The organism is Pseudomonas sp. P5_152 (assembly GCF_033989915.1).
In the GTDB taxonomy this organism is placed as follows: Bacteria; Pseudomonadota; Gammaproteobacteria; order Pseudomonadales; family Pseudomonadaceae; genus Aquipseudomonas.
The window spans coordinates 5713327-5828669 of sequence record NZ_JASFAH010000002.1 but is presented as its reverse complement, the minus strand read 5'-3'; the positions used below and the strand labels follow the sequence as shown (position 1 = coordinate 5828669).

The 115343-nt window shown below is 62.3% G+C and carries 71 protein-coding genes and 9 pseudogenes (2 of these 80 only partly in view); 36 read left to right on the top strand and 44 right to left on the bottom strand.

Features of this window, described 5'->3' with window-relative positions:
- The 4 genes and pseudogenes from livH to QMK50_RS26610 form a co-directional block, all read right to left on the bottom strand.
- Positions 1–347 carry the 5' portion of a high-affinity branched-chain amino acid ABC transporter permease LivH gene (livH, locus tag QMK50_RS26625; RefSeq protein ID WP_159995709.1) on the bottom strand. The gene continues 583 nt to the left of window position 1, outside the view, so the window shows 347 of its 930 coding nt (coding positions 1–347); it begins with the start codon at positions 345–347; the stop codon falls past the left edge of the window.
- Positions 348–413: 66 nt separating this feature from the next.
- Positions 414–1528 (bottom strand): annotated as a pseudogene (locus QMK50_RS26620) (branched-chain amino acid ABC transporter substrate-binding protein).
- Between the two features lie 154 nt (positions 1529–1682).
- Positions 1683–2615: a branched-chain amino acid transaminase gene (locus tag QMK50_RS26615; RefSeq protein WP_159995705.1), complete on the bottom strand. Its 933-nt coding sequence runs from the start codon at positions 2613–2615 to the stop codon at positions 1683–1685.
- Positions 2616–2680: 65 nt separating this feature from the next.
- Positions 2681–3472, bottom strand: coding sequence for an HpcH/HpaI aldolase family protein (locus tag QMK50_RS26610; protein WP_320334439.1), 792 nt, complete (start codon positions 3470–3472; stop codon positions 2681–2683).
- Positions 3473–3878: 406 nt separating this feature from the next.
- Between QMK50_RS26610 and QMK50_RS26605 the strand changes: the two are divergent.
- From QMK50_RS26605 to QMK50_RS26595, 3 genes and pseudogenes are all read left to right on the top strand, one after another.
- Positions 3879–4061 (top strand): annotated as a pseudogene (locus tag QMK50_RS26605) (3-hydroxyacyl-CoA dehydrogenase family protein); the annotation flags it as partial.
- Positions 4048–4495, top strand: a pseudogene (locus QMK50_RS26600) (TetR/AcrR family transcriptional regulator); the annotation flags it as partial. The pseudogenes QMK50_RS26605 and QMK50_RS26600, both read left to right, overlap by 14 nt.
- A 148-nt stretch (positions 4496–4643) precedes the next feature.
- Positions 4644–4892 carry a hypothetical protein gene (locus QMK50_RS26595; protein ID WP_413787312.1) on the top strand — a complete coding sequence of 83 codons (249 nt, stop codon included), beginning with the start codon at positions 4644–4646 and terminating at the stop codon, positions 4890–4892.
- Here the strand turns inward: QMK50_RS26595 and QMK50_RS26590 are convergent.
- The 5 genes and pseudogenes from QMK50_RS26590 to QMK50_RS26570 all read right to left on the bottom strand — a co-directional run bounded on the left by QMK50_RS26590 (position 4876) and on the right by QMK50_RS26570 (position 7611).
- Entirely contained in the window at positions 4876–5439 is a 564-nt protein-coding gene (locus tag QMK50_RS26590; RefSeq protein ID WP_320334438.1) for a LuxR C-terminal-related transcriptional regulator, read from the bottom strand. The genes QMK50_RS26595 and QMK50_RS26590 overlap by 17 nt on opposite strands.
- Positions 5440–5760: 321 nt before the next feature.
- Positions 5761–6030 (bottom strand): annotated as a pseudogene (locus QMK50_RS27470) (transposase); the annotation flags it as partial.
- A 93-nt stretch (positions 6031–6123) separates the two neighbouring features.
- Complete coding sequence (locus QMK50_RS27465) at positions 6124–6348, bottom strand: GGDEF domain-containing protein (RefSeq protein ID WP_413787331.1); 225 nt, start codon at positions 6346–6348, stop codon at positions 6124–6126.
- Complete coding sequence (locus tag QMK50_RS26575; RefSeq protein WP_413787311.1) at positions 6341–6883, bottom strand: hypothetical protein; 543 nt, start codon at positions 6881–6883, stop codon at positions 6341–6343. Before QMK50_RS26575 ends, QMK50_RS27465 begins: the two co-directional genes overlap by 8 nt.
- A 140-nt stretch (positions 6884–7023) precedes the next feature.
- A complete protein-coding gene (locus QMK50_RS26570; protein ID WP_320334437.1) occupies positions 7024–7611 on the bottom strand; it encodes a TetR/AcrR family transcriptional regulator in 588 nt (195 codons plus the stop codon).
- A gap of 149 nt (positions 7612–7760) precedes the next feature.
- On the opposite strand from QMK50_RS26570, the gene QMK50_RS26565 reads away from it, so the two are divergent.
- The 4 genes from QMK50_RS26565 (at position 7761) to QMK50_RS26550 (ending at position 12696) form a co-directional block, all read left to right on the top strand.
- Positions 7761–8861, top strand: a complete 1101-nt coding sequence (locus tag QMK50_RS26565; RefSeq protein WP_320334436.1) for an alkene reductase — start codon at positions 7761–7763, stop codon at positions 8859–8861.
- 53 nt (positions 8862–8914) lie between these two features.
- The gene (locus QMK50_RS26560; protein WP_320334435.1) at positions 8915–9703 is read left to right on the top strand and encodes an SDR family oxidoreductase; all 789 of its coding nucleotides are present in this window, start codon (positions 8915–8917) and stop codon (positions 9701–9703) included.
- A gap of 73 nt (positions 9704–9776) precedes the next feature.
- Positions 9777–10775, top strand: a complete 999-nt coding sequence (locus tag QMK50_RS26555) for an NADP-dependent oxidoreductase (RefSeq protein WP_320334434.1) — start codon at positions 9777–9779, stop codon at positions 10773–10775.
- A gap of 373 nt (positions 10776–11148) precedes the next feature.
- Positions 11149–12696: a Fic family protein gene (locus tag QMK50_RS26550; protein ID WP_159995677.1), complete on the top strand. Its 1548-nt coding sequence runs from the start codon at positions 11149–11151 to the stop codon at positions 12694–12696.
- An 89-nt stretch (positions 12697–12785) separates the two neighbouring features.
- On the opposite strand, the gene QMK50_RS26545 is transcribed toward QMK50_RS26550, so the two are convergent.
- From QMK50_RS26545 to QMK50_RS26530, 4 genes are all read right to left on the bottom strand, one after another.
- Entirely contained in the window at positions 12786–15164 is a 2379-nt protein-coding gene (locus tag QMK50_RS26545; protein WP_320334433.1) for a TonB-dependent siderophore receptor, read from the bottom strand.
- 16 nt (positions 15165–15180) lie between these two features.
- On the bottom strand, positions 15181–15903 hold the full coding sequence (gene fhuF / locus QMK50_RS26540) for a siderophore-iron reductase FhuF (RefSeq protein ID WP_320334432.1): 723 nt from the start codon (positions 15901–15903) through the stop codon (positions 15181–15183).
- A 1-nt stretch (position 15904) separates the two neighbouring features.
- Positions 15905–17566, bottom strand: coding sequence for a cyclic peptide export ABC transporter (locus QMK50_RS26535; RefSeq protein WP_320334431.1), 1662 nt, complete (start codon positions 17564–17566; stop codon positions 15905–15907).
- A gap of 143 nt (positions 17567–17709) precedes the next feature.
- Positions 17710–18672: a FecR family protein gene (locus tag QMK50_RS26530; protein WP_237234993.1), complete on the bottom strand. Its 963-nt coding sequence runs from the start codon at positions 18670–18672 to the stop codon at positions 17710–17712.
- A gap of 207 nt (positions 18673–18879) precedes the next feature.
- On the opposite strand from QMK50_RS26530, the gene QMK50_RS26525 reads away from it, so the two are divergent.
- Together QMK50_RS26525 and QMK50_RS26520 are read left to right on the top strand one after the other, a co-directional pair.
- Positions 18880–20226 (top strand): lysine N(6)-hydroxylase/L-ornithine N(5)-oxygenase family protein, encoded by a 1347-nt coding sequence (locus QMK50_RS26525; RefSeq protein ID WP_095168276.1) that lies wholly within the window; start codon positions 18880–18882, stop codon positions 20224–20226.
- Positions 20227–20276: 50 nt separating this feature from the next.
- Positions 20277–20855 (top strand): annotated as a pseudogene (locus QMK50_RS26520) (GNAT family N-acetyltransferase); the annotation flags it as partial.
- Positions 20856–20895: 40 nt separating this feature from the next.
- Here the strand turns inward: QMK50_RS26520 and QMK50_RS26515 are convergent.
- Genes QMK50_RS26515 through QMK50_RS26480 form a run of 8 tightly spaced genes read right to left on the bottom strand, consistent with a single transcriptional unit; the run spans position 20896 to position 55427 of the window.
- Positions 20896–21858 carry an alpha/beta hydrolase gene (locus QMK50_RS26515; RefSeq protein WP_320334430.1) on the bottom strand — a complete coding sequence of 321 codons (963 nt, stop codon included), beginning with the start codon at positions 21856–21858 and terminating at the stop codon, positions 20896–20898.
- A gap of 32 nt (positions 21859–21890) precedes the next feature.
- On the bottom strand, positions 21891–36008 hold the full coding sequence (locus QMK50_RS26510; protein WP_320334429.1) for a non-ribosomal peptide synthase/polyketide synthase: 14118 nt from the start codon (positions 36006–36008) through the stop codon (positions 21891–21893).
- Positions 36005–46912 (bottom strand): non-ribosomal peptide synthetase, encoded by a 10908-nt coding sequence (locus QMK50_RS26505; RefSeq protein ID WP_320334428.1) that lies wholly within the window; start codon positions 46910–46912, stop codon positions 36005–36007. Before QMK50_RS26505 ends, QMK50_RS26510 begins: the two co-directional genes overlap by 4 nt.
- Positions 46909–49956, bottom strand: coding sequence for an amino acid adenylation domain-containing protein (locus QMK50_RS26500; protein ID WP_320334427.1), 3048 nt, complete (start codon positions 49954–49956; stop codon positions 46909–46911). The genes QMK50_RS26505 and QMK50_RS26500 overlap by 4 nt, the downstream gene beginning before the upstream one ends.
- Before the next feature lie 11 nt (positions 49957–49967).
- Positions 49968–51023, bottom strand: a complete 1056-nt coding sequence (locus tag QMK50_RS26495) for a TauD/TfdA family dioxygenase (RefSeq protein ID WP_320334426.1) — start codon at positions 51021–51023, stop codon at positions 49968–49970.
- The gene (locus tag QMK50_RS26490) at positions 51023–54454 is read right to left on the bottom strand and encodes a condensation domain-containing protein (protein ID WP_320334425.1); all 3432 of its coding nucleotides are present in this window, start codon (positions 54452–54454) and stop codon (positions 51023–51025) included. Before QMK50_RS26490 ends, QMK50_RS26495 begins: the two co-directional genes overlap by 1 nt.
- Positions 54451–55209: a thioesterase II family protein gene (locus tag QMK50_RS26485; protein ID WP_257792324.1), complete on the bottom strand. Its 759-nt coding sequence runs from the start codon at positions 55207–55209 to the stop codon at positions 54451–54453. Before QMK50_RS26485 ends, QMK50_RS26490 begins: the two co-directional genes overlap by 4 nt.
- Positions 55206–55427, bottom strand: a complete 222-nt coding sequence (locus tag QMK50_RS26480) for an MbtH family protein (protein WP_269467581.1) — start codon at positions 55425–55427, stop codon at positions 55206–55208. The genes QMK50_RS26485 and QMK50_RS26480 overlap by 4 nt, the downstream gene beginning before the upstream one ends.
- A gap of 215 nt (positions 55428–55642) precedes the next feature.
- On the opposite strand from QMK50_RS26480, the gene QMK50_RS26475 reads away from it, so the two are divergent.
- Positions 55643–56161: an RNA polymerase factor sigma-70 gene (locus tag QMK50_RS26475; protein WP_095168290.1), complete on the top strand. Its 519-nt coding sequence runs from the start codon at positions 55643–55645 to the stop codon at positions 56159–56161.
- Between the two features lie 310 nt (positions 56162–56471).
- Here QMK50_RS26475 and QMK50_RS26470 read toward each other — a convergent pair whose 3' ends face one another.
- Complete coding sequence (locus QMK50_RS26470) at positions 56472–57728, bottom strand: amino acid permease (RefSeq protein ID WP_095168291.1); 1257 nt, start codon at positions 57726–57728, stop codon at positions 56472–56474.
- Positions 57729–58104: 376 nt separating this feature from the next.
- Between QMK50_RS26470 and mexE the strand changes: the two genes are divergently transcribed.
- The 7 genes from mexE to QMK50_RS26435 all read left to right on the top strand — a co-directional run bounded on the left by mexE (position 58105) and on the right by QMK50_RS26435 (position 70454).
- Positions 58105–59355 (top strand): multidrug efflux RND transporter periplasmic adaptor subunit MexE, encoded by a 1251-nt coding sequence (gene mexE, locus QMK50_RS26465; RefSeq protein ID WP_095168293.1) that lies wholly within the window; start codon positions 58105–58107, stop codon positions 59353–59355.
- A gap of 15 nt (positions 59356–59370) precedes the next feature.
- Complete coding sequence (locus tag QMK50_RS26460) at positions 59371–62550, top strand: efflux RND transporter permease subunit (protein ID WP_095168295.1); 3180 nt, start codon at positions 59371–59373, stop codon at positions 62548–62550.
- A complete protein-coding gene (locus QMK50_RS26455) occupies positions 62547–63968 on the top strand; it encodes an efflux transporter outer membrane subunit (RefSeq protein ID WP_159995659.1) in 1422 nt (473 codons plus the stop codon). The genes QMK50_RS26460 and QMK50_RS26455 overlap by 4 nt, the downstream gene beginning before the upstream one ends.
- A 1178-nt stretch (positions 63969–65146) precedes the next feature.
- Positions 65147–66046 (top strand): bestrophin family protein, encoded by a 900-nt coding sequence (locus QMK50_RS26450; protein WP_320334424.1) that lies wholly within the window; start codon positions 65147–65149, stop codon positions 66044–66046.
- Between the two features lie 75 nt (positions 66047–66121).
- On the top strand, positions 66122–67177 hold the full coding sequence (locus QMK50_RS26445; RefSeq protein ID WP_159995657.1) for a tetratricopeptide repeat protein: 1056 nt from the start codon (positions 66122–66124) through the stop codon (positions 67175–67177).
- A gap of 107 nt (positions 67178–67284) precedes the next feature.
- Positions 67285–68787, top strand: a complete 1503-nt coding sequence (locus QMK50_RS26440; RefSeq protein WP_320334423.1) for an ATPase domain-containing protein — start codon at positions 67285–67287, stop codon at positions 68785–68787.
- Complete coding sequence (locus QMK50_RS26435) at positions 68784–70454, top strand: response regulator (RefSeq protein WP_320334422.1); 1671 nt, start codon at positions 68784–68786, stop codon at positions 70452–70454. Before QMK50_RS26440 ends, QMK50_RS26435 begins: the two co-directional genes overlap by 4 nt.
- A gap of 80 nt (positions 70455–70534) precedes the next feature.
- Here QMK50_RS26435 and QMK50_RS26430 read toward each other — a convergent pair whose 3' ends face one another.
- From QMK50_RS26430 to QMK50_RS27455, 6 genes and pseudogenes are all read right to left on the bottom strand, one after another.
- Positions 70535–70912, bottom strand: a complete 378-nt coding sequence (locus tag QMK50_RS26430) for a response regulator (protein ID WP_095168307.1) — start codon at positions 70910–70912, stop codon at positions 70535–70537.
- A 75-nt stretch (positions 70913–70987) separates the two neighbouring features.
- Positions 70988–72172 (bottom strand): hybrid sensor histidine kinase/response regulator, encoded by a 1185-nt coding sequence (locus QMK50_RS26425; protein ID WP_159995653.1) that lies wholly within the window; start codon positions 72170–72172, stop codon positions 70988–70990.
- A complete protein-coding gene (locus QMK50_RS26420) occupies positions 72166–72771 on the bottom strand; it encodes a chemotaxis protein CheB (protein ID WP_095168310.1) in 606 nt (201 codons plus the stop codon). Before QMK50_RS26420 ends, QMK50_RS26425 begins: the two co-directional genes overlap by 7 nt.
- The gene (locus QMK50_RS26415) at positions 72768–73583 is read right to left on the bottom strand and encodes a CheR family methyltransferase (RefSeq protein ID WP_095168311.1); all 816 of its coding nucleotides are present in this window, start codon (positions 73581–73583) and stop codon (positions 72768–72770) included. The genes QMK50_RS26420 and QMK50_RS26415 overlap by 4 nt, the downstream gene beginning before the upstream one ends.
- Positions 73583–74812, bottom strand: a pseudogene (locus QMK50_RS27460) (response regulator); the annotation flags it as partial. The gene QMK50_RS26415 and the pseudogene QMK50_RS27460, both read right to left, overlap by 1 nt.
- A gap of 89 nt (positions 74813–74901) precedes the next feature.
- Positions 74902–77071: pseudogene (locus tag QMK50_RS27455) on the bottom strand (CHASE3 domain-containing protein); the annotation flags it as partial.
- 258 nt (positions 77072–77329) lie between these two features.
- Between QMK50_RS27455 and QMK50_RS26405 the strand changes: the two are divergent.
- The 3 genes from QMK50_RS26405 (at position 77330) to QMK50_RS26395 (ending at position 80298) form a co-directional block, all read left to right on the top strand.
- Positions 77330–77704 carry a response regulator gene (locus QMK50_RS26405; RefSeq protein ID WP_320334420.1) on the top strand — a complete coding sequence of 125 codons (375 nt, stop codon included), beginning with the start codon at positions 77330–77332 and terminating at the stop codon, positions 77702–77704.
- Positions 77705–77751: 47 nt separating this feature from the next.
- The gene (locus QMK50_RS26400; protein ID WP_320334419.1) at positions 77752–79047 is read left to right on the top strand and encodes a glycosyltransferase; all 1296 of its coding nucleotides are present in this window, start codon (positions 77752–77754) and stop codon (positions 79045–79047) included.
- A 315-nt stretch (positions 79048–79362) separates the two neighbouring features.
- Entirely contained in the window at positions 79363–80298 is a 936-nt protein-coding gene (locus QMK50_RS26395; RefSeq protein WP_320334418.1) for a phospholipase, read from the top strand.
- Positions 80299–80446: 148 nt separating this feature from the next.
- On the opposite strand, the gene QMK50_RS26390 is transcribed toward QMK50_RS26395, so the two are convergent.
- Positions 80447–81748 (bottom strand): OprD family porin, encoded by a 1302-nt coding sequence (locus tag QMK50_RS26390; protein ID WP_320334417.1) that lies wholly within the window; start codon positions 81746–81748, stop codon positions 80447–80449.
- A gap of 324 nt (positions 81749–82072) precedes the next feature.
- On the opposite strand from QMK50_RS26390, the gene QMK50_RS26385 reads away from it, so the two are divergent.
- The gene (locus tag QMK50_RS26385; RefSeq protein WP_159995639.1) at positions 82073–82339 is read left to right on the top strand and encodes a DUF2790 domain-containing protein; all 267 of its coding nucleotides are present in this window, start codon (positions 82073–82075) and stop codon (positions 82337–82339) included.
- A gap of 78 nt (positions 82340–82417) precedes the next feature.
- Here QMK50_RS26385 and QMK50_RS26380 read toward each other — a convergent pair whose 3' ends face one another.
- Complete coding sequence (locus QMK50_RS26380) at positions 82418–82687, bottom strand: DUF1652 domain-containing protein (RefSeq protein WP_159995637.1); 270 nt, start codon at positions 82685–82687, stop codon at positions 82418–82420.
- Between the two features lie 366 nt (positions 82688–83053).
- Here QMK50_RS26380 and eco point away from each other — a divergent pair, with 366 nt between their 5' ends.
- Positions 83054–83533: a serine protease inhibitor ecotin gene (gene eco / locus QMK50_RS26375; RefSeq protein WP_320334416.1), complete on the top strand. Its 480-nt coding sequence runs from the start codon at positions 83054–83056 to the stop codon at positions 83531–83533.
- 34 nt (positions 83534–83567) lie between these two features.
- Here the strand turns inward: eco and ilvA are convergent.
- The 3 genes and pseudogenes from ilvA to QMK50_RS26360 form a co-directional block, all read right to left on the bottom strand.
- Positions 83568–84563: pseudogene (ilvA, locus tag QMK50_RS26370) on the bottom strand (threonine ammonia-lyase, biosynthetic); the annotation flags it as partial.
- A gap of 180 nt (positions 84564–84743) precedes the next feature.
- Positions 84744–85901, bottom strand: coding sequence for a PQQ-dependent sugar dehydrogenase (locus QMK50_RS26365; protein WP_095168329.1), 1158 nt, complete (start codon positions 85899–85901; stop codon positions 84744–84746).
- Positions 85902–85940: 39 nt separating this feature from the next.
- Positions 85941–86318 (bottom strand): hypothetical protein, encoded by a 378-nt coding sequence (locus tag QMK50_RS26360; protein ID WP_413787310.1) that lies wholly within the window; start codon positions 86316–86318, stop codon positions 85941–85943.
- Positions 86319–86510: 192 nt separating this feature from the next.
- Between QMK50_RS26360 and QMK50_RS26355 the strand changes: the two genes are divergently transcribed.
- Both QMK50_RS26355 and ligD read left to right on the top strand, forming a co-directional pair.
- On the top strand, positions 86511–87377 hold the full coding sequence (locus QMK50_RS26355) for a Ku protein (RefSeq protein WP_095168333.1): 867 nt from the start codon (positions 86511–86513) through the stop codon (positions 87375–87377).
- Between the two features lie 18 nt (positions 87378–87395).
- Entirely contained in the window at positions 87396–89897 is a 2502-nt protein-coding gene (gene ligD / locus QMK50_RS26350; protein WP_320334415.1) for a DNA ligase D, read from the top strand.
- Here ligD and lpxO read toward each other — a convergent pair.
- On the bottom strand, positions 89894–90793 hold the full coding sequence (gene lpxO, locus QMK50_RS26345) for a lipid A hydroxylase LpxO (RefSeq protein ID WP_095168337.1): 900 nt from the start codon (positions 90791–90793) through the stop codon (positions 89894–89896). The two genes, ligD and lpxO, sit on opposite strands and share 4 nt — an antisense overlap.
- Positions 90794–91054: 261 nt before the next feature.
- On the opposite strand from lpxO, the gene QMK50_RS26340 reads away from it, so the two are divergent.
- The 5 genes from QMK50_RS26340 to QMK50_RS26320 all read left to right on the top strand — a co-directional run bounded on the left by QMK50_RS26340 (position 91055) and on the right by QMK50_RS26320 (position 97435).
- Positions 91055–92374, top strand: a complete 1320-nt coding sequence (locus tag QMK50_RS26340; protein WP_320334414.1) for a serine hydrolase — start codon at positions 91055–91057, stop codon at positions 92372–92374.
- Positions 92375–92614: 240 nt separating this feature from the next.
- The gene (locus QMK50_RS26335) at positions 92615–93718 is read left to right on the top strand and encodes an AI-2E family transporter (RefSeq protein ID WP_320334413.1); all 1104 of its coding nucleotides are present in this window, start codon (positions 92615–92617) and stop codon (positions 93716–93718) included.
- An 18-nt stretch (positions 93719–93736) separates the two neighbouring features.
- Positions 93737–95284, top strand: coding sequence for an efflux transporter outer membrane subunit (locus QMK50_RS26330; protein ID WP_320334412.1), 1548 nt, complete (start codon positions 93737–93739; stop codon positions 95282–95284).
- Positions 95281–96405, top strand: coding sequence for an HlyD family secretion protein (locus tag QMK50_RS26325; RefSeq protein ID WP_320334411.1), 1125 nt, complete (start codon positions 95281–95283; stop codon positions 96403–96405). The genes QMK50_RS26330 and QMK50_RS26325 overlap by 4 nt, the downstream gene beginning before the upstream one ends.
- Positions 96395–97435 (top strand): DUF2955 domain-containing protein, encoded by a 1041-nt coding sequence (locus QMK50_RS26320; protein WP_095168347.1) that lies wholly within the window; start codon positions 96395–96397, stop codon positions 97433–97435. Before QMK50_RS26325 ends, QMK50_RS26320 begins: the two co-directional genes overlap by 11 nt.
- On the opposite strand, the gene QMK50_RS26315 is transcribed toward QMK50_RS26320, so the two are convergent.
- The 4 genes from QMK50_RS26315 to QMK50_RS26300 all read right to left on the bottom strand — a co-directional run bounded on the left by QMK50_RS26315 (position 97410) and on the right by QMK50_RS26300 (position 102192).
- Complete coding sequence (locus QMK50_RS26315; RefSeq protein ID WP_143501186.1) at positions 97410–97682, bottom strand: hypothetical protein; 273 nt, start codon at positions 97680–97682, stop codon at positions 97410–97412. The genes QMK50_RS26320 and QMK50_RS26315 overlap by 26 nt on opposite strands.
- Before the next feature lie 470 nt (positions 97683–98152).
- Positions 98153–100582 carry a TonB-dependent siderophore receptor gene (locus QMK50_RS26310; protein WP_320334410.1) on the bottom strand — a complete coding sequence of 810 codons (2430 nt, stop codon included), beginning with the start codon at positions 100580–100582 and terminating at the stop codon, positions 98153–98155.
- 85 nt (positions 100583–100667) lie between these two features.
- Positions 100668–101630: a FecR domain-containing protein gene (locus tag QMK50_RS26305; RefSeq protein ID WP_159995620.1), complete on the bottom strand. Its 963-nt coding sequence runs from the start codon at positions 101628–101630 to the stop codon at positions 100668–100670.
- Positions 101623–102192, bottom strand: a complete 570-nt coding sequence (locus QMK50_RS26300) for a sigma-70 family RNA polymerase sigma factor (protein ID WP_162530202.1) — start codon at positions 102190–102192, stop codon at positions 101623–101625. Before QMK50_RS26300 ends, QMK50_RS26305 begins: the two co-directional genes overlap by 8 nt.
- Before the next feature lie 186 nt (positions 102193–102378).
- On the opposite strand from QMK50_RS26300, the gene QMK50_RS26295 reads away from it, so the two are divergent.
- Positions 102379–102933, top strand: a complete 555-nt coding sequence (locus QMK50_RS26295; protein WP_159995618.1) for a ClbS/DfsB family four-helix bundle protein — start codon at positions 102379–102381, stop codon at positions 102931–102933.
- 146 nt (positions 102934–103079) lie between these two features.
- Here QMK50_RS26295 and QMK50_RS26290 read toward each other — a convergent pair whose 3' ends face one another.
- Entirely contained in the window at positions 103080–103982 is a 903-nt protein-coding gene (locus QMK50_RS26290; protein ID WP_320334409.1) for a LysR substrate-binding domain-containing protein, read from the bottom strand.
- Between the two features lie 253 nt (positions 103983–104235).
- Here QMK50_RS26290 and QMK50_RS26285 point away from each other — a divergent pair, with 253 nt between their 5' ends.
- The 4 genes from QMK50_RS26285 (at position 104236) to speB (ending at position 109890) form a co-directional block, all read left to right on the top strand.
- On the top strand, positions 104236–105435 hold the full coding sequence (locus QMK50_RS26285; RefSeq protein WP_202982085.1) for an agmatine deiminase family protein: 1200 nt from the start codon (positions 104236–104238) through the stop codon (positions 105433–105435).
- Between the two features lie 322 nt (positions 105436–105757).
- Positions 105758–106960: a polyamine ABC transporter substrate-binding protein gene (locus QMK50_RS26280; RefSeq protein WP_320334408.1), complete on the top strand. Its 1203-nt coding sequence runs from the start codon at positions 105758–105760 to the stop codon at positions 106958–106960.
- Positions 106961–107078: 118 nt separating this feature from the next.
- Positions 107079–108788, top strand: coding sequence for an amidase (locus QMK50_RS26275; RefSeq protein WP_320334407.1), 1710 nt, complete (start codon positions 107079–107081; stop codon positions 108786–108788).
- Between the two features lie 145 nt (positions 108789–108933).
- Positions 108934–109890, top strand: a complete 957-nt coding sequence (speB, locus tag QMK50_RS26270; protein ID WP_159995612.1) for an agmatinase — start codon at positions 108934–108936, stop codon at positions 109888–109890.
- Positions 109891–110264: 374 nt separating this feature from the next.
- Here the strand turns inward: speB and QMK50_RS26265 are convergent, their stop codons facing one another.
- Both QMK50_RS26265 and QMK50_RS26260 read right to left on the bottom strand, forming a co-directional pair.
- The gene (locus QMK50_RS26265; protein WP_159995610.1) at positions 110265–111125 is read right to left on the bottom strand and encodes an SDR family NAD(P)-dependent oxidoreductase; all 861 of its coding nucleotides are present in this window, start codon (positions 111123–111125) and stop codon (positions 110265–110267) included.
- A gap of 122 nt (positions 111126–111247) precedes the next feature.
- A complete protein-coding gene (locus QMK50_RS26260) occupies positions 111248–112186 on the bottom strand; it encodes an alpha/beta hydrolase (RefSeq protein WP_159995608.1) in 939 nt (312 codons plus the stop codon).
- A 163-nt stretch (positions 112187–112349) separates the two neighbouring features.
- Between QMK50_RS26260 and QMK50_RS26255 the strand changes: the two genes are divergently transcribed.
- Positions 112350–112904, top strand: a complete 555-nt coding sequence (locus QMK50_RS26255; RefSeq protein WP_202982084.1) for a TetR/AcrR family transcriptional regulator — start codon at positions 112350–112352, stop codon at positions 112902–112904.
- Positions 112905–113017: 113 nt separating this feature from the next.
- Here QMK50_RS26255 and QMK50_RS26250 read toward each other — a convergent pair whose 3' ends face one another.
- The 3 genes and pseudogenes from QMK50_RS26250 to QMK50_RS26235 all read right to left on the bottom strand — a co-directional run bounded on the left by QMK50_RS26250 (position 113018) and on the right by QMK50_RS26235 (position 115211).
- Complete coding sequence (locus QMK50_RS26250; RefSeq protein WP_320334558.1) at positions 113018–114184, bottom strand: MFS transporter; 1167 nt, start codon at positions 114182–114184, stop codon at positions 113018–113020.
- 212 nt (positions 114185–114396) lie between these two features.
- A pseudogene (locus tag QMK50_RS27450) lies at positions 114397–114885 on the bottom strand (DUF1214 domain-containing protein); the annotation flags it as partial.
- 35 nt (positions 114886–114920) lie between these two features.
- The gene (locus QMK50_RS26235) at positions 114921–115211 is read right to left on the bottom strand and encodes a hypothetical protein (protein ID WP_320334406.1); all 291 of its coding nucleotides are present in this window, start codon (positions 115209–115211) and stop codon (positions 114921–114923) included.
- A 114-nt stretch (positions 115212–115325) separates the two neighbouring features.
- On the opposite strand from QMK50_RS26235, the gene QMK50_RS26230 reads away from it, so the two are divergent.
- Positions 115326–115343 carry the 5' end (the start) of a hypothetical protein gene (locus QMK50_RS26230; RefSeq protein ID WP_159995600.1) on the top strand. The gene runs 147 nt beyond the window's last position, so only the first 18 of its 165 coding nucleotides appear in the window; the start codon lies at positions 115326–115328; the stop codon falls past the right edge of the window.

Here is a 115343-nt window from a genome sequence, read left to right as displayed (position 1 = left end):
ATTGACATACCAATAGCCGAGATCAATGGAACAAGTCTTGGCCCTCCACGTAGCGGCCGATAGGCAATTCGCTCGACTGCAAAACCATACAAACCCGTTACAGCGACAGACACCAAAAGTGCACCTCCGAGCACCAAAGGCAAAGGATAACCCGCCGTGACCCCGATCGCCGTTATGGTAACAAGTCCTATATATGCGCCAATCATATAGATCTCGCCGTGTGCGAAATTAATCATGCCGATAATTCCGTACACCATAGTATAACCAATTGCTATTAGTGCATATATCGAACCCAAAGTTAGCCCATTGGCTAACTGTTGGATAAACTGAGGAAGTAAGTTACTCATCCAAAGAGGCCTCTAAAACAGTGTAGACGCCTCACTAAACAACAGTGAGGCGAAATTGATAAAGTCCTATTCGGCTACTGTTTTTGTGGCATCTTTGTGCCAAACATATACAACAAACTTGAATGCTTCGAGATCACCCTGCGCATCAAATGCAATGTTCCCAATTGGGGTCGCAAAATGATTACTGTGCATGTACTGTGCTACTGTATTTGGATCCGAACTCTTAGTGGCACTAATAGAGTCGCCAATTACCTTGACAGCGGTGTATGCGGACAGTTGAAACGGGCCACCTGGATCTCGCTTGTTGTCTGTGAATGCTTTGTTGAGTGATGCGTTGGCTGGGTCGGCCGAGAAATCAGCAGGCAATGTGACTAGCATTCCTTCTGAAGCGGCTCCTGCAATAGCAGCGACATCCTGGTTGCCTACGCCCTCTGGCCCCATGAACACAGCTTTCAACCCTTGTTCACGTGCCTGACGTAGAAGCAGTCCCATTTCTGGGTGGTAACCTCCAAAATACACAAAGTCAACGCCAAGGACTTTGAGTTTAGTGATCACGGAGGAATAGTCAGAATCACCTACATTGATACCTTCAAACATTGCCACAGAAACTTTAGCTTTTTCAATTGTCTGCTTGACCGAAGTAGCAATACCTTGGCCATATGATTGCTTATCATGCAAAATAGCAACCAGCTTAGGCTTGGCGCGTTCGATTATGTATTTGCCGGCTGCAGGGCCTTGTTGATCGTCTCGACCAATAGTTCGAAAAATCAAAGAGCGGCTTTTCCCTTGAGTCAACTGTGGAGCTGTTGCAGAGGGCGCTATCATCAGCACACCTTCATTTTCATAAATATCTGACGCAGGAATTGCAGAGCCAGAACAAACGTGACCGATAACGTATTTTATATTCTGGCTTACAATTTTGTTAGCAATTGCCACCGCTTGTTTAGGCTCACAAGCGTCATCCATCATTACAGCTTCAAATGTTTTACCGCTCCCCCCCCCGCTGCGTTTATTTGCTCAATGGCCGTCAATGCACCGGCGGCCACCATATCTCCATATTGCGCAACAGGCCCACTCATGGGCCCAGCGATTGCAATTCTGATCGTTTCAGCGTGTGCCGCCCCAACTGCCGAACACAAAGCAGAGGCAATCATCATCGATACAACGTTAATTTTTCTCATGGAGACTCCAAGACTGAATTACATAGATGGCTAGCAGTATTAATTAAGCAAAGTGATTATTATTATTTTAGACATTGCTGACGGCTTGCACTTACCTGTGCACCTGTACTCAGCCTGTTCGAAGCCTCCTATGTTTTATGGGATGGATACTGATTCACATGCGACTGTCAACATAAGTCAACCAATGAGCATATTTTTCATTAGTGCCACGTACAGCGGAGAAGTAGATCTCTTGAATCTGCTGAGTAATCGGGCCTCGCGAGCCTGCTCCAATTGTCCTGCCATCGAGCTCACGAATAGGTGTTACCTCAGCAGCGGTACCTGTAAAGAAAGCCTCATCGCAGCAATATAGCTCGTCGCGAGTGATTCGTTTCTCCCTAATCTCCAAGCCCAAATCCCTGGCAATAACCATAACCGAATCACGGGTTATGCCATCAAGACAGGACGCCAAGTCGGGGGTGTAAACGACCCCATCGCGGACCATGAAGATATTCTCGCCAGCACCTTCACTTACGTACCCTTCAGTGTCTAGCAACAGAGCCTCATCAAACCCAAGCGAAGTAACCTCACGATTTGCTAGGATAGAGTTAATGTAATAACCGCAAGCTTTTGCGCGCACCATAGAAACATTGACGTGATGACGGGTAAACGAGGAGGTTTTAACTCGAATACCTTTTTCCATCCCTTCCTCTCCTAGGTAAGAGCCCATGGGCCACGCTGCTGTTGCGACGTGAATTGTATTGTTCTTTGCCGCAATACTCAGAAAGTCTGAGCCGATCCATACTAATGGCCGCAGGTAGCACGAGTCGTACTCATTTGCGCGAATGACTTCTACACAAGAATTACGTACAGTTTCTTCATCAAATGGAATTTCCAACTGAAAAATTTTAGCAGAGTTAAAGAGACGACAAATATGCTCCTTCAGGCGGAAAATTGCCGGGCCGCGCGCAGTTTCGTATGCGCGTATGCCTTCGAATACGCCCATGCCATAGTGAAGTGTATGGGTCAAAATGTGAGTATTGGCCTCACGCCACTCAACCAACTCGCCATCTTTCCAGATTTTCCCATCACGATCTGACATCGACATTTACTATCTCCAATATAAAATTAAACAACATTACTCAATGAGCTCACTCAATGATCAATTTGATATTATCTTTTCAAGTTGAGAGCATCCAAAGCGTCTGTCGCCCCTTTGGTCAACCATCCCGTATCAGAATGAAGCGCGATAAACGTCACGCCCTTTTCCCTGTATTGGCGGGCCTCTTCCACCGAAGTTGCAAAGATTCCTACTGCCTTCGAGTGCTTGCGTGCTGCCGTCAAGACTTTCTCGACTGCAGCCTTGACGTCATCGTGTCTGGTCTGCCCCAGATAGCCCATACTTGCAGACAAGTCTGCTGTGCCGATGAACAGGCAATCCACGCCCTCGACTTCAGCTATAGAGTCAACGTTCTCTACCCCATCCACTGACTCGATCAAGACAATGGCGCAAGCCTGGTTGTTTGCGGATTTGACGTAGTTGCTGTCCAAACCATAGCTCCCTGCTCTTACCATCCCTGCGACGCCCCTGACACCACTTTGCTCGGGTAGTGGGAATAGCATCGATGCCACTGCGGCTTTTGCATCAGTCGCATTGTTTATGTTTGGGAAAACAATGGTCTGCGCCCCACAATCCATTGCGCGCTTGACCAATGAAGGATCGTTGGCAGTGACCCGCACTGCACCTACGGCTCTTGCCCCGTTAAAGGCCGCTGCATCAATTGCTCTAAGTTGAGCCGCAAGATCCTGGGTATCACTAGGGCCGTGCTCAGCATCGATGACTAACCACTCAAAACCGCAATGAGCAATCAGTTCAGCGACGGCAGGACTCGCGAGCGTCAGCCAGCAACCAACGGTCGGTTTGGCGCTCTTTAAACTATGCTTGATGGGATTTACAAAGCGCACGGTAGGTCTCCTAGCTTCGTGATGCATCAGTAATCGATGGTTCATGTTAGGCAGATGCTAGGGGTATTTTTTGCGCATTTTCATTAACAGAAACGACATGCGATAGAGCATTCATTTCGCTTTTTAAGCGCTCGCGAAATGTTCATGCTGATCATGGTGAATTTCAGTGAAATTTCGACGGAGGGGATTGCGCTCGGAGAAATGCACAGGCAATTTTGGGTCGTCTGAGATGCGAGAACCGTTGAGTTTATCTGGCCGAATTCGACGATAATATTCGTGAGGACCAGTGGTGATATGCCCTTCCTTAGCCTCAAAATGCAGTCTTGAAGGGTGAACGTGCTGGATTGAAAGATCAGAACAGGCGCGTTCAAGCTGATCCTTCCGTATTCAATTCCACTGACACTGGGAACCGATCGGCCCGCTGGCCTTGGCCGACCTGATCGGCCTGGACACCGTGCTTGCAATCCTTGAAGCCTTCTACGACGGCTTCAACGACAGCAAATACCGCCCAGCTCCACTGCTCAAGGAGATGGTCGCCGCCGGCTACCTGGGACGCAAAACGCGGCGCGGCTTCCATGCTTATGCTTGAGAGTTGCTCACGCTTCGCCGAATACCGGGACAAGGTGCTGGAACTCTGTGCCAGCAAGAGTTTCGGTCAAGTCGGTATGCGCGAGCTCGCGACCTGCCCCGGGCTCGCTGTATCACCATTTCCCCAGCAAGCAGCACCTGCTGATCGAACTGATCGAGGAGTTCTACGAAGAGCTGCTGGCCACCGAGGGGCGAATCGAACAAGCAGCCCTGGCAAAACGCGACAGACACAGGCAACTGATTCACGCACACCTGACCCTACATCAGGAAACGCCCAGGCATTTTCGTCTGGTGGAGCGAGACAGCGGCTGCCTGAATGAAGAGCAGCAGCGGGTCCGGCAAATGCGCAAGCAGTGCGAACGCAAGTTGCTGCGGATGATGCGCGTCCGGCACCGACTAGATGAGCAGAATCTGCTGGTTACCGGTCATGTCATTTTTGGAGATCCGGATAGTCTTTAGGCGTTGTCGGGCAGGCTGTTCATCTGATCTTTTATTGATGAGAACAGCGTCGACCGCACTCTCTGCGAATCGATAGACCGGCCTGAGACTTTAAGCGCAGCGGTGAACATGCAGCCGATGAAAATTGGAGTGCCTCTCAGATATCACTGCCAACCCCGAAGGTTGTCAGTTCAAGATCACGCTCGAACACATCGCCACGATCATTACGCAGCTGCGTCGCCAGCGCAAAATGGCTAAGGCTCGGCGCGGCTGGGTGGAGTGCAACGGCGGCAGCGTTGCCGTCGCGATGCGCCTGCTGGTTCTGTTGACGGGTCGCGCCGGCAAACTGGTGCAGATGCGCTGGGAGGACGTCGACTTCAATTCAGCACAATGATCTTTGACACCAACTCCGCGCTGTTCTTGGCCTGCAGCTTTTTCATCAGCCGGGCCCGATGGACTTCGACAGTGCGGTGGGAAATGTTCAATTTACGGCCGATTTCCTTGCAGGTCAGGCCGTTGACAATGTGCGCCGAGATTTCCCGTTCTCGCGGCGTCAAGTTGACCGTCGCGTGAAACACGCGGTCCATACGCTCGAAATGCCAGACCATCAACTGAAACGGATCATCCGGCGTCAGCGTGTAGCCATTGGCCCTGGCCCAGAACACTTCACCACTGTGGTGCTGCATGAAGCGCTCATCGGAATAGGAGCCGTTCTTGCTGTGCTGTAGCCAGCTCAGGCTGCGTTCGCCTATGGCCTTGTAGTCGGCTTGGGAGGGATAGAGCTTGAGGATCAACTCGCCGATCAACTCGTCGCGCTGGAACCCGAACGACTCAAGAAATGCCACGTTGAGATCAAGCATGCTGCGGTTGCCGGTGATCACTTGGGGAGCCGGCGACACTTGAAACGCCAGCCGTTCAAGGTCTTCCAGTGGATCTTTCATCGTGCAGTCCTGCTGCTTTTTTATGGGTATGAGCCCAGTATCGGTCAGTTCGGCTACTCACTCCTATACGTAGTTGCACGAAGTAGCGATCAGACTTTGCGGTGGGCCATTGTAGGGAACGCCTGCAATCGCAAAGGAAAAACAATAATGGCTAACCACACCGTTTCCATCGTCGCCGCCGGACACAGCCGTTTCGGTCGACTGAATGATTTGACCCTCGAAGATCTGATCGTGCAAGTCACCCACCAAGCGCTCGCCGATGATGCGCAGCTTGGCTTTTCCGACTTCTATAAGGATCTCGGAATGGGATTCTTGCGGCAGCGGCGCTGCGGACGGCAAGTCGATGGGTGCTTTGATCACCTCGACTGGCAAGAATGTTGCGCTCTGGCTGACCGGGCCGAATGCGCCGTCCTGGTATTGCCGCCGCCAGCGAAAAACCATGTTGGCATTGACGTCGTGCTCGCGAGCGATCACCGACACTGAAGTGCCGGGTTGATATGAAGCTTCGACGACCTTGCGTTTGAATACGGTTGGGAAGTTCGAGCGGCGACCGGGGCGACGAGCGGGAGCTATATCCAAGATAGTATCCACTAAAAAATGGTGTCCACTATCTTGGCTAATTTGGAGAACGGTCAGGAGAGGGTGCTGATCGGACGGTTACTGAGTATCAGCATGTGCTGGCGGTCAATGCTCAATGATATGAACGCGGTTGGTTTTACTGGGATGCACATGCGGCGGTGCCAAACACAAGGTATTACGCCCCTGCCCCTTGGCTTGATAAAGCGCTGCATCCGCACGTCCAAGCAGGCTTGCCATGCTGTCATCGTCATTTGGCACCACGCAGCACACCCCCACACTGATGCGCAATGAGATGGTTGCCTCACCGAACCGCGCCGGTGACTCAGCCACCGAAGCGCGCAACTCGTCCAGAACCGCCACAGCGTTTTCGGGGCACCCGCATGCCCAAACCAATCAGGCTGATACTCGAGCCGATGATCAACAGCATGCGCGCACGCCCTTGAGCGGGGACGTAGCGGCGCGTCCAGTAGATGATCAGGCCGCACTGCACCATCAACACCAGCGTGGCGGCGAGCATGCGCGGCTCCAGGGTGTCGATCAGACTCGCCATCAATACCAACATCAATGCAGCCGGCGCGAAGATCTGCCACCAGGCGACGGGCAACTCGACGATCCGAAATACACTGGCCCCGTAGAAAGCCAGGGCCACCGCCAGCAATGTGTTCGCCACCCCGTAGGTCAACCACAACGGGGCATGGCCGTATAAGGTGTATCCAACGTAAGCCAGGGCATGTGCTAGCAAACCAAAGCCAATGGTCAGCAAGCCGTCACGCTGGTTGAACTGGCCGACCAATATCAGACAAAACGCCATGATCGTAGCTACTAAGGCGACACAGGCAAAAAGCGTGGGGGTATGGGCAATCATGAAGTCTCACCAGGCGATGTCAGGAGCAGCTCTGGTCGAGTTTAGTTGAGTAGCCGGTCAGTTTGTCGAACACATCCGCAACTCGCCTGGAACACCTCCCCCAACGTTAATGCCTGTGGGGTGGTGGTTGATGCGCCCCCCTACTGCGCCTCAACCTCGTTGAGCGACATCGAAGCAAACATTTGCGCGCGGCACACCTCCAGGATCTCATCCGCCAGGGCGGAGTCATCCGGGCAGGCACGCGACAAAACAATCGCACCGACCGCACGGGACAGCAGGTCGATCATCTTCTTTCTCCCCTCATCCGCAGCGGCATCCGGCCTCGTCGGGTATTTCTCCCCCAGTGTCTGCAGGGTGTGCTCGATCCCTTCGGCAAACGTCGCTTTCAAATCATCCGTTTGACGCGCCGCGTCGCCACACAACGCCGCCATGGTGCAACCCGTGCCGCGTCCATCGCGATGTTCGCGGGTCACATAGACGTCGATGAAGCCCGCAACATCGAGCGTTTCAGCAGCCGCCAGGGATTTGGCAAGGCTGCAAGCCGAGGCTTCGGCCATCAGGTCGGCTTTCGAAGCGAAATGCTTGTAGAACCCGCCGTGGGTGAAGCCGGCGGCCGCCATGAGATCCGCCACACCGACGCCGTCGAAGCCGCGTTGACGAAACAGCTCAGAGGCCGTTTCAACGATGTGCTCCCGATTGGCCTGCGCCTGGGCCTTGGTCACTCTCACGTGCAATACCTCATGTCCATTGGGAAGTCATGCCCGCAATGATACATAGATGTTGGTCATAATCAAAACTATTGACAGTTTAGATTTCGATCATCATCCTAATTGCACGCACCACCGACCTCCATCAACGGGCACGGAAGACATACCAGATGACCGACCAGAATCTGTTCACCCCCTACACCCTCGGCACCCTTACGCTGTCGAACCGTATCGTCCTCGCGCCACTGACCCGCAACCGCGCAGGCGCAGGCTTTGTGCCAAGCCAGTTCGCGGCCACCTATTACAGCCAGCGCGCGAGCGCAGGCCTGCTGATCAGCGAAGCGACGCAGATCTCCCAGCAAGGCCAGGGCTATCAGGACACCCCCGGGATCTACACGCAGGCGCAAATAGATGGCTGGCGTGAAGTGACCACTGCCGTCCACGCCAAGGGCGGAAAAATCTTCCTGCAACTTTGGCATGTCGGCCGCGTGTCGCACGTTGACCTGCAGGAAAACGGCGCCGCCCCCGTGGCCCCTTCGGCAGTGCGTGCCGCGACAAAAGTATTCGTCAACAACCGTTTTGAAGACGTCAGCGAGCCGCGCGCACTGGACATCAACGAACTACCGGGGATCGTCGCCGACTTCCGCCAGGCCGCGGCAAACGCTATAGCCGCCGGGTTCGATGGCGTAGAGATTCACGGCGCGAACGGCTATCTGCTGGATCAGTTCCTCAAGGACAGCGCCAACGTGCGCACCGATGCCTACGGCGGTTCGATCGAAAATCGTGCACGCCTGTTGCTCGAGGTGACGGCCGCCGTCGTCGATGAAATCGGCCGGGATCGTACCGGCGTGCGCTTGTCGCCGGTGTCGCCAGCCAATGGCGTTTCCAGCAGCGATCCGCAGGCGCAATTCGATTACGTCGTCGATCAACTCGCCGCCCTCGGCGTGGTGTACCTGCATGTGGTCGAAGGCGCGACCGGTGGCCCGCGTGATGTGGCGCCCTTCGATTTCGGTGCCCTGCGCCGGCGCTTCAAAGACACCTACATCGCCAACAATGGCTATGACCTGGACCTGGCGACTTCGCAGGTCGCCGCAGACCAGGCCGATCTGATCGCGTTCGGGCGCCCGTTCATTGGCAATCCAGACCTGGTGGAGCGCCTGCGCAGTGGCGCGCCATTGTCCGCCTTCAATCCCGCTACCCTCTATGGCGGCGGCTCGGCGGGCTACATCGACTACCCGACATTGGCTGAATCAAACGCCAGCGCAAGCTGAGCATCAGTGATCGCGCTTGCTGTCATCACCCATCCTGCAAGAGATATGACCCCATGAGCACTCGTCCTACTGTTCTTATCACCGGCGCCTCCACCGGCATTGGCGCCGTCTACGCCGAACGTTTCGCCGAACGCGGCCACGACCTGGTATTGGTCGCCCGCGACCAGGCCCGCATGGAAGCACTGGCAGCCCGGTTGCGCAGCACACACCAGGTCGCCATCGATGTCATTGCGGCAGACTTGACCCAACTCGGCGACCTGACAACCGTGGAGTCCCGACTGCGCAACGACGCCCGTATCGGCATCCTCGTCAATAATGCCGGCGCGGCGCTGTCCGGCCAGTTCATCGAGCAAAGCACCGAGAGCATTGCGCAACTGGTCGCCCTCAACACCACGGCCCTGGTGCGACTCGCCAGCGCCATCGCCCCGCGCCTGGCCAAGACCGGCGATGGTGCAATCATCAACATCGGTTCGGTGGTGGGCCTTGCGCCAGAGTTCGGCATGACGGTCTACGGTGCGACCAAGGCGTTTGTGCTGTTCCTCTCCCAAGGCCTGAGCCTGGAACTTTCGCCTCAGGGCGTCTATGTGCAGGCCGTGCTGCCGGCCGCCACCCGTACGGAGATCTGGGATCGCTCCGGCGTCGACATCAACACCTTGAATGAAATCATGGAAGTCGGCGACCTGGTGGATGCCGCACTGGTCGGTTTTGATCGGCGCGAGCCGGTGACTATCCCGCCGCTGCAGGAAGCTGAGCGCTGGGATGGCCTGCAGACCGCACGCCAGGGCCTGCTGCAGCAGATCCGCCAGTCTGCGGTTGCCCAGCGCTACCAAAACCCGGCGTGATTGTTTTGTAGCGAACGGCAACGCCGCAAACCCTGCGCCCACCCTTATTGCAATCGACAAGAGCCACACAACGATGAAGGCATTTTTAATTGATCGCTATGGCAAGAACACCGGGCGCATTGGCGAAGCGCCCGCCCCCACGGTGGGCGCCGAGGATGTGTTGATCGAGGTGCACGCCAGCAGCGTCAACGTGCTGGACTCGAAGATCCGCAAAGGCGAATTCAAACTGATCCTGCCCTATGCATTTCCGCTGATACTGGGCAATGACCTGGCGGGCGTGGTGGTGGAGGTTGGCTCGCAAGTGACGCGTTTCAAACCGGGAGACCACGTCTATGCTCGCCCGCCCGAAGCGCGGATCGGGACGTTCGCTCAATTGATCGCGGTTAACCAAAACGCGATCGCCCTGAAACCTGCCAATACCAGCATGGCACAGGCTGCGTCCATCCCCTTGGTGGCGCTGACGGCCTGGCAAGTGCTGGTCGAAACCGCACAACTGAAACAGGGCCAGAAAGTGCTGATCCACGCGGGCTCCGGCGGTGTCGGCAGCCTCGCCATCCAACTGGCCAAACACCTCGGCGCCTTTGTCGCGACCACCACCAGCACCCGCAATGTCGAATGGGTGAAGGCGCTGGGGGCCGATCTGGTGATCGACTACACCCAGCAGAACTTCGAACGTGTCTTGCACGACTATGACCTGGTGTTGAACAGCCTCGGCGCCGACGTACTGGAGCAGTCACTCAAGGTCCTCAAGCCCGGTGGCCAACTCATTTCCATCTCCGGGCCACCCACTGCACAGTTCGCGCAGGAGCAAGGGTTGTCCTGGCCACTGCAACAAATCATGCGCCTGCTGAGCCTGGGTATTCGGCGCAAGGCACGCAAGCAGAACGTCAGCTATGGGTTCGTGTTCATGCGGGCCAATGGCGCCCAACTGCAACACATCACCGCACTCATCGAGGCGGGGATCATCAAGCCTGTGGTTGACCGCTGTTTCGACTTTGAATCCACGGCCGAGGCATTGCAGTACGTCGAGCAGGGACGCGCTAAGGGCAAGGTGGTAGTGACCCTCAATTGACCAAGGCGCCTATCGATGAATCGACCGCAGACACTGCGCAACCTTTGCCGCTTCAGCAGTCATCGCCGGTGGTGACTCCGCTAGAGTTGCAGAAACAGCAACCAGACGTTGTGCCCGTTGCACCGCCAGTGATTGTGTGGCGCAGCTTGATGCTTGAGCAGTAGGACGCCCCTCAGACTTGGGCTTTCCTGACACTCGCCTGCAAGGCGAATGTCCAAGCGCGGGGCTCTGCGAGTTATCGTTTTCGTCTAAACTCGTCAATTTGTTATCAAATTAAAGTACGCATTAGCATTTTCGCGATTAGGAAATTAACGTTTTCGCGTACGATGCGATTCTGGATATCATTTTTGTGTGCTCAGTAGAGGATTCGACAATGCAAGTAGGCTTCAAGGTACTCGCCGACCGCTACGGCATTGCGCTTGCACAACCTTTACGGGTTGAGTCGGTAATCGGTACGACGCGAATGAGCCGCGAGAGCGATGGACATGTCGAACGCAAGTATCCTGCGAGCTATCAGCCGGCAGATGATTTCGCGGGGCATTTTGAGTTTGGGCTCAAGTACGAAGAAGTTCACCTTGAGTTTTTCGCCCGGCTGTTTGCGGTGATTGGCCCCAAGCCCATCGAAGCCTGGTGCCAGCAAGCGCCTTTTGGTCAGTATGCCCGCCGCACCGGATTCCTCTACGAGTGGCTGACCGGTCAGCAACTTGCTGTGCCAGACGTCACCAATGGCGGCTATATCGATGCCGTTTCACCGCAACACTACCTGACCCGCGTTGAGCCCCTGCGGATACGGCGCTGGCGCATCAACGACAATCTTCCCGGCGTACCGCAATTCTCCCCCTTGATCCGCCGTACCGAAGCCGTGCAACAAGCGCTGCAATTTGACTTGGCTGCGGCATTAAGCGAGCTGAACCAAACCTTCGGCGCCGACATCCTGATACGCACGGCCAGTTGGTTGACACTCAAGGAGTCGCGCGCAAGCTTTCTGATTGAAAGAGAGGCCGACAAGGCCGACAGGATCCAGCGGTTTGCCCACGTTATCGCCAAGTACTGTGGCCATATCAAGGATCCATTGAGCAACGACAGCCTGCACACGTTACAAGCCGGCATCCTCGGTCATGAGGCCTTCGGACTTGGCCTGCGGCGCTCGCCGGTTTTCGTGGGCCAGGCGACCATGCGCGAGGACATCGTGCACTACATTGCGCCGCAATTTGAGTTGTTAACACAACTGCTCGATGGCCTGAAGGCATTCGAGTTGGCAACACGGGGTGCCGAGCCGTTGGCCCGGGCAGCAGCTATCGCCTTTGCCTTTGTGTATATCCATCCGATGCGGGACGGTAATGGTCGAATCCATCGATTTTTGATCAACGACACCCTGATCCGCGATAAGGCGATGCCCGATGGCGTGATCCTCCCGGTATCAGCCACCATCACGAGTTCGATTGAATTGCGGGCGCGCTACGATCGTACGCTGGAGGTATTTTCGCGGCCGTTCATGCAACGCTACGCATCGTCCCATCGGTTCGCAAAACTAGTCGACTACGAGGACGGCACCACGAGCAACCTGGTCTTCGATGATTACGACGACGCGCAATTCGCATGGCGCTATCCCGACTTGACCGAACACGTGCTGTACACGGCGCAGGTCGTTGCGCACACGGTCCGTACCGAAATGGCCGAGGAAGCCCGGGTGCTGGTCATTTTCCAGCACGCCCAGGAGCGGCTCAAAGAAGTGCTGGAAATGCCGGATCAGGACGCGAACCGGATCATTCGTTCACTCAAGGAAAATGGCTGGCGGGTATCTGGCAAACTGAAGAAAACGTATCCGCAACTCGACGACGCTGAACGGGCGGAACGCGTTGTGGAAGCCGTGCGCTACGCATTCGAAGAACGAGCAGTGGGGAGCGACGAAGAGGGATAAGCGCAGCGTACCGGACCTTTGGCATCCGGATCGTCTCTGAGCAGACGGTATACGGCCGTGCAATCAAGCACGGCCCAGTCCCAAGAGACTTACCAGTTGTAGCTCACCGTGCCATACACGGTCCGCTGCTGGCCGTACTGGCAGCCAACGTTGCTGTAGCAGCCTGCCACGTATTCTTTATCGAACAGGTTCGAGGCGTTGAGCGAGACTTCCATACCGTCGAGCGAGGCATCGACCTTGCCCAGTTGGTAGGCGACCAAGGCGTCGACCACGGTGTAGCTGTCGACCTTGAAGCTGTTCGCCGAGTCGCCGAAGGTGCTGCCCACGTAGCGGGCACCGCCGCCCAGGCGCAGCCCTTCGAACGTGCCGCCCTGGACGATATAGTCGCCCCAGATCGACGCCATGTGCTCCGGCACCCGGAACGGTGTATTGCCCTTGTTGCCGACGTCGGACTTGGTGACCTCGACGTCGTTCCAGGTGTAGCTGCCGATCAGATTGAAGCCTTGGGTAATCTCGGTCTTGGCTTCCAGTTCGACACCCTGGGAGCGAACTTCGCCTTCCTGGCGTGAGAAGCCGCCGACGTTCTCGGTGGCATTCTGCTTGGTCAAATCGAACACCGCGACGGTGTACAGGCTGTTGCTGCCTGGCGGCTCATACTTCAGGCCGACTTCGTACTGCTTGCCGATTTCCGGGTCGAGCTGCGAGTTGTCCAGCGTCATGCCCATTACTGGCAAGAACGACTCGCTGTAGCTGGCGTACGGTGCAAAGCCATTGTCGAACAGGTAGACCAGGCCCGCACGACCACTGAACTTCTCATCCTTCTGGGTCTGCGGTGCGCGGTCGTCCTTCTGGTTGCTGGCCCAGTCGTAGCGACCACCGAGCAGGAACACCCACTTGTCGATCTTCAACTGATCCTGCAGGTACACGCCGGTCTGCGACAGTTTCTGCTCATAGCTGGAGGCACTGAACGGGACCAGGGTCAGCGGTTTACCATAGACCGGATTAAACACGTCGAACGGCTGCAGGATGAAGTCCAGCGACTGGTCCTGGTTGAACTTGCCGTTGTTGTAGTCGACCCCGGTGAGCAAGGTGTGCTCCACCGGCCCCGTGGCAAAGTTGGCCTGGACCTGGTTGTCCATGGTGAACAGCCGGCCGTCGCCCTTGCGCTGGTCGTTGTAGCGCGAGTAGACGTCGCCCGCCGGGCCGTACAAGGCAATCTCGGAGCTGGACTGGCGGTAGTCGCTGTAACGCACGTTCTGGCGCAGGGTCCAGATCTCGTTCAGGTCGTGTTCGAACACATAACCCAACGACGTCTTCTCGTTGGTCATGTAGTCGTAGGCGCTGTCGCCGACGTAGGTATCGCGATCCAGGCGGCCACGCGGGTCGCGAAATACCGTGCCCTGGGCGGGCAATGGGTTGGCGAAGTTGCCCGTCTGCTTCTGGTACTCGCCCAGCACGGTCAGCTCGGTATCGTCGTTGGGACGAAAGCTGATGGCCGGTGCCAGGTACTCGCGACGGTTGGTGATGTGGTCGGCCTGGGCATCGGCTTCGCGGAACAGGCCGGTCAGGCGATAGCTCCACACCCCCTCCTCATCCAGCGCATCGCCGAGGTCGAAGGCGGTCTGTTGGTAGTCGTGGTTGCCCATCTGCAACTGCACTTGACGCAGCGGTTCGGTGGTCGGGCGTTTGCTCACCAGATTGATCTGGCCACCGGGGTCGGAAGCACCGTAGAGCACCGAGCTGGCACCACGCAGGACTTCGATCCGCTCCAGGCCATAGGGTTCGGGGGCGTCCCAGCCAAGGAAGTCGGGCAGGAAGGTGCGGGTGCCGTCGCGCAGCATGCGCCCGGTGCCTTGCTGGAAGCCACGGATGGTGAACTGGTCGGTGACGAACTGCGGGCCGGCCAGTTCGGCGTTGATCCCCGGCGTGTAGCGCAGGGCCTGGGAGACCGTCTTGGGTTGCTGGGCTTCGATCTGCTCACGGGTCACCACCGACACCGAGTACGGCGTCTCGATGATCGGCGTGTCAGTCTTGGTCCCCGCCGAAGCGCGCTTGGCCACATAGCCGTCATCGGCGCTCACCGAGCTGTACGCCTGGCCGACCACGCTGCTGACCGGCAGGGTCAGCGCCGCATCGTCGGAGCTGCCTTGCAAGGTCACATGATTGCCTTCGATCCGATAGGCGATGCCGGTCCCCTGGATCAACTGGCGCAGCGCCTCTTCAGGTTCCATCTGCCCGGACACACTGCGGCTGCGCAGGCCGGAGACGGTGTCCTGATTGTAGATGATTTGCAATTTCGCCTGGTTACCCAGCTCGTACAAGGCCGAGGACAGCGACTTGGCCGGGATGTTGATCTGCACAGGCTCGGCCAGCGCCGGGACCGCCACCGCCATGGCAAGCCCGAGAGTAGCGGCGGCGATGCAGCGACGCAGGCGCTGTGCCGGTTGATTCAGTGGATGAACGCTCATGATGTTCCCTATGGATTTATAGTTTTGTTGGCATATTGGATGGGGCTTGGCGCGTGGCCAGGGGGCAGGCCGCACACCGTTCGAACCCCAGGCGCTCACGCAGACAGCAGACCCGGCGCTTGACCGCTCCAGCGGCGTCGCGACGCAAGGCACTGCGCAAGGCCTGGCTGCCCTGCCCCTGGTGGCTGCTGCAAAAATGCGCCCGCGCTTCCCCTAGCGCGCGGGTTGGCACACAGCCCTGGGCCACCTCCATGACCCAGTCGATACACAGCGCCACGTTGCCCCACAGCAGGCGCGGCGAAAGCCCGGTATGGGCGGCAAAACGGTTGACGAAAGGCTGCAGCAGTTGCTCATCGAACGCGTCCAGCTGGCGTGCGCCATTGCCCTCGTTGAGTAACGCCGGCCCTGACGCCGGGACATGCAGTTCGCCAGGCTCGCCCTGTTCACTCACGCAGATACGCAACCGCTGCGGGTCCAGGCTTACAGGCTCGGCATACAGCAGGCGCGCCAGCAGCAGCGGTGGCAGGATCAGCGCGCAGAGCTGCTGGTGCCATTGCGATGCAACTGCTCGCGGATCCGCCTGTGGCCAATGCCGGGCATAACGCGCCAACACCGGCGCCAGCATGTCCGGTTGCAACCAGCGACTCAGCGCGGGCGCCTCACTGCCGGGCACCACACGCATCCGCGCTGCGAGCGGCTGCAGGTCCGGCGGCAAGCGCTGGGCCAGGGTCAGGTTCACCTCAGCCGGCCTCGACAGCGCTGGCGTGGTGCTGCACCAGACGGCCGTTGTCGATGCGCAACAGGCTGTCGGCGGCATCGAAATAGCGGTCGTCGTGGGAGATCACCACGATGGTCTTGCCCAGGCGCTGCAGGTCTGGCAGCAACTCGGTGTAGAAGATGCGGCGGAAGGTCGGGTCCTGGTCCGCTGCCCACTCGTCGAACACCAGCACCGGGCGATGCTCGGTCCACGCTTGCAGCAGCGCCAGGCGCTTGCGTTGGCCGGTCGACAGATCGAGGGTGGAAAAACGCCCGTCTTCGATGCGTACCTTGTGGGCGATCTCCAGGCGTTCCAGGTACACCATCGCCTCTGGCGGCACATCGGCGCCCTGCTGGACGAGGTCCTCGAACAGGAAGAAGTCCGACAGCACCGTGGTGAACAGTTGGCGGTAATCGTCGAGCTGGGCGGCTTCGACCGGTTTGCCGTCGAGCAGCAGGCTGCCGCTCTGGGGCACGTACAAGCCCAGCAACAGCTTGATCAGGGTGGTCTTGCCACCACCGTTCTCGCCGACGATGAACACAATCTCGCCCTTGCGGATAGACAGGTTGACCGGGCCGATGGCAAAACCGCTGGCACCCTCCTCGCTCGGATAACGGTAATGCACGTCACGCAGTTCGATGCTGTGGATTTGCTCAGGCAGCGGTTTGTCGCTGGCCTCCTGCAAGTGCGGCTCGGGTGAGGCGAACTGCTCGCTGAGTTCGGCCACCCGGCGGAACGCCACTTGCGCACGGCTGATATTGGGCAGCGTACCGAGCAGATGCTCCAGCGGCCCTTTCATGTACAGCAGCACCAGGATGAAGCCGCTCAGGGTCGCGGTGCTGGTACTCGGCCACATGGCCTGGAACCCCAGGGCCACGCCAATCACGATGAAGAACAGCGTGGAGCCGACCCCCTTGGCCACCACAAACTGGTTGATCGCGTTGACTTGCTTGCGGCAGATACTTTCGGCAGTGCCTTCGATGCTGTCCTTGAGCAGGCGCTGGCGGCGCGGACGGTTGATGCGCAGTTCCTTGGCGCCTTCGGCGATGGAGCGGTAGTGCTTTTGCAGATCGTCTTCCAGGTCACGGGCCTCGAAGAAGCCCTTGATGCCGCGGGCCCGGGCGTAATACTGGGCAACCGAGCCCAGCAGAATCGCCAGGGTGGTGGTGAGGAACATCCCTGGCGACAACTGCACCAGGTACACCAGGCAGCCAAGGGTGACGCTGAACGACACCGCAAGCGGCGCGAAGGCGAAGGCAAAGTCACTGATGGTGTCGACATCGTGGGTTAGCACCGGAATCAGCCGGTGGCTGCGGTAGCGTTCCAGTTGATCGATCGGCGCGCTGAGAATCTTCAGGCCCAGGGTCTTGCGCAGCCGGGCGATCACATGCTGGCCAACGTAGTTGGTGCCGATGTCCGAAATCACCGAGCCGAGTAGCGCCATCAGGCACAGCCCGGCGAAACCCAGCAACACCCCGCGACTGGCGCCGCCTTCGGCGTGCAGGGCGTGGTTGATGGTCGCCAGCAGGCCAGTGATGCTCAAGCCGCCGAGAATGCCCAGCACGGTCGAAACCAGCAGCAACGGCCAGAAGGGACGCAAAACCTGCGTCAATTCATGCAAGGTACTTCGTGCAGGTGCACTCATTGTCTCGGCTTCCAGGCTTGACGCCCGTCATCGTCCCGTCCGCAGACGGCCGGAATGAGGGCGTGTTAAGGGGCATGCCTGATCGACGAATGAGAGTGGGGTTTGTTCAGCAAATTAGCTGTAAATAACTGCCGAGACGCAGGTCAGCGGGACGAAATCAGGATCACGTCATCGCCACGGCGCAGTTTTACCGGAAGCACCCGTGGCAGCGCGCTGATCAACTGGCCCAGGTCGCTGGTGTCGTAGATGCCGCCGAAACGCAGCTCGCCGACCTCGTTGCCTTCCAGTTGCAGAGGCACCTTGAGGTAACGATTGATCTGTACGATGGCATCGCGCAGGCTGATGTCGTCCAACATCAGCTTGCCGTTGCGCCAGGCCATCGAACGCGCGGGGTCGATGCGCTTGAGCTGGAGCATGCGCCCCTGGCTCACCACGGCCTGCAAACCGGCAGTCAGTTCGGTGCCCTGGTTGCGGCCGTCGCCGTCCTCGCCACGCGACACCAGTACCGTGCCTTCGCTCACGCTGACGGTGGTCTGCGCCGGTGCGGTCCAGATATTGAAGTGCGTTCCGGTGACCCGCACGCTGGCGTTGTCGGTACTGATCAAGAACGGCTTGTCGACGTCGCGTTGCACATCGAAATAGGCCTCGCCGTCACGCAGCAACACCTGGCGCCGATCACGAAAGCCCAGGTACAGCATGCCGGTGCGCTGATTGAGTTCCACCTGACTGTTATCGGGGAGCTGAACCTGGCGTCGCGCTTGCTCGGCCATGAAGTAGCGCACACTGCCCGGCAACATGCCCCCCGACCAACCGCCCGCCCATGCAGCTCCCACGGCCAACGCCAGCACCGCGGCGCGGGCCAGCAACGGCGCGCGGCGGCGCCGCGAACGAGCCTCAAGCGGCACTTGCGCACGCGGCGGCAACTGCTCGCTGACCTGCCACACCCGGCACATCTTCAGGTACTCCGCAGCGTGTTCCGGGTCGGCATCGTACCAACGCAGGAACTCGGCACGGTCCGCGTCGGTGCAATCCTCGAAATGCAAACGCACGCACCAGTCGGCGGCCATTTCGCTCGGGGATTGCTGGGGAACAGAGGGGTTGGGCATGGTGGTAGACAGCGGAAGAATTTCGCCAAGCTTACTCCATCCACTTGGTTTTTGGTTGGTTTCACTCTAAATCGTTAATTTGCCTACGCGCTCCTTCGACCACTTCTGAAGAAGCTGTCGGTTCATTCGTCAACTCTCATGAACGCCTCTGACACGGCCTGCACATGGCCGCACGCTCAGGGCACCACTTCAAAGGAGGATTCGCGAATGTCCCAGCGACAGTCCAGCAACAAGCCCTTCGACGTCATCGGCGTCGGCTTCGGCCCTTCCAACCTGGCCTTGGCCATCGCCCTCGAGGAACAGGCCGAAACAGCGGGTCGCCGAGCCAACAGCCTGTTCCTCGACCGGCAGACTGACTATCACTGGCACGGCGATACCCTGGTCAGCCAGAGCGAATTGCAGATCTCCTTCCTCAAGGACCTGGTGACCCTGCGCAACCCCACCAGCCGCCACAGCTTCGTCAATTACCTGCAACAACACGGCCGCCTGATCGACTTCATCAACCTGGGCACGTTCTATCCTTGCCGCATGGAATACAGCGACTACCTGCGCTGGGTCGCCGGGCATTTCCGCGAGCAGTGTGCCTACGGCAACCGCGTGGACCGGGTCGAGCCGGTGATTGGCATGGATGGCAGCGTCGAACTGCTGGACGTGGTCTCGGTGGACAGCCAGGGCCGCGAACATCGCCGGCGCACCCGCTCGGTCGTGGTCGGCACCGGTGGCACGCCACGCATTCCGGCGGTGTTCCGGGACCTGCGCGACGACGACCGGGTGTTCCACCACTCGCGGTATCTGAGCCGCATCACCCAGCAACGCTGCGCCCGTGGTGAGCCAATGCGCATTGCCGTGGTCGGCGGCGGGCAGAGCGCGGCCGAGGCGTTCATCGACCTCAACGACAGCTACCCGAACGTCAAGGTCGACCTGATCCTGCGCAGCGAAGTGCTCAAGCCGGCCGACGACAGCCCCTTCGTCAACCAGATCTTCGCCCCGGAAAACACCCACCTGTTCTTCGACCAGCCCGAGCCCGAGCGCGAGCGGCTGATCAGTGAATTCCACAACACCAACTATTCAGTAGTGGACCTGAATCTGATCGAACAGATCTACGCCATTCTCTATCGCCAGAAAGTCTCCAAGCGTGAGCGCCATGCCTTCCGCTGCCGGACACAGGTGCAGAGCGCCACGTCCGGCGAACACGGAGTGCGCCTGCACCTGCGCGATGTCGCAACGGGCCAGGAAGAAGTCCAGCACTACGATGCCGTGATCCTCGCTACCGGTTACGAACGCACCTCGCACAAGACCCTACTGGCACCGCTGGCCGACTACCTGGGCGACTTCGACGTCGAGCGCAGCTACCGCGTGCGCGCCACGCCGAACCTCAAGGCCGGCGTGTTCGTCCAGGGTTTCTCGGAGGCCAACCACGGCCTCAGCGATACCCTGCTGTCGGTCCTGCCGGCACGCGCCTGGGAGATCTCCGAGGCGTTGCTGGAGATGGCCGAGTCTTGCGAGCACGAACACCTGCAATTGCTCGACACTGCCCTGTCGGCGTCCGCCTGAATGGAGCTGCCTGGATGAACATGACCACCGGACCACTGACCGCCGCTATCGCCAGCAAACCCCATGGCGAGCTCTACCGTCGCTACGACGAGCAACTGGGGCTGTGGATGTCCTTGCGCACGTTGGACATCGAGCAGGACCTGGCGCTGTTCAACCGCTGGCAGAACAACCCGCGCGTCGCGCACTTCTGGCAGGAGCAAGGCACGCTCGACGAGCACCGTGAATACCTGCAGAAGATCAGCGACACCCCGCACATCTTCAGCGTCATCGGCTGCCTGAATGACCAGCCCTTTGCCTATTACGAGGTCTACTGGGCTGCCCATGACCGCATCGCGCCGTTCTACCCGGCAGCTGAATTCGACCGCGGCATCCATATGCTGGTGGGCGAGGAGCATCATCGCGGCCCGGCCAAGGTCGATTGCTGGCTGCGCTCGCTGGTCAGTTGGCTGCTGCTCGACGAACCGCGCACCCAGCGCGTGGTGGCCGAGCCTCGGGCCGACAACGACAAGATGATCGGCTACATGACCTCGGTGGGCTTTGGCAAGCACAAGGAGTTCGACTTCCCACACAAACGCGCGGCACTGATGGTGCTTGAGCGCGACGACTTCGGCCCGCTGCTCGCGGGCTGACCCTCCCCTGCCGGGCGCTTGGCGCCCGGCCGTCTTGTCCTCAGTTCGCCAATGCCTGGGCCAGATGGCTCGCCAACTCTTTGTAGACCTGATCCACACCCGGCATGACCGCGCCCATCCGCAGCAGGTCGTGGGTCGCGGCGTAGGAGCGGCAGGTCACCGTCACCCCCGCCTGTTGCAAGCGTTCGGCGTAGGCCTGGCCTTCATCGTGCAACGGGTCGTACTGGGCCAGCCCGACGAACGCCGGGGCCGCGCCCTGCAAGTGCTCACACAGCAGCGGCGAAAAGCGCCAGTCCAGGCGATCGGCCGGGGTGCGCTGGTAGTGGCTGTAGAACCACTCCAGCGTCGCGCTCTCCAGCAAGTAACCTTCGTCGAACAGCTCGCTGGACACCGTGCTGCGCGAAGCATCGGTAGTGGGATAGCACAGCAGTTGCAGGCGGATCGGTGGCCATTGCTGCGGTGCCTGCGCCGCCTGGATTGCCAGCACGGTGGCCAGGGTCGCGCCGGCGCTGTCACCGCCAACCGCCAGCCGGGTCGCGTCCAGGCCATGCTCGGCGCCCTCGGCCACCAGCCAAAGCAAGGCATCCTCGGCGTCGAACAGCGCGGTGGGGAAACGGTGCTCCGGGGCCCGCCGGTAATCCACCGCGAGCACCGCACAAGGCGTGCGCCAGGCAAGTTCTGCGCAGATACCGTCATGGGAATCCAGGCTGCCCACCACATAACCGCCACCGTGCAAGTACAACAGCACCGGCCACGGCTGCGCGCCAGCGACCTCGGGCAGATAGAGGCGCAGCGCCAGGCTGGCGCCGTCGCGGGTACGAACCGTCAACTCGCGGCGTGCCACTTGCTGGGTCTGGGGCCAAGCCCAAACCAGCCCAGCGGAAGCCTGCTCGAAGGTCTCGCGGGCCAATTCCGCCGACAAGGCATGCAGCGGTGGACGGCCGGCCAGCCGCCCCTCCTCCACCAGGTCGAGGAAAGCGCTCAGTTCAGGATGCAATGACATGGATGAATATCCTTGAAAGGGGATCGCGCGGCTCATTCGAGCCCCGCGCATTGATCGATCAGGCTGTGCAGCTCGGCCTGGAAAGTGTCCAGCAGCCGCTGCACGGTTTGCGGGCGGTAGCGCTTGGCGCTATAGATGCAGCGCATGCCCAAGCGGCCGTCATGCACCTGGCCGATGATTTCCAGCCAGTTGGCCAACGGCGCCGACGGGCTGTGGAAGTCGCCCAGGCTTTCAGGCGCGGCACCGAACAACGACTGTGGGCTGCTCGCCTGGTCGAGTTGCCCGAGGTAGTTGAAGGTGATGCGCGGCTGCGGCAGTTGCGCCAGGGCCTCGCGTACTTCGCTACGCCCCAGGTAACGCAGGACACCAAAGCCCAGGCCACGCTCCGGCAGTTGCGCCAATTGCTCGCGCACCGCCCGGACCGACTCGGCCACCTCGCCGTTGCCCGGGTGCAGGTGCACCGGGAACATGCTGGTGAACCAGCCCACGGTGCGGCTGAGGTCGAGTTCATCGAACAGGTCCTCGCGGCCGTGACCTTCGAGCTGGATCAACGCCGAGTCATGCTGACTCCAGCGGCACACGGCACGCGACAGCGCGCTCAGCAACAGGTCGTTGATCTGCGCCTGCAGGGCCGCCGGCACAGCCTTGAGCAGCAATTGGCTACGCGGCTGATCAAGCGTGAACCGGACCTCGGCCGAAGTGCCCACCAGATTGCGTCCACGCGGGTTATCGACCGGCAGACTCGGCGGCGTATCCGCGCCCAATTGGTGCTTCCAGTAATCCAGCTCAGCCTCGCCTTCAGGGCTGCGCGCCCGCGTCTGCAGGCGCGCAGCCCAGTCACCGTAGCGACTGCCTGGCAACGCCAACTCAGGCGCGCACCCGGCGCATGCGGCCTGGTACGTCGCCAGCAGGTCCTCGAGCAGGACCGGCCAGGACACCCCGTCCACTGCCAGGTGATGAACCACCAGCAGCAGGCGCTCGCCGCCCTCTGCCAGCCGTGCATGCAGCACCCGCAGCAGCGGGCCGTTGGTCAAGTCGAGGCTGCGCTGGGCCAGTTGGATGGCCGATTCCATGGCTTGGCTGTCGGCGAGGTCTTGTTGCCAGAGCACTGGGACCTGCTCGACCTCCTCAAGGCTGGCGTAACGTTGCGACCAGCCACCCGGCCCCTGGACGAAGCGCAACCGCAGGGCCTCGTGACGCACCAGCAGCTGTTGCACCGCCTGCTTAAGGGCGTCGGTCTGCAGCGGTTGCAGCACGTCCAACAGTAGCGCCTGGTTAAAGTGCTGGCGCTGATCCATCGGCACGTCGAACAACCACTGCTGGATCGGCAGCAGGTTGAACAGTTCACCCTCGGGCAAGGCCAGCTCCGCGGTGATCGCGCCCGCCGTCGGCGCGTCGACGACCGCCAGCAGTTCGGCGATGGTCGGCTTGCGCATCAGGTCGCGCAGGCGGATCTCCCGCTGCAACTGCGGATGGTTACGGGCCCGCGACACCACCTGCAGGCTGAGGATCGAGTCGCCACCGAGCTCGAAGAAGTTATCGGCGAGGCCCACCCGCTCCACACCCAACACCTCTTGCCAAATCTGCGCCAGGGCTCGTTGCTCAGCGGTCTGCGGGGCGACGAAGCGGCTATCCAGGCTGATCTGCGGCGCCGGCAAGGCCAGGCGATCGACCTTGCCGTTGGGGTTGAGTGGCAAGGCCTCGAGCACCACCACGTGAGTCGGCACCATGTAGTCCGGCAGCCGCTCGCGCAGGCGTTGGCGCAATGATTCGCCCAGGCCCTCGGCAGCCACCGCCGCCACGTAGGCGACCAGTTGCTTGCCGGTCTGGCTGTCGCGGGCGACCACCACCGCGCTGTGCACATCCGGCTGCTCACGCAAGCGCGCTTCGATCTCACCCAGCTCGATACGGAAACCGCGAACCTTGACCTGATGGTCGAGCCGTCCCAGGTAATCGAAGGTGCCGTCAGCGCGGCGGCGCACCAGGTCGCCGGAGCGATACAGGCGCCCGCCGACGCTGAACGGATCAGCCACAAAACGATCGGCCGTCAGCCCCGAGCGCTGGTGGTAACCACGCGCCAGGCCTTCGCCGCCGATGTACAACTCGCCGGCCACACCTTCGGGAACCGGGTTGAGGTCGGCATCCAATACATGCAGGGTCCGCGCGCCGACCCGCTGGCCAATCGGCGCATAGGCCGCACCACAGGTGGTCGACCCTTCGGCCTTCCACAACAGCGGCGTGATGACGGTCTCGGTCGGTCCGTAACCATTGATGATCGTTTGTGGACGCAGTGCCGCGCGGGCACGTTCGAACGCGGCCTCAGGCACCGCATCACCACCAAAGCAATACACCCGCACCGCCGGTGCCTTGCCTGCGGCCTCGGCCTGGCTGGCCAGCGCTTGCAGGTAAACCGGCGGGAACGCGGCCACCGTGACGCCGTGCGCGGTCATGGCCGCCAAGGTCTGTTCCGGGGTCCACAGCTCATCGTCACGCACCAGCAGGCTGGCACCGAACAGCAGCGGTACCAGCCAGCGCTCATGGGCACCGTCGAAAGCAAATGACATGAAGTGCAGCTCACGGTCCGCCGGGCTCATGCCATAGCGCTCACCGATCGCTTCGCAGTGCATGGCCAGCGGCCCGTGGGCCACCGCCACCGCCTTCGGTTGTCCGGTGGAACCGGAGGTGTAGATCAGGTAGGCCAGGCTGTCGGGATGCAGGTCCACTACCGGCGCTTGATCGTCCAGCCCTTCCAGCGCCAGGCGGTCCAGCGCGAAGGGAGTCACACCCTGCTGTACCGGCAGTTGCCCCGCGAGACTGGAATGGGTGACCAACAGGCGCATGCCCGAATCGCCCATGATGAACGCCAGGCGCTCGGCCGGATGAGCGGTGTCCAGCGGCAGGTAGGCGGCGCCGCACTTGAGCACTGCCAGCAGCGCCACCGGCCAATCCACCGAGCGTGGCAACGCCACGCCGACCACGGTTTCCGGCCCGGCCCCCTGGGCCCGCAGGAACTGCGCCAGGCGATTGGAGCGCGATTCCAGTTCTGCGAACGTCAGGCGTTGTTCACCGCAGAGCACCGCATCCCAGTGCGGGCTGCGCCGCGCCCATTCGGTGATGCCCTGGATGACCGACGGCAAGCTGCGCCGCTGCGCCAGGTGGTTGGCCTGGGCCCGGGCGCGCAACTCGACTTCGCCGAGCATGCCCAGCTCACCCAGCGCTGTGTCGGCGCTGGCACAGAAGCCCTCGAGCAGTTGCTCGAGGTGACCGCGAATGCCCTCCACCTGGCTCAGGTCGAAGTGCTCGCGCAGGAACATGTACTCGATCTCGAGCGCGTCGCCGAGGGTGACCATCAGGTCCATGGCGAAGTTGGTCACGCCATGGCCGCGCGCCGTCTCGAACTGCAACTCGCCATCGTCCCATTCACTGAGGAGACGGTCGACCGGCTGATTCTCGAACACCACGATGCTGTCGAACAGCGCCTGGCCACCGCGCCCGGCCCAGCGCTGAACCTGGCTCAAGGGTGTGTGCTCGTGTTCGCGCGCCGCCAGGTTGTAGGCCTGCAGCTCCTGCAACCAGTCCCCCAAGCGCTGCTCGGGCAGCGGCGCCTGGACGATCGGCAGGGTATTGATGAACAGCCCCAGGGTGTCTTGGGAACCGGGCAATTGTGCAGGCCGGCCCGAGACAGTGGCACCGAATGCCACGCAACGCTGGCCGGTATAACGCTGCAATAGCAGGAGCCAAGCGGCTTGTACCAGGGTATTGAGGGTGACCCGCTGACTGCGGGCAAAATCCTTCAGGCGCCCGGTGCGCACGCTGTCCAGGTGGCTGTAGATCGCCTGGTGACCACGTTCGCTGCGTTTGCCGGTCAGTGCCTGGGCGAGGAAGGTCGGTTCTTCCAGCGGCTGCAGGCGCTCGCGCCAGAAGCGCTCGCTGACCAGCGGGTCGCGGGTTTGCAACCAGTCGATGTAGTCGCGGTAGCGGCCCGGTTCCGGCAGTGGCTGGCCGAGATAGCGACGCAGGACCTGGCCGATCAGCAGCGACAGGCTCCAACCATCGAGCAGCAGGTGGTGATAGGTCCAGACCAGGCGATAGCGCCGTGGCCCCAGTTGCACCAGCAACAGCCGTTGCAGTGGCGCCTGGCTCAGGTCGAACGGTCGTTCGCGCTGCTCACGGGCCACGGCCTGGGCCTGTTCCTCGGTGGGCGTGAGTGCACGCCAGTCCAATTGCTCCACCGGCAACGTCACGGCGTGATGGATCACTTGCATGGCATCGGTAAAACCCTGCCAGACAAAACTGCCACGCAGGCTGTCATGACGCCCGCTGACCTCGTCCCAGGCGGCAATGAAGCGCGGTGCATCCAGGCCGTCGATCACCACGTCGAGCTGGTTCACATACAGCTCGCTGCCGGTGTCCAGGGCATGGAACAGCATGCCCTGCTGCATCGGCGACAGCGGCACGATGTCTTCAATCGCCTCCAGCCCCACCGGCAACGCGGCCAGGGCCTGCGCGCTGAGCGCACTGAGATCGATGCGTGCCACAGCGCGCGACGCGACCTCCTCCAATGGCCGCGCCTGGGCGGCGAGCGCCCGCACGCTCTGGTGCAGGAACAGGTCACGCGGGGTCAGGGCCAGGCCGGCTTCGCGGGCCCGCGCCACCACTTGCACCGAGACGATCGAGTCGCCGCCCAGTTCGAAGAAGTTGTCCTCGGCACTGACCTGCGCCACGTTCAGCACGCCTTGCCAGATCTCGGCCAGCAGGGTTTCTACCGCGCCTTGCGGCGGCACATGCGCGCGGGTTTCCAGCTCCGGCTCCGGCAAGGCCTTGCGATCGAGCTTGCGGTTCGGCGTCTGCGGCATGCGCTCCAGACGCATCAGCCGCGCCGGCACCATGTAGTCCGGCAGCTGTGCTTGCAGGCGTTCACGCAACCGGCCCAACAGGGCATCGTCGGGCTCGGCCACCACGTAACCCATCAACTGGTTGTGCCGTGCGACCACCGCCGCTTCGCGCACTCCGGGCTCTGCCAGCAGGCAGGCTTCGATTTCGCCCAGCTCGATGCGGAACCCACGGATCTTCACCTGCTGGTCGATCCGTCCCAGGTATTCCAGCGCACCATCGGCGCGACGGCGCACCAGGTCGCCAGTGCGATACAGCCGCGCGCCGTCGCCAAATGGGTCGGCGACAAAACGCTCGGCCGTGAGTGCCGGCCGGGCGTGGTAACCCCGCGCCAGGCCTTGGCCGCCGATGTACAGCTCGCCGGCCACTCCCAGCGGCAACGGCTCAAGGTCATCATCGAGGACGTGCAGCGCGGTGTTGGCCAGGGCTTCACCGAGCAACACTTGCGGGTGTTCGGCGTCCAGCCGGTAACGTGCCGACCACACCGTGGTCTCGGTCGGGCCATACAGGTTCCACAAACCACCGGCGACCGCGCTCAGGCTGCGCGCCAGATCGGCCGGCAAGGCTTCGCCACCGCACAGCACCTGGCGGCCGGCCAGGGCCGGCAGGCTCGGATGCTCGGCGAGCATGCGCCAGGTCGAAGGCGTGGCCTGGATTGCGGTCACTTGCTGTTGTTCGATCTGCGCCCACAGGCGCTCGGGATCACGGGCGGTGTCGCGGTCCACCAACACCACGCTGGCGCCACTGACCAGCGGCAAATACAGCTCCAGGACCGCGATGTCGAACGACAGCGAGGTCAGGGCCAGCAATCGACCGTTCTGCTCCAGCCCCGGCGCCTGGGCCATGCTCGCCAGGAAGTTGCCCAGCCCGGCACGGCGCACGGCCACGCCCTTGGGTTTGCCGGTAGAGCCGGAGGTGTAGATCACGTAGGCCAAATGCTCGCCGCCGGCCAACGGTGTTGGGTTGCTGTCGCGGCCTTGCTCGCCCAGTTGATCCAGCCACCAACACTCGGCGGCGGCACCCAGCGCCTGCAGCGCGGGCTGCAACGAGGTCTCGCTGAGCAACAACCCAGCGCCGCTGTCGTCGAGCATGTGCCGTAAGCGTTCGGCCGGGAACTCAGGGTCCAGCGGCACGTAGGCGCCGCCGGCCTTGAGCACGGCCAGCAAGGCCACCAGGAGCTGCGGCCCGCGCTCCAGGCACACGCCCACCAACACATCCGGCCCCACGCCCGCGGCTTGCAGGCGATGGGCCAAGCGGTTGGCCTGGCGATTCAGTTCGGCATAGCTCAGGCACAGTTGCGCCTGGCGCAGCGCAATCGCCTGCGGCACACGGACGGCCTGGCGCTGGAATTGTTGCACCAGATCGAAATCGGCCACCCCATGGTCGTGGGCAGCGCCGGCAGCGAGTACCGCCGACCGTTCGCTGGCAGCCAGCAGTGGCGCCCGCCCCAGTGCCCGGGCAGGCTCGGCCAGCAGGGCTTCAAGCAGTTGCAGGAAATGCCCGGCCAGGCGCTCGATGCTGGCGCGCTCGAACAGATCGCTGGCGTAATTGAAGGTGCAATCAAACTGCTGTTCGCCACGCTGATCGACAAACAGCCCCAGATCAACCTGCGCAGTGCGTCGTTCGTCCGGCAGGCTCGACAACTGCAGCCCGGGCAACTGATCGCGCAGCGCCACGTCGTGCCGCTGCAGGCTGAACAGCACCTGGAACAGCGGGTTGTGGCTGAGGCTGCGTTGCGGTTGCAGCGCTTCCACCAGTTGCTCGAACGGCAAGTCCTGATGCGCCTGGGCCGCCAGCACGCTGTCGCGTACCTGCAGCACCAGGGCACTGAACGGCTGGGCGCTATCGATGCGGGTGCGCAGTACCTGGGTGTTGACGAACAGGCCGATCAGGCCTTCGCACTCGCCGCGCAAGCGGTTGGCCACCGGCACTCCGACACACAGGTCATCCTGGCGGCTCAAGCGTTGCAGCAACACATTGAAGGCCGCCAGCAACAGCATGAATGGCGTCACGTGATGGGCCTGCGCCTGACGCAGCAGATTGGCCGCCAGCGTGTCCGGCAGGCTGACGCTGACACTCGCGCCACGGTTGCTCTGCTGCGCCGGACGCGGGTGATCGGCCGGCAACTCGAGGATCCGCGGCGCGTCCTGCAACTGCGCCTGCCAATAGTCGAGCTGACGCTTGCCCTCCCCGCCGGCCAGCCAGTCGCGCTGCCACAGGGCATAGTCGATGTACTGGATCGGCAAGACTGCCAACGCCGCGTCAGCCCCCGCACACTCGGCGGCATACAGCTGGCCCAGTTCGCGGACCAGGATCTCCATCGACCAGCCATCACCCACCATATGGTGCAAGGTCAACAGCACGTGGTGCTGCTGCTCGCCCAAACGCAGCAACTGGCCGCGCAGCAAGGGGCCTTGGACCAGGTCGAACCCGGCGTGGGCCTGCTGCGCGCGCAAGGCTGCCGCCTCAGCCTGGGGATCGGCGGCGGCACGCAGGTCGCTGAACGACAGACTGAAGCCGCTTGCCGGCAGCACCTGCTGGTAGACCTCGCCGCCCTCGCTCGGGAAGCAGGTGCGCAGCGCTTCGTGGCGCTCGAGCAAGCCACTGAAGGCGCGTTCCAGGGCCAACCGGTCCAGCGCGCCCACCAGTTCCAGGGCTACCGGCATGTTGTAGGCGTCGCTGGCGGGGTCCAGTTGCCAGAGGAACCACATGCGTTGCTGGGCAAACGACAACGGCGCACGGGCCGGGCGTTGCCGACGCCGCGGGCCATCGGCAGAGGTGCTGCGGCTCCGTTCAAGGGCCAAGGCCAGCCCTGCGACGTTCGGCGTATCGAACAGCGAACGCAGGGGCAACTCGATGGCGAACACTTCACGGATTTTCGAAATGATCCGCACCGCCAGCAGCGAATGACCGCCGATCTCGAAGAAATCGTCGTCGCGGCCAACCTGCTGCACCCCCAGCACCGCTTGCCAGATCGCCGCCAGCAGCGTTTCGCGCTCACCTTGCGGGGCCTGGTAGCTGCGCGCTTGCCATTGCGGCGCAGGCAGCGCCTTGCGGTCAAGCTTGCCATTGGGGCTCAGCGGCATGGCCTCCAGGTACAGCAACTGCGCCGGCACCATGTAGTCCGGCAGGTGCTCACGCAGATGATCGCGCAAGGCGTCCAGCAACCCTTGGGGGTCGGCTTGCGGGCTGTCAGGCGTGACATAACCGACCAACTGCGCCCCCGCGTCGCCCGGCCAGGCCACCACGACCGCCTCGCGCACCACGCCATGCTCGAGCAGCCGCGCCTCGATCTCGCCCAGCTCGATACGCAGGCCGCGCAGCTTGACCTGATGGTCGATCCGGCCGACATAATCGATCACCCCGTCCGGGCGCCAACGCGCCAGGTCGCCGGTGCGGTACATGCGCTCGCCCCCAGAGCCAAACGGATCGGCGACAAACCGCTCGGCCGTCAGCCCCGCTCGGCCCAGGTAACCCCGCGCCAGGTTGGCGCCGGCGATGTACAGCTCGCCCGCGACACCCACCGGCACCGGCTGCAACTGGCTGTCGAGAATCATCAAGCGGGTGTTGGCGATCGGCCGGCCGATGGGCACGCTGTGCCGGCCCGGCTCGTCGACGCAATGCCAGTAGCTGACATCGATGGCCGCTTCGGTCGGCCCATAAAGGTTGTGCAGCGCCGCGTGATGCTGCGCCTGGAATTGCTGCTGCAACTCATGGGGCAGCGCCTCGCCACTGCACATCACCTGGCGCAACCCGCTACAGGCCGCCAGCTCGCCGGCGGCAACGAACGCCTGGAGCATCGACGGCACGAAGTGCAGCGTGCTGATGCGCTGTTCGACGATCACCTCGCGCAGGCGCGCCGGATCACGGTGCGCGCCAGGCTCGGCGAGCACCAGTGTGGCACCGGCCAGCCACGGCCAGAAGAACTCCCACACCGACACGTCGAAACTGAAAGGGGTTTTTTGCAGGACCCGATCATCGCCATCCAGGCGATATTCGTCCTGCATCCATTGCAGGCGATTGAGCAGGCCCGCGTGATGGTTGCCCACGCCTTTCGGCCGGCCCGTGGAGCCGGAGGTGTAGATGCAGTAGGCCAGGCTTTGCGGCGGGTACTCGATGACGGGCGCGTGCTCGGGCTGGTCGTCGGTCTGGGCCCAGTCGCGGTCCAGGCACCACACCGGCGCGTTGCACGCCGGCAAGCGCTCGAGCAGCGCCTGCTGGGTGAGCAACAACGGCACGTGGCTGTCCTCGAGCATGAAGGCCAGGCGATCGGCCGGGTAGTCCGGATCGAGCGGCAGATAGGCGCCGCCCGCCTTGACGATCGCCAGCAAAGCGATGGCCAGTTCTGCCGAGCGCTCGGCGAACACCCCGACCCGCACATCACAACCCACCCCTTGGCTGCGCAGCCAGTGGGCCAGGCGGTTGGCCCGTGTCTCAAGCTCGGCATAAGTGAACTGGCGCTCGCCGTAGACCAGCGCACAGGCGTGGGGAGTCTTTGCGGCCTGATGACTGATCAGCTGCGGCAGCATCGGCACCTGGCGGTAGTCGCGCTCGGTGGCGTTCCAGCCTTGCAGCAGTTGCTCGCGCTCCTCGAAGGCGAGCAACGGCAGGCGCTCCACCGCCTCTTCTGGCGCCTGGGCGATCGCCTGCAGCAAGCGCAGGAAGTGCCCGCCAAGGCGCGTCACCGTGGCACGCTCGAACAAGTCGCTGGCATAGCCGAAGCTACCGAGCAATTGACCGTCGGCGCACTCGCGGGTGTCCAGCACCAGGTCGAACTGGGTGCTGCGTCGGGCGCCGGCCAGCGCCTCGACCGTCATCCCCGGCAGCGCCAGGCTGGCCAGGCTGTCGACCCGGTCGTGGTTGAACAGCACCTGGAACAGCGGGTTGTGGCTGAGGCTGCGTTGCGGCTGCAAGGCCTCGACCAGTTGTTCGAACGGCAGGTCCTGGTGGGCCTGGGCGTCCAGCACGTCGTCGCGGGTCTGGCTGAGCAGCCGGCTGAACGAGGCTTGGCCGTCGATCTGCAGGCGCAATACCTGGGTGTTGACGAAAAAGCCCACCAGGCCCTCGGTTTCCTCTTGCTGACGGCCGCCAATCGGCACGCCGATCCGCAGGTCGCGCTGACCGCTGTAGCGCATCAGCAACACACCGAAAGCTGCCAGCAACAGCATGAACAGCGAACTGCCCTGCTCCAGCGCCAGGCGCTGCAGTTGCTGCGCCAGTGCCGCCGGCACGGCGAATTCGCAGCTGTCGCCACGAAAGCTCTGCTGCGCCGGACGTGGGTGGTCCAGGGGCAGTTCAAGCAGCGGATGCTCGCGGCCCAGGTGCCGCGACCAGTGCGCCAACTGTCGCGCGCACTCGCCGCTGTCCAGCCATTGCCGCTGCCACACGGCGAAGTCGGCGTACTGGATGGTCAACCCTGGCAACTGTGGGACCGCGCCGGCGCACTGGGCGCGGTAACAACTGGCAAACTCCTCCAGCAGCAGTTTCACCGAGGCACCGTCGGCAATGATGTGGTGCAGGGTCAGCAGCAACACGTGTTCCTCTGCCGCCAGGCGCACCAGGCACACCCGCATCAACGGGCCAGCGGCCAGGTCGAAGGCGTAGTTCGCCTCCTCGGCCATGCGCTGGGCCAACTGGCTTTCGCGCTCATCGGCCGCCAGGTGTTGCAGGCTGACTTCGCTGAACGCCACTGGCAGGTCATCAATGACCCGCTGGCACACCCGCTCGCCATCGTCCTCGAACACCGTGCGCAGCGCCGAATGGCGCGCCTGCAGTTGCTCGAATGCCACCTGCAGCGCGGTCACCCGCAGCGTGCCGCGTAAACGCAGGCCACCCGCAATGTTGTAGGCCGCACTCTCGGGGGCCAGTTTCCACAGGAACCACAGGCGCTGCTGATTGAACGACAGCGGTGCGCCGTCGGCATGCGTCAACGCGTGCAACGACGGCGCGGCGCTGGCGGTGGCGGGCTGGGCCAAGGTCACCGCCAGGTCGCGCAAGCGCGGCGTATCGAATAGCTGGCGCACCGGCACTTCCAGGCCCAGGCGTTTCTTCAGGCGCGCCACCACTTGCACCGCCAGCAGCGAATGGCCGCCTAGCTCGAAGAAGTGATCGAGCGCGCCGACTTGCGGCAGGCCGAGCACTTCGCTCCAGATCTGCGCCAGCAGTTGCTCGTGTTCGCCCTCCGGGGCCTGGTAGCCTTCGCTGTCTGCCTGCCACACCGGCTCGGGCAGTTGATTGCGGTCCAGCTTGCCGTTGGCGTTGCGCGGCAACTGCCGCATCACCATGATCCGCGCCGGCACCATGTAGTCCGGCAGTTGTTCACGCAGCAACGCCCGCAGTTCAGCGCCCAACTGCTCATCGTCAGCCGCTACATAAGCCACCAGTTGCTTGCCGGTGAGGGTTTCGCGCGCCACCACCAGTGCCTCGCGCACCCGGGCGTCGGCACGCAGGCGCGCTTCAATCTCCCCCGGCTCAATGCGAAAGCCACGGACCTTGATCTGATGGTCGACCCGGCCCAGGTAATCGAGGATCCCGTCGGCACGCTGGCGCACCAGGTCGCCGGTGCGATACAGGCGTGCGCCCGGCGCGCCGAACGGGTCGGCGACGAAGCGTTCGGCAGTCAGACCCGGACGCTGGAAATAGCCCCGGGCCAGGCCTTCGCCACCCAGGTAAAGCTCGCCACACACGCCTGTCGACACTGGGTTCAGGTCAGCGTCCAGGACCCAGGCACTGCGTGCGCCGACGCGGTCGCCGATCGGCGCGTAACCGGCCTGGCAGTGATCGGCCGGGCCGGCCTTCCAGATCAGAGGCGTGACCACGGTCTCGGTCGGCCCGTAGCCGTTGATGATCCACGCCGGGCGCAAGGCCTGGCGCACTTGCTCGAAACTGGCGTGGGGGACCGCGTCCCCGCCAAAGCAGTAGACCCGTACCGCAGGCACGTCATCGCGGCCCTCGGCGTGTTCGGCAATCTGCTGCAGGTAGGCTGGCGGGAAGGCCGCGACGGTCACCCCGTAACGGCCCATGGCCTGGTAGGTCTGCTCCGGCGTCCACAGGCTATCGTCGCGCAGCACCAGGCTGGCACCGTGGGTCAGGGCCGTCAGCCAGCGCTCGTGGGCACCGTCGAAGGCGAACGACATGAAGTGCAATTCACGGTCGGCCGGGGTCATTTCGTAGCGCGCGCCGATGGTCCGGCAATGCATGGCCAACGGACCATGGGCCACCGCTACCCCCTTGGGCAAACCGGTGGAACCGGAGGTGTAGATCAGATACGCCAGGTTGTGCCCATGGGGGGTGACCGGCGGCGCCAGGTCAGGCTCGCGCGTCAGGTCCAGCAGGTCCAGGTCCAGGCGTTCGACCCCTTCAGGCAGCGGCGCCCGGCGTGGGTCACGGCTGTCGCCCAGCAACCAGGCCAGGCCGGCGTCGCGGATCTGGTACGCCAGGCGCTCCTGCGGGTAGTCCAGGTCGAGCGGCACATAGGCCGCCCCGGTCTTGAGCACCGCCAGCAGCGCCACCAGCAACCGTGGCGAACGTGGCAGGCCGACACCGACCCGGCACTCGGGCCCGACACCACGGGCGTGCAGGTAGCAGGCCAGTTGATTGGCCTCGCGCTCAAGCTCGGCAAAGCTCAGGACCTGCTCGCCGCAACGCACGGCCGGGGCGTCTGGGGTACGCACCGCCCATTCGGCGATCCGCAGGTCTACCCGTTGCTCGTCCTGGGTGCTGGCAGGCAGCGCGTTCCAGGCTAACAACTGCTGCCAGGCCGCCGGCTCGTGCAAATCGAAATCGCACAGGCGCGCTTGCGGGCGTTCGGCAATCTGCTCCAGCAGCGCCTCGAAGTGCCGGCGCCAGCGCTCGATACGCGGCGCGCTGAACAGATCGCTGGCATAGCTCAGTTCACACAACAGGCGACCGGTGGAATCCTCGGCAGTGTCCAGCGCCAGATCGCAATCCACCGCGCGCATGACCGGCGGCAACGATTGCATGACCACCCCGTCCAGGGTCTGCAGGGCCGCACTGTCGTACCACTGGTGGTTATAGATCACCTGGAACAGCGGGTTGTGACTGAGGCTGCGCTGCGGCGCCAGCGCCTCGACCAATTGCTCGAATGGCAGGTCCTGATTGGCCTGATCGGCCAGCGCGCCCTGGCGCACACGCGCCAACAGGGTTTCAAAGGACTCACGCCCATCCAGCGCGGTGCGCATCACCAGGGTGTTGACGAAGAAGCCGATCAGACGCTCGCTTTCACTGTTGCCCCGGCCCGCAATCGGCACGCCGACGCGCAGGTCGCCCTGCCCGCTGTAGCGATACAACTGCACCTTGAACGCTGCCAGCAGCAACATGAACAGCGTCGCCCCACGGGCCTGGGCCACCTTGCGCAGACGCCCGGCCAGTGCCGGCTCGATCTCGAAGCACAGCACTGCGCCCTGGCCGCTGGGGCGCGCCGGACGCTGGTGGTCGAACGGCAGCTCGAGGGACGGCGCCTCACCGGCCAGGCGTTGCAGCCAATATTCCAGCTGGCGCTCGCCCTCGCCCGCTGCCAGCAATTTGCGTTGCCATGCGGCGCAGTCGGCGTACTGTGCCGTCAGCACCGGCAACTCAGCGGCCACGCCACGGTTATGGGCGTTGTAGCCACGGGTGAACTCGTCCACCAGCAGGTTCATCGACCAGCCATCGGCGACGATGTGGTGCACCCCCAGCAACAGCAGATGCTCATCGGCCGCCAGGCGCAGCAAGGTCACGCGCAGCAACGGTCCGTTGGCCAGGTCATAAGGGGTAATGGCGCACGCCATGTGCAGCTCGTCGACCCGCGCCTGACGCGCTGGCGCTGCAAGCTCGGCGAGGTCCTGGTAAACCACTTGCAGTTCGACCTTGGGTTCGATCAACAGGTGCGGCTGGCCGTCCACCTCATGGAAACGGCTGCGCAGGTTTTCGTGTCGCGCGAGGATAGCGCGCAACGCATTGCCGATGGCCTCCTGGTTGACCTTGCCGGTCAGGCGCACGGCGCGGTGCAGGTTGTAGGTCGGCGCCTGGGGATCGAGTTTCCAGATGAACCATTGCCGGCTCTGCGCGGCAGACAGAGCCAGGGCGCCGTCACGCGCCAGGCCCGGTACCGGCAGACGCCGCAGGTTGACGCCCGCGGCGGCCAGTTTGGCGAGAAACAGTTGCTGCTTGTCCTGCGGCAGTTGTGCCAGGCGCGCACTGATGGCCTGCAACTCACGGTCCTGCGCCGCTACCTTGGGGTCTAGGACACTACTCATTCGGCCTGCTCCAGTTCTTCCAGCAAATCATTCATGAAATCCAGCTGCAACCCGTCGTCAGCGGCGGCAGGTGCATGTTCCAGCTGCGCGGCAAGGGCGCCGACGCTGGGGTAGTCGAACAGCGTATGAATCGGCAGATCGAGGCCAAAGGTCTCGCGGATCCGCGACACCAGGCGGGTCAAGAGCAACGAATGCCCGCCGAGCTCGAAGAAATCGTCGTCGATGCCCACGCGCTCCAGGCCCAGCAGCTCACACCAGATCGCCGCCAACTGACGCTCCTGCGCCGTGCGCGGCTCGACATGCTGGCGTGCCTGCCAGTCAGGCGCCGGCAACGCCTTGCGATCGAGCTTGCCATTGGGGGTTTGCGGCATCCGCGCCAGCACCACGATCTGCGCCGGCACCATGTAATCCGGCAGTGCCGCTTGCAGGAGCTGCTTGAGCAGTGCCGCCAGCCCAGGCGCCGCATCCGCTTCGACGTAGCCCACCAGCACGCTCCCGGCAGGTCCTGGACGCGCCACCACAGCGGCTTCGCGCACGCCCTGGAAGCGGCGCAGGCAGGCTTCGATCTCACCGAGTTCGATGCGGTAGCCGCGGATCTTCACCTGCTGGTCGATGCGCCCCAGGTACTCCAGCGCCGCGCCGCGCCAGCGCACCAGGTCGCCCGTGCGGTACAAACGCTCGCCAGCAGCGCCGAAGGGCGCCGCGATGAAACGCTCGGCCGTCAGGCCCGGACGACGGTGATACCCACGGGCCAGGCCGACGCCACCGATGTACAGTTCACCGGCCACGCCTTCGGCCGCTGGCTCCAGGCTTTCGTCGAGAACATGCAAGGCGGTGCCAGCGATGGCTTCACCGAGCAGCACTTGCGGTGCATCACGGTCCAGGCGCATGCGCGCCGACCAGATGGTGGTCTCGGTCGGGCCATAGAGGTTCCACAACTCACCGACCACAGTCTGCAGGCGTGCCGCCAGATCGCTGGCCAAGGCCTCGCCGCCGCACAACGCGCGCACCCCATTCAGGGCGCTGAACTGCGGATGCTCACTGAGCATCCGCCAAGTCGACGGTGTGGCTTGCACGCAGCCGACGCCCTGGTCGGCGATGTACTGCAGCAAGCGGCCGGCGTCGCGGGCCAGCAGCCGATCGGCCATCACCACGCTAGCGCCCGACACCAGTGGCAGGTAAAGCTCCAGCGCCGCGATATCAAAGGACAGTGAAGTCAGCGCCAGGACCTTTTCGCCGATTGCCAGGCCCGGTGCCTGGGCCATGCTCGACAGGAAGTTGGCCAGTGCCCCGTGGTGCACGGCGACACCCTTGGGCAGCCCGGTGGAGCCCGAGGTATAGATGATGTAGGCCAGTTGCTGCGGGTCGATGCTCGGCAGGCCTGGCGAGGTCGGCTCGGCAGCCGGCAAGTCCAGTTGGTCGAGGCACCAGCGCTGCTGGCCGGGGGTGGCCGGCGGCAGTTGCTCGAGCAACGCACTGTCGGTCAACACCCAGCGCGCCTGACTGTCATCGAGCATGTGGCGCAGGCGCTCAGCCGGGAATTCCGGGTCCAGCGGCACGTAGGCAGCGCCGGCCTTGAGCACGGCGAGCAAGGTTACCAGCAACTGGGCTCGACGCTCCAGGCACACCCCGACCAACGTCGCCGGCCCCACACCATGGGCCAGCAGGTGCTGGGCCAGGCGCGTGGAGGCCTGATCGAGGCTGGCATAGTCGAGCGTTTCGGCGGCGTCGCTGACCGCCGGCAAAGACGGCGTGCGCCGCGCTTGCTCGGCGAACAGCGTCGGCAGGCTCAGCCCCTCCGCCAGCGCCGGGGTTTGCCGAGCGCGGTCGATGGCTCGCTCACGGGCTTCTGGCGTAAGCATCGCCAGCTCGCCGAGGCAGCGCTGTGGATCCCCCGGCAGCGCGCGCAGCAACTCACCCAGGTGCCCCGCCAGTTGTGCCAGGAATTCCTCGCTGAATGCCTCGCCACGGGCCGCGAAGGCCAACTGCAGTTGCTCACCCGGGTTGACGGTGAGGGTCAGCGGATAGTGGCTGGACTCGCGCTGGTGCACCCCAGCGATGCCTAGCCGCTGGATCGCACGGCTGCGCAGGGCAGCGTCCACCGGGTAGTTCTCGAACACCAGCAAGCTGTCGAACAGTGACTGGCCGGCACTTCCCGCCCAGCGCTGCACCTCGTACAACGGCACATGCGCCTGCTCTTGCAACTGCAAGGTCTCGCCCTGCAACTGCAAGAGCCAGTCAGCCAACGGCTGCTGGACCAGCGGCTCAGCGATCAGCGGCAAGGTATTGATGAACAGCCCAAGCATCTCGGCACTGCCGGCCAGATCGGCCGGACGCCCCGACAGCGTGACGCCGCAGCACACCACGCGCTGGCCACTGTGGCGTTGCAGGAGCAGCAGCCAGGCAGCTTGCACCAGGGTATTGAGGGTGACCCGCTGGCGGCGGGCAAAATCCTTCAGGCGGTCGGTCGCCTGGACCTCCAGATTGAACTCCAGCAGGTGCTGCGACGCCGGCGCGGTCGCGGTCGCGGTCCCGGCGAGCAAGGTCGGCGCATCGAGTGTCGCGGTGCGGGCCTTCCAGAATGCTTCGCCACGCAGCGGATCCTGGCGCTGCAGCCAGTCGATGTAGTCGCCATAACGGCCGGCCTGGGCGCCAGTGTCTTCACCGACATACAGACCCAGCCATTGCTCGATCATCCGCGCACTGCTCCAGCCATCGAGCAGCAGATGGTGGTACGTCCACACCAGGCGGGAGCGATTGGCGTCCAGGCGCAATACCTGGACCCGCTGCAACACCGGCACGTCAAAGCTGAATGCCACGCCACGCTGTTGCTCGGCGAACTCCGCCAGGGCCTCTGGGCTAACATCGCGGCCGCGCCAGTCGTGCTCTTCCCAGGCCTCTGGGACCTGCTGGTAAACCAGTTGCAGCGTTTGATCCAGGCCATCCCAGGCAAAGGCGGTGCGCAGGATCGGATGGCGCGCGATCAGTTGTTGCCAGGCCTGGCGCAAGCGCTGGGGATCGAGGTCATCGACGTCGAATGCCAGTTGGTTGACGTAGACGCCGGCGGTGGTGTCGCTCAGGCCATGGAACAGCAAGCCTTGCTGCATCGGCGACAGGGGGTAGGCATCTGCCAGTGCCGCGCGGCTGACCGGCAACCGCGCCCAGGCGGCGTCATCCAGCAACCCCAGACCAGTGCCACCGGCGAGCGGTGGTGCCGCCTGCGGCAGCAGATGCCCGGCGACCAAGGCCAGGCGGCGTACCGTCTGTTGCTCGAACAGGTCACGCGGGGCCAGCGTCAGGCCGGCTTCACGGGCCCGCGCCACCACTTGCACCGAGACGATCGAGTCGCCGCCCAGCTCGAAGAAGTTGTCCTCGGCACTGACCTGCGCCACGTTCAGCACGCTTTGCCAGATCGCGGCCAGCAGGGTTTCTACCGCGCCTTGCGGCGCCACGTGCACGCGGGTTTCCAGCTCCGGCTCCGGCAGGGCCTTGCGATCGAGCTTGCGGTTCGGCGTCTGCGGCATGCGCTCCAGACGCATCAGTCGCGCCGGCACCATGTAGTCCGGGAGTTGCGCTTGCAGGCGCTCACGCAACCGGCCCAACAGGGCATCGTCGGGCTCGGCCACCACGTAACCCATCAACTGGTTGTGCCGTGCGACCACCGCCGCTTCGCGCACTCCGGGCTCTGCCAGCAGGCAGGCTTCGATTTCGCCCAGCTCGATGCGGAACCCACGGATCTTCACCTGCTGGTCGATCCGTCCCAGGTATTCCAGCGCACCATCGGCGCGGCGGCGCACCAGGTCGCCAGTGCGGTACAGCCGCGCGCCGTCGCCAAATGGGTCGGCGACAAAACGCTCGGCCGTGAGTGCCGGCCGGGCGTGGTAACCCCGTGCCAGGCCTTCGCCGCCGATGTACAGCTCACCGGCCACGCCTGGCGGCAACGGCTCAAGGTCATCATCGAGGACGTGCAGCGCGGTGTTGGCCAGGGCTTCGCCGAGCAACACCTGCGGGTGTTCGGCGTCCAGCCGGTAACGTGCCGACCACACCGTGGTCTCGGTCGGGCCATACAGGTTCCACAAACCACCGGCGACCGCGCTCAGGCTGCGCGCCAGATCGGCCGGCAAGGCTTCGCCACCGCACAGCACCTGGCGGCCGGCCAGGGCCGGCAGGCTCGGATGCTCGGCGAGCATGCGCCAGGTCGAAGGCGTGGCCTGGATCGCGGTCACTTGCTGTTGTTCGATCTGCGCCCACAGGCGCTGCGGATCACGGGCGGTGTCGCGATCCACCAACACCACGCCGGCGCCACTGACCAGCGGCAAATACAGCTCCAGTACCGCGATGTCGAACGACAGCGAGGTCAGGGCCAGCAATCGACCGTTCTGCTCCAGCCCCGGCGCCTGGGCCATGCTCGCCAGGAAGTTGCCCAGCCCGGCACGGCGCACGGCCACGCCCTTGGGTTTGCCGGTAGAGCCAGAGGTGTAGATCACGTAGGCCAAGTGCTCGCCGCCGGCCAACGGAGTTGGGTTGCTGTCGCGGCCTTGCTCCTCCAGTTGATCCAGCCACCAGCACTCGGCGACCGTGCCCAGCGCCTGCAACGCGGGCTGCAACGCGGTCTCGCTGAGCAACAGCGCAGCGCCGCTGTCATCGAGCATGTGCCGCAAGCGTTCGGCCGGGAACTCAGGGTCCAGCGGCACGTAGGCGCCGCCGGCCTTGAGCACGGCCAGCAAGGCCACCAGGAGCTGCGGCCCGCGTTCCAGGCACACGCCCACCAACACATCCGGACCCACGCCCGCGGCTTGCAGGCGGTGAGCCAAGCGATTGGCCTGGCGATTCAGTTCGGCGTAGCTCAGGCACAGATCTGCCTGGCGCAGCGCAATCGTCTGCGGCACACGGGCGGCCTGGCGCTCGAATTGTTGCACCAGGTCAAAATCGGTTACCCCGTGGTCGCGGGCAGCGCCGGCAGCCAATACCGCTGCCCGTTCGCTGGCGCCCAGCAACGGCAGTTGCCCCAAACGCAGGCTGGCGTCCTCGCTGATCGCCAGCAACAGCTGCTGCAGGTGGCCGTCGAGGCGCTCGATCGCCGCGCTATCGAAGCGGGCACGGTCATAGCTGTAGCAGAACGCCAACGAGTCGCCCTGGTTGACCAGCAGCATCAGTGGGTAATTGCCCTGCTCGCGGCTGAGCAGATTGGAGAACCGTGGGCCGTCGCCCTGGCCACTCAACAACGCGCTGTCGAGCGGGTAGTTCTCGAACACCAGGATCTGCTCGAACAGGCTCTGCCCGCCCTGCCCGGCCCAGCGTTGAATGTCATACAGCGCCGAGTGTTCATGCTCGCGCACCGCCAGGCCCAAAGCCTGGACGTGGTCCAGCCATTGGCCGACGGTGAGCTGTGGGTGCGGGCTGGCAACCACCGGCAAGGTATTGATGAACAGCCCCAGTTGCTGCTCGATCCCCGGCAACTCGGCCGGACGCCCGGCGACGGTGGCGCCGAAGGCCACGCACGCCTGGCCGGTGTAGCGCTGCAGCAGCAACAGCCAGGCAGCCTGCAGCAGACTGCTGAGGGTGACCTTGCGCTGGCGGGCGAATTGGCGCAGCCGCTCGCTGGTCGCGCTGGACAGCTGCGAGCGATGCTCGGCGGTGCCTTGCCCGGGATTTTCCAGGGCAATAGCCGCCGCCAGCGAGGTGGGCGACTGCAGCGGCGCCAACTGCTCGCGCCAGAAGCGCTCGCTGGCGGCCGCAGGGTTGCCGGCCAACCAGGCAATATAGTCACGATAGCGCCCCACAGGGGTCGGCAGCGCTTGCCCGGCATAGCGCTGCATCACCTCGGCGAACAACTGGGCCTGGCTCCAACCGTCGAGCAGCAAGTGATGGCAGGTCCAGATCAAGTGATGCCGGTCGGTGCCGGTCTGCACCAGCAGCAGCCGCATCAAGGGTGGACGCAGCAGGTCGAAGGGACGGCGCTCGGCCTCGGCGAGGGCTTCGATATCACCCGCCTCGGCCTCGCTCCAGTCCAGCGCGACAGCACCCATGATGACCTGCAACGGTACCCCGCTCGCCGGACTGACAAATCCACTGCGCAGCACGCCATGGCTGTCCAGGGACGCTTGCCAGGCGGCACGCAGACTCTGCGGATCGAGGCCTTCGGCATCCATGCGCACCTGGTTGATGTAGCTGCCATCGCCCGGTTGATACAGGCTGTGGAACAGCATGCCGTGCTGCATCGGCGACAGCGGGTAGAGGTCTTCAACCTGGCTCAGCGGCAGCGCCAGGGCATCCAGTTGCGCTTGGTCAAGGGTCGCCAAGGGGAAGTCCGACGGCGTCGCACCGCCGACGCCTGGCGTCAGGCAATGGGCGACCAGCGCCAACAGTTCGGCCTCATACAGTGCCACCAGTTCGGCCAGCCGCGCCGCGTCGAGTTGCTGTGGGCTGAAGGTCCAGGCCAACTGCAGGCGACCGTCGTTCACCCCGCCGTCGATCGACAGCCAATTGGACAACGGCGCCGCCGGGTCCAGGCTGTCTGCGCAAGGCTCCGTCGCACGGCGCAGCAGGCCAGCGTCAAAGCTGGTATCGAACTGGCCCAGATAGTTGAAGGTGATGCGCGGCACCGGCCGCGCCGCCAACTGCGCCCGCACCTGCGCGGGTGCCAACTGTTGCAGCAAGCCGAAGCCCAGCCCGCCGTCCGGCACCCGACGCAGTTGTTCCTTGGTGGCCTTGAGCGATTGGCCCAGGTCAGCGCCGGCCTGGAGCCGCACAGGATAGGTAGAAGTGAACCAGCCGACGGTCCGACTCAGGTCCAGGTTAGCCAGATGTTCCTCGCGGCCATGGCTTTCCAGCTCTACCAACAGTTCGCCCTGTTCGCTCCAGCGCCACCAGGCCCGGGCCAGGGCACACAGCAGCAGGTCGTTGACCTGGGTGCGATAGGCCGCCGGGGCATCGCGCAGCAGTTGGCGGGTCTGGGTCTGGTCCAACTCCAAGGTCAGCGTCACGGCCTCACTGACCGCGGCCGGGCCAGCGTGGCGCGCCCCCGGGAAGCTGGCCGCAACCTCGCCCAGTTGCGCCAGCCACCAGGGCATTTGCGCCAGCACCTCGCTGTGCTGCGCGCGCTGCGCCAGAAAACCCGTCCACTCACCGAAGGCATGGCTGCGCCGCGGCAACGCCGCAGTGCTATCGGCCAGCAATTGCTGCAGGTCTTCGAGCAGGATGCGCCAGGAAACGCCGTCCACGACCAGGTGATGAATCGCCAGGAACAGGCGCTGGCCAGCGCCTTTCAGGTCGATCAACACGGCCCGTAACAGTGGACCGTGCGTCAGGTCCAGGCTGCGTTGCGCCTGGTTGACGAGCAGCGCCAGGGCGTCGGCATCCGCCGCCTCGCGGCTCCAGACCTCGACCCCGGTGGGCGCCGCGTAGGCGCCATGCCAGGTGCCCGCAGGCTCCTGGTGCCAACGCAGGTTCAAGGCATCGTGATGAGCGACCTGGGTAGTGAGCGCCTGTTCCAGTTGCGCCACCGCCAGCGGCGTTGCCACGGTCAGCAGCAACGACTGGTTCCAGTGCTGACGCTGGACCATGGGCGTGGCGAAGAACCTTTGTTGCACTGGCGTCAGGGCGATAACGCCCGGCACCGGGCGTGCAGCACCTTCGCGTTGCTGGCCCAGCGCCGTGGCCACCTGCGCCAGTTGGCGCAAGGTCTGGTGGCGGAACAGATCCCGCGGACCGACCTGCCAACCGGCCAACCGGGCGCGGCTGGCGACCTGGATGGCGATGATGGAGTCGCCACCGAGTTCGAAAAAATTATCCTGGGCGTCGATCTCATCGACACCCAGCAACTGGCTCCAGATCGTCGCCAGCGCCTGCTCCACCGGCCCTTGTGGCGCGTCCAGGGTGCGGACCTTGCGCACCGGTTCCGGCAAGGCCTTGCGGTCGAGCTTGCCGTTGGCGCTCAAGGGCATCTGCGTCAACACGATGATCTGCGCCGGCACCATGTACTCCGGCAGTGCTTCACCCAAGCGCAGACGCAGGGCGTCTGCCAGGCCGTCGTCGGCAGCCGCGACCACATAGCCGAGCAATTGCTTGCTGCCGGCTGTCGCTTGCGCCACTACCACCACCGCTTCGCTGACCGCTGGGTGTTCCAGCAGACGCGCCTGGATCTCCCCCAGCTCGATGCGCAAGCCACGGATTTTTACCTGATGGTCGATACGTCCCAGGTATTCGATCGCACCATCGTCACGCCAGCGCGCCAGGTCACCGGTACGGTACAGCCGGCTGCCCTGGCCGAACGGATCGGCGATAAAACGCTCGGCAGTCAGCCCGGGACGTCCCAGGTAACCCCGAGCCAAGCCAACACCGCCGATGTACAGCTCGCCCGGCACACCTTTGGCCACCGGCAACAATTGTCCATCGAGCACGTACAGGCGCAGGTTGGCGATCGGCCGGCCAATAGGCACGCTGTGCAGGCCCGGGGTGTCATGGCAAGCCCAATGGCTGACGTCGATGGCCGCCTCGGTGGGGCCATAAAGGTTGTGCAGGCCGGCGTTGCTCTGCGCCAGGAAGCGCTGCTGCAGATCCACGGGCAAGGCTTCGCCGCTGCACATCACCAGGCGCAAGCGCGGACAGTCGGCCAGGGACTCAGAGGCCAGGTAGGCTTGCAGCATGGACGGCACGAAGTGCAGGACGCTGATGCCGTGCCCGGCGATGATCGCCTTGAGCTCGGCCGGATCGCGATGGGCGCCGGGAGCCGCCATGACCAGGGTCGCGCCGGTCATCAGCGGCCAGAAGAACTCCCACACCGAGACGTCGAAACCAAACGGCGTCTTTTGCAGCACCCGGTCGTGCTGATCGAGGGCAAAAGTGGCCTGCATCCATTGCAGGCGATTGCACAGCGCGGCGTGACTGTTGCCCGCCCCTTTTGGCCGGCCGGTGGTGCCGGAGGTGTAGATGCTATAGGCGAGCTGATCGGGGTGATTGAGCAGGTCCGGGTCATCCACCGGGTACTCGGCAAACAGCGCAGCGTCGCGGTCCAGGCACAGCACCTGGCGATCGCTGGCTGGCAGGCGCGCCAGCAGATGCTCCTGGGTCAGCAGCAGTTTGGCGCCGCTGTCCTCAAGCATGTAGGCGAGGCGCTGGTCAGGCTGGTCCGGCTCCAGCGGCAAGTAGGCAGCGCCGGCCTTGAGCACGGCGAGCAGACCGACCACCATCTCCAGCGAACGCTCGGCGAACACCCCGACCAAATGCTCCGGGCCGACGCCGCGCGAGCGCAGGTAATGCGCCAGGCGGTTGGCGGCAGCGTTGAGTTCGCCGTAGCTAAGTTGCCGATCGCCGACGATCAGCGCCGTAGCCTCGGGTGTAGCGAGCGCCTGCGCCTGCAGCAACACCTGCAGGCATTGCGGCTGAGCGTAATCGACCGCGGTGGCGTTCCAGCCATCCAGCACCTGCTGGCGCTCATCGGCGTCAAGCAGCGTGAGGTCGCCGATCGCCGCGTCAGGACGCTCGGCGCAGTCGTGCAACAGACGCAGGAAATGCCCGCGCATGCGCTCGATCCGCGCGGCATCGAACAGGTCGGTGGCATAGGTGAAGGCACCACTGAGCACGCCATTGGCGTCTTCCTCGGTATCGAGGCTGAGGTCGAACTTGGCCATCTGCGGCGTAGCCACCTGCAGCCGGGCCTGCAAGCCGGGCATGCCGGAGAGTTCGGCAGTGCTGCGCTGCTCGTGATTGAACATCACCTGGAACAGCGGGTTGCGGCTCAGGCTGCGCTCTACACCGAGGGCGTCCACCAGTTCCTCGAACGGCAGGTCCTGGCAGTCCTGGGCGGCGATGACCGTCTGCCGGACCGCGTCGAGCACGGAGCGGAACGCCAGGCGCGGCTGCAGTTCGCTGCGCAACACCTGGGTATTGACGAAAAAGCCGATCAGCCCCTGGACTTCCTGGCGCTGACGGTTGGCCACCGGTACCCCCACCAGCAGTTCCTGTTGCGCCGTATAACGGTGCAGCAGGACCTTGAAGGCGGCCAGCAACAGCATGAACACGCTGCAACCACTGGCAGCGGCCAGCGCCTTGAGGCGCGCGCTCAGTGCCGGTTCCAGTTCAAAGCCCAGGCTCGCGCCGCGAAAGCTCATTTGCGCCGGTCGCGCATGATCGGCCGGCAGTTCGAGGATCGGCGGACGCTCGCCCAGGGTCTGGCGCCAATAGGCCAGTTGGCGCTCGCCCTCGCCGGCTTCCAGCCAATTGCGTTGCCACAGCGCGTAGTCGGCATATTGCACTGGCAAATCCGCCAACTGCGGGGCCTGCCCCTGCAGGTAGGCGGCATAGCCCTGCGCGAGTTCGCCGAGCAGGATCTGCATTGACCAGCCATCGGAAACGATGTGGTGCAACGCCAGCAACAAGGCGTGACGCTGCTCGCCCAAACGTACCAGGGTGAACTGCAGCAACGGCCCTTGATAGAGGTCAAACGCTTGCCCGGCAGCGTCTTGCAAAGCCGTGGCCAGGGCCGCATCAGGATCGGCCATGGCGCGCAGATCGAGGACTGGCCAGGCCTGCGCTACGGGGGCCTGGATCACTTGCGACAGCTCGCCATCAACCTCGGCAAAGCGGGTGCGCAGGATTTCATGGCGGGCGACCAGGCTGTGGAGCGCCGCCTGCAATGCCGCCTCGTCCAGCTCACCTTGCAGGTGCAGCACGCCTGCCTGGTTATAGGCGGCCGACTCCCGGTCCAGTTGCCAAAGAGTCCACAAGCGACGCTGCGCATAGGACGCCGCCAGTGCTGAAGCATTGTCCGGGCGCGGTGGAATCGGCAGGCTTTCAATGCTCATGCCCTGGGACTTGAGCTTCTCACCCAGCTGGCGACGCGCGGCCGGGTCGAGTTCGGCGAAGCGCCGGGCCAGGGCGAGCAAACGATCGGCGACAGTCATGGTGCCTCCACTTCGGCAAACAGATTTTCCAGCGCATCCAGGTCATTGCCGGGGGCTTGTTGCAATTGGGCGACCTTGGCGCTGAAACGCTCGAGGGTTTCGCCCTCGAAGAACAGCCGTAACGGCAGTTCGATGCCCAGTTGTTCCGCCAGGCGCGCGCGCAAGCGGGTGGCCAGCAGCGAGTGACCGCCGAGGGCGAAGAAGTTGTCTTGCAGGCCGACCCGCTCAACCCCCAGCGCGTCCTGCCAGACACCAGCGAGGATGCGTTGCAGTTCAGTCTGCGGTGCCTGGTAGGCCTGCTCGACGACGGCTTCGGCCGACAGTGCACGGCGGTCTACCTTGCCGTTGGGCATCAACGGCAGGCGTTCCAGTTGGTGCACAGCGCTCGGAATCAGGTGCGCCGGCAGCCGCTGTGCCAGTTGGGCAAGCAGGCGCTCGGCAAGCGGTTCCTCGGCGCCCTGTACGCGGGCCACCACAAACGCCAGCAATTGCGCGCCACTGGCCGTTTCACGAACCACCACCGCCGCCTCGCTGACCCCTGCACAACCCGCCAGCACGGCTTCCACTTCGCCGGGCTCGATGCGGAACCCGCGAATCTTCACCTGGGCGTCGATTCGCCCAAGGAACTCCAACTGGCCGTCGGTGCGCCAGCGCGCCAGGTCGCCGGTGCAATAGCCCCGACTGCCATCGGCAAGCGTCGGGTAGCGTTCAGCGGTCAGTGCCGGGCGATCCAGGTAGCCACGGGTGACCCCCGGCCCTGCGACATACAGCTGGCCAATCTGACCGATCGGCACGGGCTCCAGCTGGGCGTCCAGCAACAGCATGCGCATTCCCGGCGCCGGGCGGCCGATGGTCACCGGCCCCAGGTCGGCGTTCCAGGCGCTGCACCAGACGCTGCCTTCGGTCGGCCCGTACTCGTTGCTCAACAAGGTGTCGGGCAGTCGCTGGGAATGCCGCGCGACCAAGGCCGGCGTGCACGCCTCGCCGGCGACCACCACCACGCGCAGGCGCTGCTCGCCCAGGTGTTCCAGCACTTCGCCGTGCAGGCCGGGCAATGCCAGGTAGTGGGAAATCCGCTGTTCACCCAGCAGTTGCGCTATGGCCCGCGGGTCCTTGGCTTGCCCGGGTGTGGGCAGGTGCAGGCAGCCACCCTGGCCCAGGGTCCAGAAAAGCCCGGCGACGGAACTGTCGAACGACAACGACGAGAGCAAGAGGAACGACTCCACTGGTGCCTGGTAGTGGACGAAACGTGCCAGGGTCGAGGCCAGGGCGTTGGCATGGCTGACGGCAACGCCCTTGGGCGTGCCGGTGGAGCCAGAGGTATAGATGACATAGGCCAGGTCATCGCCGCTCACCGTCACTGGCACAGGTGCGTCCGGCCCCTGCCAGATGACCGAGTCCGATGCCAGGGACAGCACCGCCAGCCCGGCTGGCAGGCGCAGTTCGCTGTCGAGGGGGTCCAGGGTCAGCAGGCACGACGCGCCGGCATCGGCGAGCATGAAGCTCAGGCGCTCGGCCGGGTAGTCCGGGTCCAGCGGCAGATAGGTGCCACCGGCCTTGAGGATCCCCAGCATCGCCACCAGGGCGGACAGTGAACGCCGTGCATACACCCCGACGATCCGCTCACGCCCCACGCCCACGGCCTGTAAGGCATGGGCGAGTTGGTTGGCACGCTGCTCCAGCGTGGCGTAATCGAGGGTCTCGTCGCCTTGGCGCGCCGCCAGTTGGTTGTGCTTGCGCGCAACTTGCGCCTCGAACAGACGGTGCAACAGCCCCGGCGATGCCAGGGGCATGTCCGGGCCCAGTTCGAAGGCGGCGATGCGCGCCCGCTCCGCGGCGCCCAGCAGGCTGACCTGGGCCAGGCGCTGCTCGAGATCGGTCAGCGCATAACCGGCAAAGACGCCGAACTGCTCCAGCCACAGCGCCGCCACCGCGGGTTCGAAGCGCTCGGCGGCATGTTCCAGGCGCAGCATCCGGCCTTCCCGGCCCAGGCTCAGCAATGGCAATTCATAGGCATCGAGCTCCACCTCGACGCCCGCCACCTGCCGACACTCAGCGCTGAAGCCAAAGCCGCCGTCGCTGTCGAGCCCGGCCACGGCACCTTCATCCAGGCATTCCAGCCACGATCGGGCCTCGTCCAGGCGCCCACGCAGATCCTCCAGCGTACGCGCCAGGCTGGCATCGGCGGCATACACCAGGTTGATCGGCAGGCGACGCTCGAAGCGGCCGAGGATTCCTTGCACCTGCTCGTTGCGCCCCTCCAGGGTCACTGTCAGGTTTACCTGTGGCTGCTCGGTCAAGCGACACAGGAAACCACCCCAGAGGCACAACAGCAGATCGTCGGCCGGCATGCCCAGGGCTGCGGCGCGCTGGTCCAAGGCCTGCAGCAATTCGTCTGCAGGCACCCGCAACGGCTCGACCCGGCTGGCCTGCACGTCTCGTTCGAACGGCAACGGCCCGCGTGGCAACGCTGTCTGTTGCACCCCGCGCCAATAGCTCGCGCCTTGCGCACCGAGGTCGGCAGCCACCAGTTCACCTTGCCAGGTGGCGTAGTCAATGTACTGCAGGGCCTCGTCATCGGCGGCCGGCAAGTGGCTGCTGTAGCCTTGTCGCAGCTCCTCGGCCAATTGCTGCAAGGCTTGGGCATCGACGCTGGCCAGGGACGCACCCAGCACCACCACGAAGCCATTGGCATCGCTGGCCTCTTGCACCACGGCGGCGGCGAACGCGACCTGCTCCAAGGCACGGCGCACCACCTCATCGGCTTCCCCCGCCAGCGCCGAATACAACGGCGACCGAACCTCCTGCGCCACCGCCTGCACCGGGCGGCGCAAGCCGTCGATGCGCAGGTAGCGAGTCCGCAGGACTTCGTGGCGCTGTTGCAGCTCATCGAGCACGGCCTGCAGCCGTGACGGCTGGCAAACGCCAGCGATAGACACACGGACCAAGGCGTTCAACGGCCGACCGAGACGGTCCTGGCGGCTGAGCACGGCGCCTTGCTGTGCGCAAAGAGGGAAAGCTTCTGGGTGGGCAGGCAGTTGCATGTAGGGGAACCTCAATCGAGTGCCAGGTCGGCGCTTTTCTGCGCAATTGCCATCGCGGTGAGAATCTTGCGCGGGCCAGTGAATGCATTACGGGCGTGCAGCGACAGCATGTTGTCCAGCAGGACCACGTCGCCTTGGTGCCAGGGGAATTCGACCATCACGTCGCGGTAAGCCTGTTGCAGGTGGCGGATGGTTTCCTCGGGGATCACTGCGCCGTCGCCAAAGAAGGTGTTCTGCGGCAGATCGTCGGGGGCGAACTCGGTGATCAATGCCGCGCGCAGGGTTTCCGGCAGGGTCAGGGCGTTGAAGAACGTGCCATGGTTGAACCACAACTCTTCGCCGCTACGCGGGTGACGGACGATGGCCGGCCCCACCTGGCGGGTGCGCAGGCGGTTGCCGTTCTTCCACTGCGGTTCGATACCGATGCGCGCGCAATACGCCTCGACTTCCGCCCGGTCCTCGCTCTGGAACACGGTCTGCCAGGGCAGGCCCATACCGTCGCCGTAGTTGCGCACGTACATGATCCGGCGCTGGCGGAATTCCTCGCGCACGGCCGGGTCGATGCGTTGTAACAATGCGCGGGTATCGCCCAAGGGGGTTTCGCCACCGGTCAGCGACGGCAGGTCGCAATAGAAGTACAGGTGCAGCGGAAACACCGGCGAATAGGAATGCTCGTTGTGGGGGAAAATCCGTTCATTGCTCGGATAATCGGTGGAGCTGTAGATATTGAACTGGCGGGTCACCTGGGTCCGTGGCGATGCCCGGAACAGGTACTCGAGCGCGCCGCCGGAGATCGCCTGGACGCAGCGATCGAAGCCATCGATGCCATCCACATCAAATCCGCGCAGGAGGATCGCGCCGTGTTCCAGCAGTCGCGCCTCGATCAGCTCGCGGTGCTGCCCCAGCCATTCCACCAGGTCGGTGCCGGCGAACCGTGGCCGACACAGCAGTGGCAGCGTGTGCCCTTCGAGCAGGGGCGTGAACACCACCCGCTCCTCCTGGCTGGCGGTGATGCTTCTGCGTGCCCGACCCATGGTCGGCAGTGCGGTGACTTTAACCTCGCTCATCATTGCTCCTGGACACTGTGCGGTTGAGTGGACGGCTGCGCTGCGCGCCGGCGCATCGGGCGCTGGCTGGCGAGCAGGGTCTGGCGCTGCTGGCTATCCACCGCCCGTGCTTCGCGCCGCACCTGGGCGGCCGCTTCCAGCAGGTCGGCCTGGGTCAACGCAGCCTTGCCCAGCCAGCAGTGCAGTACGGCCTGGATCTGCGCGAACAGCTGGGAAATTTCACCAGGCTGGAACAGCCCTTCGGGCATTTCGAAACGCGCTTCGAGGCGGCTGGCACTGCTGTAGAAACCGAGGATCAGGTCCAGCTCGGCAGCCTGTTGGCCGGCGTCGAACCCTTGCACGCGCACATCGCGCAGACGCGGCAGCGGTGGCTCGCCTTCCTGGTAATTGAGCTTGATGCTGAAGAACGGCGAGCGACCGGCCCGACGCGGCGGGCGCAGCGCTTCCACCAGTTGCTCGAAGGGCAAATCCTGGTGCCCTGCGGCGCCCAGCACTACGCCCCGGCACTGCTCCAGCAGGGCATCGGTGCTGGCGGCCAGGTCCAGATCAACCTGCAGCACCAACTGATTGATGAAAAACCCTACCAACGGCTCTGTGGCCGGATGACTGCGGTTGGCGATGTCGCTGCCCAGGCGGATACGCGACTGGCCGCTCTGCTCGCGCAGGCTGACTGCGAACGCCCCCAGCAGCAGCATGAACGGCGTGACTGCGCGGGCCCTGGCGAAGTCACGCAAGGCGCTGGTCTGCACGGCACTGAAGGTGAAGTGTTCGCCGACGGCCATCGCCTGCTTGTTGCGGGGCCGCTGCCCATGCAGCTCCAGCCAGCTATGCTCGCCGGCCAACGCTTGATGCCAGTAAGCCAACTGCCGGGCATGCTCGGGACCGGCCAACAGCTGGCGCTGCCAGCGGGCAAAGTCGCCATAGCCCACGGTCAACGCTGGCAGTTGCGCGTCGATGCCGGCCAACCGGGCGGTGTAGAGCACTTCCAGTTCATCCACCAGGTTGCGCATTGACCAGCCATCCACCGCGATGTGATGGGTAGTCAGCAACAGCACGTGCTCGCGCTGATCCAGACGCAGTACGCACACCCGCTGCAGGGGCCCGGTACTCAGGTCGAACGGTTGCCGGGCGTGCGCGGCGGCGCGCTGGCGAGCTTGGGCCAGACGCTGCTCGGGCGACAGGTCGGACAGATCGTCAATGGCAAATTCCAGCGCCAGGGTCTCCTGCAGCAGCAGGCGCACACCCTCGCCCTGCGCAGCAAAGGTGGTGCGCAACACCCCATGGCGCTGCTGCAGCGCGCCGAACGCAGCACGTAGCGCATCGACGTCCAGCGGGCCACGCAGGTGCAGCGCCAGCGGCACGTTGTACACCGAGCTGTGGGGGTCCAACTGCCAGGCGAACCACAAGCGCTCCTGGGCAAAGGACGGCAGCAGTTCGTCAGTCACGCTGGGGCTCAGGACAGGTTGGGTGTGGCCGGCAACGGCCTGGGCCAGAGATGTTGCAAAGCCAGCCAGCTCGGGGTGGTCGAACACGCTCGCCAGCGCCAGGTTCACCCCCAGGCGCTCACGCAGGCGTCCGACAATCTGCGCGGCAGCAATGGAGTTGCCGCCCAGGGCGAAGAAATTGTCGTCGCAAAAAATCTCATCTTGTCCCAGCACCTCGGCCCAGACCGCCGCGACCAGTCGCTGCTGATCGTCAACCAAGGCCTGGCCCTCGCGCACCAGCGGCTGGTCGTTGCGCCGCAGGTGGAAGCAGTCCAGCTCCGCGCGTTCGAGCATCTGCCGGCAGGCGGAGCGTTGCAGTTTGCCGCTTGAGGTCTTGGGCAGTTCGCCGGGGTTGAGCAAGGCAATCCATACCGGCGTCTGCTGACAAACCTCCGCCACGACTCGGTCGATCTGCGCACACAGTTGTGCAGCGCTGATCTTGCGTTGGGTGGTGCGGCCGATCTCGACCGCGATCCCGATACCCTCGCCGTCAGCCTGCTCGACCACGAATGCCGTGACCCGGCCCTTGCGCGCGCCTTCGACGTTGTATTCGACGGCGCGCTCGAGGTCCTGCGGGTAAATATTCTGGCCACGGACAATGATCATGTCCTTGAGGCGCCCGGTGATGAACAAGCGGTTGCCGCGCAGGAAACCCAGGTCGCCGGTCCGCAGCCACGTGCGCCCTTCACGGCTGACAAACGTCCGCGCGCTCGCCTGCGGGTTGCGCCAGTAGCCACGAGCGACGCTGTCGCCACTGGTCCAGATCTCGCCGATATGGCTGTCCGGCTGGATGTCGCCGGTGTGCGGATCCACCAGCATCACCTGCAGCCCTTCGTGCAGGATGCCGCTGCTGACCAGCAAGCTGCCCTGCCCCGGCTCGGCGCGGTGTTCGCCCAGCGCATGGCTGTCGAAACTGGCACTGACGAAGTGCTCCGCAGCGGTGGTACCGGCGACGAACAGGGTGGCCTCGGCCAGCCCATAGCACGGCAAGAACGCCGCCGGCTTGAACCCGCAAGGCGCGAAGTGCTGGGCGAAGGCTTGCAGGCTGTCCTGGCGCACCGGCTCGGAACCGGAAAACAGCACGCGCAGGCAGCTCAGGTCGAGCTTGGCCAGCACGCTTTGATTGACCCGCTCGGCGGCCAGGCGGAAGGCAAAGTCCGGGGCACCGCTGTGGCTCGCGCGATAGTGACTGATCGCTTCGAGCCAACGCGCAGGCCGCTCGACGAAGTGCCGCGGCGACATCAGGACCAGGCTCGCGCCCCGATAGACCGAGAGCAACAGACAGCCGATCAGCCCCATGTCGTGGTACAGCGGCAGCCAACTGACGAAGGTGTCGTCTTCACGCAGGTCGAAGCAACCGAGCATCATCTGTTCGTTGGCGACCAGGTTGCCGTGGCTGACTTCCACACCCTTGGGGGTCGCGGTGGAGCCGGAGGTGTATTGCAGGAAGGCAATGTCCTCGTTGGCCGGTTGCCGCACCGGCCAGTTGGCGCTGCCCTGCAGTGTCGATGCATCCAGCGCGTCGACGGACAGGGTGGTCGGCAACCTCTGGGCGAAGGCCTGTACCAGCGACTCGCGCAGATGCTCCTCGGTCAGCACCAGGCTTGGCTGGGCATCGTCGAGGATCGAGCGCACCCGGCTCAGTTCGTACTGGCGCAACGACTCGGGCGGCAATGCCGGCACGGCGATGATGCCTGCGTACAGGCAGGCGTAGAACGACACCACATAGCTCGGACCGCTCTGCATCAGCAACAGCGCCCGCTCACCGACGCCGGCATGGCGTGATAGCACTGCCGCCAGCTCACGGGCCCGGCGGTCGAGCTCGGCATAGGTCAGCGTCAGGCGCTGCGCTTCGCCGTCGAGGAGAAAATGCACCGCCGGCTTGTCACCGCGCCGCACCGCGTGCGCGCTCAGCGCGTCAACCAGAGACGTATGGAGGACTGTCATGTCGCACCTTTGCAAAGAAAGTGAGAGTCAGGGCGCACAGCGGCAGCGCCAGGCAACGTGGCCGCCAGGCAGGCAATCAGGTGGTCGAGCACCGCCCGCTCCTGCTCCTGGATGAAGAAGTGACCACCGGCGAACAGTTCGAGACTGAAACCTGCACCGGCATGCTCGCGCCAGGCCAGCAGTTGCGCCTGGCTGGCACGATCCTCAGTGCCGGCCAGCACATGCACCGGACACTGCAGGGGCGCCGTCGGCTGATAGCGATAGCGGCCGCACAGCAGGAAGTCGGCGCGCAGCACAGGCAGCGCCAGGCGCATCAGTTCGGGGTCTTGCAGGGCCTCAATAGGCGTGCCTTGCAGGGAGGCCAACTCGGCCATCAGTTGCTCATCGCCCAGGGGTTGGCGAAAGCGCAGGTAATCGCGGTGCGCGGGGGCCGAGCCGCCAGACACCAGCAATGCACGAGGCGCCGGCAAGCCCTGCGCACGCAGGGCACAGGCCAGTTCGAACGCCAGCAGCGAGCCCATGCTGTGGCCGAACAGCGCGTAATGCCGATAGGTTTCACCGCGCAGCTCGCGGGCCAGTTGCGCGGCCAGGTCGACCAGGTCGCTCGCCAGCGGCTCGCCGGCACGGCTGCCCCGCCCCGGCAGCTCGAGCGGACGAATGTCCAGCCAGGCCGGTGCGCTACGACGCCAGCGTGCATAGCTCATGGCACTGGCGCCCGCATAGGGTAGGCAGAACAGGGTCAGCAAAACGCTCACCGGCCGGCCTGCCCGTCCATGTGCTGACGCAGGCTGAGGGGGCGCATGTCGGTCCAGACCGACTCGATGTAGTCCAGGCAGTCTTGCTTCAGGCCGCTTTTCCCCGCCTCACGCCAGCCCGCAGGCACTGCCTTGTAGTCGGGCCACAGCGAATACTGCTCCTCTGCGTTGACCAGTACTTTGAACGTTGCATCTTCGCGGTCGAAAGCCATTTGCAATTCCTCGATCTGTGGAGTCAATGCGAGGGGCATGACGCCCTGTCTCGCGGTTTCCTAGATCGACGAATGACAGAGAAATAACTTCAGACGGTGCTTTTGCGGCCTTGGATCATGACCAGGTGGAGATTGATTTAGGGAGTTGTTGCAAATAGTTCTTAATAGTATTAGATTTTTCACCCTCGCTGGCGTACTACCAAGAATTCATCAGGTGCCTCATGCAAAAAATCGATGCAGCCAGAAATGGTTCCCCCTTGCTTGAGGTGTTTTATGACCAGCGTTCACGCCTGATCGGTCTCGCAGCCCGGATCACCGGGTGCCGCAGTCACGCCGAAGACATCGTTCATGAAGCCTTCATGAAGGTCGACGATGCGGGTGACAACGAGCAGATCCGGTCCCAGGCGTCCTACCTCACCCGCGTCGTGCGCAACCTGTCGATCGACCATTACCGTCGACGCCAGTTCGAGGAGCGCCTGATATGCCAGGACAGCGATAGCAACGAGGCGCCTGCGCACCACGCCGAAACCCCGGAAGCCCTGGTTTCCGACCAGCAACTGCTGGAGCGGGTGTGCGGCGCACTGGCCGACCTTCCCGAGCGCACCCGCTATGTATTCGAGATGTGCCGCATCCATGGCATGAAGCAGAAGGACATCGCCAGGGACCTCGGCGTGTCCGCGCCCCTGGTCAGCGCAATGATCCGCGAAGCCCTGCTGCATTGCCGGGAAAAAGCCCTCTAGCGGTATTGCCATCCTGCTGCCGCCGACGCAGCCTCGCGGGCTCGACAGCGGCTACTGATGTGTCTCGCGCAAAAACAACAACGCCCCGACAGGTCGGGTAATGCTGTTCAGTTAAGCGACGCCGACCATTGTAGGAGCGAGCCTGCTCGCGAAAAACTCAAAGACGCCGCGTTTATACTGAATACACGCGTTATCGTTGACGTTTTTCGCGAGCAAGCTCGCTCCTACAAGGTACTGCACTCACTTAACTGAACAGCATTACCCGACCTGTCGGGGCGTTTTTTATCTCAACTGGCGTAGCCGCAAAACCCTACCAGCTGGCAGGCAACCAACCCAGTGCCGCGCAGATGGCGTAGGCCATGCTGATCAGGTACAGCACCACTACCGTGACCTGGATCAGCGGATGGGCAATCCAGCCGCATTGCCAGGCCGGGACGATGTCGCCGTTCTTGCGTGCCGAGCGTAGCATCAGGATCGGCATGATCGACAGGATCACCCCGCTGAAAACCCCGGCAAAGTACAAGGCGCTGACGAAGCCGACCATGCCGCTGTAGGCCAGGATAAACGGCGGCACGCAGACAATGGCCAAGACCATCAGGCGGGTCTTGGGGTTGCTCTCCGAGCCCAGGCTCTGGAACTTGTCGAAGATGTTGGTCAGGAAGCTGCCACCCAGGCCCCAGTAGGACGTCATCATCGCGCACAGGGCAAAGGTGTTGGCGGTGTAGAACGCCCACTGCCCCAGCGCCTGGCCCCAGGCCAGGGTCGCGACTTCACTCTGGTTTTCCAGACCGGTCAGGGCGATCACCGACATCGGCACCATCGCCAGCAAAATAAAGGTAATCAGCATCCCGGTGATCACCGCCAGCGGCAGGCGCTTGGGTGCGTGGCTGAAACCACGCGCCATTTCCGGGACCACGTACTGGGCCGAGAAACAGAACACGGCAATGTTGAACACCGGGATCATGTAGACCCAATCGCCTTCCAGCAGGTTGGCGAACCGGGTGTTGTCGTGGACCAGCGTGGCAATGACCAGCACCAGGGTCATGCTGAGCATGCCGATGCTGATGAACTTCTCACCCTTGCCGATGGCCTTCAGACCCAGGTACAGCACCAGCGCTGCAGGCAGGAAGAACAGCAGGCTGCCGAGTGCCGGGCTGATGCCGAAAAACTCGCTGAGCACCTTGCCGCTGCCGCTCATGTAGGCCACGAGCGCGCCGATGCTGTTGACCGCTACCGAGAGGAAAATCGCCCAGGCCCCGAAGGAGCCGACGTAGCGCTGGGCCAGGCCACTCAATTGGTGGTGACGGCGGGTGCGCAAGGCGGTTTCCGAGACATACAGCATGGAGATGGTGGTGAAGATGCCGGCGACCGCCAGCCAGAACAGCAGCGGCATGTAGCCGGCCTTGCGGCTGGCGTAGGCCATCGACAGCACGCCGGCGCCGATGTTGGTGCCGACAATCATTGCCACCGCCTCGACGAAGGTCAGGCGTTTGACTTCCAGCCCGGAAGACTCGGCATGGCTCGCCTCGTGTGGCTCGTCGGCCACGGCGTAAGGGGTCTTGCTCATGAACAATTCTCGCTATTTATAGTTATTGCAGAATCCACGCAGCGTTCGTCATCAAAGCACTGCATGCAGTAAAACCTTGAACGGCGGGCAAAATATCACACATGGTGTTCGGAATAACACTCATGAGCGCTTATTCATTGGTCTAAGATGCCCGGATTAGAGCGTTTACTGCTTTCTGGGGACTGGCCAGGGCCGGGATTTGAGGGCTGCGGCGCCATCAATGATATTGATAGCAACCTAACAAAAGCCTTAGGCTAGAGGGCTGCCCCGAGGCTTATATCATTCCGAATGATAGTTACCTTTGCTTCATTCGATTCGTGAGATAGAGACTCGCCGAGCATCATCCGCCCATCTCAATACATTGGCGGATCTATCCATGGAACAGTCTCTTAAACATTTGCGCTTGCCCCTGGCCGCCCTCGCCGTGCTGGTGATGAGCGCCTGCGGCAAGACCCCGGACTCGGCCGCCACCATGCCCGCCGCCAAAGTCAGCGTGGCCAAGGTGCTGGAACAACCGGTCAACGAGTGGGACGAATTCACCGGGCGCCTGGAAGCGCCGGAAACCGTGGAAATCCGCCCGCGCGTATCTGGCCAGATCGATGAAGTGGCTTTCACCGAAGGCGCCCTGGTGAAAAAGGGCGACTTGCTGTTCCAGATCGATCCGCGTCCGTTCCAGGCGGAGGTCCGCCGCCTCGAAGCCCTGGTTGCCCAAGGCCGTGCCAATGCCACCCGCAGCGAAAACGAAGCCCAGCGCGGCGAGCGCCTGCGCACCAGCAACGCGATTTCGGCGGAGCTCGCCGACTCGCGCACCAGTGCCGCCCAGGAAGCCCGCGCCGCAGTGGGCGCGATCCAGGCGCAACTGGACCTGGCCCGACTGAACCTGAGCTTCACCCGCGTCACCGCGCCCATCAGTGGCCGCGTCAGCCGTGCCGAAATCACCGCCGGCAACCTGGTGACCGCCGATGTCACGCCGCTGACCAGCGTGGTTTCCACCGACAAGGTCTACGCCTACTTCGACGCCGACGAGCGAGTGTTCCTCAAGTACAGCCAGCTGGCTCGCCAGGGTCAGCGTGGCCAGACCACTCCGGTGTACCTGGGGCTGTCCAACGAAGACGGCAACCCGCACCAGGGCCAGATGAACTTCATGGACAACCAGGTCAACCCCAAGACCGGCACCATTCGTGGTCGTGCGGTGTTCGACAACAGCAAGGGCGAATACACCCCCGGCCTCTACGCACGCCTGAAGCTGGTGGGCAGTGGCACCTACTCGGCGGTGCTGATCACCGACGAAGCGGTGGGAACCGACCTGGGCAAGAAGTTCGTACTGGTGATGGACGGCGACAAGTCGGTGTACCGCGCCGTCGAACTGGGGCCGAAGATCGAAGGCCTGCGCATCGTGCGCAGTGGCCTGAACAAGGACGACACGATCATCGTCAAGGGTTTGCAACGGGTGCGCCCAGGCTCGCCGGTCACCCCTGAAGTGGTGCAGATGGCCAGCCAGGCAACCCTCGCCGCCCTCGCCCAACAACGCCAGGCGCTTGAAGCCAGCAACCTGCCCCAAGTCGCGCCTGCCAAGGGTGCGCCGGGTACGGCTGTGAAGCTCGCCGCTGCGACTCCACGCGGTTAAGGGATACAGACTCCAATGAATTTTTCCCAGTTCTTCATTTCACGGCCGATCTTCGCCGCCGTGCTGTCGCTGCTGATCCTGATCGCCGGCAGCATCTCGCTGTTCCAGTTGCCGATCAGCGAATACCCGGAAGTGGTACCGCCGACCGTGGTGGTGCGCGCCAACTTCCCCGGCGCCAACCCCAAGGTCATCGGTGAAACCGTCGCAGCCCCCCTGGAACAAGCCATCACTGGCGTCGAGAACATGCTGTACATGTCCTCGCAGTCCACCGCCGACGGCAAGATCACCCTGACCATCACCTTTGCCCTGGGCACCGACCTGGACAACGCCCAGGTGCAGGTGCAGAACCGCGTCACCCGTACCGAGCCCAAGCTGCCGGAAGAAGTGACCCGGATCGGCATCACGGTGGACAAGGCCTCGCCCGACCTGACCATGGTCGTGCACCTGACCTCGCCGGACAAACGCTACGACATGCTCTACCTGTCCAACTACGCCCTGCTCAACATCAAGGATGAGCTGGCGCGCCTGGGCGGTGTCGGTGACGTGCAGCTGTTCGGCATGGGCGACTACTCGCTGCGGGTCTGGCTCGATCCGAACAAGACCGCTTCGCGCAACCTGACCGCGACCGACGTGGTCACCGCGATTCGCGAACAGAACCGCCAGGTGGCCGCCGGTGCCCTGGGTGCGCCGCCCGCACCGAATGCCACCGCGTTCCAGCTCTCGGTCAATACCCAAGGCCGTCTGGTCAGCGAGGAAGAGTTCGAGAACATCATCATTCGCGCCGGCGACGACGGTGAAATCACCCGTCTGAAGGACATCGCCCGAATCGAGCTGGGGTCCAGCCAATACGCCTTGCGCTCGCTGCTGAACAACGACCCGGCGGTGGCGATCCCGATCTTCCAGCGTCCGGGCTCCAACGCCATCGAAATCTCCAATCAGGTTCGCGAGAAAATGGCGGAGCTGAAGAAGAACTTCCCTGAAGGCATGGACTTCAGCATCGTCTATGACCCGACGATCTTCGTCCGTGGCTCCATCGAAGCGGTGGTGCACACCCTGTTCGAAGCACTGATCCTGGTAGTGCTGGTGGTGATCCTGTTCCTGCAGACCTGGCGCGCCTCGATCATTCCGCTGGTGGCAGTACCGGTCTCGCTGATCGGCACATTTGCCGTGATGCACCTGTTCGGCTTCTCCCTCAACGCGCTGTCGCTGTTCGGCCTGGTGCTGGCCATCGGTATCGTGGTCGATGACGCCATCGTGGTGGTGGAAAACGTCGAACGTAACATTGGCCTGGGGCTGACACCGGTGGAAGCCACCAAGCGCGCCATGCGCGAAGTGACCGGCCCGATCATTGCCACGGCGCTGGTGCTGTGTGCGGTGTTTATCCCGGCCGCGTTCATCTCCGGCTTGACTGGGCAGTTCTATAAACAGTTCGCCCTGACCATTGCCATCTCGACCGTGATCTCGGCGTTCAACTCGCTGACCCTGTCGCCGGCCCTGGCTGCCGTGCTGCTCAAGAGTCATGACGCGCCGAAGGACCGCTTCTCACGGGTCCTGGACAGGTTGTTTGGCGGCTGGTTGTTCCGTCCGTTCAACCGCTTCTTCGACCGCGCCAGTCATGGTTATGTCGGCACCGTGACCCGGGTTATCCGCAGCAGCGGGATTGCCCTGGTCCTGTACGCCGGGCTGATGGTGCTGACCTTCTTCGGCTTCTCCAACACCCCTACCGGTTTTGTCCCGGCCCAGGACAAGCAGTACCTGGTGGCCTTCGCCCAGTTGCCGGATGCGGCGAGCCTGGACCGCACCGAAGAAGTGATCAAGCGCATGTCCGACATGGCGCTCAAGCAGCCGGGCGTGGAAGCCGCGGTGGCCTTCCCGGGCCTGTCGATCAACGGTTTCACCAACAGCCCCAACGCCGGGATCGTGTTCGTCACCCTCAAGCCCTTCGATGAACGCAAGGACCCGAGCCAGTCGGCCGGGGCGATTGCCGGCGCGTTGAATGGCCAATACGCCGACATCCAGGAAGCCTACATGGCGATCTTCCCACCGCCGCCGGTACAGGGCCTGGGCACCATCGGCGGGTTCCGCCTGCAGATCGAGGACCGCGGCAACCTGGGTTACGACGAGCTGTACAAAGAAACCATGAACATCATCAACAAGAGCCATAACGTGCCGGAACTGGCTGGCCTGTTCACCAGCTACACAGTGAACGTGCCCCAGGTCGATGCCGCCATCGACCGGGAAAAAGCCAAGACCCATGGCGTGGCCGTCAGTGACATCTTCGACACCCTGCAGATCTACCTGGGTTCGCTGTATGCCAACGACTTCAACCGCTTCGGTCGCACCTATCAAGTCAACGTCCAGGCCGAGCAGCAATTCCGCCTCGAACCAGACCAGATCGGCCAGCTGAAAGTGCGCAACAACAAAGGCGAGATGATCCCGCTGGCGACCTTCATCAAGGTCAGCGACACCTCGGGGCCGGACCGTGTGATGCACTACAACGGCTTCATCACCGCTGAAATCAACGGTGCCGCAGCCCCCGGCTACAGCTCCGGCCAGGCCGAACAAGCGATCGAAAAACTGCTCAAGGAAGAACTGCCCAACGGCATGACCTACGAGTGGACCGACCTGACCTACCAGCAGATTCTTTCTGGCAACACTGCGTTGTTCGTGTTCCCGCTGTGTGTGCTGCTGGCGTTCCTGGTGCTGGCGGCGCAATACGAGAGCTGGAGCCTGCCCCTGGCGGTGATCCTGATCGTGCCAATGACCCTGCTGTCGGCCATTACCGGGGTGATCCTGTCCGGTGGCGACAACAACATCTTCACCCAGATCGGTTTGATCGTACTGGTGGGCCTGGCATGTAAGAACGCGATCCTGATCGTCGAGTTCGCCAAGGACAAGCAAGAGGAAGGCATGGACGCACTCAGCGCGGTGCTCGAAGCCTGCCGCCTGCGTCTGCGGCCGATCCTCATGACCTCCTTCGCCTTCATCATGGGCGTGGTGCCCCTGGTCTTCTCCAGCGGTGCCGGTGCCGAAATGCGTCACGCCATGGGCGTCGCGGTGTTCTCCGGGATGCTCGGGGTGACCTTCTTCGGCCTGTTGCTGACGCCGGTGTTCTACGTATTGATCCGCCGCTATGTCGAGCGCGGCGAAGCTCGCAAAGCGGCCAAGGCCCTGCCACTGGAGGCACAACCATGAGCCTGAAAGTCTTCCTGCCGAGCTTGTTGGTGCTGGCCTTGAGTGCCTGCGCCGTCGGCCCGGACTATAAGACCCCGGCGACGGAGGCGGCCAACATCACGGCCGCCACCGATGGCGCCCAGGGTCAGAAGAACTTCGACCGGGCCCGCTTCGAAGGCATCTGGTGGCAGCAGTTCGAGGATCCGATCCTCAACCAGTTGGTCAACACCTCGCTGCAGGGCAACCGCGATCTGCGGGTGGCGTTCGACCGCCTGCGGGCCGCCCGGGCGTTTCGCGATGACGTCAGCAATGACGCCATGCCAGTCGTGACCAGCCGCGTCAGCAGTGACCTGGCCAAGGGGCAGATCCCCGGCCAGACCACCGACCGGGTCAGCAGCGAGCGTTATGACCTGGGCCTGGACATGGCCTGGGAAATCGACCTGTTCGGACGTATCCAGCGCAACCTGGAAGCGGCCGACGCCGACACCCAGGTGGCCGCGGCCGACCTGTACCAACTGCAAGTCACCCTGATTGCCGAGTTGGTGGATGCCTACGGCCAACTACGGGGTGCGCAACTGCGCGAGAAAATTGCCCTGGCCAACCTGGCGAACCAGCAGGAGTCGAGCAAGATCACCGTGACCCTGCGTGATGCCGGTGTCGGTGATCAATTGGACGTGGTGCGCGCCGATGCCCGCCTCGCGTCCGTGGAAGCCAGCGTGCCGCAATTGCAGGAAGTGCAGATCCGTCAGCGCAATCGCATCGCGACCTTGCTCGGCGAGCGCCCGGACAAACTCAGCGTCGACCTCAGCCCGGCCAGCCTGCCGGCCATTGCCAAGGCCTTGCCGATAGGCGATCCGGGCGAACTGTTGCAACGCCGGCCGGACATCCAGAGCGCCGAACGCAAGCTGGCGGCCGCCACCGCGCGCATCGGCGTGGCCAAGGCCGACCTGTTCCCGCGGGTCAGCCTCAGTGGCTTCCTGGGCTTTACCGCCGGACGCGGCTCGCAGATCGGCTCATCGGCCGCCAATGCCTGGGCGCTGGGCCCCAGCATCACCTGGGCGGCCTTTGACCTGGGCAGCGTGCGCGCGCGTTTGCGTGCCGCCGATGCCAATGCCGACGGCGCCCTGGCCAGCTACGAGCAGCAAGTGTTGCTGGCCCTGGAAGAGTCGGAAAACGCCTTCTCTGACTATGGCAAACGCCAGCAGCGGCTGATTTCGCTGATTCGCCAGAGCGAATCGAGCCGGGCCGCCGCTGACCTTGCAGAGATTCGCTACCGCGAAGGCACCGTCGATTTCCTGGTGCTGCTGGACGCCCAACGCGAACGCCTGGCTGCCGAAGACACCCAGGCCCAGGCCGAAGTCGACCTGTACCGTGGCATCGTGGCGATTTACAAAGCCCTGGGTGGCGGTTGGCAACCACAAACCGTCGCCAGCAACTAAGCTTAAACGTGCTCCTTTGGTTGGCCGCAACCAACCAATTTTTAGCCCCGCGTCTCATTCGGTCGCGGGGCTTTTTTTGGCCTGGGGATTGGTTGATTCAAACACTGCGCAAGGCTTGAGGCCGTTTTCGTGAGCGGGCTCGCACAGTGAATCTGGCTGCCGGCAAATTTTGCGTATGGCCACCAAACCTGTGGGACTGGGCCGGCCTCATCGCGGCATAGGTATCTACACAACGTTGTAGCGGCCTCTGGGGTGTTGGATTAGGCGGCGTACATATCCATTTCTTCGGTAACGGCCTCCTATGGTTCCGCCTGACGGCGGCTCACTTTTGAAAACCCAAAAGTAAGCAAAAGGCTCTTACCCCACCACTCGGTGCCTCGCTTAGGCTCGGCATGCCCGTACTCCGACATTGATTTGGGGGGCCGCCGCAATGGGCCCTCCCTGGCCCAGTGCGGCTAAACCGGCGTCCTGCCGGTTTACCCCCAAATCAATATCGAAGTACGGCCAGCGTGGTTAACGGGGCGCCCAGGATCAAAAGCCAGAGCCAGAGCCAGAGCCAGAGCCAGAGCCAGATCAAAAGATGGCTGACTTCGTCAGCCTCTTGGGAAGTAGAAGCTACACCGCGCATGCCCTAGCGATCAGGTCGGCTTTTAGGCCGCCTCGCTTTGCTTTTTGATCCTGGGCGCCCCGTTAACCACGCTGGCCGAACGCAGGCTTGAAGCCGTGGGTAACCCGGCAGGACGCCGGGTTAGCCGCCCCGCGCCATGGATGGCGCGTGGCGGCGACCCACGGATTCAAGCCGGAGTGAGGGAACACCGAGCCCAAGCGAGGTGCCGAGTGGTGGGGAAAGAGCGTTTTGCTTACTTTTGCGCTGTTCAAAAGTGAGCCGCCGTCAGGCGGAACCATAGGAGGCCCTTACCGCAAAAATGGATATGTACTCGGTCTAATCCAAAACCCTGGTGCAACATCGCACCACAGTTGTGTAGATACCTATGCTCATCGCTGGCAAGCCAGCTCCCACAAGGATCTGAACGTGACGCATGGCGTAAATCGATCAGCCAAGTCAAAGCCATAGACAGCATCGATCACCCCGTCAGCCAGAGCAATTGGACAGGCTGCCTCCAGGCCTCTAGCCTTCAACCGCTGCCACAGCACGAAAACGGCTGAAGACCCCACTGATGATTGTCCGTCCCAAACCCAACCTGATCGGCATCCTGTTCTCCCTCAAGGGTTCAATTGCCAAGCGCATCGCCTTGCGCAGCCTGCTGGTGACGCTGCTGGCATCGGTCATTGTGCTGGTGGAAACCTGGCACCCCGCGTACTTCTCCAAGGTCAATGCCACGCCTTTCACCCTGCTAGGGCTGTCGCTGTCGATTTTCATGAGCTTTCGCAACAACGCCTGTTATGACCGCTGGTGGGAAGGCCGCAAGCAATTGGGCCAGTTGATCATCGAGCTGCGTTCGCTGATCCGCGAAACCCAGGTGCTCAAGGACCCAGGTGAACGGGAACCGCTGCTGCGCGAACTCTGCGGTTTCGCCCATGGCCTGATTGCCCGGCTGCGGGTCGAAGACGAGGCTGCGGCAATCAGGCCATGGGCCGATGTCGAGGCCGACCTGCGCCATCCGAACCTCAGCGATCGCCTGCTGCAACACGTCGGCGCCCGTTGCTCACGCCTGGCCGAGCTGGGCCGGATCAGCGAATGGCGCTATACCCAACTGGAAACCCGGCTGGTCAGCCTGAGCCAGGTACAGGCCGCTTGCGAGCGGATCAAAAGCACTCCCCTGCCCTTCCCCTATACCCTGCTGCTGCATCGGACCATCTACCTGTTCTGCATCCTCCTGCCCTTCGCCATGGCCGAACCGCTGGGCTGGCTGACGCCGGTGTTCACCGCCATCGTCAGCTACACCTTTTTTGGCCTGGACGAAATCGGCGACGACCTCGAAGATCCGTTCGGCTTCGATGAGAACGATCTGCCGTGCAATGCCCTGCTGCGCCTGATCGAGCGTGAAGTCCTGGCCGCCCTCGGCCACGACGAACTGCCCCCGGCCCTGGAGCCGGTCGACTACGTTTTAAACTAGGCGCGGGTTTGACTCAGGGCCTGCGCTGACCGAAGCTGGCACCCCTGCACTCGTTGTCAGCTTCCGGATCCGCGCATGTCCAAGCCTCGTCGCTACCTGATCATCAGCCTACTGGTTGTCGTTGCCATCGCCATCACCTGGCTGTCCCTGCGCAGTGTCGCGCCGCAGGTGCCGGAGGCGATCAAGCGCGGCTACAGCGAAGCCCTGGACCAGGCGCGCAATGGCAAGCCCGGTGCGGCGCGTGTGCTGTACCAGCAATTGGCCCGCCCGGATATCTCCGACAAGCGCCGCCTGTGGCTGCATGCCGAACTGCCCAACTACCCCAGCCCCCAGGCCCTGAAGCTGGCCGATGCCGACCTGCACCACCCTTCGGTAGCGGTGCGCGAGGCGGCGATCGACAGCATCGTCGGGCTGGTGCCCAGCGGCCAGCGCAGCTTGTTGCTCGGGCCACTGCTGGAGGACAGCGAGCAAGCGGTGCGATTTGCCGCCGCCGAGGCGTTGCTCGGTTTGTCGCCCGATGACCTGGGGCTGTACTTCGGTCCGCTGCAGCAAGTCATCGATGAGTACGAGCAGGCACTGCAAAGCCAGCCAGTTACCGCCCACACCCAGTACCAACTGGCGCGCCTGCACCTGCACAACGCCGAGCTCAAGCAGGCGCAGCAAGCCTTGGAGCAGACCCTGGCCCTGGACCCGGGCAACCTGCCTGCGCTGGTGATGCAGATCGAGGTCCTCGACAAACAAGGCCAGAGCGAAGCGGCCCAGCAACTGCTGGCCCGCCAGCTCAAGGCGCAACCTGACTCGGCGTACCTGCAACACGCCCTGGGTTTGTGGCTGTTGCACCACGGGCAAAGCGAGTTCGCCCTGCTGGGGTTGTCCAGGGCGGTGGAGCTGGAGCCGAACAACAAGCACTACCGCTATGACCTGGCGACCACCCTGCACAGCGAGCACGAGCTGGAAGCGGCGCAGAAGCAGTTGCAGGAAATCGTCCAGCGCCACCCGGCCGATCGCAAGGCGCGGGTACTGCTGATCAACTACTGGAAGGAAAGCGGCCAGTTGCAGAATGTCCAGGTGCTGCTGGCGCAGTTGGAGCAGATGAATCCGGACGATCCGGCGCTGCAGCAGGGTCTATGATCAGATTGCGTTGAACCGTTTGGCTCGTCCCGGGGTCCAGTGAACAGGCAGCCATTTCGCCAGTATCGGCCGCTGCCTCGCTTCCCCTAGTCATGAGAGGGCATTTTTTGTCTACATCCAACGAGTTGAACAGTGAAAAAGCCGCCACCGGCATTGAAGGCCTGGATGACATCCTCGCCGGTGGCCTGTCCCGCGGCCATGTGTTTCTGCTGGAAGGAGAACCCGGCACGGGCAAGACCACGGTGGCCCTGCATTTTTTGATGGCCGGCGCCCGCGCCGGTGAACGCTCGCTGTACATCACCCTGTCGGAAACCGAACGCGAATTGCGCCAAGGCGCCAAGTCCCACGGCTGGGAACTGGATGAGAACATCCACATCTTCGAGTTGACGCCGCCAGAGAGCCTGCTCAATGGCGAGCACCAGCAGAGCCTGCTGTATTCCTCGGACCTGGAGTTGGGCGAAGCCACCAAGCAGATTTTCGAGGTGGTAGAACGGGTCAAGCCGACCCGGGTGGTGCTCGACAGTCTGTCGGAAATCCGCCTGCTGGCCCAGAGTTCGCTGCGCTATCGGCGGCAGATCCTGGCGATCAAGCACTACTTCGTGCGCTACGACGCCACCGTGCTGCTGCTCGACGACCTGACCACCGAATCCCTCGACAAAACCGTGCACAGCGTGGCCCACGGGGTGATTCGCCTGGAAGAACTGACCCCCAACTACGGCGCCGAACGCCGGCGCATCCGGGTGGTCAAGTACCGGGGCCAGAAGTATCGCGGCGGCTTTCATGACTTCACCATCATGACCGATGGCGTGCACGTGTTCCCCCGGCTGGTGGCTGCCGAACATCGCGGGCGGTATATCCGCCAGCAGTTGACCAGCGGCATCAAGGAAATGGACGCCCTGCTCGGCGGTGGCATCGAGACCGGGTCCAGCACCCTGATCCTCGGTCCGGCCGGTACCGGCAAATCGCTGATCTCGATGATCTTCGCCGCCGCAGCCGTGGCACGGGGCGAAAAGGCCGCGCTGTTCATCTTCGATGAAGAGCTGGGCCTGCTGTTCGAACGCATGAAGAACATGGGCATCGACCTGCAGGCCCTGCAAGACTCGGGCAACTTGCTGATCGAACAAGTGGATGCCGCCGAACTGTCCCCCGGCGAGTTCTCGCACCGGGTGCGCCGTTGCGTCGACGAACGCGGGATCAAGACCGTGGTGATCGACAGCATCAACGGCTACCAGGCCGCCATGCCCGAGGAAAACGCCCTGGTGCTGCACATGCACGAGTTGCTGCTGTACCTCAATCGCCAGGGCGCCGCGACCTTCATGACCGTGGCCCAACACGGGCTGGTGGGTGACATGCAGGCGCCCGTGGATATCACTTACCTGGCCGACACGGTGATTCTGCTGCGTTACTTCGAGGCCCTGGGCAAAGTGCGCCGGGCCATTTCGATCATCAAGAAACGCACGGGCAGCCATGAATCGACCATTCGCGAATACCGTATCGGCAGTACCGGCATGACTATTGGTGAGCCCCTGGACGCTTTTCAAGGCGTGTTGCGCGGTGTGCCCACCTACCTGGGCGCCAACACACCGTTACTTGTGGACGAAAACCATTGATCGCGCTCAAGGCAGTTTCCGAGCGCGCATTGATTCTTGCGCCGTTGGGACGCGACAGCCAGATCGCCCTGACCCTGCTTAACGAGGCCGGTTACGCCGGCGTGATCACCCAGGGGCTGGGCGTGCTGTGCGAGCAACTGGAACACGGTGCGGGCCTGCTGCTGATTTCCTCCGAGGCCCTGCTGGGCGCGGACCTGGAGCCGTTGCTGCGGTTTATCGAGCAACAACCGGCCTGGTCGGACTTGCCCATCGTGCTCCTCACCCACCATGGCGGCGCCGAGCAGAACCCGGCTTCGCGCTTTGGCGCCCAGTTGGGCAACGTGACCTTTCTCGAGCGCCCGTTTCACCCGGTAACCCTGATCAGCCTGGTGTCCACGGCGCTGCGCGGGCGCCGCCGGCAGTATGAAGCCCGCGACCGCCTGGTGGATTTGTACCAGAGCGAGATGCGGCTGAAGAACACCCTGGAAACCCTCGAGCAACAGGTCGAGGAACGCACCACCCAACTGCGGCACAATGAAGAGGCCCTGCGTCAATCGCAGAAAATGGAAGCGGTCGGCCAGCTCACGGGCGGTATCGCCCATGACTTCAACAACATGCTGACCGGCATCATTGGCAGCCTGGAATTGCTGCGCCGGCGCCTGGCGCGCGGTTGCACCGATGACCTGGACGGGCTGATCGACCTGGGCGTGACCTCCGCCAACCGCGCCGCTGGCCTGACCCATCGCCTGCTGGCGTTTTCCCGACGCCAGTCGCTGGATTCCAAGCCGGTGGAAATGAACACCCTGGTGCGCTCGATGGGCGAACTGCTGCAGCGCAGCATCAATGAAAGCATTCAGTTGAACATGCAACTGCAGGATCCGCTGTGGGTGGCCGAGGCCGACCCCAACCAGCTGGAAAGCGCCCTGCTCAACCTGGTCCTGAATGCGCGCGACGCCATGCCCGACGGCGGCACCCTGGCGGTCAAGACCTTCAATCAGCACCTGGACACCGAGTTCACCCAAGCCCATGGCAACCTGCAAGCCGGCGATTATGTGGTGTTGAGTGTGATCGACAGCGGCTGTGGCATGCCCCAGGCCACCATCAGCCGGGCTTTCGACCCGTTCTTCACCACCAAGCCGATCGGCCAGGGCACTGGCCTGGGGCTGTCGATGATCTATGGCTTCAGCAAGCAGTCCCGTGGTCACGTGACCATCCAGAGTGCAGTGGGCAGCGGGACCACGGTGAACCTGTACCTGCCGCGCTTTAGCGGCGACCTCACGCAAAGTCAACCGCCCCAGGTGCCCCACGCACCGGGGGCAAAGGCCGGGGAAACGGTGCTGATTGTCGAGGACGATCCGGCGGTGCGGGTGCTGGTCAGTGCGGTATTGAGCGAGCTGGGGTATGCCTTCGTCGAAGCCGGGGACGCCGACAGCGCGGTGCCGATCCTCGATTCCGAACAGCGCATCGACCTGCTGATCAGCGACGTCGGGCTGCCTGGCATGAACGGCCGGCAACTGGCAGAAATCGGCCGGCAATACCGGCCCGACCTCAAGGTGCTATTCATTACCGGCTACGCCGAGCATGCCGCGGTGCGCGGCGGCTTTCTCGACCCGGGCATGCAAATGATCACCAAGCCATTCACCTTCGACCTGCTGACCGCCAAAGTCCGCGAAATGATCCGCACCTGAGGCAGCTGCCGAGCCCGCGAGGCTGCGTCAGCGGCCGCAGGACGCTCATCTGGTTTTGGAATGCGGGGGTTGCGGCTGGATCAGGAAAGCATTTCCTGCATCAGTTCCTGCAGCACGTCGAGGTCGAACGGCTTGGCCAGGATCGGCGCCTTTTGCGCGATGGGGCTGCCGGACTCGCGGATTTCCTGCGGATAGCCGCTGATGAAAATCACCTTGAGCTCAGGGCGCAACTTGACTGCCGGCTCGGCAATCTGCACTCCGGAAATACCTCCGGGCAGGCGAAAGTCGGTGATCATCATGTCCAGGTGGGGTTTGCTGGCCAGGATCGCGAACGCTTCCTCGCCGTCCACCGCCTGCAACACCCGATAGCCCTCGCCTGACAGGTAGGCGGCAAGCACCATCAGGATCGAAGGATCATCTTCGACGATCAATACGACGTCTTGTGCATCTTCACTCATGGGAAGCCTTTGTTCGGTCAATAGCTGCTATTACGACCCTGCATCGCTGCAGAGGTTGCGTTTATTTTGCCTGTTTTACTGGAGCGGCAGGCAAACCCGGAACATTGCGCCCTCGTTGATCCGGCTCTCGACGCTGATCGAACCTCCATGGGCGGCGATTATCTGCTCGGAAATGAACAGCCCAAGGCCCAGGCCCGCCACTACGGTCTTGGCCGAAACCCGTTCGAACTGCTGGAATATCCGCTGCTGGTTCTCTTCACTGATGCCGATCCCTCGGTCGCGTACTTCAACCCGGGCCTGGCCATCCTGGCTGTACACACGGACTTCGATCAGGCCTTTGCCGCCATACCGCAAGGCGTTGGTCAGCAGGTTGGAAATCACCTGCTCAATGCGGAATTCGTCCCAGTGTCCCTCTACCGGATGCTCGGCAATAAAGCTGATGGAACACTCGGCGGCCTCCACCTGCGGCGCAAAGTTCTGCAGCAGGTTAGCCACCCGTTGTGACAGGTCGAAGTGGCTGGGCCGGATGGACAGCTTGCCCGTGCGAATCCGCGACACATCGAGCATGTCTTCGATCAGCCGAATCAGGCTTTTGATCTGCCGCTCATCGCGGTCGACCATCGCGTGCATCTTGTCCAGGGTAAAGGCTGCGGCGTTGTCGCGGGCCAGGTGCATCTTGCGTAACTGGGTTTCCAGGATCAGCCCGTTCAACGGCGTGCGCACCTCATGCGCGACGATCGACATGAAGTCGTCGCGCATGCGTACTGCCTGCTCCAGTTCGCCCTGGGTGGTCTGCAACTGCTTGAGCAAGGCTTCCTGCTCGCGGCGGCTTTGCTCCAGGGCTTCGACCTGCAGCTTCATTGCCTTGCGTTGCCGGAACAGGTCGACGAACACGTTGACCTTGCTCTTCACCGCGTGGATATCCAGGGGTTTATGCAGGAAGTCCACCGCGCCGCTTTCGTAGCCCTTGAAGGCATAGTTCATTTCGCGTCCGGCGGCGCTGACAAACACGATCGGAATGTTCTTGGTCTTTTCCGTACCGCGCATCAGTTCTGCCAGCTCGAAGCCATTCATGCCCGGCATCTGCACGTCGAGAATGGCCAGGGCGAACTCGTGCTGCAGCAGCAGCGACAGCGCTTCATCGGCCGACAGCGCCTTGTACACCGCGCGATCTTCGCGCTTGATCAGTGCTTCAAGGGCCAGCAGGTTCTCCGGCAGATCGTCGACGATCAGCAATTTGGCCTGGATAGTACTTAGCATGAGGTTCCTTCCAGCTCGACAAGCAGACGGCCGATGCCGTGCAAGGTGAGAATGTGATCGGGTTGCTGCAGGGCCAGCGCCGCGTCGGGCATGGTCGCCACCTGGGCTTCGGCCGGGTCCTGGACCACGGTCAACCCGCCCAGGCGCTTGACGTGCGCCAGGCCCCGCGCGCCATCCTGGTTGGCGCCGGTCAACAGCACCGCCAGCAAGGCCGGGCCATAGGCGTCGGCAGCGGATTCGAAGAGGTAGTCGATCGCTGGCCGCGAATAGTGCAGGCGCTCCTCCAGGCTCAGGGACAGGCTGCGGTCCTGCTCCACCGACAGGTGATAACCGGGCGCCGCCAGGTACAGGGTGCCGGCCTCGATCACGGCCTTGTCGAGCGCCTCGACCACCGGCATCGCCACCCGCCGCGCAATGACCTCGACCAACTGGCTGCGCCGTTGCTCCGGCAGGTGCAGGACGACAATGATCGGCAAGGCAAAACCCGACCCCAGCTTGCCGAAAATACTCAACAACGCCTCCACGCCACCGGCGGAAGCGCCAATGACGATGGCCTCGACCCGCGAGGCTGGAGCGTTGCTCAACAAGCCGGTTTTCATGTTTTACGGTAGATCCGTTCTTGTTTGACCAAGGGTTCGAACTGTTTGCTGTAGCTCGAAAAGTCGAGGGTTTCCTTACTGCCCAGCACCAGGAAACCGCGGTGACAGAGCGACTCATGAAACAATCCGAAGGCGCGATCCTGCAACTTTTTATTAAAGTAAATCAATACGTTACGGCACGAAATTAATTGAGTTTCTGAGAACACGCTATCGGTCGCCAGGCTGTGATCGGCAAAGGTCACGTTGTCACGCAGGCTCTTGTCGAAAATCGCGTAATCGTAGGCAGCAGTGTAGTAGTCGGCGAATGAACTCTGCCCGCCGGCCTGCTGATAGTTGCGGGTATAGGCGCGGATGTTCTCCAGGGAAAAGATCCCCTGCTTGGCCTTTTCCAGGGAGCGCGGATTGATGTCGGTGGCGTAGATGATCGTGCGCTCCAGCAGGCCTTCTTCGCGCAGCAGGATCGCCATCGAGTAGACCTCCTCGCCCGTGCTGCAGCCGGCAATCCAGATCTTGATCGACGGATAGGTGCGCAGCAGGGGCACCACTTCCTGACGAATCGCCAGGAAGTGTGCCGGGTCGCGAAACATCTCGCTGACCGGAATGGTCAGCAACTGCAGCAATTGCATGAACGCCGCCGGATCGTGCAGGACTCGCTCCTGCAACGCCGAAATGGTCTTGCATTCGAACTGGTGCAGGGCGTGATTGACCCGGCGCTTGATCGAGGCGCCCGAGTAGTCACGAAAATCGTAGCTGTACTTGAGGTAGATCGCTTCGATCAGCAGCCGCAGTTCGATTTCAGTATTGCGCTCCACTAAATTCTTTCCATCTTCGGTAACCACACGCGAATCAACGAGAACAGGCGATCCAGGTCGATGGGCTTGGCCAGGTAATCGTTGGCGCCCGCCTGCAGGCAGCGTTCCTGATCGTCCTTCATGGCCTTGGCCGTGACGGCGATGATCGGCAGCTTGCGCCAGCGCGGATCCTTGCGAATTTCCACGGTGGCCTGGAAGCCGTCCATTTCCGGCATCATCACGTCCATCAGTACCAGGTCGATGTCCTCGACTTCATTGAGTTTGTCGATCGCTTCACGACCATTACGGCCAATGACCACGATTGCGCCTTTGTGCTCCAGGGCGCTGGTGAGGGCGAAGATGTTGCGCACGTCGTCGTCCACCAACAGCACCTTGCGCCCCTCGAAGACCTTGTCGCGACTGCGCGCGGTCTTGAGCATCGTTTGCCGCTCATGGGACAACCGCGATTCGACTTTGTGCAGAAATAATGTCACTTCATCCAGCAGCCGCTCCGGCGAACGCGCGCCCTTGATGATGATCGACCGCGAATACTTGCGCAGGTCTGCCTCTTCATCGCGGGTCAGGTTGCGCCCGGTGTAGACGATCACCGGCGGGAACGAGCAGATGTCTTCGGTGGACATGCGCTTGAGCAGGTCATTGCCGAGCATGTCGGGCAGCTTGAGGTCGATGATCATGCAGTCATAGATGTTGTTGCGCAGCAGGTCCAGCGCTTCCTGGGCCAGGCCCACCGCGGTAATTTCGATGTCATCGTCGCCGATCAGCCGGGCGATACTGTCGCGCTGCAGGTCATCGTCTTCCACCAGCAGCACGCGCTTGACCTTCTGCGTCAACTTGGCCTCCAGGCGGGCGAACACGTCCTTGAGTTCCTCGCGCGTGGTCGGCTTGACCGCATAGCCCACGGCGCCCATGTGCATCGCAGCCTCGACCCGGTCTTCGACCGAAATCACATGCACCGGTATGTGGCGGGTTTCGGCGTGTTCCTTGAGGCGCTGCAGCACGGTCAGCCCGGAATGGTCCGGCAGGCGCATGTCCAGCAGGATCGCGTCGGGCAGGAACTCGCTGGCCAGGTCGTAACCTTCATCGGCACCATGGGCCACCAGGCACTGATAACCCAATTCATGCGCTAGGTCGTAGAGGATATGCGCAAAGTTGACCTCATCCTCCACCACCAGGATGCAGCGGGTGCTGAACGGCGCATTGGCGCGGTCATCGGCAAAGCGCGGGATCTGCGCCTCGATGATCGCGGCCGGACGTGCCACCGGCACCGCCGGGACAAAGGCCACCGACGCCGGTGGCGGCAGTTGGACGCTGTTCTCGTCACGCTCCACGTACTGTTCGGGCAACAGCAAGGTAAACAGGCTGCCCTGCCCCGGTTCGCTGCTGACGGTGATCGAGCCGCCGAGCAACGCTGCCAGGTCGCGGGAGATCGACAGCCCCAGCCCGGTGCCACCGTAGCGCCGGTTGGTGGTGCCATCGGCCTGGCGGAACGCTTCGAAAATACTGCTGTGCTGATCGCTGGCGATGCCGATCCCCGAGTCGCGCACGGCAAAGGCTATTGCGCCCCCTGGCTGCAGACTGACATTGAGGCTGACTTCGCCCTGCTCGGTGAATTTGATCGCGTTCGACAACAGGTTCTTCAGCACCTGCTCCACACGCTGGCGGTCGGTGAACAGCAGCGTCGGAGCGTCCGAGTCCAGGTGGACGTTGAACGCCAGGTGTTTGTCCACCGCCAGCGGCTCGAACATGCCGCGCAGGCCGTCCACCAGACGCGCAACACTGGTGTTCTCCGGGCGTATCTCGAGCTTGCCGGCCTCGACCTTGGAGATGTCGAGGATGTCGTTGATCAGGTTCAACAGGTCATTGCCGGCGGAGTAGATCGACTCGGCGAACTTGACCTGTTCGGCGCTGAGGTTGTCCTGGGGGTTTTCCGCCAGCAACTTGGCGAGGATCAACGAACTGTTGAGCGGCGTGCGCAATTCGTGGGACATGTTGGCGAGGAACTCGGACTTGTACTTGCTGGAGCGCTGCAGCTCCTGGGCACGGTCCTCGAGCTGGACCTGCGCCTGGTTCAGTTCGGTGTTTTTCAGGTCCATGGCGTCGCGCTGTTCGGCCAGGGTTTGGGCCTGCTCGGCGAGCTGCTCGTTGGTCTGCTCCAGTTCCACCTGCTGGGTTTCCAGGTGGGCCTGGGACTCCTTGAGAATCCGCGACTGTTCTTCCAGCTCTTCGTTGGCGGTCTTGAGTTCTTCCTGCTGGACCTGCAGCTCTTCGTTGAGTTGCTGGGTCTCGGCCAGCACTTCCTGCAAACGCTGGCGATAACGGGCCGCTTCGATCGAGGTGCCGATGTTGCCGGCAATCAACTCGAGCAACTCGATGTCACGCTCGTCCAGGGCCCGCAGGAAACCCAGCTCGATCACCCCGTTGACCCGGCCGTCGTCGCTGGTAGGCACCACCAGCGCACTGCGCGGCACCCCGTCGCCAAGCCCGGAGCTGACTTTGAAATAGTCGGCCGGCACCTCGTCCAGGCGAATCAGGCGGCCCTGCAGTACGGCCTGGCCGGCAATGCCCTCGCCGTTATGGATCTGCTGGTCAACGGCTTCCTGCTCGCGGGAAAAACCATAGGTTGCCACGCGATTGAGGCCGCCATGATCCTCCTTGACGTAGACCGCCGCGACTGCACTGCCCAGGTATTGCGCACAAAACTGCAGGATATTGCGCCCCAGCAGGTTCAATGACAGCTGGCCCAGCACTTGTTCGGCCAGTTCAGTCTGGCCGTTGCGCAACCAGGCCTGTTGTTCCAGGCGCCGGGCGCTGCTTTGTTGGGCCGCCAGGTTGGTGCTGTAGCTACGCGAGAGGCTGAGCAAGTCGCGGCGCCCAATGTAGGCCAGCAAAGCGCTGATGCCGACCACGAACAGGACGTACAGCGTAATGCTCCAGATCGTGGTGCGACGCACCTCTTCATTGCGCGTGGTGCGCAACTGCTGCTCCATCTCGATGACGTCTTCGTACTGTTTGCGGATCTCGTCGGTCAGGCGCTTGCCGCGACCGGCGCGCACGGCAGAACGGTAGTCGCCGCTGCTGCGCTGCAGCTCGATCATGCTCTGGGCGTAGGTGTTCCACTCTTCCTGCATGGCTTGCAGGCGGTGTAACCGGTCGACCTGGACCGGGTTGTCCGCGGTCAGTTCCTGCAGGGTTTGCAGGGCCACTACAATACGCGGCCGGGCTGTCTCATAAGGGTCGAGAAAATGTTCGTCACCGGTCAGCAGGTAGCCGCGCATGCCGGTTTCCAGGTCGACCGTGAGCTTGACCGCTTCGTTGGCGTTGTTGATCACCCGATCGGTATGCTCCACCCACTGGATGGTCGACATCAGGTAGGTGATCAGGGAGACGAAAAACACCACGCTGAGCACGCCCACCCCCAACGGCAAGCCGATGTTGCGGCTCAGGAGTTTGCGGAAACTTTGCTCATCAACGGACGACGAAGTGATCATTTGCGGGCCTTGGTGGACGGGCATAAATGAAGGAGTTTGCCCCAAAATCGCGTCTGGGATCCATTTTTCTGACAGCTTAGCCAGCATTTTCCTGCATTGCGCTGCAATCTCCCCAGCACCGGGGTTATCCTGTCGAGGCCCGTACCCTGAGGGTTTTTTCAGCCCGCCGGGAACTTGTCGGGGCCGGCTGATTACTGATGAAAAAGCCGGCCAATTTGCGACACCGGTCACCCCACGCCCTTTTCGAGAACAGTCACTATGTCCAGCACCACTGCCACCATCCTCGTAGTCGAAGACGACGCCATCGTGCGCATGCTGATCGTTGATGTGCTCGAAGAACTGGAGTTCAAGGTGCTGGAGGCGGACGACGGCACCGCGGCCCTGGCCCTGCTGAAAAACCACGATACGCTCATTGACCTGCTGATGACCGACGTGGGCCTGCCGGAGATGGATGGCCGGGAGCTGGCTGCACGCGCGCGCGCGCTGCGCCCGAGCCTGCCGATCCTGTTTGCCAGCGGTTATGCCGAAAGCCTGGAAGTGCCTGCCGGGATGCACGTGATCGGCAAGCCCTTCTCCATCGATCAGTTGCGCGACAAGGTCAAGGGCCTGCTGGCTGACCGCCCTGTGGTTTAATAACGCCGCTCGCGCCCTCCCCCTGCCGCTTCAAGGAAATACCGCTCATGAGTCAGTCCCGCGCAACCAAAGTCCTGGTTATTGGTTACGTCTGGCCCGAACCCCGCTCATCCGCCGCCAGTGGGCACGTGATGCAGATCCTCGAGACGTTCCTGGAACAGGGCTGGGACATTACCTTCAGCAGCCCGGCAGGCCCCGGCGAGCACAAGGCCGACCTGACGGCCATGGGTATCGCAGAGTGCAGCATCGAGCTCAACAGCAGCAGCTTTGATGCTTTCGTCAGTGAACTGGCCCCGGATATCGTGCTGTTCGACCAGTTCATGATGGAAGAACAGTTTGGCTGGCGCGTGGAAAAACACTGCCCTAGCGCTTTGCGGGTCCTGGAGACTTCAGATTTGCAAAGCCTGCGCCATGCTCGCCACCAGCGGCTCAAGGACCATCTCAAGGCCAGCGACGACCACGATGACGGCACCGCGCTGTTCGGCCAGACGCTGGCCCAGGAGTTCACCGCGATGGCCGACACCGATCTGGCTCGGCGGGAAATTGCCGCACTGTTTCGCTGCGACCTCAACCTGATGATCTCCGAGGTGGAGATCCGCTTGCTGGTCGAGCACTTCAGCCTGCCACCCAGTGCCCTGCATTGGTGTCCACTGATGCTCGAACCCACGGCACAGGCGCTGGCTCCGTACGCCGACCGTGCGCATTTTCTTAGCATCGGCAATTTCCGCCACGCGCCGAACTGGGACGCGGTGCTCTGGATGAAAAATGCCGTCTGGCCGCTGATCCGCCAACAACTGCCTGGCGCGCAACTGCACATCTATGGTGCCTACACGCCGCCCAAGGCGAGCGCCTTGCACAACCCGGCGCAGGGGTTTCACATCATGAACTGGGCAGAGGATGCGTTGCAGGTGATGACGGCCGCGCGTATCTGCCTGGCACCCTTGCGTTTCGGGGCCGGGATCAAGGGCAAGATTGTCGACGCGATGCTCTGCGGCACGCCCAACGTCACCACTCGCATCGGCGCCGAAGGCATGGCCGGGGACATGCCCTGGGCCGGCGCGATTGGCGAAAGCGCCTCGGCCATTGCCGCAGCCGCCGTGCGCCTGTACCAGGATGAACAGCTCTGGAACCAGGCCCAGGATGCCGGCGTAAAGCTGCTGCACGCCCGTTACCGGCAAAGCGTGCATGGCCCGGCGCTAATTGCACGCCTGGAACATTGCCGCGAACATCTACTTGAATTACGCCAGGCCAACTTTATTGGCGGCATGTTGCGTCATCACCAACACAAGAGCACCCAGTACATGTCGCAGTGGATTGAAGAAAAGAACCGCAACAACGCGTAAGCGGTAATCTGGCCAAGGGGCAGTGCCGGGCTGCAGGTTGTTTCGGCATGCTGCCTTATTCCTGCACGACCTCCTCCAATTCCCACGGCCCTTAGCGAAATCTGCAACTACCGAGCACTGCAACTTGAGCCTAGTTTAGGAACTTCCCTCTTCGCATCTCGTTCATTGGCAAATTACTCATGACAGCCACCAAACGGTCCGGCGTGCATAGATGAAGAGTGGAAACCTTGTTGACCCACAGTGCAACTTCATCAGCCGTCCTTAAATAGCCTGGTGCGACAGGACGGAATCATGACTACTCAAGGAAGTGTAGATATGAACATCACCCACACCGCAAAAATCTCATTCCGGCATGAATGGATGAGCAAGACCCCGAGCATGGACGGCTTGACCCTTAACCAACTGGTTTGGCCAGGAGCTCACAACTCGGGAATGGATTTATATACCGCCAACCACAACACAATCAACAGCGTGCTAGCCTCCCACACCATGTGCCAGAACGGCCCTTATATCCAACAGCTCAATAGCGGTGCACGGGCACTGGACCTGAGGGTTTTCTCCAACTCCAGAAAAACAGATATTTATCAGTTCGAGACCTTTCACGGCCCCGCAACCGGCAGCCCGCTCAGCGACCTGGTCAAGGCCCTGGACTTTTTCCTCGATAAAAACCCCGATGAATTCATCCTGCTCGACGTGCATCAAACCGAGGGCAGCCAAGGTAACGGTTTTGCCTTCAAGGAGTTCAACGATGCGATCAACCGTCGCCTGGGCGAGCGCCTGATTCCTTTCGAGAATCGCCATCTGACATTGGCTGAACTCAAAGCCATCAGCCGTACACAACGGGTGGTGATTGCCGCTTCGGGGCACCCCGAATTCGACGCACGGGTATTCTGGCCGAAGATCCTGCACTGCTGGAGCGGCAAGGACCTGACTTCTCCCAGTGAGCTGAAACAACACATCGCCCGCACACTCGACAATCCGCCAGACGGTTCGCTGCCGTGGTCGCTGTCAGCAACCAGTTATATCTTGTTCGATGCGTCGGGCATTTCCCTTATTGACCCGTTATACGGGGCTAACAACGCTTTCGTAAGGGTCAATAAGATCACCGATGAACTGAATGAATGGTTCAGCCCCAGTCCAACCGGCGAATGGCTGCTCAAGTGCAGCATTATCAATGTCGACTTTATCGACGAAACCTTGCTGGTCGAGTACTGCCGGGAAGCCAACATGTACAAGGCACGTAAAAAGTAGTCGTTGACCTTGGTCGGATCTTGCGGCTTGCCCGCGATGGTCTCAAGAACGCTGCGTTCATCCTGGATCTGCGCGTTATCGTTGACGTCCATCGCGAGCAAGCCGCAAGCGGGTACCCGCTCCAACAGGGGCGGTGTTGCCGATGGTCCTATAACACTGAAAAGTTGTAGCTGAGGATCAGCCGCGTTTCATCTACATCCCTGGCGACCGCCTCGTAGTTGGTACGGTAGGTCGCGCTGCGCAGGCGCAGGCTCAGGTCCTTGAACGTGCCGCCCTGGATCACGTACTTGAGCTCGCTGTCGCGCTCCCATTCCTTGCCCTCTTGCTCGCTGCCCGCCACCTTGATCTGGTCACCGCTGACGTAACGGGTCAGGAAGCTCAAGCCATTGATGCCCACGGCCTTGAAGTCATAGTCGTAGCGCACTTGCCAAGAGCGCTCCTGGGCCGCGGCGAAGTCGTTGACCTGGACGTAGTTGACCAGATAAGGGTTGCTGCCATCCAGGTAGGGCATCGAGGTGTCGCCGATCATCCGCTGCCAGCCGGCACTGAAGGTGTGGCCGCTGATGGCATAGCCGAGCATCCCGCTCAAGGCGCGGTTATCGATGTTGCCGGCGCGCGCGGCGCCGGTGTCGGCGCTGCTGAGCAACCGCAGGTCAGCCTTGAGCAGCCCTGGGCCCATGGGTTGGTTACCGAGCAAGCCAACGAAGTGCTGACGGTAGATCTCATCGAGCTCCGCGTACTGGTACTGCGCACTCAAGCGCTCGTTGAATTTATAGTCCAGGCCATACAGGTCAAAGTGATCGGCGCTGATATTGCACGCGTAGCGCTTGTTCTTGCAGTGCACGCGGATGTCTTGCTGGTCGGTGGAATCCCGGGCGGTGTACTGGTCCAGGCGGGCGGCGGTGAAGGTCAGGTCCTTGAGTTCCCTGGACGTCAGCAAGGCGCCATTGAACTGGGTCGGCAGCAGGCGCCCGTCGTTGTATTTGAGCAGCGGCAGATCCGGCAACAAGGAGCCGTACTTCAATACACTGCGCGAGATGCGCATCTTGGCCGTCAGGCCGAGCTTGGCGTATTGGTCTTCCGAGCCACGCGGGTTGCTGCCGGAGGACGGCAGTAGGCCGCTGTTGCTGCTGTCGGCACTGGAGTCGAGCTTGAGCCCGAGCATGCCCAGCGCATCCAGGCCAAAACCCACGGTGCCTTCGGTGTAACCCGACTGCAGGTTGAGGATAAAACCCTGGGCGGACTCTTCGCGCTTGGAAGCACCTTGCGGGTTGCTGCTGTGGCCATCGCGAAAATCGCGGTTGAAATACACCGTACGCGACTCGACGCTGGCGCGACTGTCGTCGATGAAACCACTGGCCTGAGCGCCAGTGCTAAAACCTGCGCACAGGGCCAGGACGCCGAGGCCCAGAGCCGGGCGCGGTGTGATGAGGGAATACGGGGGACGCATGAAAAAAGCTCCAGCAGTGCATCTGTGCGACGGGTCAATCAAGCAACACAAATAACGCGCACCCCATGCCGGACAAGGCTCGGGAATGCAGGGGGAAGTAATAACGGGTGATCGCCAATGATGGCATAAGGCTTGTTTGCTCGGCAGGCGACTTTAGTCGGAAATCCGCCGGCGAAAAATCAGCGCAAATCGACTTAACCTCCGGTTAATCCTGTGGTCCAACAGTGACTGGACCGCGTTCGCGCAGAGCTCTCTGACGCCCCACGCGGCAGGGCCGGCATCCGAAATGCCGCGCCGACTTCAAGCCCGCTGTGGAGACTATCCATGAACCTGCGAATCCTCCTGCTTGCCACTTCCCTCGCCTGCACCGGGGCCTCCGGCCTGGCGCTGGCCGACAACACCAACACCGCGCTACCCGTGCCCTATCACTACGGCATGGAGCTGCACGTGAAACACGTGATCTCGATGACCGAACCCAGCACCCAGGAATGCAAAGTGGTCACTGCGCAGATGACGTTCATCGACAACCAGGACAAACAGGAGAACATCAGCTATCAGAAGCTCTCGGACGCCTGTAGCTATCAGAACTGAACCAAGGGCTGAAATGCCCCGGGCCTGGCTGCAAGACCAGGCCCGGGGCATCTGGGGTCGAACTTTTCGAGCGTGGGCTTAGAATGCCCGCAGTTTCGGCTCGATCGCATGAGTGCCAGGTTTGTATGCCAGGTCATGGCGCAGCTCGGCAATCAGCTCGTTGATTTCGCGGCAACCATTGAGGGTGCTGGCGTCGATCCCGGTGACCACGAGGTCGATCTGATCGGTCTGGTGATCGCCGAAGATCTTGATGGTCATCGACAAGTCCGGTGACAGCGTGCATTGGCAGCGTTTTGGCAAAAAACTGCTTTCAATGATATTGCGCAGTTCCAGGGCAGACAGAAACATAAGCAGGCTCTCCTTTTTATCGACCGAATGATGTTTGTTTGGTCAACCTCTGCCGGCCGGGCCGGATCTTTCCTTTGCGATGGTTCCCGGTTTCTGCCAGGACGCAGCCCGAGATTTATTTTTACATGATGCTCTTCATATTCCTTTCACAAGAATGGAGCATGAAACATGCCTAAAACCGCTCGCAGCAGTTCGTAGGCCAATCAGCAGCTTAGGTCAAGCATCAACATTTGGGCTCATGCAAAACGCAAGATTGGCGGTAAATCGTCCTGCAATTTGCCAGCTCCACCATTGCGGTTTGCATTAGGCGAGCGGCACGGTAAGAATGCTCCCGTTCACCGAATCCACCCTATGCAAGGAGGCATCATGCGCTCTTCTCACTTAAGCGCCATGACCGTGCTGCTGGCCGGTCTGTCGACCCAGGCCTTGGCCACAAAACTTGAAGACGTCGCGCCCTTTCCGAAGGCGGACAAGGGTTTTACCCGGCAGGTCATTAACCTCGCCCCGCTGACCGCTGAAAACAACTACCAGGTCGAGATCCTCGCCGGCAAGACCCTGACCGTGGATTGCAACAACCCACGCCTGGGCGGCATTCTCGAAGAAAAGAACCTCGAAGGCTGGGGCTATCCGTTCTACCGGATGGACAAAGTCATCGGCCCCATGAGCACCCTGATGGCGTGCCCTGATGGCAAGCGCACGGAAGCCTTCGTGCCCGTGGTCGGAGATGGCTTCATGCTGCGTTACAACAGCAAGCTGCCCATCGTGCTCTACGTACCCAAGGACATCGAAGTGCGCTACCGCATCTGGTCGGCGTCCGACAAGGTCGAGAAAGCCGTCCAGCAATAACCCTGCCGGCCCACGCTCAAGCCGACGCGCCCCACAAGGCGGCGCGCTCGGCGACATGGCGCAAGCTGTCGAAGTTGATGTTGGCACCTGAGTCGATGGCCACCAACGTCTGCCCCTGGATCGCGTTGCGTGCCACATACTGCTTGATTCCCGCCACGGCCAAGGCTCCAGAAGGCTCGGTGATCGAGCGGCTATCGTCGTAGATATCCTTGATTGCTGCGCATAACTCATCGTTACTGACGGTCAGCACCTGATCCACATAATCGCGGCATATGGCAAAACCGTGGGCGCCGATCTGTGCCACGGCGACCCCATCGGCGAAACTCCCCACGCTCGGCAACATCACCGGTTCCCCCGCCGCCATCGCCGCCTGCAGACAGGCCGAATGCTCGGACTCGACGCCGATGATACGGATAGTCGGCCGCAGGTATTTGACGTAGGCGGCGATGCCCGCGATCAGCCCGCCCCCACCGACCGGAACGAAGATCGCATCCAGGCGCCCCGGATGCTGGCGCAGGATTTCCATGGCCACTGTGCCCTGCCCGGCAATCACATCCGGGTCGTCGAACGGCGAGACGAAGGTGCGAGCGCTTTCGCGCGCCAGTTGCAAGGCATGCTCCAGGGCAAACGGGAAACTGGCACCGTGCAACAGCGCTTGCGCACCACGGCTGCGCACGCCGATCACCTTCAACTCCGGCGTCGACTCGGGCATGACGATACAGGCGTCGATCCCCAACTCCCGTGCGGCCAACGCCACACCCTGGGCGTGGTTGCCGGCGGACGCGGTGATCACGCCGCGGGCTTTCTGTGCCTCACTCAGGTGGGCCAGCTTGTTGTAGGCGCCGCGAATCTTGAAGGAGAAGGTCGGCTGCAGGTCTTCGCGCTTGAGCAGGATCTGGTTGTCCAGCCGCTGGGACAACGCGGGCGCTGCCTGCAGCGGCGTACGCACCGCCAGTTGATAGACCGGTGCGGCGAGGATCTTCTTCACATAGTGCGCCAGTAGCGGCTGGCCGGCGGTGGGAGTGTCCATTGATGTCTCCTGGAGTACGTCAGGCCCTGGAGACAGAAAAACAAAACCCGCCTCAAGGGCGGGTTGGGTGCAGCCGTCAGCTAGCCCGCCAAATTCGCAATGGCGGTAATAATAATGCTTGGCTGGCGGCGCGATACGGTGAAAGTCATGCCCGGAAATTAGCCTCGGGGCGCCAGCAAGTCAATCCCCGGTTTGCAGGCCGATCTTGTAGAGCGCACCGTTCCGGTCGTCCGTCAGCACATAGAGGTAGCCATCCGGCCCCTGGCGTACATCGCGGATCCGCGCCTTGAGCTCACCCAATAAACGCTCCTCATGCACCACCTTGTCACCATCGAGCTGCAGGCGAATCAGTTCCTGGGTCGCCAGCGCGCCGATGAATACACTGTGCTGCCAAGCCTTGAACCGGTCGCTGTCGTAGAACGCCATGCCGCTGATGCCCGGTGACTGCTGCCAGACGTGATGCGGACCGACTGTCCCTTCGGCGGTCTGGCCGCGAGCTTCGGGGATTGGCAGACCGGAGTAGTTGATACCGTGGGTCGCATAGGGCCAACCGTAGTTTTTACCGCGCGAGATGATGTTCAGCTCATCGCCGCCCTTGGGTCCGTGCTCGTTCTCCCATAGCTCACCGCTCCAGGGGTTGAGGGCTGCACCTTGCGGATTGCGCTGGCCGTAGGACCAGATTTGCGGGCGTACCCCGGCTTGGCCGACAAAGGGATTGTCCTTGGGGACCTGGCCGTCCGGATAGATCCTCACCACTTTGCCTTGCAGCTTATCGAGGTCCTGCGCCGTTTCGCGCACGTTGTTCTCGCCCAGGGTGATGAATAGATAGCCGTCACGGTCAAACACCAGGCGCGAGCCGAAATGGTTGCTGGTGGACAGCTTGGGCTCCTGGCGGAAGATCACCTGGAAATCCTCCAGTGCCCTGAGGTCCCTGGACAAGCGGCCACGACCGACCGCCGTGCCGGCCTTATCCCCTGCACCACCGCCTTCAGCGTAGGACAGGTACACCAGGCGGTCACTCTTGAACTGCGGTGACAGCGCCACGTCAAGCAGGCCGCCCTGGCCCTTGGACCAGACACTGGGCACCCCGCTCAATGGCGCCGAGCGCTTGCCCTCGAGGTCGACGATACGCAGGTTGCCCGGCCGTTCGGTCACCAGCATACCTTGCTGGTCGGGAAGAAACGCCAGGGCCCAGGGGTGTTCCAGACCTTCGGTGAGCTGGGTCACCGTCAGGCTGCCCAGCTCGCTCGGCAACTGTTGGCTGGACGCCGCCGACACCGGCAGCGCGATCATCAGGGCGCTGCCCAACAGGGTCGCCAAAAGAGTTTTACCTGACATGCACACTTCCTTTATTGCTGATCATTACCCCCTGGCCCCTCAGCGGTTGCTGGTGTCCGGGTCTCTGGGAGGGGGGGCGGGTGAGACATAGGGCCTGACTGTTCCGGGGGTGGCATTAGGGCGCGGATAACCGTTGCCAATGCCGCCGTTATCCAGGGTCGGTGGGCGTGGCAGTGGCACGGTGTTGGGCGCGCGAATTACCGGCGCTGCCGGTCGGGTGCCCTGCATGCTGTTGGGGTTGGCCCGGCGAATCGGGTTGTTGTAGGGATTGTTGTTGCTGGCGCCCGGCAGATTCTGCGCAACCACCAGGCCTGGCCCTGCGAGTGCGGCAATCCGGTCCGGATCGTCCTGCGCCTGCGCCATCGACCCCAGCAAGGTCGACGCCAGCAGCGTTACAGCCAACACGTACCTGCTCATGATGGAGCTCCTCCACTGTCATGCCGATAAGGTCTTCGATACCACGCTACGCCCAGGGTTCGCCGCTGTGAAGGAAATACTCCCAGACAAGATGTTGCAGGGCTGCCTGCTACCGCGCTCCACCGGGCACCCGCCGGAAACTTTCGCCAACCAGCGCAGGTCACCTGATCATCACAGCGCGAGGCAACGGCAATGGCACGGGCAATCTGGAAAGGCGCAATCAGTTTCGGGCTGGTCCACATCCCGGTGTCCCTGGTCTCGGCCACGGCCTCCCATGGGGTGGATTTCGACTGGCTGGACAACCGCAGCATGGACCCAGTCGGCTACAAGCGGGTCAACAAGGTCACCGGCAAGGAGGTGACCAAGGAGCACATCGTCAAAGGCGTGCTCTACGAAAAAGGTCGTTATGTGGTGCTCAGCGAGGAAGAAATCCGTTCCGCTCACCCCACCTCGACCCAGACCATCGACATCTTTTCCTTCGTCGATGCCGAGCAGATTCCCCTGCAGAACATTGACACGCCCTACTTCCTGGCCCCCGACAAACGCGGTGGCAAGGTCTACGCCCTGCTGCGCGAGACCCTGGCCAACACCCGCAAGGTCGCCCTGACCCACGTGGTGCTGCATACCCGCCAGCACCTGGCCGCCTTGATGCCGCTGGATTCGGCCCTAGTGCTGGTGATGCTGCGCTGGCCTGCCGAGGTCCGCAGCCTGGACGAACTGGCCCTGGGCAGCGACGTCACCGCCCCGACCCTGGCCAAGGGCGAACGGGACATGGCCAAGCGCCTGGTCGAAGACATGAGCGGCGATTGGCAACCGGCCGACTACCGCGACAGCTTTGAGGACAAAATCATGGCCCTGGTGGAGAAAAAGGCCCGGGCCGGCAAGATCGAGGACGTCGAAAGCGTGCCAGGTGCCGAACCGCGCAAATCCGCCGACGTCATCGACTTGACTGAGCTGCTCAAACGCAGCCTGGGTGGCAAGTCTGCCGCCACGCCCGCAAAAAAAACCGCGCGCAAAGCCACCCCAGCAAAAAAACCGCGTAAGGCTGCCGGCGATTGATCGCCAGGGATCGTGCTAATGACCAAGGCCGTCAGTGAATACACGCGTAAACGCAACTTCGCGATGACTTCCGAGCCGCCAGAAGCGTCCGCGCGCAAGCCCGGTAAAAAAGCCGTTGCAGCCTTGCGCTTCGTGATCCAGAAACATGCCGCGCGCAACCTTCACTACGACTTTCGCCTGGAACTGGCCGGCACCCTGAAAAGCTGGGCAGTGCCCAAGGGCCCAAGCCTGGACCCGAGCCAGAAACGCCTGGCGGTGCATGTCGAGGACCATCCTCTGGATTACGCCAGCTTCGAGGGCACCATTCCCCCCGGGCAGTACGGTGCTGGCGAGGTGATCGTCTGGGACCACGGCGTGTGGCAGCCCCACGATGATCCGGAAGCGGCGTACCAAGCCGGCAAACTCAAGTTCACCCTGATCGGCGAGAAGCTCGCGGGCGACTGGACCCTGGTGAAAACCCGCCTGCGCGGCAGCAGTGACAAGGAACAATGGTTGCTGATCAAGGAGCGCGATGCCCAGGCCCGCGCCAGTGCCGACTATGACGTGCTCACGCAACAGCCCGACAGCGTGCTGAGCGAGGCACACATCGCGGGTAAAAAACCGTCGAGAAAAAACCCGATAAAAGCCGGCAAATCCGCCCCAGCCATCCAGGCGCTGCCCACCCACCTCACCCCGCAACTGGCGACCCTGGTGGATCAGGCCCCAAGCGGCGATTGGCAGTATGAAATCAAATTCGACGGCTACCGCATCCTGGCGCGGATCGCCGACGGCGAGGTGCGCCTGATCACCCGCAACGGCCACGACTGGACCGCTCGCCTGCCCCGCCAGGCCAAGGCACTGGCCGCACTCAAGCTCGACGGCAGTTGGCTGGATGGCGAGATGGTGGTGCTCGACGACCAGGGTCTACCGGACTTTCAGGCGCTGCAAAACGCTTTTGAACTCGGGCGGACCCTGGAGATGGTCTATTTCCTGTTCGATGCACCGTTTCTACAGGGTATCGATCAACGCCAGATGCCCCTCGAACAGCGTCGCGCCGCCTTGAAAAAGGCCCTGGCGCGCCACCGCGGACATCTGCTGCGTTTTTCCGAGGCGTTTGTCGCCAAGCAACAGGACATCCTCGCCAGCGCCTGTGCCCTGTCCCTCGAAGGACTGATCGGCAAGCGGCTCGGCAGCCCTTATCAAAGCCGGCGCAGCGCTGACTGGATCAAGCTCAAATGCCGGCGACGCCAGGAATTCGTCATCGTCGGCTACACCCAACCGCAAGGCTCGCGCAGTGGTTTTGGTGCCTTGTTGCTCGCGGTGCATGACGCTGGCGACCTGGTCTACGCCGGCCGCGTGGGGAGCGGTTTCGACCAGCAGACCCTGGGCCACCTGCACCAACGGATGTCGGGCCTGGCCCGCGACACCTCACCCTTGGCCAATGCGCTGAGCAGCGCCCAGGCTCGTGGCGTGCACTGGATCAAACCGCAGCTGGTGTGCGAAGTCCAGTTCGCCGAGTGGACCCGCGCCGGCCTGATCCGCCAGGGCGCCTTTATCGCCTTGCGCAGCGACAAACCGGCCAGCCAGATCAGCCGCGAACAAACCCAGCCCGTCAGCGCCCCGGTGCCAGAAAAGAGCAAGAAAAACGAGATGTTGGCCGGCGTTCGGGTCAGCCATCCCGAACGGGTGATCGATACGGCCAGCGGCACGCAAAAGCTGCAATTGGCGCAGTTCTACGCAGGTATCGGCGACTGGATCCTGCCTCATCTACGGCAGCGCCCGGTGTCGTTACTGAGGGCGCCGGAAGGTGTAGGCGGCGAGCAGTTCTTCCAGAAACACGCAGAGCGATTGGCGATTCCCAACATCCGCCACCTGGCTCCCGGACTGGACCCTGGACATGCACGGCTGATGGCCATCGACAGTGTCGAGGCCCTGGTGGGCGCAGTGCAGATGGGCGCGATCGAGCTGCATACCTGGGGGGCCACCGCCGATCACATCGAGACGCCGGAGCAGTTCGTGCTCGACCTCGACCCCGACCCGGCGCTGCCCTGGAAAAGCATGCTGGAGGCCACCCAACTGACCCTGTCGGTGCTCGATGAACTGGGCCTGGAGGCGTACCTGAAAACCAGTGGCGGCCAGGGCATGCACCTGATCGTGCCGCTGGCCCGCACGGAAACCTGGGACCGGGTCAAGGCCTTCGCCAAAGCCATCGCCCAGTTCATGGCGAGCGAACTGCCGGAGCGTTTCAGCGCCAAAATGGGACCGCAGAATCGCATCGGCAAAATCTTCATCGACTACCTGCGCAATGCGCGCGGGGCCAGCACAGTCGCGCCCTACTCGGTGCGGGCCCGGGAGGGCCTGCCGGTGTCGGTGCCGGTGCGCCGCGATGAACTGCCGGGGTTACGCAGCGCACAGCAATGGACGGTGGCCAACCTTGGCGAGCGCTTACGCGCACTCAAGGCCGACCCTTGGGCCGACCTCACTCATCGCCAGCGCCTGAGCGCAAGGATGTGGCAACGCCTGGGGGCGAAAAAACCCTAGATCCAGAGGATCACGGCCAGCAGGCCGCCGAAGATCGCCCACTTTTCCAGGTAGTAGAGCTTGCGATTGCGCTTCTTCAGTTCCTTGCCGCGCAGACGGATCTTGTACAGCCTGGCGAACGCGCGGTTGATCCCGCCGGTTTTATCGCCGGCATCGTTGGGCGCGCCGGCGGCGGACATCACGGTGCGACTGAACCAGGCATTGAACGCAGCTGCCCAGCGGTACTTCAACGGCCGCTCGACGTCGCAGAACAGGATGATGCGATTCTCCTGGGTGGTGTTTTCGGCGTAGTGGATATAGGTCTCGTCAAACATCACCGCCTCGCCATCGCGCCAGTGATAGCGCTCGCCGTCGACCTCGATGTAGCAACCGGGGTCATTGGGAGTGTCCAGGCCCAGGTGATAACGATAGGAGCCGGCGTAGGGGTCACGGTGGCGCACCAGTTTTGAACCCGGTGGCAACTCGGCAAACATGGCTGCCTTGATCGAGCCGATGCTCTGGACCAGCTCGGTGGTGCGCGGGCACAGCTTGGTCGCCGAAGGATGGCTTTCGCCGTACCACTTCAGGTAGAAACGCTTCCAGCCGGTCTTGAAGAACGAGTTGAAACCCACGTCGTTGTACTGGTCCGAGCGCTTGATCTCCCCCGCCCGCAGCAGGTTCTGGCCTTCTGCGCGAATTTCCTGCCAGTGAGCCTGCAACGGGCTCAGGTCGGGGAAGTCACGGGGGTCCAGGTACGGTCGGTTCGGCAGTTTGGAAAACAGGTAGAGGAAGCAGTTGATCGGCGCCAGGAAGCTCGAATGATCGCTTAACTGGCGACCCAGCTTGTGCCGGACGCGACCGCGCAGGTGTACGTAAGCGATGGAGAGCAGGTAGAGGGAAACAATGATCAGCTTCACGAAAATTAATCACAGGTCAGAAAAAATACACGCTGCGCGCCACGGAACCTGGCTTAACGCAACATCGGGTATCTATGGCAGGGGCTGAAGCACAACGCCAGCACCTGACCATTGGCGCGCATTTTAGTCACAGTTTGTAACCTAGGGAAAACCAACAAATGTGAAAAACTTTAGGCTGGATGTACTGCCGACAATCCGGCACCCTGGCCACTCAGGCAAAATCTCCAGCTACCCGCCCCCTGTTCATGGAAGATCCAAATAATGAAGCCAGCTGCGCGCTTGACCGCTCTTTCGCTGTTCGCCGGCGTGTTCAGCGCCCTGACCAGCGCGTCCGCCTGCGCCATTGATTACCCCGATGCCGCTGCCAGCGACCCGATAAAGCTCGGCTGGATGGTCGGTTCGCCACCGCCACCTGCGCGCATCATTCGGTTCGCCGATGGCAGCTACTACCAATTCCCGGCGCTGCGCTGGAGCTTCTCCAACTTCCGCCAGTTGATGCCGACACTGAACGTCTCGCGCGGCCTGGCAGCGCCATCGGTGCTGGCACAGGCACCCGACAACGCCATCGACGCCCTGTCATTCAACACCACGGACAACCAGTCTCTTACCTGGTCGCAATCGCTGGCCGCCACCTACACCGACGGGATTGTCGTGCTGCATCGCGGCAAGGTGGTGTATGAACGCTACTTTGGCGTACTGACGCCCCAAGGCCAGCACGCTGCCATGTCGGTGAGCAAATCCCTGGTCGGCATCCTGGGGGCAACCCTGGTCGCCGAAGGCAAGCTCGACCCGGCACAGCGCGTCGACCACTACGTGCCGGAACTGGCGAGCTCGGCCTTTGGCGATGCGACGCTGCGCCAGGTGCTGGACATGACCACTGGCCTTGAGTACAGCGAAGACTACGCCAACCCCGACGCACAAATCTGGGCCCATGCCAATGCCGGCAACCCCCTGCCCAAGCCCAAGGATTACCGTGGGCCACGCAGCTACTATGAGTTTTTGCAAAGCGTGCAAGCCCAGGGCCGTCACGGCGAGGCCTTTGCCTACAAAACTGTCAACACCGACGTACTGGGCTGGGTGATCGCCCGGGCCACCGGGCAAAACGTCGCCCAACTCCTCTCGCAACGCATCTGGAGTCGCCTGGGCATGGAACAGGACGCCTATTTCAGCGTGGACAGCATCGGCACGCCCTTTGCCGGTGGCGGTTTCAACGCCGGGTTGCGGGACATGGCCCGGGTCGCGGAAATGTTGCGCAATGACGGGCAAGCCAACGGCGAGCAGATCGTGCCCAAGGCGGTCGTCGACGAGATCCGTGGCGGTGGCGACAAGGCCGCCTTCGCCAAGGCCGGTTATGGCCTGCTGCAGGGCTGGAGCTACCGCAACATGTGGTGGGTCAGCCACAACCCGAACGGCGCCTTCATGGCCCGCGGCGTTCACGGGCAAAGCCTGTACATCGATCCGCAGGCGCAGATGGTCATCGCCCGTTTCGCCTCGCACCCGGTGGCGGGCAATGCCGCCAATGACCCGGTGACCCTGCCGGCCTTCGCCGCCCTCGCGCAGCATCTGCTCCAGCAGCCTTGAGGCACGGCGACCCGTCCTGGCGGTGCCCACACCGACACCGCCAGGCTGTCCAAGCAGATTAATGAGCATTATTGATTGGTATTAGCTGCGCGCCAGGGCTCCACTGCCGCCCCCCCGGCTGCTCCGGCGGTGTGCTGGTGGATGAAAATCATCGATTCGACACCCCTATCATTTCCAATTGAGCGTCTATGCTGGATTTACCCTTCTCATGCCGTTGCTGTCCGCCCCCGGAGGCTCTCCATGCTACCCACCCCTGTGACCGAGAAATCCTTCTCCCGGGATATGCTTGATGTGCTGATCCGTGCGGGACTGCTCGCGGTCCTCCTGATGTTCTGCTTCCGCATTTTCAGCCCGTTCCTGGACTTGATGCTGTGGTCGGTGATTCTGGCGATCACCCTGTACCCGTTGCACGGCAAACTCAGCCGCAAGCTGGGCACCAGTGGCGGGCACACCGCGACCGTGATGGTGCTGATCGCCGTGGCGATCCTGTTGGTGCCGGTCTATCTGTTGGGCACCTCGATCGTCAGCTCGGTGGAAAGCGCCATGACCATTGTCCGGGCCGACACCGTGCATATCCCGGTTCCGCCTGATTCGGTAGCCACCTGGCCACTGGTGGGCGAAAAACTCCATAGCCTGTGGATGCAAGCCGTCACCGACCTGCCGGTGCTGGTGCAAAAGTACATCCCCGAGATCAAGCACTTCAGCCTCGCCCTGCTGAGCAAGTTGGCCGGCGCCGGTGCGGGTTTCCTGATCTTCATCTTTGCCCTGATCATCGCGGGAATCTTCATGGCCTACGGTGAAAGCGGCAGCCGCAGCGCGGTGCATATTGTTTCGCGGGTCTGCGGCCCGGACCGTGGCCCGTCCATCACCGAGCTGTGCACCGCGACCATTCGCGCGGTAGCCCTGGGCGTGATCGGCATTGCCTTCATTCAAATGCTGCTGGTGGGTGCCGGGTTCGTCCTGATGGGCGTACCTGCTGCCGGCCTGCTGGCCCTGGCGGTGCTACTGCTGGGCATCATGCAACTGCCGGCCACGCTGATCACGTTGCCGGTGATCATCTTCGTGCTGGCCAACCAAGGGGCGACGACCGCCACCATCATCTTCTCTATCTATGTGTTCATCGCCGGCCTGGTGGATAACGTGCTCAAGCCCCTGCTACTGGGGCGCGGCGTCGACGTGCCGATGCCAGTGGTGCTGATCGGCGCCCTGGGCGGCATGGTCACCAACGGCATCATCGGCCTGTTCATTGGCCCGGTGGTCCTGGCCGTGGCCTACCAGTTGTTCTGGCAATGGGTACAGGACCAGCCACCCGCTTCCCGACCCGACAAACTGGGGCAGTCCTGACACGGGCGGGTGCACTGCATGCTCAGATCCTGCCATCCAGGGCACCTGTTGCTGGTTGCGCTGCTCGGTCTCGGCGGCTGCGTGCGCCTGGGCCCCGACTTCCAGAGTCCGGCGCAGCCCTGGACGCGGCAGTGGAACAGCGCCGCCCTCGAACAGGCCAGCCAACGCGGCGACAATCCGGACCTGCGCCAGTGGTGGCGGGTGTTCAACGACCCGCTGCTCGACCGCTTGATTGCCGCTTCCGATGCCCACAACTCAAGCCTGCAGATCGCCGGCTTGCGGGTCATGGAGGCCCGCGCGCAACTGGGCATCGCGCAAGCCGGGCTTTATCCGCAAGTGCAGCAGGCCAGCGCCGATAGCCTCTACGTGAACCGTAGCCAGGCCGGCGGCAAAAACCCGCAGAGCAGTAACTTCTGGCAGTACAGTGCTGGCTTCGATGTCGGCTGGGAGTTGGACTTCTGGGGCCGTTTCAGTCGCGCCATCGAGTCCTCGGATGCCAGCTACTTCGCCGCCCAGGCCAACTACGAAGATGTCCTGGTGCTGCTGCGTGCCCAGGTCGCCGATACCTACTTCGCCCTGCGCACCACCGAAGCACGGCTACGCGTGGCACGGGAAAACAGCACCCAGCAGAAGCGCAGTTTCGAGATCACCGAAAAGCTCTTCAACAGCGGCCAGACCGCCGAGCTTGACGTGCAACAAGCCAAGACCCAGTACCTGGGAACCCTGAGCAACATTCCCAGCCTGGAAGATCAGGCGGCACGCACCCGCAACGCCCTGGCCGTGTTGATCGGGCAACCGCCGGGGGCGCTGCCGCAACTGAGCCTGAATACTGGCCTGATACCGCTGGTGGACCGCGCCGTGCTGCAGGACGTGCCCGCCGAACTGCTGCTGCGCCGCCCCGACGTGCGGGCCGCGGAGCTGAATGTCGCGGCGCAGTCGGCACTGATCGGCGTGGCCGAATCCGACCTGTATCCGTCCCTGAGCCTGCTGGGCAGTATCGTCTGGTCAGCCAATTCTCTGGGCGGCACCTCCAATAACCTGGACCTGGTCGGCGGCCCCAGCTTGCGCTGGAACATCTTCGATTACGGGCAGATCCACAACAACGTGCGGGTGCAGGATGCTCGCTTGCAGCAACTGATCGAAGCCTACCGCGACAAGGTCCGCCAGGCGGCGCGCGAAGCCGACGATGCCGCCACCGGATTGACCAAGGCCCTGGAGCGCGAGCGCATCCTGCGCGAGGCGGCATTTGCCGCCGAACGTTCGCTGGTGCTGGCCAACGCCCAATACCGCGAGGGCTACTCGGACTTCCAGCGGGTCCTCGATGCGCAGAGCGCGCTGCTGGCGCAACAGGACAATTACCTGCTCAGCCGCAGCACCGCCGTCAGCAACCTGATTGCCCTGTACCGGGCCCTGGGAGGTGGCTGGTACAGCGCCCAGGCGAAAATCGATGCAGCTACGCGCCAGCAAATGGAACAACGCACCGACTGGGGCGACCTGCTGCAGGAACCCGCCAGCCCGCCACCCGCCCCAGTCCCGGCTCCCGCTCCCCAAGGTGATCAACGATGAGTGACGTCCCGCCGCCCGCCGCCAAGGCCCCCGAACCTGCCGCCGAACCGGTGAACAAAAGCCTCAAGTGGGTTGTGCTGCTCATCGTCCTGAGCCTGGCCTGGTACCTGCTGGCGGACCGCTTCACGCCCTACACCCAGCAGGCGCGCGTGGGCGCCTTTGTCATCCCGGTGGCGTCCGAGGTAGCGGGTCGGGTGATCAAGGTCAATGTGCGCAACAACCAGGACGTCAAGGCCGGGGACGTGCTGTTCGAAGTCGATCCGCAGCCCTACCAGATCGCCGTCGACCGGGCCCGTGCCGACCTTGAGTCGACCCGCCGGCAGATCGGCGCCAGCACCGCCGGGATTGCCGCAGCGCAAGCCAACCTGCGCGCGGCCCAGGCCAACGAACTCAAGACCCGTCAGGACAACCAGCGCCTGGAAGGCTTGTACCGGGAAGACCGCGGGACCATTTCCGTGCGCTTGCTGGAAGTCTCGCGCGCCAACCACGCCCAGGCGGTCAGCCAGGTAGCGGCCGCCCGCGCCGAAGTCCAACGCGCTCGTGAGCAGGAAGGCGGCAGCGAACAGGACAACGCCTTGTTGCGCAGCGCCGCCACCGCGCTGTCGAAAGCCGAACTGGACCTGGCCAATACCCAGGTGCATGCGCGCTCGGCGGGCCTGATCACCGACTTGCGTACCGACACCGGGCAGTTTGCGGCTACCGGTACCCCGGTCATGACCCTGATTGCCATCCACGATGTGTGGATCAGTGCCGACATGACCGAGAACAACCTCGGCCTGGTCAAGACCGACACCGAGGTATCCATCGTCCTCGACGCCCTGCCCGGCGAGGTTTTCAGCGGCCACGTGCGCAGCGTCGGCTACGGCGTCAGCGTCGGCCAACCGACCTCCCCCGGCGCCCTGCCTACTGTGCAGAACAGCCGCGACTGGCTACGCCCGGCGCAACGTTTCCCGGTGATCATCGAGTTTTCCGCCGAGTCCCTGGCCAGCCTGCGCGACGGCCGTGGAATACGCGCCGGTGGCCAGGCGGAAGTCATGGCGTTCCCCACCGCCGGCAACCCCCTCAATCCCCTTGGCCGCTTGTTCCTTCGGTTGATGAGCTGGCTGTCCTATGCCTACTGAGCGCTCGCCCCAGGCCCAGCGCGCGCTGCGCCTGGCCTGCGGCACGGCGCTGTGCCTGACGGTCAGCTTCGGCCTGGCGCTGCCGATTCCCTTCATGGCACCGGTGCTGGCGCTGATGCTGCTGGTGTCACTCAACCAACCGCTGTCGTTCAAGGCCGGCCTGGGCCTGATCCTGGTCGCCCTGTTCACCACCGGTATCGGCCTGTTGCTGATCCCCATGCTGCGCTACTACCCGGCCAGCGGCGTACTGCTGATCGCGTTGGCGCTGTTTGTGGTGTTTCGCATGGGTTTGCGTGGCGCCAATGGCCTGGTGGTGACCTTTCTGATTATCGGCCTGACCCTGATCTCCGCTGCCGGCGTCGCCGACTTCGGCCTGGCGGTGACGGTGATCGAGGCGCTGGGCAAGGGCCTGTTCCTCGCGATGCTGTCGGTAGGCGTGAGCCACTGGCTGTTTCCCGACCCTGGTAACGCGCCCTCCCCCCCGCCGGCCCCGGCCCTCAGCCCAGCAGAGATTACCCGGGTCGCGCTGCGCGCCACGTTGATCGTGCTGCCGACTTTTGTCCTGGTGCTGCTTGACCCGGCCAGCTACTTGCCGATCGTCCTCAAGGCCGTCAGCCTGGGGCAACAGAGCTCCACCACCGGAACCCGCCACGCCGGGCGCGAACTGATCGGCTCGACCCTGCTCGGCGGCCTGCTGGCGATATTGTTCTGGTGTGGACTGAGCCTGTTTGTGCACCTTTGGATGTTTTTCCTGTGGACCCTGCTGTTCACCTTGCTGGTGGCGCGCAAGCTCTACCGCCTGCGCCCGACCGCACAAAGCCCGGGCTTCTGGCTAAACACCCTGGTGACCATGATCATCCTGCTCGGTCAATCGGTACAAGACAGCGCCGCCGGCAAGGACGTCTACACCGCATTCGCGATCCGCATGGGGCTGTTTATCCTGGTGACCCTCTATGCCTGCCTGATGGTCCACCTGCTGGATCAACGCCGACGCAACGCCCCGCTCAACCCTCCTGCTCTTGCAAAATAGAGGCGTTGTCGCTGATCGCACTGCAACTGCCCGCCTCCAGGCAATGGGTAATGTAGATGACTTGTTTGCCGCAACCGCGCACACCGATGGTGTACTCCGTGCGTTGACTGGAATAGGGAATAAAGCTGATCTTGCTGGTGATCACCGCCGAAGTGACGTTTTCACAATTGATTTCGTACTGCGCGCGTTTAGTCGCGGTCAGGAGGGCCGACTCTTTACTGGTAGCCAGCGCCTCTTTATCACTCATGCACCCACCCAGGCTGACCATTAGGAACGAGGCAAGCAAACACGCAGCGGGGGCGACTCGACGCTTCATGGAAATACCTTCCAGCTCAGTTGACGGTATTCGCCCGTTCCCTGGCTCCAACCTTGAGCCTGTAAACCCTTACCGGGCGAATGAGCACAGCTTAGGGCTGCGCACTGAACAGTTCTTTAAGAGGATTCTTAATTTGCCGGTTGCTTATGGAGCTGTGCGCAATCCAGGTGCTTATCGATCAACCCGGCCGCTGCAGGTGAGTGGGTAAAGCCAAGTCATGACCCGCGTCGGGGAACACCTGCAGTTGCGCGTGCGTTATTCAGTTGCGCAAGGCCCCGGGCAAAAACGGCAACTGCTCAGGTGCGGTGATCATTGGCTCGTTCCTTGAGGTGGGTGTGGCCCAGCAGTATGCCGCTGGGCAGCACGTGTTGCTTGATGGATCTGGGGGTTCTAACAGCTTCTTAGAAGCTATAGCGGGCGGTCAGCTTCACATTGCGTGGGTCGCCGTAGATGTCGTACGGGCTATAGCCACCATTGGCCACGCTGCTGTAGTAGGTGCGGTCGAACAGGTTGTTGACGTTGAGCTGCAGATCCAGTTGCTCGGTGGCCTGGTAGCCTCCCACCAGACCGACCACGGTGTAGGAGCCCTGCTGGTTTTTCCATGCGCTGGCACCGGTCCCCCCCGAAGTGCGTATGCGGCTCTGCTGATAGACATCACCACCAATGCGCCAGCGCTGCAGCTCATCGGGCAGGGTGTAGATCGTGGCCAGCTTGAACAGCTGACGCGGTTTCTTGCGGTCGAAGTCTTCGCCTTTTTTGGCTGCGTTGGCGTCGTTGACGTATTGGGTCTGGGTGTAGGTGTAACCGCCAGCCAATTGCCAGTTGTCGGTCAGGGCACCCTGGATTTCCAGGTCAATGCCCTTGCTGCGCACCAGGCCAGCGGCCTCATAGCAGGCACTGGCGGCGCCTGAACCGCAACCTTTGATATCAGGCAACTCCTGGGCGCGATTCTTCTGGTCGATCTGGAACACTGCCATGTTGGTATTCAGCGCGCCATCAAAGTACTCGCCCTTGATGCCCACCTCGTAGTTCTCACCCACTACGGGCTCAATCACGTTGCCGCCTATGCCTTTTTCGCTTTGCGGTTTGAAGATATCGGTGTAGCTGACATAGACCGAGTGATTGGCGTTGAGATCGTAGACCAGGCCGGCATAGCGGGTCAGGTTACGAGTGACCTTGTAGTTGCTTTGACTGTTTGCGCTGTCATCGAATTCGTACCAGTCCAGACGGCCACCGAGAATCAGCGACAGTGGCTCGCTCAAACGCAGGCGGGTACTGGCATAGAAGCTGTCCTGGGTGGTGGTCTCGGGAAGGCCATCAGGCCCCCTGACGTAATCCGGCTTGTCGTGACCCCGTGGGTCCCACTCGAAAAGATTGCTGCCTGCTTCGATGAAATCGCTCCAGGCCTTACCGGAACGATAATCCAGCTTGCGCTTGCTTACGCCCAGGCTCAGGTCATGTTCTTGACCGAGCAACTGGAAAGGGCCGCCCAGCGCCAGGTCGTAGCCGGTTTCCTTCTGCTCCATGGCTTCGGTCCATAGGTAGTGGCGATCGTATTCCCATATCGAAGAGGCCAGCACGTCGGTGTCGGTCTTCGATTGCATGGCTGCCAGGCGTAATGTCCAGTCGTTGGCCAAGCCTTGCTCAAGAGTGGCGAAATAGCCGGTAGTGCGATTGTCGGAATACTCCCAGTCATTACCGAGGAAGGTGTCACGTGGCAGCCCGAGATGACCGCCACCACGGGCCATCGGCAACCCGCCCCAGATGTAGTTGGTGTAGTTCTTCTGCCGGTAGCCACCGAATGTCAGGGTGGTGCTTTCACTCAGGTCGGCGTCGACCACGCCGTAGTACAGATCCGCATCACTTTCCACCGAGTCGCGGAAGCTTTTGGCATCCTCGCGCGAGATCACGGTACGGGCACGCAGGGTACCGTTGTCATTGAGCGGGCCGCCGACATCCAGGGTGCCGGCGTAATCGTCCCAACTCCCGGCACTGCCGGTGAGCGTGCCTTGGAATTGATGGGTCGGGCGCTTGCGTATCAGGTTAATGGCGCCAGCAGGATTGCCGGCGCCCTGGGCCAGCCCGGTGGCGCCGCGCACGATTTCGACCCGGTCATACATGGCCAGGTTGGCCTCTCCACTGGGCAGGTAGGTCAGGAAGCTGGTGGGAAAACCATCGTACATGATGTTGTCGATGTCGAAACCGCGAGCGCTGAATGTCGGCCGCCCCGCCCCGCCGGAGTTGTTCAGAAAAACCCCCGGTGCACTTTGAGCGACATCGCTGATGCTGGTCATGGCCTTGTCGTCCATACGCTTGCGCGTGACCACGCTGACCGTCTGCGGTGTTTCGCGCAAGGTCAGGGGCAGCTTGGTGGCAGTCTGCATAACCCCGGTGGTATAGGAACCGCTATTCTCAGTGGTCGCCGCCAGGTGCTGTCCGGTAATGCTGGTAGCGCCCAGTTCCAGACTGGTGCCGGTGTCCTGCGGTGTCAGCAGGTACAGCCCGCGACCCTGCGGTGAAGCTTGCAGGCCGGTACCCTGCAACAGTTGCTGCAAGCCGCCTTCCACGCTGGTGGCGGCATTCAGGCCAGGGCTGCGCAACCCCTCCACCAGGCCCGGTTCGATGGGCAGGGTGATATCCGCCTGGCTGGCGAACTCGGCGAGCGAACTGCTCAGGTTGCCGGCTGGCACCTGATAGGCACGCTTATGCTGCGCGCCTTGCTCGACGGCCTGCAGCGATGCGGTGGCCAGGCTGCCGCCCGCAATGATCAGACCCAGTGCGGCAGCGTGTACTGCCCGCGCCAATGGTTGCATGCCCTGCTTCGTCGCCATGTGTTCGTCCCAGCCCTGTAAAATTGATGTGGTTACAGAAGGGACACGCGACCTGAAGAAAACACGACAATGATTCTTATTAACTTTACGCGCGGGCCGTGAGAGTGACCCAGTAGGGCGTGCGGTAGTGGACGCTCACCGGCAGAGTCTGGCTCAGTGCATGAAGAATCTGGTCGGTATCACGCAACTGGAAGGTGCCGGAGATCAGCAGTCCGGCGACCGCTGGATCGCAACGCAGCAGGCCAGTTCGATAGCGATCCAGTTCGCGGATGAAGGCATCGAGGCGCATCTTTTCTACGCGCAGCACGCCGCTGATCCAGTCCAGACGATTCTGCGCCAATGCCAGTGATGGCTCCGCAGCCAGGGGGGTGACATGGGTCTGCCGGCCGGCCGTCAGGCGCATCAGGCCGTCATCACCCCGTGACAGTCGCGGACGCACCAGGACAGCGCCCTCCAGAGCGGCGAGGTAAGTGCTGTGCGGGTACTGACGCACCACAAAGCGGCTGCCGAGCAAGGTGAGTTGCGCGTCGGCGGTATCGACAATGAATGGCCGCCTGGCATGCTCGCGAGGCACCTCGACGAGCATCTCTCCGCTGATCAGGCGCACACGACGAATGCTCTCGTCGTAGGCGATATCGACGGCGCTGCCAGTGTTCAGGCGAATCTGTTCGCCATCCGGCAGATGCAGCGTGCGTTGTTCCCCGGTGGCGGTACGCTCGTCCGCCTGCCACTCGCGCCACGGCAGGCGTTGCTGTGCTGCGAACCCGAGCGGGGCGGCGGCGATCAGCAACGCCAGGGTCTTGAGCGTCTGGCGCCGATCCAGACCGCGCGGGCGTTCCAACGCTGTCCGTCCGGCATCACCGGCAAGCTGCTGGGTGCGTTCGCTGAAGCGCTCGGCCAGTTGCCAGGCGCGTTCGTGATCAGCGTGCCGCGCCCGCCACTCCGCGCCGGCGGCATGCTCGGCGGCACCGGCACCGCTGTTCTGCAAGCGCACGAACCAGCCCGCCGCTTCCCGGGCAATGCGCCGGTCGATGGGCGTATCACTCATGCAACGCGTCCTGGCTGGCGAGCATGATGCACTCTTCAAAAGCCCGCGCCAGATAGCGTTGTACTGAACGCACACTGAGATTGAGGCGGCTGGCGATCTCTTCCTGCGTGTACCCCTCCAACTGCGCCATCAGGAACGCCTGCCGGCTTTTGGCAGGCAATAGGGCCAGTACCTGGTCGATCTCGTCGAGGGCCTCGAGCACCAGCGCCTGATGTTCCGCAGACGGCGCCAGGTCTTCCGGGGTTTGCGCCAGGGTGGCCAGGTAGGCCTGCTCCAGTGAGCGACGGCGGTAGAGATTGATGGAAAGGCGATTGGCGATGGTCGCCAGATAGGCGCGCGGCGTCGTGAAGTTCAGCGGCTCGCCAGGCGCACTGCTGAGCAGCCGCACGAACGTATCCTGGGCCAGGTCCCCCGCATCGGCGGCATTGCCCAGGCGTTTGTGCAGCCAGCGTTGCAGCCAACCGTGGTGGTGGCTGTAGAGCTGATCGATGGCCTGGTTAGGGTGGCGGTTTGCCGATGAAGTGGACTGCACGGTATAGGAGATACATGAATGAGAATGCATCGCATTCTAGCAGTGTCAGACCGTGCTCGTACAAGCAAAGGGTTCAGGTCCTACGGCCCCCCCCACTGGCGGGTACCGGGCTGCGGTATTTCGTCGCGGGGCTCAACACGGATATGGCGCTTATTGGGTTACAGCCCCTCCTCCGTGCTGAGGTAGGATCAGGTTTTTTCACGATATAGGTGAGCCATGGCCGTCCCGCAAAACAAAGAGCAATTGCTGGCTGCCATAGAGACTCGCTATGAAAAACTTCTCTGCACCCTCAACAGTGTGCCAACGCAATGGCTCGACGAATGCACCCTGGAGGGACACGCCAAAGGGACTCAGATGAGCGTTGCCAACCTCGTCGCCTACCTCGTGGGCTGGAACGAATTGGTGTTGAAGTGGCTGGAAATGGATGCTCGCGGGCAAGTTATCGACTTCCCGGAAACCGGCTTCAAGTGGAACCAGTTGGGCGAGTTGGCGCAGAAGTTCTACCGCGACTACGAGGGCATTGCTTTTGCGCAGTTGCTCGAGCGACTCGACATGGCGAAACAGCGGATCGTGTCCTTCATCCGCAGTCACGCCAACGCCGACCTCTATGAGTGCCCGTGGTATGAGCGCTGGACGATGGGGCGAATGATCCAATTCAACACCGCATCGCCCTATGACAATGCACGCGGGCGCTTGCGCAAATGGCTGAAAACCAGGGATTGCAAAGGTGTTGGCCACTCCCTGCGTGTTCGCGCTGTCGAGCAACAGTGAGTCCATCAACACCTGCCGATGTTGCTGTCTACTTATGCGCGATGGATCAACTCACGCTCAGGCTGGAGTGCAGCGAAACATACTCCAGATGGGTCAGAAATTGCTCCCGGCTACAAAATGCGCAACTTAAAACGCCCCACCAATGCTTACGGGTAGCCCGGGACTATCTTTGCCTGCTTGATCAGCCAATCGATGAGCAAAACTATCTCAGGGATATCGCGACTCTCCTCGTTGCAGATGCAGAAATAGTCCATCCCCGTCGGAACCTTCAGTGCAAAGGGCTGCACCAGGCGGCCCTCATCCAAATCGCGCAATGAATTGATCTCGTCGCTGAGTGCAACGCCATACCCATCTCGCGCCGCCTGCAGGGCAATGCCGAAGTCTTCCAGATGAACATCGGCATCACCTGGGTAAGGCAAGCGCGCCTCAAGTAGCCAGCGCCGCCATTGAGCGCCGTCGTCCTCATGCAAGAGACGGTGGTGAACGAGGTCCGACGGCTGCTTGAGCGCACGCGGACCGCGCAACAATTGCGGGCAGCAGACGGGAAACATATGGAGGTTTTGCAGTGGCCGCCACCAGAAGCCCTCCCACGTCGGAGCGTCGTAGAGCACGGCGATATCCGCCCTGCGCCAGTCCACCTCGCTGATGTCGTCGGCAGTAATGACGCGCAGTTGAATGTGCGGATGTTCTGCACGGAAGGCGAACAACTTCGGCATCAACCAGGCCGCGCCAAAAATCGGTTCCGTGGAAATGGTCAGGACTTTCGTCGCCGGCTCCTGGAAGTACGCCTCGGAAATCTGTCGCACCCCTTCGGTGATTTCGCCGATGCCGCGGGCTACCGAACGTTGTAGGGCCAAGCCTCGTTCGGTCAGCACCAAGTGGCGGCCCTGCTTGTAGAAAAGATCGATGCCAAGTGCGCCCTGTAACGCTCTTATCTGCTGGCTGACAGCCCCGGCGGTGACATGCAGCTCAGCCGCGGCCGCACCGACATGGCCCAGCCTTGCAACACATTCAAATACTCGAAACGCATGGAGCGGAGGTAAGGGCATGCGGGCCTACCGTTTAGTTTTTCTGCTTGATTTCATGGCAGTTTATATAGGTTGATTGTGCCTTGAGCAACCGCAAAGATTCAGCAGAGGCAAGCCAAAGACCACAACTCAATAGCTGGCCCTACGAAGCACAGGCAACAACAGGCGCGGCAAAAGAAGTGATGAGGGATGGGCTCGTTGCACTACTGCCTGTTTCGCTAGCACGCCTTGGAAAATGAGATATCTGGCTAGATAACCTGGGGGGACTCGTTACGTGGATCAAGAACAAGACATTCAGTTGGCAAAAGAGCCTTTGATGGCAGATCAAGTCGCGATGGAGGGACCTGCGAATCCGGGAAGGCGTCGGTTCAATATGGGCGCTCTGGTGGCTGTCACTGCAACGGCCATCGCCGCATCGGGGCTTGGACGCCAGGCCTGGGCGGCAGAGTCCAACTCTGCCGCCAACAGCTACCGGGTGCCCGCAGAGTGGGAGCCACACCAGAGCGTATTGATGGCGTACCCCTATGACGAGAGCTACGAGGACCAGCTGAAACCTATGCAGGATTCTGTCATCAACGTAGCGAATGCCATTGCGCAGTTCGAGCCGGTATTGATGATGGCGATGACCGGCTATACCGAGGTTGTACGCAAGCGCTGCGGCCCTAACGTTACTGTCATCGAGTATCCATACAACGATTGCTGGACCCGGGATACCGCGCCAGTTTTCGCACTGAGCCCATCAGGACGCGACATGCTGGGGCGAGATTTCATTTTCAACGGCTGGGGCAACAGGTGGTCGGCCATCCTGGATGATCAATTGCCAAGCGGCGTATGCGCCACCCTTGATGTGCCTAAATCAACAGTCAATATGGTGTTTGAAGGGGGTGCAGTGATTACCGATGGACAGGGCACGCTCATAACCACCGAACAGTGCCTGCTCAATCCCAATCGTAATCCGAGCATGACCAAGGCACAGATCGAGACAGCGCTGCTACGCGCCTATAACGCGACCAAAATGATCTGGCTGCCGTATGGGGTGCACGGCGACGACGGCGCCGCTGCTACCGATGGGCATGTCGACCTGGTTGCTGCGTACATCGAGCCAGCACATTTGCTATTGAATTACCCATCGGACCCAGCCAACCCCAACGTGCCCAGGATGGCGTCAAACCTGGCAGTGCTGCAACAAAGCACCGATGCAAGGGGCCGCCCCTTCAAGATTACCAAGATGCCCGTTCAGCCAACATTCAAAGTATCAGGCCTGACGGTAGAGAACTTCAGCTACATCAACTTCTACAAATCCAATGTCGGCATTGTGGTTCCTACTTCAAACACTCCTGCGGATGAAACTGCCTTGAAGCTCTTCCGTGAGATTTTTCCGGGACGGCCAGTAGTGGGTGTTGATGGCACCATCCTTGCCAGCAATGGCGGTGGTGTGCATTGCATCACCCAACACATTCCTGGTGTCGGTTAGCGCTGAAGATAATTGCCCTCTATGGGGCGCAAGCATTAGCAAGATTGCTTTCCTTAGCAGCGTCGGACCAGATCGGCTGGTCCAATAGCTACGATGAATCACCGCCCAGCGCCACGAGGATGACGTGCGTGTGCTTGTGCATGTCGCTGACTAGTCCATCCCTTCAGCGTCTGCACGAAGCCGAGGAGACATCGGCGTGAGATCTTATCGTTTAGTTTTTCTGCCTGAACTTCTTGTAATTTATATAGATTGATTGTGATTCGAGCAACCGCAACAATTCATTTGGAGCTAGGCCAAAGACAATAATTCAAAAGGTGGTTCTATGAAGTACAAGCAACAACAGCCGTGGCAAAAACTCGATAAAGGAGCGGACTCGCTGTCCTGGCGCACCTCCCACGTTGGAAAAAGCTGTGAGAAAGTGATCAAGCATCCACTCCTCCGATCGCTCCTCGCTACGATCTGCAGCCTTGGCCTGCTAACTGCTAACGCTAATGCGCAAGAGCGCACCCTGCGTGTTTACAACTGGTTCGACTACGTCGCCCCGCAGACCCTGGACAACTTCAAGAAGGAGAACGGCGCAAAACTGGTCTACGACATCTTCGACAGCAACGAAACCCTGGAGGCCAAACTGCTCACCGGCAACTCCGGCTATGACGTGGTGGTGCCGTCCGACAGTTTCCTCGCCAAGCAGATTCAGGCCGACGCTTTCCAGCCACTTGACCGCAGCAAGCTACCCAACTGGAAGCATCTGGACCCGCAACTGATGAAGCTGATCGAAGCCAACGATCCGGGTAACCGTTTCGCCGTGCCTTATTTGTACGGAACCGTACTGATCGGTTTCAACCCGGCCAAGGTCAAGGCTGCGCTCGGCGAAAACGCGCCGGTGGACAGCTGGGATCTGATCTTCAAGGAAGAGAACATTGCCAAGCTCAAGCAGTGCGGCGTAGCCCTTCCCGATTCGCCGACGGATATGTTTCCCATCGCCCTGCACTACCTGGGCCTACCGCCCAACAGTACTCAAGCCAAGGACTACGCGAAGGTCGAAGAATTGCTGAAAAAGATCCGCCCCAACGTCGCCTACTTCCACTCCTCAAAATACATGACCGATATCGCCAATGGTGACATCTGTGTGGCCGTGGGTTATTCCGGCAGTTTCTCCCAGGCAGCCAATCGCGCCAAAGAGGCCGGCAACGGCGTGGTGGTGGATATGCGGCTGCCCAAGGAAGGCGCACCGGTCTGGTTCGACGTGCTGGCCATCCCCAAGGATGCGAAGAACCCGGATGATGCCCATGCCTTTATCAACTACCTGCTGCAGCCACAGGTGATTGCCCCAATCAGCGACTTCGTCGGTTATCCCAACCCGAACAAGGACGCCACTGCCCTGGTCAGCCCGGAGATCCGCAACAACCCCAATCTCTACCCCGCCGCCGACATCCAGACTTCTCTATTCGCGCTGGTGCCTCTGCCGTCCAGTGCAGAACGCGCTCGCACCCGTGCATGGACCAAGCTCAAGTCGGGAACCTGACAGTAAATTGCGCTGCGCCAGTGAAACTCAACGGAACCAGGCGCATGGCCGATGCGGTTTCGCTGGCACGCGGCGCCAATCTAGTCACCTTGCAGACCCAGTAGCCATTGGTAAAAGCATGATTGAAGTCACCGAAGTTTCCATTGCCGAGCTGCGCGCAGCCCTCGAAGCTGGCCGGACCACGGCAGTTGAGCTGGTCCAGGCCTATCTCTCACGGATCGATGCCTACGACGGCCCCAACACGCCCACCGCCCTCAACGCGGTGGTGGTGCGCAACCCGAATGCGCTTGAAGAAGCGCTGTCTTCCGACGCCCGTCGTGCCCGTGGTGAATCGCTCGGCCCGCTCGATGGTATTCCCTATACAGCCAAGGACAGCTATCTGATCAAAGGCCTGAGCGCGGCGTCCGGCAGCCCGGCCTTCAAGGACCTGGTTGCCTATCGCGATGCGTTCACCATCGAGCGCTTGCGCGGCGCCGGTGCGATCTGCCTGGGCAAGACCAATATGCCGCCCATGGCCAATGGCGGTATGCAGCGCGGCGTGTATGGCCGTGCCGAGAGCCCGTACAACGCGGACTACCTCACTGCACCCTTCGCCTCGGGTTCCTCCAATGGCGCAGGCACGGCCACCGCTGCCAGTTTCGCCGCCTTCGGCCTTGCTGAGGAAACCTGGTCGAGCGGTCGCGGGCCGGCCTCCAACAATGGTCTGTGCGCCTATACACCGTCGCGCGGGGTGATTTCGGTGCGCGGCAACTGGCCACTGACGCCAACCATGGACGTGGTCGTGCCCTATGCCAGGACCATGGCCGACCTGCTCGAAGTGCTCGACGTGGTGGTGGCCGAAGACGCCGACAAACGTGGCGACCTGTGGCGCTTGCAGCCTTGGGTGCCGATCCCCGGCGTCGCTTCGGTGCGTCCCGCCTCCTACCTGGACCTGCTTGCCAGGCCCGCCGCACTCGCCGGCAAGCGCTTGGGTGTTCCGCGCATGTACATCAATACCGACCCCGGCGCGGGCACCAGCGAGGCGCCGGGTATCGGTTGGGCGACAGGCCAGCGGATCAACACCCGCCCCTCGGTGATAACCCTCTGGGAGAACGCGCGAAAAATTCTGGAAGCGGCCGGGGCCGAAGTGGTCGAGACGGACTTCCCGCTGGTCTCCAATTGCGAGGGAGATCGACCTGGAGCGCCGACGGTGTTAACCCGCGGCCTGGTGTCCAGGAAGTTCCTCCATCACGAACTGTGGGACCTGACCGCCTGGGCTTTCGATGATTTCTTGCAGGCCAACAACGACCCCAAGCTTAACCGTCTGGCTGACGTCGATGGCCTGCAGATATTCCCGCACGACCCAGACACTTTACCTGACCGCGAAGATGGCCCGGCCATTGGCATGGACGAATACGTGCGCATGGCCGAGCGTGGCATCACGCCATGGGATCAGATCGCCACGCTGTCTGATGGCCTACGCGGGCTGGAGCAGACCCGGCGTATCGATCTTGAGGAGTGGATGGATCGGCTGGGGCTCGACGCGGTGATTTTCCCGGCGGTCGCCGACGTGGGCCCGGCGAATGCCGATGTCGATCCGCAATCGGCGGATATCGCCTGGAGCAACGGCGTCTGGGTCGCCAACGGCAACCTTGCCATCCGTCACCTCGGCGTGCCAACGGTCACCGTGCCGATGGGTGTGATGCCGGACATCGGCATGCCCGTCGGCCTGACATTTGCTGGGCGCGCCTACGACGACTCAGCGCTGCTGCGCCTGGCGTCGGCATTTGAGGCCACTGGATCGAAGCGCTTGATCCCGGTGCGGACCCCGCCCTTGCCAAGCGGCTGAAACCGCAATGGGATTGGCGCGGTCAAGCGCCAACCCCGCTCATTCACGGCAAGTCCGAGTTACAGAAACCAACCTTTGCCCCAGCGAGCGCTGCGTGAGCGTACGCATGCCTGGGTCAGCTTCAACAACTTGCATTGAGAATCCCATGCTAAATGACAATTCAATAATCGATCAGGCGATGACACGTGACAGCCTGTATGGCACCGAGGGTGAACCGACATACGGTGGTATCACCAGTTTTATGCGGCGTCGCTACACCCGCGATTTGCGAGGCGTGGATATCGCCATCAGCGGCATCCCGTTCGATACAGCGACCAGCAATCGACCGGGCAGCCGCTTCGGGCCGCGGGCCATCCGCGAGGCATCGGTACAGTCCGCCTGGGCGCGTCATTGGCCTTGGGAATTTGACCCGTTCGATCTGCTGGCTTGTGTCGATTATGGCGATTGCTATTTCGATTACGGCACCCCGGAGCACACCCCTGCGGCGATCAGGGCCCATGCCGAACGGATCCTGGCGGCGGGTTCTGCGATGCTAACCCTGGGCGGCGATCACTTCATCAGCTATCCGCTGCTGCAAGCTCATGCGGCTAAGCATGGTCCACTGTCGTTGATCCATTTTGACGCGCACCATGACCTGGAGTCCGACGGCGAGGACAAGCGCATCGACCACGGCTCGATGTTCTATCACGCCGTCCGCGAAGGACTGGTTGATCCTGCACGGTCCATCCAGATTGGTCAGCGCACGACCAATGACGACGTCATGGGCTTCCAGGTGCTCAACGCCAGTGAAGTGCATGATCGCTCTACCAAGGAACTGGCAGAGATTATCCGGGCGCGCGTTGGCGACCATCCGGTCTATCTCACCTTCGATATTGACTGCCTCGACCCAGCATTTGCCCCTGGCACGGGGACGCCGGTCTGCGGCGGACTATCGAGCCATCAGGCCTTGGCGATTCTGCGAGGTCTACGCGGTATCAACTTGATCGGCATGGACGTGGTGGAGGTAGCTCCACCCTATGACCACGCCGAGATCACTGCGCTTGCCGGGGCAGCGTTAGCGATGGAGATGATCTGCCTGTATGCCGCGCGGCATAAGCTGTAATTCAATGGTCTGGACAACTACAAACTTTTTTTCGACCGGTTACTCTCTTGACAGTAACTGGTCGAAAACAAACCTTGGTGAATGTCAGCTCTGGGTCGATTCTTTTGAAAAAAACAGTTCGTCCAGACTGCCCCAATACTGAGCGCTGAAAACGTCTTTATTGCGCATCGCTACGCGAAACCTGAGCCTGGAATCCTCTGCTAAAAGTAAAGATTTCAATCTCAAACGCGTACTTTTCAGCCGCGGAAACCATGACCGGCTTTTTCAACAGAATCGGCCAGAAGCGGTCGGTTGCAGCTATGCGGATACACTTTCATTAGTAATCCTCTACACAAGCAGCATTTCCATAAAGTGGAGCGTTGACTCCAAAGGTGTTATGCACCGAGGTGCTGGACATCGCCAGGCTCGATCCCCGCACTGCCGTTTCTGGCGCGCTCTTCTGTAAGGCGCGCACCTTCGGCGGCGGTGAGGGCAAAGAGCCGATCCGGATCAGCATTGCGCAGGAAAAGCGCCATTTTCTCGGCTCCCTCTGCCACCTCAATGGTGCGCTGGCCAGCAGCCAGGCCTTCGACGATGCGGCGCGCGGCCTCCTCGACCTGCATGCCGTTGTCTATATTGATGTCCGAGCGTCCGCGGCGCGAACCATCGCCACTTAGCGCATTGGTTGCCACGGAGGTATGCACCGAGCCAGGCAGAATTACGCTGATAGAGATGCCATAGGCCTGCTCGACTTCGGCGCGTAACGCCTCGAAATAGCCGATAACCGCATGTTTGGCAGCGCAGTAACCCGTGCGCAGAGGCGCGCCAACCTTGCCGGCCACCGAACTGACCACCGCGAGTTGGCCGCCGCCCTGTGCAACCAGGTGCGGCAACAGTAGCTGGGTCAGGGCCACGGGTGCTAGGTAGTCGACTTCCATCAACTGGCGATAGACCTCGAAGTGGGTGTCCAGCGCCAAGCTACGTTGACTGACGCCCGCATTGTTAATCAGGCAGTCAATGCGCCCGCGCCAAGTCCGAGCGCGCTCGACTGCCAGGGGTAGCGCAGCATAGTCGGTGCTTTCGAAGGGCAGCACCAGCGCGCGCTCTGCCGCCTGTGCTGCGACGGACTGCAGCGCCGCTTCGCGCCGGCCAGACAGAATAACGAAGGCCCCCTGTTGCAACAGCAGTCGGGCCAGTGCCTCGCCAATGCCCGATGAGGCTCCGGTAACCCAGACCACGCGGTTATTGAACTCCATATGTGACTCCATTTGTTGTATGCCTTCAGCCTACTTAGGCTCGAATCGGCGAGTCCATGGCGTCGTCAGCCAGACCCATGGCCGTGCCGGCCAAGACGGTGATCTTGAATGTGCGGCGATAACTACGCGCACGCCAACAGAAATTGGTGAATCGAGGCCACCATCTGATCAAGGCCAGGCTGTTCCAAAGGATAGTGCCCGGCGTGCTCCAGTTGTACGGTCTTTACCGGCACGTGCGTGATTCGGCGAAGGAACAGCTTGCTCAACTCAAGCGGAGTCCAGCGGTCTTGGGCGGGCTGTGTCAGCAGTATCGGACAGACATCAAAGTCCTCCGGCTCGACAGCAGGCCGGTAGTACATGTAGCTGGCCAAGAAACGCATGGTGACCCATTTCCCCGCTGAGGTTTTATCGGCCAAGCAGACCTTGAGTGCCTCAGGGTTATTCACCAACGCGTGCATTTTACCGGCGATAGACATCGGCATACGCAGACCCGCGAGCGGCCCCACGGCACTGAACTTGGCCAGCGGCACGCCAACTCGGCTCATAAACAGATTCAGAGCTGTAGCGTCGCGGACCTGTTGCAGTTGTTGATCGAGGAAGGTCATCCCGACAATGCCTTTAACTTTCCGGTTCAGGGCGGCGATGTGATAGGTCTCCATACCACCGGCACTCAGCCCGTACAACACGATGGGCCGATCATCGCGAGCGAGTTCAGCATCAACCAGATCGCTGCCAGCTTGTACCCAGTCGTCGTAGGTAACCAGCGATCCTTTCCCAACACGAGAGACTCCATACTCGGGCATATCGATAGCGATGGTTTCATAACCGAGACGCGCCAATGGTGCCCCCAGAATCGTCGACATCTGTCGCCCGTTGGTGCCGACACCGTGCAGCAATATGACTTTCATGGGCGCTGCGGCATTGCGGTAGCAGTCCAGGTGGATGCTGTGTTGGCACCATTGCCACCACTCTTCCGTTGGCTCCTGATCAGGTTTAAGCCGGTAGCCTTGCGGAAGAAACTGTTGAATGGCCCGCCATTCGGCCTGTTCTGAGTAAGTCATACGGTCTGCTCCCGAGAATGCGATGCTTGGCTTAACGCCAGATCAATGTAAAATCCAACTTATGTTAGAAACGGGAAAAATATAACTTATGTTGGATTTAAGGACAAGCAACGCCAAAGTCACGCCCCCTCGCCAACCCGCACAGGAGCGCTCCGCTGCTCGCATGACCAAAGTGCTGGAGACTGCCGAGCAACTATTGGAGCAACTCGGCCCCGAGAAGACCTCTATTCCGGCAATTGCTGAAGCCTCTGGCGTCCCGCGAGCAGCAATCTATCCATTTTTTCCGGACAAATACGCGCTCTTCTCTCATCTCGCCAGGCTGCACATGGAGCGCTTGGTGGTGGTGTTGAGCGAGGCGCGGCTCGATAACGCTGCTGACGATGACTGGAGAGCCTGGGTCCAGGTGCTGATCGAGACAGCCACGGATTATTACAACCGCCACCCAGTCGCCAGCATCCTGTTGTTGCGAGGCGCGCTAGCCGATGGCGACGACCAAGCCCATGCCGTAAAGAATCAGGCCATCAGTACACTGCTGCGCACCAAAATGAGCGCATTAACCGCGCTACCAGAGTCTCCGGATGCGGCTGTCCTCTCGGTGGAAATTGCCTTCGCCTGTATGAAATATGGTTACGCGCAGGAAGGAAGCATCTCTGCCACCTTGTGCCGGGAGGCCGTTCACGCGGCCCAAGCCTACCTGGCTCAATGGGCGCGGCGTTGACCAGTAAATGAGATGAACTAGCTCTGACAGCGGGTGAGATAGCTGCCTGTCGTGAGGGCCTGTATTCGACCATGTAAGAGGGAGCTGCCGTGATATCGGTAGTCACTGAGTCGCTATCGAACCTGAACTTTTGCCTGGATCACCCACAACCCCAGAAAAGTCAGCACAGCAAAGCCCCCACCCATCAAGAAGGTGCCTTGCAAGCCTACCGTGTCCCACAACGCCCCAGCGATGACACTGGCTAGCAGCAAGGCCAACCCGGTCGATAGATTGAACATGCCAAATGCCGTTCCGCGCAGTTCAGCCGGCGCGCAATCGGCAATCAGTGCGGCGAATATCCCTTGGGTGAACCCCATGTGCAGCCCCCATAGAACGACGCCAACGACCAGGCCACCGATACCCGGCGCGAATGCCAGAGTCAGGTCGGCAGCAATCAGCAATATCAGACCTATGCCGAGCACCGCCACGCGGCTGACACGATCAGACAATGCCCCGGCGGGATAGGCTGACAGTGAGTACGCCACCCCCATCAGGACAAGCACCGCCGGCGCCCACATCGGCGCCAGCCCGACTGCCTGACCGCGCAGAATCAGAAAGGCTTCGCTGAAACGCGCCAGGCTGAACACCGCAGCGACACCCACCACCCACCAGTAGGCAGCGCCCAGTCGGGCTAATTCCCGCCGGCTCAAAGGCGCATGCACCCGGCGCGTCCCTTCCACTTGTTTGGGCTCATGAACGAACACCAGCAGCACCGCGACGGCAAGGAAGGCCGGGATGACGGCCACCCAGAACACAGACTGGAAGTGGTTCGCGGTCAGCCACATCAATCCGATCGCCAGCAACGGTCCCAGGAATGCACCAACGGTATCCAGAGTTTGCCGCAGTCCGAAAGCTGCCCCCCGTATCTCGAGCGGCGTGATGTCGGCGACCAACGCATCGCGCGGGGCGCCGCGAATACCTTTGCCAATGCGGTCGATAAAGCGAGCCCCGATCAGCCAATCCAGCGAGCCTGCCAAAGGAAAGATCGGTTTGGACAGTGCCCCCAGTCCATAGCCCAGCGCCGCAAGCAATTTGCGCTTGCCCCATCGATCACTCAGTGCCCCGGAGAATACCTTGGTGATCGAGGCCGTAGCCTCGGCTATGCCTTCGATGAACCCCACGGCCAAAACGGAGGTACCCAGTACGGTGACCATATAGAGCGGCAGCAATGCATGGATCATCTCTGAGGAAATGTCCATCAGCATCGAGACGAAGCCCAATGCCCAGATGCCGCCAGGCATGGTGCGCCAGACATTGCCGGTTGACGGCTTCTGGATTGGCGCAGTAGTTGAAACATCGCCCGGCTTGTCAGTAGTTTTCATCACGACCCTCGAAAACCTGTTTGGCTAGGCATCCAAAATCGCCTCGCACTCATGCCAGCACCATGCCCAGGCAGCCAAATAGCTGCGGGGGTGTTAATGGCGCTGATATGCAGTTGGTGGATTTTAGCCCGCTATTTCGAGGATAAGTCCTTAGCGCAATGAGGCTCCATCGTGAAGGCCTTGGTGACATCCACAAGGCCCAGGTGCTCAATGGTGTTCCGCCCAATGAGTACCGGATAGTTCATTTCCCCTCGATCATTGAGAGAAAACTGTTCGTTGTAGACTGGCTTGCCGATGCAAATTTTCATCAGCACGATTGGACGTCGTTCCGCTCCACCAGCACCGCGAACCTTCACGTTTCGGACGATGCTGCGCTCAAGGGTGCGCTGCGTCAGTGAACCATCCGTGTTTTTCTTCATCGCCGACAGCATCGGCGAATTGATCAGGTAACGGTTGAGCGGATTCTTGACCAGCACCTGGCTCTTGCCGTCGTACATGGTCACTGGCCAGAAGGCATTGACTGGCGGCAGTTTGCCGGCCGGGAAAGTCAGTGTGTACTTGCGCTTGCTGGTATCCAGCCTCTGGCCAGGGCCATCGGTGCGCTTGTTGGAATACCCTGCTTATATACCCAGGCTAATCATCATGTTCCTGATGTCTACTCTTTGACTTGGCAAACACCATTCGCCTTGCCCTTGCCGGTGTATGAAACACTTGGAGAACCGTCGGGATTCACCATCAATGAGATCGTGACGTGACTGCCCTTGGCCTCGAAATAAGCCTCACTGAACTTCTTCAGCTTGGCTTCTTTACCGTTGATATAGATTGGCCCCCCCTCATCGGCGTGTACCTCAATGTTTCCTGGGCAGGTCGCGTTGACTAGCGGAATCCCCGCATTCGCAGTCCCCGCAGTCAATACAACCAAAGCGCCAAGCAGTGATCGCTTCATTGAAATACTCCGTCAGTAACAAAAGTGTCGAGATAATAGAAATAACCCACCTCAACGAATCACGCCAGCCGGCGAGGCAATCGGCTGCCTGGAGCAATTAGGAATCCCTACCTGATGACCGGCCCAGTCCAG

What these genes read in the sequence shown, in the direction of transcription:
- QMK50_RS26385 (WP_159995639.1), top strand. Translation starts at nt 82,073, where the DNA reads ATGAACCTGCGAATCCTCCTGCTTGCCACTTCCCTCGCCTGCACCGGG.
- QMK50_RS26315 (WP_143501186.1), bottom strand. Translation starts at nt 97,682, where the DNA reads ATGAGTGATAAAGAGGCGCTGGCTACCAGTAAAGAGTCGGCCCTCCTG.
- QMK50_RS26310 (WP_320334410.1), bottom strand. Translation starts at nt 100,582, where the DNA reads ATGGCGACGAAGCAGGGCATGCAACCATTGGCGCGGGCAGTACACGCT.
- QMK50_RS26515 (WP_320334430.1), bottom strand. Translation starts at nt 21,858, where the DNA reads ATGTCATTGCATCCTGAACTGAGCGCTTTCCTCGACCTGGTGGAGGAG.
- eco (WP_320334416.1), top strand. Translation starts at nt 83,054, where the DNA reads ATGCGCTCTTCTCACTTAAGCGCCATGACCGTGCTGCTGGCCGGTCTG.
- QMK50_RS26590 (WP_320334438.1), bottom strand. Translation starts at nt 5,439, where the DNA reads ATGAAAGATCCACTGGAAGACCTTGAACGGCTGGCGTTTCAAGTGTCG.
- speB (WP_159995612.1), top strand. Translation starts at nt 108,934, where the DNA reads ATGCTAAATGACAATTCAATAATCGATCAGGCGATGACACGTGACAGC.
- QMK50_RS26265 (WP_159995610.1), bottom strand. Translation starts at nt 111,125, where the DNA reads ATGGAGTTCAATAACCGCGTGGTCTGGGTTACCGGAGCCTCATCGGGC.
- QMK50_RS26305 (WP_159995620.1), bottom strand. Translation starts at nt 101,630, where the DNA reads ATGAGTGATACGCCCATCGACCGGCGCATTGCCCGGGAAGCGGCGGGC.
- QMK50_RS26275 (WP_320334407.1), top strand. Translation starts at nt 107,079, where the DNA reads ATGATTGAAGTCACCGAAGTTTCCATTGCCGAGCTGCGCGCAGCCCTC.
- QMK50_RS26390 (WP_320334417.1), bottom strand. Translation starts at nt 81,748, where the DNA reads ATGCGTCCCCCGTATTCCCTCATCACACCGCGCCCGGCTCTGGGCCTC.
- QMK50_RS26380 (WP_159995637.1), bottom strand. Translation starts at nt 82,687, where the DNA reads ATGTTTCTGTCTGCCCTGGAACTGCGCAATATCATTGAAAGCAGTTTT.
- QMK50_RS26430 (WP_095168307.1), bottom strand. Translation starts at nt 70,912, where the DNA reads ATGAGTGAAGATGCACAAGACGTCGTATTGATCGTCGAAGATGATCCT.
- QMK50_RS26475 (WP_095168290.1), top strand. Translation starts at nt 55,643, where the DNA reads ATGCAAAAAATCGATGCAGCCAGAAATGGTTCCCCCTTGCTTGAGGTG.
- QMK50_RS26235 (WP_320334406.1), bottom strand. Translation starts at nt 115,211, where the DNA reads ATGAAGCGATCACTGCTTGGCGCTTTGGTTGTATTGACTGCGGGGACT.
- QMK50_RS26360 (WP_413787310.1), bottom strand. Translation starts at nt 86,318, where the DNA reads ATGAGCAGGTACGTGTTGGCTGTAACGCTGCTGGCGTCGACCTTGCTG.
- QMK50_RS26405 (WP_320334420.1), top strand. Translation starts at nt 77,330, where the DNA reads ATGTCCAGCACCACTGCCACCATCCTCGTAGTCGAAGACGACGCCATC.
- QMK50_RS26250 (WP_320334558.1), bottom strand. Translation starts at nt 114,184, where the DNA reads ATGCCTGGCGGCATCTGGGCATTGGGCTTCGTCTCGATGCTGATGGAC.
- QMK50_RS26335 (WP_320334413.1), top strand. Translation starts at nt 92,615, where the DNA reads ATGCTACCCACCCCTGTGACCGAGAAATCCTTCTCCCGGGATATGCTT.
- QMK50_RS26455 (WP_159995659.1), top strand. Translation starts at nt 62,547, where the DNA reads ATGAGCCTGAAAGTCTTCCTGCCGAGCTTGTTGGTGCTGGCCTTGAGT.
- QMK50_RS26320 (WP_095168347.1), top strand. Translation starts at nt 96,395, where the DNA reads ATGCCTACTGAGCGCTCGCCCCAGGCCCAGCGCGCGCTGCGCCTGGCC.
- QMK50_RS26525 (WP_095168276.1), top strand. Translation starts at nt 18,880, where the DNA reads ATGTCCCAGCGACAGTCCAGCAACAAGCCCTTCGACGTCATCGGCGTC.
- QMK50_RS26365 (WP_095168329.1), bottom strand. Translation starts at nt 85,901, where the DNA reads ATGTCAGGTAAAACTCTTTTGGCGACCCTGTTGGGCAGCGCCCTGATG.
- QMK50_RS26615 (WP_159995705.1), bottom strand. Translation starts at nt 2,615, where the DNA reads ATGTCGATGTCAGATCGTGATGGGAAAATCTGGAAAGATGGCGAGTTG.
- QMK50_RS26505 (WP_320334428.1), bottom strand. Translation starts at nt 46,912, where the DNA reads ATGACTGTCGCCGATCGTTTGCTCGCCCTGGCCCGGCGCTTCGCCGAA.
- QMK50_RS26445 (WP_159995657.1), top strand. Translation starts at nt 66,122, where the DNA reads ATGTCCAAGCCTCGTCGCTACCTGATCATCAGCCTACTGGTTGTCGTT.
- QMK50_RS26420 (WP_095168310.1), bottom strand. Translation starts at nt 72,771, where the DNA reads ATGAAAACCGGCTTGTTGAGCAACGCTCCAGCCTCGCGGGTCGAGGCC.
- QMK50_RS26295 (WP_159995618.1), top strand. Translation starts at nt 102,379, where the DNA reads ATGGCCGTCCCGCAAAACAAAGAGCAATTGCTGGCTGCCATAGAGACT.
- QMK50_RS26330 (WP_320334412.1), top strand. Translation starts at nt 93,737, where the DNA reads ATGCTCAGATCCTGCCATCCAGGGCACCTGTTGCTGGTTGCGCTGCTC.
- QMK50_RS26395 (WP_320334418.1), top strand. Translation starts at nt 79,363, where the DNA reads ATGAACATCACCCACACCGCAAAAATCTCATTCCGGCATGAATGGATG.
- QMK50_RS26355 (WP_095168333.1), top strand. Translation starts at nt 86,511, where the DNA reads ATGGCACGGGCAATCTGGAAAGGCGCAATCAGTTTCGGGCTGGTCCAC.
- QMK50_RS26490 (WP_320334425.1), bottom strand. Translation starts at nt 54,454, where the DNA reads ATGACAGTCCTCCATACGTCTCTGGTTGACGCGCTGAGCGCGCACGCG.
- QMK50_RS26260 (WP_159995608.1), bottom strand. Translation starts at nt 112,186, where the DNA reads ATGACTTACTCAGAACAGGCCGAATGGCGGGCCATTCAACAGTTTCTT.
- QMK50_RS26510 (WP_320334429.1), bottom strand. Translation starts at nt 36,008, where the DNA reads ATGAGTAGTGTCCTAGACCCCAAGGTAGCGGCGCAGGACCGTGAGTTG.
- QMK50_RS26460 (WP_095168295.1), top strand. Translation starts at nt 59,371, where the DNA reads ATGAATTTTTCCCAGTTCTTCATTTCACGGCCGATCTTCGCCGCCGTG.
- QMK50_RS26565 (WP_320334436.1), top strand. Translation starts at nt 7,761, where the DNA reads ATGACCGACCAGAATCTGTTCACCCCCTACACCCTCGGCACCCTTACG.
- ligD (WP_320334415.1), top strand. Translation starts at nt 87,396, where the DNA reads ATGACCAAGGCCGTCAGTGAATACACGCGTAAACGCAACTTCGCGATG.
- mexE (WP_095168293.1), top strand. Translation starts at nt 58,105, where the DNA reads ATGGAACAGTCTCTTAAACATTTGCGCTTGCCCCTGGCCGCCCTCGCC.
- QMK50_RS26530 (WP_237234993.1), bottom strand. Translation starts at nt 18,672, where the DNA reads ATGCCCAACCCCTCTGTTCCCCAGCAATCCCCGAGCGAAATGGCCGCC.
- QMK50_RS26550 (WP_159995677.1), top strand. Translation starts at nt 11,149, where the DNA reads ATGCAAGTAGGCTTCAAGGTACTCGCCGACCGCTACGGCATTGCGCTT.
- QMK50_RS26500 (WP_320334427.1), bottom strand. Translation starts at nt 49,956, where the DNA reads ATGCAACTGCCTGCCCACCCAGAAGCTTTCCCTCTTTGCGCACAGCAA.
- QMK50_RS26325 (WP_320334411.1), top strand. Translation starts at nt 95,281, where the DNA reads ATGAGTGACGTCCCGCCGCCCGCCGCCAAGGCCCCCGAACCTGCCGCC.
- QMK50_RS26400 (WP_320334419.1), top strand. Translation starts at nt 77,752, where the DNA reads ATGAGTCAGTCCCGCGCAACCAAAGTCCTGGTTATTGGTTACGTCTGG.
- QMK50_RS26535 (WP_320334431.1), bottom strand. Translation starts at nt 17,566, where the DNA reads ATGAGTGCACCTGCACGAAGTACCTTGCATGAATTGACGCAGGTTTTG.
- QMK50_RS26280 (WP_320334408.1), top strand. Translation starts at nt 105,758, where the DNA reads ATGAAGTACAAGCAACAACAGCCGTGGCAAAAACTCGATAAAGGAGCG.
- QMK50_RS26575 (WP_413787311.1), bottom strand. Translation starts at nt 6,883, where the DNA reads ATGATTGCCCATACCCCCACGCTTTTTGCCTGTGTCGCCTTAGTAGCT.
- QMK50_RS26545 (WP_320334433.1), bottom strand. Translation starts at nt 15,164, where the DNA reads ATGAGCGTTCATCCACTGAATCAACCGGCACAGCGCCTGCGTCGCTGC.
- QMK50_RS26340 (WP_320334414.1), top strand. Translation starts at nt 91,055, where the DNA reads ATGAAGCCAGCTGCGCGCTTGACCGCTCTTTCGCTGTTCGCCGGCGTG.
- QMK50_RS26290 (WP_320334409.1), bottom strand. Translation starts at nt 103,982, where the DNA reads ATGCCCTTACCTCCGCTCCATGCGTTTCGAGTATTTGAATGTGTTGCA.
- QMK50_RS26555 (WP_320334434.1), top strand. Translation starts at nt 9,777, where the DNA reads ATGAAGGCATTTTTAATTGATCGCTATGGCAAGAACACCGGGCGCATT.
- QMK50_RS26255 (WP_202982084.1), top strand. Translation starts at nt 112,350, where the DNA reads ATGACCAAAGTGCTGGAGACTGCCGAGCAACTATTGGAGCAACTCGGC.
- QMK50_RS26495 (WP_320334426.1), bottom strand. Translation starts at nt 51,023, where the DNA reads ATGAGCGAGGTTAAAGTCACCGCACTGCCGACCATGGGTCGGGCACGC.
- QMK50_RS26300 (WP_162530202.1), bottom strand. Translation starts at nt 102,192, where the DNA reads ATGCATTCTCATTCATGTATCTCCTATACCGTGCAGTCCACTTCATCG.
- QMK50_RS26560 (WP_320334435.1), top strand. Translation starts at nt 8,915, where the DNA reads ATGAGCACTCGTCCTACTGTTCTTATCACCGGCGCCTCCACCGGCATT.
- QMK50_RS26450 (WP_320334424.1), top strand. Translation starts at nt 65,147, where the DNA reads ATGATTGTCCGTCCCAAACCCAACCTGATCGGCATCCTGTTCTCCCTC.
- QMK50_RS26425 (WP_159995653.1), bottom strand. Translation starts at nt 72,172, where the DNA reads ATGCTAAGTACTATCCAGGCCAAATTGCTGATCGTCGACGATCTGCCG.
- QMK50_RS26470 (WP_095168291.1), bottom strand. Translation starts at nt 57,728, where the DNA reads ATGAGCAAGACCCCTTACGCCGTGGCCGACGAGCCACACGAGGCGAGC.